Origin of the sequence: Pseudomonas sp. NPDC089407, from assembly GCF_044900445.1 — a bacterium.
Classification (GTDB): domain Bacteria; phylum Pseudomonadota; class Gammaproteobacteria; order Pseudomonadales; family Pseudomonadaceae; genus Aquipseudomonas.
This window is the reverse complement of sequence record NZ_JBJDNB010000006.1, coordinates 1-114,418: the sequence shown is the minus strand read 5'-3', so window position 1 is coordinate 114,418 and position 114,418 is coordinate 1. Positions and strand designations below refer to the sequence as shown.

The following is a 114,418-nucleotide window of genomic DNA, read 5'->3' as shown; positions in this document are numbered from 1 at the left end:
CTGGTTGTTCTGCTGGCGCAGGCGCTTGCACGCAGACAGGCCATCTTCGCCCGGCAGCATCAGGTCGAGCACCACCAGGTTGAACACCTCGCGTGACAGCAGGCGGTCCATCTGTTCGGTGTTGGGCACCGCGCGGGCACGGTAGCCCTTGCTGGTGAAGAAACGTTCCAGCAGGCTGCTCAGCCCTGGGTCGTCGTCGACGATGAGAATCTTGTCACCTTCAGCGGTGTTTGGCGTGCCGGTCATGAATAACTCCTCTGATATCGCCGCGCATTATGGCGTAGCCATTGCAACGCGTGCCGTGAGCATTGTTAGCAGATTTTTCCCCCGGCGCCAGTTCCGGCTGGCCGGGCGCCATCACCGCAAGCCGTTTGCGATGAGTATAATGCGCGGCTTTCATCCAGCGCCGCCGGGCGAAAAGCCCACAGGCGACCCCCGTATTCACAAATGTCAGGTGGTTTACATGGACAGCATCAACAGCCGTATCGCCGAGGAACTGGGCGTACGCCCCCAGCAGGTCGAGGCGGCCGTGGGCCTGTTGGACGAAGGCTCGACCGTGCCCTTCATCGCCCGTTACCGCAAGGAAGTGACCGGTAGCCTGGACGACACCCAGCTGCGCCATCTGGAAGAGCGCCTGCGCTACCTGCGCGAACTCGACGAGCGCCGGGCCAGCATCCTGTCCAGCATCGACGAACAGGGCAAGCTGACCCCGGAGCTGGCACGCGAGATCAAGCTGGCCGACACCAAGACCCGCCTCGAAGACCTGTACCTGCCGTACAAGCAGAAGCGCCGCACCAAGGGCCAGATCGCCCTGGAAGCCGGCCTCGGCGCGCTGGCCGACGGCCTGTTCAACGACCCGAACCTGGCACCGGAAAGCGAAGCTGCACGCTTCGTCGACGTCGAAAAGGGCGTGGCCGATGTCAAGGCCGCACTGGAAGGCGCCAAGTACATCCTCATGGAACGCTTTGCCGAAGACGCCGCGCTGCTCGACAAGCTGCGCAGCTTCCTCAAGCAGGAAGCCGTGCTCAGTGCCCGCGTGGTGGCCGGCAAGGAAGAGGAAGGCGCCAAGTTCCGCGATTACTTCGCCCATGACGAACTGCTGCGCAACGCCCCGTCGCACCGCGCCCTGGCGATTTTCCGCGGGCGCAACGAAGGCGTGCTGAGCGCTTCGCTGAAAGTCGGCGAAGAACTGCCTGGCACCCTGCACCCGTGCGAACTGATGATCGGCAACCACGTCGGCGTGGAAAACCGTAGCCGCCCGGCCGACAAATGGCTGGGCGAGGTGGTGCGCTGGACCTGGAAGGTCAAGCTCTACACCCACCTGGAAACCGACCTGTTCGGCGAGCTGCGTGACAATGCCGAAGGCGAGGCAATCAACGTGTTTGCCCACAATCTGCACGACCTGCTGCTGGCCGCGCCGGCCGGCCCGCGCGCCACCCTGGGCTTCGATCCGGGCCTGCGCACCGGCTGCAAGATCGCCGTGGTCGACGCCACCGGCAAACTGCTGGATTACACCACGGTCTACCCGCATGCGCCGAAGAACGACTGGGACCGTACCATCTCGATCATGGCCGCCCTGTGCGCCAAGCACTCGGTGGAGCTGATCGCCATCGGCAACGGCACCGCCAGCCGCGAAAGCGACAAGCTGGTGGCCGAGCTGGTCAAAAAGTATCCAGCGCTGAAGATTACCAAGATCATGGTTTCCGAAGCCGGCGCTTCGGTGTACTCGGCATCGGAGCTGGCCGCCCGCGAGTTCCCGGACCTCGACGTGTCGATCCGTGGCGCCGTGTCGATTGCCCGCCGCCTGCAAGACCCGCTGGCCGAGCTGGTGAAAATCGACCCGAAATCCATCGGGGTCGGCCAGTACCAGCACGACGTGTCGCAGCTGAAACTGGCGCGCGGCCTGGACGCCGTGGTCGAGGACTGCGTGAACGCCGTCGGCGTGGACGTGAACACCGCTTCGGTGGCGCTGCTGACGCGCATCTCCGGCCTTAACGCCACCCTGGCCCAGAACATCGTCGCCCACCGCGATGCCAACGGCCCGTTCGCCACCCGCGCGGCGCTGAAAAAAGTCAGCCGCCTGGGGGAAAAAACCTTCGAACAGGCCGCCGGCTTCCTGCGCGTGATGAACGGTGACAACCCGCTGGACGCCTCGGCCGTTCACCCCGAGGCCTACCCGCTGGTACAGCGCATTGCCGCCGGCACCGACCGCGACATCCGTTCGCTGATCGGTGACAGCAGCTTCCTCAAGCGCCTCGACCCGAAGAAATTCACCGACGAAACCTTCGGCCTGCCGACCGTGACCGACATCCTGCAGGAACTGGACAAGCCCGGCCGCGACCCACGCCCCGAGTTCAAGACTGCCACCTTCCAGGACGGTGTCGAAGACCTCAAGGACCTGGAGCCAGGCATGATCCTCGAAGGCGTGGTAACCAACGTCACCAACTTCGGTGCCTTCGTCGACATTGGCGTACACCAGGACGGCCTGGTGCACATCTCGGCATTGTCCGAGAAATTCATCAAGGACCCGCGTGAAGCGGTCAAGGCCGGCGACGTGGTCAAGGTCAAGGTCATGGAAGTGGACATCCCGCGCAAGCGTGTCGGCCTGTCCATGCGCATGAGCGACACCCCGGGTGAAAAGGTCGAAGGCAACCGCGGCGGTAACCGTGGCAATGGCGGCAACCGCCAGCAACAGGCACCGCGCCAGCGTGAAACGGCCACGGCCGCACCAGCCAACAACGCCATGGCCTCGCTGTTCGCCAATGCCAAGCAGTTGAAGAAGAAGTGATGGACGTACCACGCGAGTACGTCGAAAGCGCCTTCAGCCAACTGCTGGGCTGCCGCCTGCAACGCTTGGACACAGGTGTTGCCGAGGTAGCCCTGGCGCTTGAGCCCCAGCTGCGCAACCGTGGCCAGAAGCTGCACGGCGGGGCGATTTTCAGCCTGGTGGACATCGCCATGGGTTTGGCCTGCTCGGCTAGCCATGGCTTTGACCAGCAAAGCGTCACCATCGAATGCAAGATCAACTACATGCGCGCCGTCAGTGACGGCGAAGTACTGTGCACCGCCCGCGTGCTGCACGCCGGGCGGCGCACCCTGGTGGTCGACGCGGACGTAGTCCAGGGCGACAAACTGGTGGCCAAAGCGCAAGGAACCTTCGCGGTTCTCTAGCTCACCAAGCACTATCTGCGGTATTTTTGGCAAAAGCCGGGGGCCGCTGCGCAGCCCATCGCCGGCAAGCCGGGCTCCCACAGGTAATCCACACGCCTGAATAGTGTGGTGTTGCTGTGGGAGCCCGGCTTGCCGGCGATGGGGCGCGCAGCGGCCCCCGAAGTCGGCGCTGCGCAATGCCGGAACCGCGTAAACCAGGCGACAACGCCAGTTCCTTTTCCAACTACCCTTGTAGACCGTCTTTGCTACCCCCATATTGGGGCGACTGACGCGTGAAGGAATACATCTTGAGCGACCTCCTCAACCGCCGCCTGAGCCTGCTCGGCGCTAATCTCCCCTTGCTCAAGCAGTGCCTGCACGGTATTGAGCGCGAATGCCTGCGCGTGACCGACGAAGGTCGCCTGGCCCAGACCCCGCATCCGGAAGCACTGGGATCGGCGCTGACCAACGAGCAGATCACCACTGACTATTCCGAGTCGCTGCTGGAATTCATCACCCCAGCGCTGGCCGACCCGGCCAAGGTGCTCGAAAGCCTCGAACAGACTCACCGCTTCGTCTACAGCAAGCTGGGCGACGAATACCTGTGGAGCCCGTCGATGCCGTGCACGCTGCCGGCCGAGGAGGACATCCCGATTGCCGAGTACGGCAGCTCGAACATCGGCAAGCTCAAGCACGTCTACCGCAAGGGCCTTGCCCTGCGTTACGGCCGCACCATGCAGTGCATTGCCGGTATCCATTACAACTTCTCGCTGCCCGAAGCCCTGTGGCCTTTGCTGCGCGAAGCCGAAGGCAACACGCAAGACGACCGCGACTACCAGTCGTCGGCCTACATCGCGCTGATTCGTAACTTCCGCCGCTACAGCTGGCTGCTGATGTACCTGTTCGGTGCCTCGCCGACACTGGACAAAGGCTTCCTGCGTGGCCGCCCGCACCAGCTTGAAGAGCTGGATGCCGAAACCCTGTTCCTGCCCTACGCCACCAGCCTGCGCATGAGCGACCTGGGCTACCAGAGCAACGCCCAAGCCGGCCTGACGCCGTGCTACAACAACCTGGCCAGCTACACCGACAGCTTGCGCAAGGCCGTCGGCACGCCCTACGCGCCTTACGTTGAAGTCGGCACGCACGTCGACGGCGAGTGGGTACAGCTGAACACCAACATCCTGCAGATCGAAAACGAATACTACTCGAACATCCGCCCCAAGCGCGTCACCTACACCGGCGAACGGCCGATCCAGGCCCTGACCTCGCGTGGCGTGCAGTACGTGGAAGTGCGCTGCCTGGACATCAACCCGTTCCTGCCGGTGGGCATCGACCTCACCGAGGCACGCTTCCTCGACGCATTCCTGCTGTTCTGCGCCTTGGAAGACAGCCCGCAGCTGGACAACAGCGAGTGTGGCCAGTGCACCAGCAACTTCCTGACCGTGGTCAAGGAAGGCCGTCGCCCAGACCTTGAGCTGCACCGCAACGGCCAACCGATTGGCCTGAAGCAGTGGGCCAGCGAGCTGATCGCGCGTATCCGCCAGTTGGCTGACCTGCTCGACCAGGCCCAAGGCTTTGATGAGCACGCCAAGGCCCTGGATGCCCAGCAGGCCAAGGTCGACGACGCCGCGCTGACGCCTTCGGCCCAGGTACTGGCACGCATGACCGAGCATGACGAAAGCTTCGTGCAGTTCTCGCTGCGCCAGAGCCGCATCCACGCCGAGACCTTCCGCGAGCAGCCGTTGAGCCAGGAACAGCAACAGGCGTACGAAACGCTGGCCCGTGAGTCGCTGGCCAAACAGGCCGAGCTGGAGCAGGAAGAAGTCGGTGACTTCGACCTGTTCGTCGGTGCCTACCAGGCGAGCATCCTGGCGATCAGCAACTGATGAACCGCACCGCCACCCCGCGCAAGCCGCGCGCCAGCAGCCAGGCCCGGATCGAGGCGATTCTGGCGGCTGCCCGCGAGCTGCTGGCCGAGCTGGGGGTGGCGGGGTTGTCGGTCTACAGCGTGGCCGAGCGTGCGCAGATTCCACCGTCGTCGGTGTACCACTTCTTTGCCAGCGTTCCGGCGTTGCTCGAGGCATTGACCGCCGATGTCCACCGCGCCTTTCGTGAAGCGCTGAGCGCGCCGATCGACAGCCACGCGTTCACCACCTGGCATGAGCTGTCACGGCTGATCGAGCAGCGCATGCTGGATATCTACAACGAAGATGCGGCAGCGCGGCAGCTGATTCTGGCCCAGCATGGGCTGAGTGAAGTGGTGCAGGCCGACCGGCAGCACGACATGGAGCTGGGCGACTTGATGCACAAGTTGTTCGAGCAGCATTTTCATCTGCCGGTGATGCCGCTGGATGTGGATGTGTTTGCCCTGGCCATGGAGCTGAGCGATCGGGTGTATGCGCGGTCGGTGCAGTTGCATGAGGCGATCACCCCGCGCATGGCCGAGGAAGGCAAGCGGGTGTTCGAGGCGTATTTAGGACTGTATCTGCCGCCGTTTCTGGCCAAGCGTTAAATTCAATGGCCTCATCGCCGGCAAGCCAGCTCCCACAGGTAAAGCACAAGGCCTGAAACCTGTGCAGTACTTGTGGGAGCTGGCTTGCCGGCGATTGGGCTGCAACGCAGCCCCAAGGGCCACTTTCATCACAGCTTGGCGATAGACACTTCCGTCGACTTCACAAAGGCAATCACCTCACTGCCCACCTGCAGTTCCAGCTCACGCACGGAGCGGGTGGTGATCACCGAAGTGACGATGCCCGACGCCGTCTGCACGTCGATTTCCGACAGTACCGGCCCTTCGAGGATTTCTTTCACGGTGCCTTTGAACTGGTTGCGAACGTTGATGGCTTTGATAGTCATGATTTGCTTCCTTCTCTATGGCTTCAGTCTGGTAATTGAGTGAATCAGTGTGCCCAACGCAGCTGCGTGGGCAGAGGGGCTACAGGGTCCGGCTCGGGCGCAGTGCCCGGGGCCGACAGAACACGGTTGAGCACTTCGCTTTCCAGCGCAGCCAGGCGGTGCGAACCACGCGCCCGAGGCCGTGCGAGGTCGACAGTGAGGTCGAGCCCGACCTCGCCGTCTTCGATCAGGATCACCCGGTCAGCCACGGCAACCGCCTCGCTGACATCGTGGGTAACCAGCAGCACGGTGAAGCCGTGCTGACGCCACAGGCGTTCGATCAGTTGCTGCATCTCGATACGGGTCAGGGCATCCAGCGCGCCCAGCGGCTCGTCCAGCAACAGCAAGCGCGGTTGGTGGATCAGCGCCCGGGCCAGCGCCACACGCTGCTTCTGACCACCCGACAGCGCTGCCGGCCACTCATTGGCGCGGTCGGCCAGGCCAACCGCCTCCAGGGCATCCAGCGCTCGCGAGCGCCAGTCGCCAGACAGCCCCAGCCCCACGTTGTCGATCACCTTTTTCCACGGCAGCAGGCGTGCGTCCTGGAACATCAGGCGAGTTTCTTCGCGCGCTTCGTCCAGCGGCGCGGCACCGGCCAGCAACTGCCCGGCAGTGGGCTGGTCGAGCCCGGCCAGCAAACGCAGCAAGGTGCTCTTGCCGCAGCCGCTGCGGCCGACAATGGCCACGAACTGGCCGGCCGGAATGTGCAGGTCGATACCCTTCAATACTTCGCGCTGGCCAAAGGCCTTGCGCAAGCCGTTGGAGGCCAGCGGGATGCCACGCAGCAGGCGTGGCGGCTGTTCCTTGAGCACGGTCATGCGCCCTCCTTCTTCGCCACTTGATAGGCTGGGTGCCAGCGCAACCACACACGCTCCAGGCCGCGGGCAGCGAGGTCGGCCAGCTTGCCGAGTACGGCGTACAGGACGATGGCCAACACCACCACGTCGGTCTGCAGGAATTCGCGGGCGTTCATGGCCAGGTAACCGATACCGGCGTTGGCCGAGATGGTTTCGGCAACGATCAGCGTCAGCCACATGAAGCCCAGGGCAAAGCGCACGCCCACCAGGATCGACGGCAGCGCCCCCGGCAGGATCACCTGGCGGAACAGGCTGAAGCCGGACAAGCCATAGCTGCGGGCCATTTCCACCAGCGCCGGGTCGACGTTGCGAATGCCGTGGTAGGTGTTCAGGTAGATCGGGAACAACGTGCCCAGCGCGACCAGGAAGATCTTCGCCGACTCATCGATACCAAACCACAGGATCACCAGCGGGATCAGCGCCAGGTGCGGCACGTTGCGGATCATCTGCACCGAGCTGTCGAGCAGGCGTTCGCCCCAGTTCGACAGGCCAGTGATGAAGCCCAGCACCAGGCCGATGCTGCCACCGATGACGAAGCCCAGCCCGGCACGCCAGCCGCTGATGGCCAGGTGGGTCCAGATGTCGCCGCTGCGCACCAGCTCGACGCCGGCGCTGACCACGGCGCTTGGTGCCGGCAAGATGCGCGTCGACAGCCAGCCAGCGCTTACCGCCAGCTGCCAGGCGGCCAGCAGCAGCACCGGCAGCGCCCACGGCGCCAGGCGCTGGGCAAGGTTGTTGGAAGTTGCACGACTCATGGCCCGGCCCTCAGCTCTGCGACACAGACTTGGGCAGAATGTCGTTGGCCACCATCTCGCCGAACGGGCTCACATAGCCACCGGTTTTCGGTTGCTCCGGGCGCTGAACATCAAGGTGCGGGAACAGCAGCTCGGCAACGCGGTACGACTCTTCCAGGTGTGGATAACCCGAGAAGATGAAGGTATCGATCCCCAGGTCGGCATACTCCTTTACCCGCGCAGCGACAGTCGGGCCATCGCCCACCAGTGCGGTGCCGGCGCCGCCACGTACCAGGCCAACGCCTGCCCACAGGTTGGGGCTGACCTCCAGGTTTTCGCGGTTGCCGCCGTGCAGGGCAGCCATGCGCTGCTGGCCCACCGAGTCGAAACGCGCAAGCGAAGCCTGAGCACGGGCGATGGTGTCATCGTCCAGGTGCGAGATGAGGCGGTCGGCGGCGGCCCAGGCTTCTTCATTGGTTTCCCGCACGATCACATGCAGGCGGATGCCGAAGCGTACTTCACGGCCTTGAGCAGCCGCTTTTTCGCGCACCTGGGCAATCTTCTCGGCAACGGCTGACGGCGGCTCGCCCCAGGTCAGGTACAGCTCGACCTGTTCGGCGGCCAGGTCCTGAGCGGCCTCGGACGAACCGCCGAAATACAGCGGCGGACGTGGTTGCTGAATCGGCGGGTAGAGCAGCTTGGCGCCCTTCACCTGGATGTGCTTGCCGTCGTAATCGACGTTTTCGCCTTCCAGCACCTTGCGCCAGATACGGGTGAACTCGACCGACGCTTCGTAGCGCTCCTGGTGGTTCAGGTGCAGGCCGTCACCGGCCAGCTCGTCCGGATCACCACCGGTTACCAGGTTGAACAGCGCACGCCCATTGGACAGGCGGTCCAGGGTCGCCGCCTGGCGTGCGGCCACCGTCGGCGAAATGATGCCTGGGCGCAGTGCAACCAGGAATTTCAGGTGCTGAGTCACAGGGATCAGCGACGCGGCCACCAGCCAGGAGTCCTCGCAGGAACGGCCGGTAGGGATCAGTACCCCACCAAAGCCCAGACGGTCGGCGGCCTGCGCGATCTGCTGCAGGTAACCGTGATCGACCGCACGTGCGCCGTCGGAAGTGCCCAGGTACTTGCCGTCACCGTGGGTAGGGAGGAACCAGAAAATGTTAAGGCTCATTGGAGTTGTCTCCTCAAGGGTGGCTCAAGCCGGAGCGGCGCCCCGGCACAGGCAAATCAATCAAGGCGCGCTGGCGACCTTGGCCGGGGGTGTCCAGATCACGTCCTTGATGCCCAACGGCTTGGGTATCAGCTTCAGCGCCTGGAACGTGTCGGCGATCTTCTGCTGCGCGGCCACCACCTCCGGGGTCAGCGGCGCAGCGCCGTAGCCCTGGCGCTTGACCGAGGTCAGGGTGATGTCGGCAGGCAGGCCGAGCAGCGGTGCGACCTGGTCGGTCACCTCCTGCGGGTTGGCCTGGGACCACTCGCCTACGGCGCGCACTTCTTCGATCAGGGTATTGATGACCTTTGGGTGCTGCGTCGCGTAGTTACGGGTAGCCAGATAGAATTGATGGTTGTCGACCAGGCCCTTGCCGTCACGCAAAGTGCGCGCCTGCAACTGCTGCTCGGCGGCAGCCTGGTACGGGTCCCAGATCACCCAGGCGTCCACGCTGCCGCGCTCGAAGGCGGCACGGGCATCGGACGGCGGCAGGTAAACCGGCTGGATATCGCTGTATTTCAGACCGGCATCTTCCAGTGCACGCACCAGCAGGTAGTGAACGTTGGAGCCTTTGTTGAGGGCGACCTTCTTGCCCTTGAGTTCTTGCACCGACTGAATTGGCGAGCCCTTGGGCACCAGGATCGCCTCGCTGTGCGGGGCCGGCGGCTCGTAGGCCACGTACAGCAGGTCGGCGCCAGCGGCCTGGGCGAACACCGGTGGCGTCTCGCCGGTCACGCCAAAATCGATCGAGCCGACGTTCAACCCTTCAAGCAGCTGCGGGCCGCCGGGGAACTCGGTCCACTGCACCTGCACGCCCTGCTCGGCCAGGCGCTTTTCCAGCGTGCCCTTGGCCTTGAGCAGCACCAGGGTGCCGTATTTTTGATAACCGATACGCAGGCTCTCGGCCTGGGCTTGGGTAATGGCGCCGAAGGACACAGCCGCCGCAAACAGGGCGACCAGACCGCGACGCAAGAAGACTGTGCGCATGGCGCTCTCCTGCGAAAGGGTTCGGGTTGCACCTGCTTGCCTCGTTGACGGGCGAGTAAGGTGGTGAAGCGGGTTCGGCCGGTCAGATGCTCCAGCGAGCGCTGATCAGCCGTTCGTTCAGTACGCCGGGGGCCACGGGGCGAGGCCGACGGGCCAGGGCAGCGTGGAAGGTTTCCAGCGAGTCGTGCAGGCGTTCTTCCAGCGCTGCGATCAGCTGCGCGGGCTTGCTGCCTTCTGCGTAAGCCACCTGGCTGTCGTCGGCGAAGATCCCTTGCAGGGTCTCTTGCGCCTTGAGTGCCGACAGCACGGGCTTGAGTGCGTAATCCACCGCCAGCATGTGGGCGATGCTGCCGCCAGTGGCGATCGGCAACACGATCTTGTGTGCCAGGGCGCGCTCGGGCAGCAGGTCGAGCAGGGTTTTCAGAGCCCCGGCAAACGATGCCTTGTACACCGGCGTGGCGACGATCAGGCCATCGGCCTGGGCCACCAGTTGCTGGAAGTGCTGCACCTGCGGGCTGTCGAAACGGGCGTGCAGCAGGTCTTCGGCGGGGAAGTCACGCACCTGGAACGTCACCACTTCGACGCCGCGGTGCTGCAGCCACTGGCGCGAACGCTCCAGCAGCACGCCGGAGCGTGAACGTGGACTTGGGCTACCACCGATTGATACGACCAGCATTGCAGCGCTTCCTTGTGTTCTGTTGGGAGTGACATTAACAGCCGGCGCATATATCTAGAAATCATATTTTTTCATTTGTTTATTCTTTATTGTTATTTGAATGATTTGCGATCTTGGGGCCGCTTTGCGGCCCATCGCGACACAAGGCCGCTCCTACAGGGAATCGCGATCCCTTGTAGGAGCGGCCTTGTGTCGCGATGGGCTGCGCAGCAGCCCCAGGCCTCAAGCAGAAACTGCAGGCATAAAAAAGGGCCGTCGAAACGGCCCGAAAAACCCTGCTTGGCTAAGAGCAATGCAACGAGGAATCCTTTAACGATTTGGCTGCGGGGTCAGGCGCAGGTAGGGTTTGACCGCCCGATATCCTTTGGGGAAGCGCTGCTTGATTTCTTCCTCGTCCTTCAGCGAAGGCACGATCACCACGTCGTCGCCGTCCTGCCAGTTACCTGGCGTGGCGACTTTGTGGTTATCGGTCAGCTGCAGCGAGTCGATCACCCGCAGGATCTCGTTGAAGTTGCGCCCGGTACTGGCTGGATAGGTGATGGTCAGGCGCACCTTCTTGTTCGGGTCGATGACGAACAGCGAGCGCACGGTCAGGGTGTCGCTGGCATTCGGGTGGATCAGGTCGTACAGGTCGGACACCTTGCGGTCGGCGTCGGCGATGATCGGGAAGTTGACCACGGTGTTCTGGGTCTCGTTGATGTCATCGATCCACTTGTGGTGCGAGTCGACCGGGTCCACCGACAGGGCGATGGCCTTGACCCCGCGCTTGGCGAAATCGTCCTTCAGCTTGGCGGTCAGGCCCAGCTCGGTGGTGCACACCGGGGTGAAGTCCGCCGGGTGGGAGAACAACACCCCCCAGCTGTTGCCCAGCCACTCGTGGAAGCGGATCTTGCCTTCGCTGGAATCCTGTTCGAAATCGGGGGCGATATCGCCGAGTTTGAGGCTCATGGGCTGCGGCTCCTGTGCTGGGTTCTGTACACCGTGTGGGTTCAATGTGCCTGCATTCGATTAAAAACAAAAAGAATAAATATCGATTTATTTATAACCATAAGACATACCAAATAGCAGGCACAAAAAAGCCTCGCACTAGGCGAGGCTTCTTGAGTCAGCTACGGCTTACAGGAAGTTGTAAGTGTAGTTGAAGATCAGACGGGTCTGATCCTGGTCAGCCAGCGAGCTGGTGCCGGTGCCACGGTATACGCCGTGACGCAGGCTGGCGCCCAGCCCCTTGAAGGTGCCTTCCTGGATGACGTAGTCGACGCGAGCGTCGCGTTCCCATTCGCTGAAGGTGCCGTTACCGTTGGCGTTCTTGCCGTCTTCACCTTTCAGGTAGGAAACCGAGGCCTTCAGGCCTGGCACGCCCAGACGCGCGAAGTCATAGGCATACTGACCGAAGGTGGTGTTTTCACCGGCCTTGGCGAACTGGTTGATCATGCTGTCGGTGAACAGGTAGAAGCTGGAACCGCCGGCGCCTTCGTTGCGGCCGTTGCCATCAACAACGCTGCCTTGGTTCAGCCAGACGAAGCCACCGTCGTCATTGACGCGCTGATGGCCGAGCAGGAACGAGTGGCCACCCAGGGTGTAGGTGAAGATCGCGGACCAGGTCTTGTTGTCGACCTCTCCGAGGTTCTTGGCGTAGCCACCGTTGTTGTTGAAGTTGTAACCGCCGCCGTCACCGTTCTTGCCGTCGCTGCTGCTGTCGAAGTAGCGCAGGTCGGTCTTGAACGACTGGTCGTCAGCAATCTTGAACACGTGGGTCGCGCCCAGGAAGTGCTGCTTGTAGAAATCTTCCAGGTTCGAGTAGTAGTACTGCAGGGTCAGGTCTGGAGTGAGCTTGTAGTCCAGGCCACCGTAGCGGAACTTGTTGCTGTCCTGGCTGGCACCGGCAATCGACAGACCGGTACGGTTGCTCGATGCACGGCCCATGGCGTGGGTCAGCTGACCGGCGTTGATGGTCAGGTTGTCGATTTCCTTCGACTGGATGGTGCCACCCTCGAAGGTTTGTGGCAGCAGACGGCCGTCGTTGGAGACCAGGATCGGCAGGTTCGGCGCCAGGGCGCTACCGTAGTGAACTTCGGTCTTGGAGAAGCGGGCCTTGGCGTTGGCGCCAACACGAGCCCACTGGCTTACAGCCGAACCGTCAGTATCGCTCGGGAAAAAGCTGCTGTTGTCCGGGTGCTTGCCACGGCCACCATCCAGGTGGATACCCCACAAGGCCTGGGCATCGACACCAAAGCCAACGGTGCCTTCGGTGAAGCCGGAGATGTAGTCGAGCTTGAAGCCCTGACCCGACTCACGGTTGTCGGCACCGCCGTCACGGTTGTCGTTGTTGAAATACATGGTGCGCGAGCTGAGCGACAGTTTGCTGTCTTCAACGAAACCGGCAGCGCCTGCAGATTGGGCGATAACCCCCAGTGCCACGGCCAGAGCCAGGCTGGACTTGTACATGTTTTGCTCCTCTACGTTCTAATTCTTGTGTATCTCTGGCGGAAGGGTCTTATGCCCCGCTCACCGTGGATGGACGATTTAGTCCCAAAGCGTGACCCTTAAGTCAATCGTTTCTAAACGTTTCGCGACTTTGGTCTAAGACGTCACCTGCGCTACAGGATAATGACAATCCTATAAATCCAAAATGACCGTTTTATGAATTTCTAAGATTTTTACGGAATATGGTAGGAACCTTTACTGCCATTCGTTGTAGCAATCCCATCATTCATAACAATTGGTTATTTGCAAACGTTTGCTCATAACCTAATTCCGTATCGTTATATAGGGACGAAAAGCCTAGCAGGCGGTTCTGATTTCGCCATTGATCCAGGTTATGGCCTCATGAATGCAGGTTACGGCCCCGCGCGGTTCTTTGTAGGAGCTGCCTTGTGTCGCGATGGGGCGCGAAGCGCCCCCAGCAATTTCTGTGGGGTAGCTGAGATCCCGGGGCCGCTTCGCCCCCCATCGCGACACAAGGCCGCTCCTACAGGGGCCCGCATCATGGCGATATCAGGCCTAAGGCCTTTGCCTCCTAAGCTAATGCAAAAAAGTTATTTATTTTAAATTTCTTAGATCATTTAGCCTTCTCGCCATCCATTACCCAGTTTGCCTGACGAGAGGTTCACCATGATCCCGCACGCCCCGCTGCGCCTGTTCGCCGCTTTGACCCTCGCCAGTACCAGCTGGCTGGCCCAGGCGGCCGACGTGACCGTTGCCTACCAGACCACCGTCGACCCGGCCAAGGTGGCACAGGTGGATGGCGACTACGAAAAAGCCAGCAAGGCCAGCATCGACTGGCGCAAGTTCGACAACGGCGCCGATGTGATCACCGCAGTGGCCAGCGGCGACGTGCAGATCGGCTACCTGGGTTCCAGCCCGCTGGCCGCCGCCGCCACCCGCAAGTTGCCGGTCGAAACCTTTCTGATCGCCACGCAAATTGGCGCTGGTGAAGCGCTTGTCGCGCGCGACAGTATCAAGACGCCACAAGATCTGGTCGGCAAGAAAGTCGCCGTACCGTTCGTTTCCACCGGCCACTACAGCCTGCTGGCAGCCCTGAAAAGCTGGAACATCGACCCGTCCAAGGTGCAGATCCTCAACCTTGCACCGCCAGCCATCATTGCCGCCTGGAAACGCGGCGACATCGACGCCACCTACGTCTGGGACCCGGCCCTGGGCGTGGCCAAGGAAAACGGCAAGGTGCTGATTACCTCTGGCGAGCTGGCCGCTAAAGGCGCACCTACTTTCGATGCCTGGATTGTGCGCAAGGACTTCGCCGAGAAGCACCCCGACGTGGTCAAGGCTTTCGCCAAGGTCACCCTCGATGCCTACGCCGACTACCGCAAAGACCCGAAAGCCTGGCTTGCCGACAAGGGCAACGTTGAAAAACTGGTGAAGCTGTCCGGCGCCAAGGCCAGCGACATCCCGGTGCTGCTGGAGGGCAACGTCTACCCACTGGCCGCCGACCAGGCCGACGCCTTGGGCGCCCCGACCACCCAGGCCCTGACCGACACGGCAACCTTCCTCAAGCAGCAAGGCAAGGTTGACGCCGTACTGCCGGATTACTCGCCGTACGTCAGCGCCAAGTTCCTTCCAAACTAAACTGATCCGGAGCCCGCCATGGCCTTGCTCGAACTGGAGCGCATCAGCGCACAGTACCCCGGTGCCGCCACCCCGGTACTGGCCGACATCAACCTGAGCCTGGGGCCGCGCCAATTGTTGGTGGCCCTGGGGCCATCCGGCAGTGGCAAAACTTCGCTGCTCAACCTGATCGCCGGTTTCGTTACCCCCAGTGGCGGCCGCATCACCCTCGACGGTGTGCCGGTGCAAGGACCTGGCGCCGAGCGCGGCGTCGTGTTTCAGGACGACGCGCTACTGCCCTGGCAGAACGTGCTGGGCAACGTTGCCTTCGGCCTGGAGCTGGCCGGCGTACCGCGCGCCGAGCGTGAAGCCAAAGCCCGCGAGATGCTGGCCATGGTCGACCTCGCCGGTTTCGGCGAGCGGCGCATCTGGCAGCTGTCCGGTGGCCAGAAGCAACGCGTGGGCCTGGCCCGGGCGCTGGCAGCCGACCCACGGGTGCTGCTGATGGACGAACCGTTCGGCGCCCTCGATGCCTTCACCCGCGAGCAGATGCAGGAGTTGCTGCTGCAGGTATGGCAGCGCACCGCCAAGCCGGTATTCCTGATTACCCACGACATTGAAGAAGCGGTGTTCCTGGCCAGCGAGCTGGTACTGCTGGCGCCCAACCCGGGGCGCGTAGTGGAACGCCTGCAACTGGACTTCGGCCAGCGCTATGCCGCTGGCGAATCGGCCCGGGCGATCAAGTCCGACCCGGCTTTCATCGAAACCCGCGAGCACGTACTGGCGCGGGTGTTCTCCCAACGCCAAAGCCTGCAGGAGCGCGTATGAGCAGCCTGGACCTGCCGGTTACCGGCAAACACGACGCCCAACCCCGCCCAGCCACCAAGCTGCGCCGCCCACTGTCCACCCGCTGGATCAGCACCCTGACCCTTGCCAGCCTGTTGCTGGCCTGGTGGCTGGTGACTGCCGCCGGCTGGGTCGAACCGCTGTTCCTGCCCTCGCCCGGCGACATCCTGGCCAAGGGCTGGACCTTGCTGACCCAGGGTTACATGGATGCCAGCCTGTGGCAGCACCTGGGCGCCAGCCTGGGGCGCATCGGCGTGGCCCTGCTGGCCGCCACGCTGACCGCCATCCCGGTGGGCATTGCCATTGGCTACAACCGCGTGGCACGCGGCATCCTCGACCCGCTGATCGAGTTCTACCGGCCGATACCGCCGCTGGCCTACCTGCCGCTGATCGTTATCTGGTGCGGTATCGGCGAGCTGTCGAAGGTGCTGCTGATCTTTTTGGCGATCTTCGCCCCGATCGCCATTGCCACCGCCACCGGCGTGCGCACGGTCGACCCGGCCAAGCTGCGTGCGGCGCAGTCGCTGGGCGCCAGCAAGGCGCAACTGATCCGCCATGTGATCCTGCCCAGCGCGCTGCCTGACATCCTCACCGGCATCCGCATAGGCCTGGGTGTCGGCTGGTCGACCCTGGTCGCCGCCGAGCTGATCGCCGCCACCAGCGGCCTGGGCTTCATGGTGCAGTCGGCGGCGCAGTTCCTGGTTACCGATGTGGTGGTGCTGGGCATCCTGCTGATTGCCCTGATTGCCTTCGCCCTGGAAATGAGCCTGCGTGCCCTGCAACGCAAACTGGTGCCCTGGCACGGGCAGAGCCACTGAACCCTATTGTCCACGCCAGCACACTGGCGCCTGATTGAAGAGGCCGACATGAGCCTGACCATCACCCCCCTCAGCCCGGCGCTCGGCGCCCAGATCAGCGGTGTGGACATCAGCCGCGACATCACCGCAGAACAACGCGACGCCATCGAACAGGCGCTGCTGCAGCACCAGGTGCTGTTCTTCCGCGACCAGCCGATCAACCCGGAACAACAGGCGCGCTTTGCCGCCCGCTTCGGCGACCTGCACATTCACCCGATCTACCCCAACGTGCCGGACACCCCACAGGTGCTGGTGCTCGACACGGCAGTGACCGATGTACGGGACAACGCCGTATGGCACACCGACGTGACCTTCCTGCCAACACCGGCACTGGGTGCGGTGCTCAGTGCCAAGCAGTTGCCGGCCTACGGTGGCGACACCTTGTGGGCCAGCGGCATTGCTGCCTTCGAAGCATTGTCGGCGCCGCTGCAAAAAATGCTCGACGGGCTGACCGCTACCCATGATTTTACCAAGTCGTTCCCGCTGGAGCGCTTTGGTACCACGGCTGAGGACCTGGCGCGCTGGGAAGCCACCCGGCGCAACAACCCGCCGCTGTCGCACCCGGTGGTGCGTACGCATCCGGTGGGCGGGCGCAAGGCGTTGTTCGTCAATGAAGGGTTTACTGCGCGCATCAATGAGCTGAGCGAGCTGGAGAGCGAGGCGTTGCTGAAGCTGCTGTTCGCCCATGCCACGCGGCCGGAGTTCAGCATTCGCTGGCGCTGGCAGGAGAATGATGTGGCGTTCTGGGACAACCGCGTGACCCAGCATTTTGCCGTGGATGATTACCGGCCCAATCGGCGGGTGATGCATCGGGCGACCATTTTGGGGGATGCGCCCTTCTGACAGGGCTCAGGGGAGGCCTTCGGCCTCCTTTCGCGACACAAGGCCGCTCCTACAAGGGTACGCGATCTCCTGTAGGAGCGGCCTTGCCGGGGCGCCGGACCGGTCGGATGGGCCGCAAAGCGGCCCCGGCAATCTAGCGGACCAGGTGCAGGAACTGCATGTGCCGCTCGTACTGGTCGAGGATGTCGTTGATGATCTGCTCCTTGCTGTAGCCCACCAGGTCATAGTTCTGGCTACCTTCGCTCAGGTGCACCTCGGCCCGGTAGTAGCGCCGGTTCTTCAACTCCTGCGTGCCCAGCCCGCCCAGGGCAAACGATGGCGTGAAGTAGCCACGCATCTGCACCTGGTAGATGAACGGCTGCTCCTCGCCATGGCCGATCTTCAGGCTGACGTTGTCGTGGCTCGGGTCGTCCTGGGTAATCAGCACCAGGCCCTTCTGCTCGAACACTTCACGCACATCGGCAATCGCCGGGCGCACCACGTCGTCCATGAAGCGGTATACCTCATCACGCGACGGGAAGTGCACGGCCTGGCTCAGGCGCTGGCGCCAGCCGCCACGGCCACGGCGTGACTGGGCAAACGGGGCCAGCGAGTGCATCTGCGCGATCTGCCGTTGCGACTCCAGGTAGAACGCCTTGTGCAGCCCCCACATCATGCACAGCAGAATCAGCGAGAACGGCAACGAGGTCAGCACCACCGCCGATTTCAGCGAATCGATGCTGCCGGCAAACAACAGCGCACTGGTGATCAGCGCGATCATTGCGCCCCAGAAAATGCGCAGCCAGTTCGGCCCGTCTTCGTCGGCATCGCCACCCTTGGCCGACAAGGTCGACAGCACCACGGTGCCCGAGTCGGCCGAAGTGACAAAAAACACGAAGCTGATGAACACCGTGGTGGCAATTACCACCTTGCTCCAGGGGTAGGTCTCCAGCAGCAGGTACAGGCTCATCGACGGGTTATCCAGCGCCGATTGGCCCAGCGCAGTCATGCCGTGGTTGATCACCTGGTCGAGGGCGCTGTTGCCGAAGATCGACATCCACGCCAGGGTAAAGCCCAGCGGGATCAGCAGCACGCCAAAGACGAATTCGCGGATGGTACGGCCCCGGGAAATGCGGGCGATGAACAGGCCCACGAACGGCGCCCAGGCAATCCACCAGGCCCAATAGAACACCGTCCAGCCGCCCAGCCAGTCACGGTTTTCACCGTAGGCGTACACGTCGAAGCTCTTGCGCGGCAAGGCGCCCAGGTAGTCACCCAGGTTCTGGATCAGGGTGTTGAACAGGTGCTGGGTCGGCCCCGCAAACAGCACGAACAGCAGCAGCGCGCAGGCCAGGAACAGGTTGATGTCGCTCATCACCCGCACGCCCTTCTCCACCCCGGCGACGGCCACGGCCACCGCCGCGCCCATCATCAGGGTGATGAGGGTCACCTGCACCCACTGGCTGTGGCTGATGCCGAACAGGTAGTCGAGGCCGGCATTCAGGTGCAGCACACCAAAGCCCATGTCGGCGCCCAGGCCGAACACCGTGGCAATGATGCCGAAGCCGTCCACCGCGTAGCCGATCGGGCCGTTGATACGCTTGCCGATCAGCGGGTACAGCGCCGAGCGCAGGGCCAGCGGCAGGTTGTGCCGGTAGGCGAAGTAGGCCAACGCCATGCCGACGAAGGCGAATACGCCCCAGCCGTGCAGGCCCCAGTGCAGGAACAGGATCTGCATCGCCTGGCGCCCGGCCTCGGCCGTGCCCGCCTCGCCCTGGGGCGGTTGCAGCATGTGGGTCAGCGGTTCGGAGACACAGAAGAAGAACAAGGTGATGCTGATGCCGGCGGCGAACAGCATGCCGGCCCATGACAGGTAACTGAACTCGGGCTCGTCGTGGTCGGCACCGAGCTTGATCTTGCCATAGCCGGACAAGGCGGTGACCACCACGAAGACCAGGTACAGCGTCATCGCCAGCATGTAGTACCAGCCGACCGTGTTGGCCGCCCAGTTCTGCGCCGCCAGCAACCAGTCGCCTGCCGCTTGCGGGTTGGAGATGACCACCAGGCCAAAGATGAGGATGAAGCTTGCCGCAAAGTAGAACACCGGGGGGTTCATGCGGATCTTGCCATTGGCAAGGGAAGGGGTCGGTGCACTCATCGGGCGTGCACCTCGTCAAATGACGTGAGGTTCGGAATGAACGGGTTCAGCAAAGGAATCCTCCTGTTGAACACCGGCAGCGGACCAGCGTTTTTACATTGAACAAGCGTTCAAGTTAAACATGGATCGGATTTCAATGCGAATTGGGGTGCTGATTGGTGTACTCCTGCTCTGGCCTCTTCGCGGGTGAACCCGCTCCTACAACGAGGGCACCGACCCTGAGGGCAGCGCCGACCAATATAGGAGCGGGTTTACCCGCGAAGAGGCCAGAACAGGCTAAACAAATGCCAGATCAATGCTTGTCCTGACAATCCAGCTGCAGGTTAGCCTGGGTGATGTTGCTCTCGGCCGGCACACTGCGGGTCAACCACACATTGCCGCCAATGGTCGAACCTTTACCGATGGTAATGCGCCCCAGCACCGTGGCCCCGGCGTAGATCACCACATCGTCCTCGACAATCGGGTGGCGTGGCAGGCCTTTGTGCAGCGTGCCGGACTCGTCAGTGGGGAAGCGCTTGGCCCCCAGGGTCACTGCCTGATAGATACGCACGCGCTCGCCGATGATCGCGGTTTCGCCAATCACCACCCCGGTACCGTGGTCGATGAAGAAGCTAGGGCCAATCTGCGCCCCCGGGTGGATGTCGATGCCGGTGGCCGAATGCGCCAGCTCCGAACTGATCCGCGCCAGCAGCGGCAGGCCGGCCTGGTACAGGTGGTGGGCCAGGCGGTGGTGGATGATCGCCAGGATACCCGGGTAGCACAGCAGCACTTCATCAACACTGCGCGCCGCCGGGTCGCCGTGGTAGGCGGCCAGCACATCGGTGTCGAGCAGCACGCGCAGCTCTGGCAGTGCAGCCGCGAAACCCTGGACCAGGCTCAGCGCATGGGCATCGACGCCAGCCAGCTCGGCCTTGTTTTGCCGTGCGGCGTAACGCAGCTCCAGGCGGGCCTGGGTCAGCAACGCAGTCAGCGCAGCGTCGAGGGTATGGCCGACGTAGAAGTCTTCGCTTTCTTCACGCAGATCGACCGGCCCAAGGCGCATGGGGAACAGCGCGCCGCACAGGTGCTCGAGAATCTGCCGCATCGCCTCGCGCGACGGCAGCTCACGCCCGCCTTGTTCGCCGCTGCTGCGGCCATTGCGGGTGCGCCATTGCTCACGGGCGCCGCGCAGGCCGGTGACGATGCTCTGCAACTGCCAGTGCGTTGGTGAAGGTTGTTCGCTCACAGTTTTCTCCCGCCTGAAGAGGTCAACTATTTTTATTGGCAGGTCTGGCCCTTTCGCGGGTGAACCCGCTGCCACAGGTACACCACAAGGCTCAGGATCTGTGGGGTCTCTGTGGGAGCGGGTTTACCCGCGAAGAGGCCGGGCCTGCCTACTTGTAATCCACTCTACGGCAAATCCGGCCCTTGGAAAAAACAACGCTTTATTCCATCCTGCGCTAAGTCAGGCATAAGCAGCGATGACGGCACAGGCAACCTCGCCTACCCTCAAAGCAGCCAGCACCTGGCAAAATCAAAAAGGAAATAACAAAATAATTTTTTATTATTTCCTGGCCTAAGCGGCCAACCCTATAGTCGCCACCCACTACTTACACAACAAGCGCGGGGCTCTGACATGTCGAAATTCGCCAAACCGCTACTCAACGCCAGCCTGGCACTGCTGCTGGGCGCCGGCCTCCTTGGCCAGGCCTTTGCCGGCGAGCAGTTGAAGACCATCCAGGAAAAAGGCGTGATCAACGTCGGCCTGGAAGGCACCTACCCTCCATTCAGCTTCCAGGACGAGAACGGCAAGCTGGCCGGCTTCGAGGTGGAACTTTCAGAGTTGCTGGCCAAGGAGTTGGGGGTCAAGGCCAAGATCCAGCCGACCAAGTGGGATGGCATCCTTGCCGCGCTGGAATCCAAGCGCCTGGATGTGGTGGTCAATCAGGTGACCATCTCCGAAGAGCGCAAGAAGAAATACGATTTCTCCGAGCCCTACACCATATCGGGGATTCAGGCCTTGATCCTGAAGAAAAAAGCCGAACAGTTGAACATCAAGACGGCGCAAGACCTGGCCGGCAAGAAAGTCGGCGTGGGCCTGGGCACCAACTACGAACAGTGGGTCAAGCAAGACGTCCCGAAAGCCGAAGTGCGCACTTATGAAGACGACCCAAGCAAGTTCGCCGACCTGCGCAACGGCCGCATCGACGCCATCCTGATCGACCGCCTGGCCGCGCTGGAGTACGCGCAAAAAGCCAAGGACACTGAACTGGCCGGCGATGCCTTCTCGCGCCTGGAAAGCGGTGTGGCCCTGCGCAAGGGCGAACCTGAACTGCTGGCCGCCATCAACAAGGCCATCGACAAGCTCAAGGCTGACGGCACGCTGGCCAAGCTGTCGGAAAAATACTTCGGTGCCGACGTCACCAAATGATTGCCGAAAGCCTGCAACTCGTTGTCGACTCCGCGCCCTTCCTGCTGAAGGGTGCGGGTTATACGGTGCTGCTCAGCGTTGGCGGCATGTTCTTCGGCCTGGTGCTGGGCTTTGCTCTGGCGCTGATGCGGTTGTCGAAGATTCTGCCGCTGAACTGGCTGGCGCGGGTCTACGTGTCGTTCTTCCGCGGCACGCCGCTGCTGGTGCAGCTGTTCGTGATCTATTTCGGCATGCCGCAGATCGGCATCGAACTCGACCCAATCCCGGCTTCGCTGATCGGCTTGTCACTGAACATGGCGGCCTACATCTGCGAAATCCTGCGCGCAGCCATTTCCTCCATCGACCGTGGCCAGTGGGAAGCAGCAGCCAGTATCGGCATGACCCGCGTGCAAGCCATGCGCCGGGCGATCCTGCCACAGGCCTTGCGCACCGCCCTGCCACCCCTGGGCAACAGCTTCATCTCGCTGGTCAAGGACACCGCACTGGCAGCAACCATCCAGGTGCCCGAACTGTTCCGCCAGGCGCAGCTGATTACCGCACGCACCTTCGAAGTGTTCACCATGTACGTGGCGGTGGCGGTGGTCTACTGGGTGCTGTGCAGCATCCTCGCGCACTTCCAGAACCGCATGGAAGCGCGGGTCAACCAGCATGACCAGGAGCACTGAGCATGATTGAAGTCAAAGGCCTGACCAAGCGGTTCAAGGGCCAGACCGTGCTCAACGGTATCGACCTGACCGTGCAGCCCGGCGAAGTAGTGGCCATCATCGGCCCCAGCGGCTCGGGCAAGACCACCTTCCTGCGCTGCCTGAACCTGTTGGAAACCCCGGATGCCGGGCAGATCAAGGTCGGCGCCATCAGCATCGATGCCAACCGCCCACTGGGTGGCCAGCAAAGTGCAATCCGGCGCTTGCGCCAGCAGGCCGGGTTCGTGTTCCAGAACTTCAACCTGTTCCCGCACCGCACTGCCCTGGAGAACGTGATCGAGGGCCCGGTGATCGTCAAGAAGACACCCCGCGAGCAAGCCCTCGACCTGGGTAGGCGCCTGCTGGCCAAGGTCGGCCTGGCGGGCAAGGAAGACGCCTACCCCCGGCGCCTGTCGGGTGGCCAGCAGCAACGGGTGGCCATCGCCCGTGCATTGGCCATGGAGCCGGAGGTGATCCTGTTCGACGAACCCACCTCGGCGCTGGACCCTGAACTGGTCGGTGAAGTACTGGCGACCATCCGCGGTCTGGCCGAAGAGAAGCGCACCATGATCATCGTCACCCATGAGATGAGCTTTGCTCGTGATGTGGCGAACCGGGTGATCTTTTTCGACAAGGGCGTGATCGTGGAACAGGGCGAGGCCAAGGCGCTGTTTGCGGCGCCGAAGGAAGAGCGTACCCGACAGTTCTTGCGCAAGTTCCTGGGGACTGCTGCTTCGGAATAAATCAGCACAGACGCAAATCGTTGTAGGAGCGGCCTTGTGTCGCGAACGGGCTGCACAGCAGCCCCAGAAATTTCCGCATCATTGCCGAAATCCTGGGGCCGCTGTGCGGCCCTTTCGCGACACAAGGCCGCTCCTACACCGATCGCGTTGCCCTGAATAATCACATTACTCCTTCTATCTATAAATATTCCAAAAAGTTAGTTCATAAACTTTTTATAAACCATTAGGGTATATAAACCGGACCACCGGACCAGCACACATCTGCCGCAATCAGCTGTAGCGGCATCACCCATTTGTGAGGTCAGGAATGGTCAGGATCACAATCACCCCAGTGCGTAACGCCAGGGCATTGAGTGCAGCCAAGGAGCGGCACTGATGTCCAGCCAGGCAACTACCCAACTCCATAGCGATCTCGACAGCTCGCCCCTGCTGCTGCCGGCCAAGGTACTGCGCAACGACGCCGAAGCCCTGCAAGCGGCCCGCGAACTGGCCGAGGTCGCGCGCGAGCAGGCCGCCCGCCGCGACCAGCAACGCAAACTGCCATGGGCCGAGATCGAGCTGTTCACCCGCAGTGGCCTGGGCAGCATCAGCGTACCCAAGGCCCACGGCGGCCCCGACGTGTCGTTCGAAACCATCGCCGAAGTATTCCGCCTGATCAGTGCCGCCGACCCGGCCCTCGGGCAGATCCCGCAGAACCAGTTCGGCATGCTGCAACTGCTGCGCCTGACGGCCAGCGAAGCGCAGCAGGCGGTCATCTTCCGTAGCGTGCTCGACGGCTGGCGCATCGGCAATGCCGGACCAGAACGCGGCACCAAAGACACCCTCACCCTCAAGGCTCGCATTAGCCGCGTAGGCGACAACTATCGCATCAGCGGCGAAAAGTTCTACTCCACCGGCGCGCTGTTCGCCCACTGGGTGGCGGTAAAAGCCCTGGATGATGAAGGCCGCCAGCGCCTTGCTTTTGTGCGCCGGGGCAGCCCGGGGCTGCGCATCGTCGATGACTGGTCCGGGTTTGGCCAGCGCACCACCGCCAGCGGTACCGTGCTGCTGGACCAGGTGCCGGTGGATGCTGAGCTGGTGATCGACAACTGGCGCCAGCGCGATACCGCCAATATCCAGGGGGCGGCCTCGCAGCTGATCCAGGCGGCAATTGACGCAGGGATTGCCGAAGCGGCGATCGACGATGCCATCAGCTTCGTGCGTGAGAAGTCCCGGCCGTGGATCGAAGCCAACGTGGAGCGCGCCAGCGACGACCCTTATGTGATCGCCGACATCGGCCGGCTCAAGCTTGAGCTGCATGCGGCAGAAGCCTTGCTGCGCAAGGCTGCGCGGGTGCTCGACGAGGTCAATGCGGCGCCGATCGATGCCGAGTCCGCAGCGCGGGCTTCGATCGCGGTGGCTGAGGCCAAGGTACTGACCACCGAGATTGCCTTGCGGGCCAGCGAGAAGCTGTTCGAGCTGGCTGGCAGCCGCGCCACCCTTGCCGAATTCAACCTCGACCGCCATTGGCGCAATGCCCGGGTGCATACCCTGCATGACCCGGTGCGCTGGAAGTACCACGCGGTCGGCGCTTACCACCTGAACGGCACCTTGCCTGCGCGGCATTCCTGGATCTGATTTGCGGGCCCTGGGGCTGCTTTGCAGCCCATCGCGACACAAGGCCGCTCCTACAGGGATACGCGAGCCCATGCAGGTACGCGGTCTCCTGTAGGAGCGGCCTTGTGTCGCGATGGGCCGCAAAGCGGCCCCAATGGCCCCGGAGAAACACCATGACTACAAACATCATCACTGACGATACCCAAGCCCTGCAGGTCGCCGAAGACATCGCCCAACAACTGCGCCGCGACAGCGCCCTGCGCGACCGCGAGCGCCGCCTGCCGCACGCCGAACTTGAGCTGTTCACCTGTTCCGGCCTTTGGGCCATCAGCGTACCCAAGGCCTTTGGCGGCGCCGGCGTGTCCAATGTCACCCTTGCCAAAGTCATCGCCCGTATCGCCCAGGCCGACGGCTCGCTCGGGCAGATCCCGCAAAACCATTTCTACGGCCTGGAAGTGCTGCGGGTAAACGGTAGCCCCGAGCAGCAACAGCGCCTGTACGCCGAAGTACTGGCCGGCCGCCGCTTCGGCAATGCCCTGGCCGAACTGGGCACCAAAACCGCCAACGACCGCACCACCCGCCTGAGCCGTGAAGGCGACGGTTTCCGCATCAACGGCCGCAAGTTCTACTCCACCGGTGCCATCTACGCCCAGCGCATTCCCACCTCGGTGGTCGACGAACACGGCGTGCAGCACCTGGCCTTCGTCCCGGCCGACAGCCAGGGCCTGCAGGTGATCGACGACTGGAGCGGCTTCGGTCAGCGCACCACCGGCAGCGGCTCGGTCGTGTTCGACAATGTCTACGTCAGCGCCGCCGACGTGGTGCCGTTCCAGAGCGCCTTCGAGCGCCCTACCCCGGTCGGCCCGCTGGCGCAGATCCTCCATGCCGCCATCGACACCGGCATCGCCCGCGCCGCCTACGAAGACGCCCTGCACTTCGTGCGCACCCGCAGCCGCCCGTGGGTCGACTCTGGCCTGGACAAAGCCACCGACGACCCGCTGACGCTGAAAAGCTTCGGCCACCTGGCGATCCGCCTGCATGCCGCCGAAGCCCTGCTGGAGCGTGCAGGCGAATACCTCGACCGCGCCCGTGACGACAGCAGTGCCGACAACGTCGCTGCCGCGTCCATCGCCGTGGCCGAAGCACGCGCAATCAGCACCGAAATCTCCCTCGCCGCCGGCACTGCGTTGTTCGAACTGGGCGGCAGCCAGGCTACCCTGGCCGAGCACAACCTCGACCGCCACTGGCGCAACGCCCGGGTGCACACCCTGCACGACCCGGTGCGCTGGAAGTACCACGCCATCGGCAACTATTACCTCAACGATGCCAACCCGCCACGCCGGGGGACCATCTGATGGCCAGGCAGATCCTGCTCAATGCTTTCAACATGAACTGCATCGGGCACATCAACCACGGCCTGTGGACCCATCCACGGGACACCTCGACCCAGTACAAGACCCTGGACTACTGGACCAACCTGGCACGCCTGCTGGAGCGCGGCCTGTTCGACGGGCTGTTCATTGCCGATATCGTCGGCACCTACGACATCTACGGGCAATCGCTGGACGTCACCCTCAAGGAGTCGATCCAGTTGCCGGTCAACGACCCACTGCTGCTGGTCTCGGCCATGGCAGCGGTCACTCGCCACCTGGGTTTCGGCCTCACCGCCAACCTCACCTACGAGGCGCCGTACCTGTTCGCCCGACGCCTCTCCACCCTCGACCACCTGAGCAACGGGCGCGTAGGCTGGAACATCGTCACCGGCTACCTCGACAGCGCCGCCCGGGCCATGGGCCTGGCGCAGCAACCCGAGCATGACCGCCGCTACGACCAGGCCGACGAATACCTGCAGGTGCTGTACAAGTTGCTGGAAGGCAGCTGGGCCGACGACGCCGTGGTCGCCGACCGCGAGCAGCGCGTCTACGCCCGCCCCGACAAGGTGCGCAAGGTTGAGCACCAAGGCGAGTTCTACAAGGTAGCTGGCTACCACCTGTGCGAGCCCTCGCCGCAGCGCACCCCCGTGCTGTTCCAGGCCGGCAGCTCGCAGCGTGGCCTGGCCTTCGCCGGCAACCATGCCGAATGCGTGTTCATCAGCGGCCAGGACAAGGCCGCCACCCGTGCCCAGGTCGATAAGGTACGCGCCGCTGCCCGGGCCGCCGGGCGCGACCCGCAGGCGGTCAAGGTGTTCATGGGTGTTACGGTGATCGTCGCCCCGACCGAGCAACAAGCCCAGGCCAAGCACGCCGAGTACCTGCGCTACGCCAGCGCCGAGGCCGGGGTGGCGCACTTCGCTGCCTCCACCGGTATCGACTTCGCCGCCTTCGAGCTGGACGAGCCGATCGCCTTCAGCCAGGGCAACGCCATCCAGTCGGCCACACGGCAGCTACAGGACAACGCCTGGACCCGCCGGCGCCTGTTGCAACAGCACGCCTTGGGTGGCCGCTACGTAACCCTGGTCGGTGCACCTGAGCAGGTCGCCGAGCAGCTGATTGCGTGGATCGACGAGACCGGCCTGGACGGTTTCAACCTGACCCGCACCGTCACCCCGGAAAGCTTCGAGGACTTCATCGACCTGGTCATCCCGCAACTGCAACAGCGCGGCCGTTACAAGACCGCCTACGCCGAAGGCACCCTGCGCGAAAAGCTGTTCCAGGCCGAGCACCCGCACCTGCCCGCCGACCACCCCGGTTCGGCATACCGCTTCCCCCCAAACGCTACCCCTGCCCCGACTGGAGCCCTGCACCATGCTTGAGAAACTGTTCCGGCCCGTCGCGGCCATCGCCATCAGCCTCGGCCTGTCTGCCACTGCCCTGGCCGCCGACCCCTTGAAAATCGGCACCACATCGGCCTTTGCCATCCCGCTGGAAGCCGCCGTGGAAGAAGCGCACAAGCAAGGCCTGGACGTGAAGCTGATCGAATTCAGCGACTGGATCGCGCCCAATGTCAGCCTCAACAGCGGCGACATCGACGTGAACTACTTCCAGCACATCCCGTTCCTGGAAAACGCCAAGGCGGCTGCGGGCTTCAACCTGGTGCCGTACGCACCGGGCATCATCAACAACGTCGGCCTGTACTCGAAAACGTACAAAAGCTTCGCCGAGCTGCCTGAAGGCGCCAGCGTGGCCATCGCCAACGACCCGATCAACAGTGGCCGTGGCCTGCAACTGCTGGCGAAGGCCGGGTTGATCACGCTCAAGCCAGGGGTCGGCTACAAGGCCACGGAAGACGACATCGTCGCCAACCCGAAAAAGCTGAAGATCCTGCAGGTCGAGGCGGTGCAACTGGTACGCGCCTATGACGACGCCGACCTGGTGCAGGGTTACCCGGCCTACATCCGCCTGGCCAACACCTTCGATGCAGGCTCCGCGCTGCTGTTCGACGGCCTGGAAAACAAGGAGTACGTGATCCAGTTCGTCATTCGCCCGCAGAGCAAGGATGACCCGCGCCTGGCCAAATTCGTCGACATCTATCAGCACTCGCCAGCCGTGCGCGCAGCGCTCGATAAAGCCCACGGCAAGCTCTACCAGGCCGGCTGGGAAGGCTGACATGAGTCAGGCCAGCGCGCTCAGGGCGCCTACCACACAACCACTGCCGCCAACGGCCAGGGAGCAGGCCTTGCGCCCGGAGGTCAATGAAGCCCATGTACGCTTCATCGGCCTGGGCAAGACCTACCCGGGCCAGACGCAACCGGCCTTGCACGGCATCGACCTGAACATCCGCCATGGTGAGATTTTCGGCATCATCGGCCGCAGCGGCGCCGGTAAGTCGTCGCTGCTGCGCACCATCAACCGGCTGGAACAACCCAGCCAGGGCCGGGTGCTGATCGACCAGGTGGACATCGCGCCGTTCGACGAAGACCAGCTGGTGGCCCTGCGTCGGCGCATCGGCATGATCTTCCAGCACTTCAACCTGATGTCGGCCAAGACCGTGTGGCAGAACGTCGAGCTGCCATTGAAGGTGGCGGGCGTGGCCAAGGCCGAGCGCCAGCGCAAGGTGCGTGAGTTGCTGGAACTGGTCGGCCTGCAGGAAAAGCACCACGTCTACCCGGCGCAGTTGTCCGGCGGGCAGAAACAGCGCGTGGGCATTGCCCGGGCACTGGTGCATGACCCCGAGATCCTGCTGTGCGACGAGGCCACCTCGGCGCTGGACCCGGAAACCACCGCCTCGATCCTTGAACTGCTGCGCGACATCAACCGGCGCCTGGGCCTGACCATCGTGCTGATCACTCATGAGATGGCGGTTATCCGCGATATCTGCCACCGGGTAGTGGTACTCGAGCGCGGTGCAGTGGTCGAACAGGGCGAAGTCTGGCGGGTATTCGGCTCCCCGCGCCACGAGATCACCCGCACCCTGCTCGCGCCGCTGCAGGCCAAGTTGCCCGCCGCGCTGCAAGCCAGCCTGCGGGCCAGCCCGGTTAGCCGCGACAGTGCCGTGGTGCTGAAGCTGACCTTGCTTGGCGAGCCGGAACTGTCGGCCCTGTTCAGCGACCTGGGTGGCCGCGTGCGCCTCCTGCAGGGCGGCGTGGAAACCATTGGCGAGCATGCCCTGGGGCAACTGATCCTGTCGGTCCAGCACGCGCCGCACGACACCCATCAACTGCTGGAACGTGCCCGCCGCTGGGCCGAGGACGTGGAGGTACTGGGCCATGTGGTTTGATCGCCTGCTGGAAGGCCTGCTCGATACCCTGCTGATGGTCGGTGTGTCGTCGTTGGTCGCACTGCTGGTGGGGGTGCCGATGGCCGTGCTGCTGGTCACCAGCGACAAGGGTGGAATCTTCGAGGCACCGCTGCTGAACCGGGTGCTGGGCGCTTTCGTCAACCTGTTCCGCTCGATCCCGTTCCTGATCCTGATGGTCGCACTGATCCCCTTCACTCGCCTGGTGGTGGGCACCACCTATGGCGTGTGGGCGGCGGTAGTACCACTGACCATTGCTGCCACGCCGTTCTTTGCGCGGATTGCCGAAGTCAGTTTGCGTGAAGTCGACCATGGCCTGGTGGAGGCCGCGCAAGCCATGGGCTGCCGACGCTGGCACATCGTCTGGCATGTGCTGTTGCCGGAAGCGCTGCCCGGGATCGTGGGGGGGTTCACCATTACCTTGGTGACCCTGATCAACTCCTCGGCCATGGCCGGGGCGATTGGCGCCGGGGGCTTGGGCGACATTGCTTATCGGTATGGTTACCAGCGCTTTGACAGCCAGATCATGCTGACCGTGATTGCCATGCTGGTGGCGCTGGTGGCGTTGATCCAGCTGGGTGGGGACCGCTTGGCGAAGGGCTTGAACAAGCGTTAAATCCGGGGGCTGCTTTGCAGCCCGATCGCGACACAAGGCCGCTCCCACAGGCGACCGCATACCCTTGTAGGAGCGGCCTTGTGTCGCGATCGGGCCGCAAAGCGGCCCCGGCGATCTCAACCCCAGCGCAAATCCCCAGCCGGCACCGGCCGCCCGAACCAGTACCCCTGCCCCAGCTGACACTGCTCCTGTAGCAGGAAGCCGGCCTGTTCCTGTTGCTCGATACCCTCGGCATGCACCTGCATGCCCATGCTGCGGGCCAGGGCGATGATCACCCGCACGATCGCGATGTCATCTTCATCCAGCGGCAACCCGGCTACGAAACCTTGGTCGATCTTCAGCTTCTGCACGGGTAGGCGCTTGAGCCGCAGCAGCGATGAATAGCCGGTGCCAAAGTCATCGATGGCCAGGGTCACGCCAAGCTCACGCAAACGGTGCAGTTGCTCCAGCGCCACCTCCGGGTCTTCCATCACCGCGCTTTCGGTGACCTCCAGCTCCAGCAAGGCGGGGGCCAGGCCGGTCTCGTGCAGCACTTCGGCCACTTGCCGATACAACGCGTGCTGGCCAAACAGGCGGCTGGAAATGTTCACCGCCACAAAGGCCAGCTGGCGACCTTGCGCCTGCCATTGCACCATTTGCAGGCAGGCCTGGCGCAACACCCAGGCGTCGATTTCGGCAATCAACCCGGTGCGTTCGGCAATCGGGATGAACTCGCCCGGCGGCACCAGGCCACGTTGCGGATGCTGCCAGCGCACCAGTGCCTCGACGCCGACCTTGCAGCCAGTCGCCAGGTCGTGCACCGGCTGATAGAACACGCGCAGCTCGTCATGCTCCAGCGCCCGGCGCAGTTCGCCGGCGGTCTCGACCCGGTGCTGTGCATGGGCTGTAAGTTCTTCGGTGTACAGCGCATAGCACGCGCGCCCGTTGCTCTTGGCTTTGTACAACGCCGAGTCGGCATTGCGCAGCAACTGCTCGGCACTCAAGGCGTCGCTGGGGAACAAGCTGATGCCTGCACTGACACTGATGAACAGGCGATGTCCATCGAACAGGAACGGCTCGCGCATACGCTCGATGATGCACTGCGCCAGCTTGCCCGCCTGGCCGACCTGCTGGCAGTTTTCGGCCAGCACGCCGAACTCGTCACCGCCCAGGCGGGCCAAGGTCACGCCGCTGCCCAGTACCTCGCCCAGGCGCTCGCCCACCAGTTTCAGCAACTGGTCACCGATGGTGTGGCCCAGGCCATCGTTGATGCTCTGGAAATGGTCGAGGTCCAGCAGCAGCAAGGCGCAACCGCGCTTGTTGGCCTGCGCGGCCGCCAGCGCCTGCTCGACGCGGTCGGTGAACAGCAGGCGGTTGGGCAGGCCGGTCAACGGGTCGTGGTGGGCCAGGTAGGCCAGCTCCTGCTCCGAATGCTTGATCGCACTGATGTCACTGAACACCGCTACGTAGTGGCTCAGCTCACCCTGGTCGTCGCGAATGGCGCAAATGGTCTGCCACTGCGGGTAGATTTCGCCACTCTTGCGCCGGTTCCAGATTTCGCCGCTCCATTCGCCTTTTTCTGCCAGGGTGGCAAAGACCTGCTGGTAGAAGGCCAGGCCATGGCGGCCCGACTTGAACTTGCTCGGGCGCTGACCGATGACTTCATCCTGCTGGTAGCCGGTGATGCGCATGAACGCGCGGTTGACGTGCACGATCAAGCCTTGGCGGTCGGTCACCAGCACGCCTTCAAGGGTGCTGTCGAACACCGCGGCCGCCATGCGCAGCCGCTCCCGGTCTTCGCATCGCATGCGGGCGCCATGGCCAATGAAGTTCAGCAGGCGCACCCGCGACATATATATCAGCCATGCACTGAGCAGCACCCAGACCACCACGTTGATCTGCCGCCCCACGGTCAGTGCCAGAGGATCGTCAGTCATGCTGTGCAGCATCACCTCGGCCAGCGCCAGCCAGAGGATCGAGAGCACCACATACAGCGCAGAAAGGCGCAAGGCGTCGCGAACGGAAACAGACATGTCGGGTGGGATAGCCCATTGAAAAGAAAGGGGCATTATAAAGGCTGAAACATGTCGTGACCTCCTATCTAAACGGTTGACTGGTTTTATTTCCCCACCAAGGGATAATCGACCCTTCCCCCCGCATTTCGAGGGTATTTACACCTATGTGGTACAACGGCCTGCTCGACTTGTCGGCCTGGCAACTGGTCGGCATCACTTTGTTGATGACCCATGTGACCATTGTCGGCGTCACGGTCTACCTGCATCGCTACTCCGCGCACCGGGCCCTGGAGCTCAACGGCGCGCTCAAGCATTTCTTCCGTTTCTGGCTGTGGCTGACCACGGCGCAGAACACCCGCGAGTGGACCGCCGTCCACCGCAAGCACCACGCCAAGTGCGAAACCCCCGACGACCCGCACAGCCCTGTGCACAAAGGCCTGAGCACGGTGTTGCGCAAAGGTGCCGAGCTTTATCGTGAAGAGGCACGCAACCCTGAAACCCTGCGTATCTACGGCAAGAACTGCCCGGACGACTGGATCGAACGCAACCTCTACTCCCGTTACAAACTGGGCGGCATCGCGCTGATGGCGGTGATCGACTTGTTATTGTTCGGCACCATCGGCATCACCATCTGGGCGGTGCAGATGATGTGGATCCCGTTCTGGGCCGCCGGTGTGGTCAACGGCCTGGGCCATGCGCTCGGCTACCGCAATTTCGAATGCCGTGACGCCGCCACCAACCTGGTGCCGTGGGGCATCGTCATCGGTGGCGAAGAGCTGCACAACAACCACCATACCTACCCCAACTCGGCCAAGCTGTCGGTCAAGCGCTGGGAATTCGACATGGGCTGGGCGTGGATCCGCCTGTTCTGCCTGCTGCGCCTGGCCAAAGTGCAGCGCGTGGCGCCGATTGCCCACCGGGTCGAAGGCAAAGGCAGCCTGGACATGGACACCGCCATGGCCATCCTCAACAACCGCTTCCAGATCATGGCCCAGTACCGCAAGCTGGTGATCGGCCCGCTGGTGAAGCAGGAGCTGGCCCGGGTCGATGCCTCGGTAAGCCACCACTTCCGCCGCGCCAAACGCCTGCTCTCGCGTGAAACCAGCCTGCTGGAAGACCGCCACCATGTGCGCATCCAGTCGATGCTGGCGCACAGCCAGGCGCTGAAGACCATCTATGAAAAGCGCTTGGCCCTGCAGCAGATCTGGGCGCGCACCAGCGCCAACGGCCACGACATGCTGGCCGCCATGAAAGACTGGGTACACGAGGCCGAAACCAGCGGTATCCATGCCTTGCGTGACTTTGCGGCACAGCTCAAGACCTACTCCCTGCGCCCGACCGGCGCCTGACCACCGTTGATCAGCACGCCCCGCAATGGGGCGTGTCGCCTGGAACTTCCCCTCCCCGCTTCCACTCAAACCCGGCACATCGCCCGCGTGGCGGGCAGGATGCTGGCCGCACGCTTTCACGTTGAGACTCACTTCGTGCACATGGCCAAGAACATTCCAACAACATTGCCCGGTCGCTCACCTCCCGGTGCTGCGCAGACACTACTGGCGCTATTCCACGCCCAAGGCGAGGTTGCCCGCCTGAGCGAACGCGAGCAGCTGTTCAGTTCGTTGCTCGACAGCGTCAATGCGGTGCTCTGGGCATTCGATTGGGAAACGCGCCAGGTACTTTACGTAAGCCCCGCCTACGAGCGCATCTTCGGTCGCCCGGCCAGCCTGGTACTGGCCGACTTCAATGAGTGGCGCGACAGTATTTACCCCGACGACCTGGAGTACGCCGAACGCAGCCTTGCCCAAGTGCTGCTCAAGGGCGCAGTGGAAGACCGCGAATACCGCATCATCAATGCCGACGGGCAGCTGCGCTGGCTGAGCGACAAGTGCTACATCAACCAGCATCGCGACGGCGATCGGGTGATCATCGTCGGCATCGCCGAAGACATCACTGAAAAGAAGCAGCTCGAAGGCGAACTGCAACGCCTGGCCACCACCGACGTGCTGACCCAGAGCAGCAACCGCCGGCACTTCTTCGAATGCGCCCAACAGGCTTTCGACAACGCCCGCGAAGACGGTACCCCGCTGGCCTTCCTGTTGCTGGACATCGACGACTTCAAGCACATCAACGACAGCTATGGCCACCAGGAAGGCGACCAGGTGCTGCAACAAATCGCCGACAGTGGCAAGGCCGTACTACGCCGTGGCGACCTGTTCGGGCGTATTGGTGGCGAGGAATTTGCGGCGGTGTTCCCGGGTTGCAGTGCCGAGGTAGCCGAGCAGATTGCCGAGCGCCTGCAGCGGCAGATTCAGCGTTTGAGTTTCAGCCATGGCGGGCAGACTTACGGCGTGACTGTAAGCCAGGGGCTTACCGGGCTGACCGATGAAGATGTGGCTTTGGACAGCCTGTATGCCCGCGCCGATGCGGCGATGTACCAGGCCAAACGGCAGGGCAAGAACCAGATAGTCCGCGGCTGAATTACCCGAAGGCTTACACGATCCCTGTAGGAGCGGCCTTGTGTCGCGATCGGGCTGCGAAGCAGCCCCGGACTTCAGCGAACATGCACAAATCTGGGGCTGCTTCGCAGCCCTATCGCGACACAAGGCCGCTCCTACAAAGGTCAGCGTCCAGCCTAACTTAGGTAGCTGGCTCAGGTGGCGCCGGCTTAACTCCCGGGTTCTCCACCTTTCGCAGCCGGCTCAACTCCGGCAACCCGATCTTGAGCAACCGCGCAGTCTTGCCGCTGGCCACCTTCTCCAACCCCTGCTCGGCCGGCAAACGCGACAACTGCCCGGCCAGGTTCATGGCCAGGATCTCCCGCGAATACACCCCGCCGCCCAGCTGGTAGATCGCCGCAATCAGCTCACGCAGGGCCAGCGGCAAGCGCCAGCGGGTGCGCAGCGCCGAGCCGAACGCCGCACCGAATTCATTGAGTGAAAGCTGTACCTTGTCCTCGTCCAGCTCACCGCCGGCCAGGCGCCATTCCTGCAGGCAACGCAGTACCGCCAGGTCGCCCAGGCAATGCAGCAGCCCCGCGCAGTAACAACGCCCCTCGTCCAGCTCGAGCATGCGCGCCAGGGTGCGGCCATATTCGGCAGTGTGCAGCGACAGGTCCCAATAGCGGGCCGCATGCTCCGCCAGCAACGGGTCGCTGAGGCGTGCGCTACGTTTCAGGGTCATGCCCAGAATCAGGTTCATGCTCTGCGTACTGCCAAGCTTGTTCAAGGCTTGCAACAAGGTCTGCACCGGTGCCTCACGGTGCAGCGCCGCGCTGTTGGCCGCAGCGATCAGCACGGCAGTCACCTGCGGGTCTTTACGCACTTCCTCTTCCAGCACCTTGAGGTTCAGGCCCTGAGGGTTGAGCGCACGCTTGATCGCCACTTGCACATCGGCCAGCAGCGGCCCGCCATCGGCGGTCGCGCGGCGCTGTTCGAGATAGGCAGGCAGGCTGGCACCTGCCTGCAAGGGCGGCACCGGGCAGGCGATTTCTTCGCCAACCGCCAGCAGCAGCTCTTCCAGGCGCTTGCGCAGGTTGTCCAGGTTCAGTGGCTTGCTCAGGTAGGCCGTGGGGTGCAACGGCAGCGCCTCGCGCACACTGGCGCTGTCGCTGCGGTTGCTCATGAGGATGAACGGCAACCCCGAGCCTTTGGCGCGTACCTTGCGCAGCAAGTCGAGGCCGTCGATGCCGGCCAGCTCGCGTGCAGCAATGATCAGGTCGGGCTTGCCGGCCAAGGCACTCAGCGCCTGCGAGCCGTCGGCACATACCTGCAGCCGCGCATCACAGCGCACGCTCAGCAGCATTTCGCTGAGCATGTCACGTACCCATGGGTCGCCTTCGACAATCAGTACGCTTGGTGGTGTGGGGTCTGCAGCGTTCATCGCCAACTACTCCTGAAAATCCCTGACACACAGTCCGTCGCAGCTTCCTGAGCAAATCCTCCAACAACCATAGCGCCACATGGCTTTTCTGGGCACAAAAAAACCCGCCGAGGCGGGTTTTTTCAGAAGCGTGTCACATCAGGCGAGTTCAGCGAAGCACTCTTCGATGATGGCCAGGCCTTTGTCCAGCAGCGCGTCTTCGGCGGTCAGCGGAACCAGGATACGCAGGACGTTGCCGTAGGTGCCGCAAGACAGCAGGATCAGACCCTTGTCGCGCGCCTTGGCCACAACCTGGCCAACAGCAGCAGCGTTCGGGGTGTGAGTGCCCTTCTCGAAGACTTCGACGGCAATCATCGAACCCAGACCACGGACGTCGCCGATGATCGGGTGCTTCTTCTGGATTTCGCGCAGGCCAGTGGTCAGGCGCTCACCCACAGCCTTGCTGCGGTCCAGCAGTTTTTCTTCTTCGAACACTTCGATCACGGCCAGGGCCGCCGCGCAAGCGATCGGCGAGCCGGCGTAGGTGCCGCCCAGGCCGCCTGGAGCAATGGCGTCCATATACTCGGCCTTGCCGCACACACCGGCCAGCGGGAAGCCGCCAGCGATGGATTTGGCGAAGGTGGTCAGGTCAGGCGCAACGCCCATCTGTTCCATGGCGAAGAAGGTGCCGGTACGGCCAGCGCCAGTCTGTACTTCGTCGGCGATCAGCAGGATGCCGTGCTGGTCGCACAGGGCGCGCAGACGCTTCATCAGCTCTTTCGGCGCTGGCAGGAAGCCGCCTTCGCCTTGTACTGGCTCGAGGATGATCGCGGCGATGTCCTTCGGCTCGGCGTCGTTCTTGAAGATACGCTCGACCGAAGCGATGGCTTCGTCAACGCTCACACCGTGCAGTTCGTTCGGGAACAGCGCGCGGAACACGCCGCCTGGCATCAGGCCCATGCCAGCGGAGTAAGGCACGACCTTGCCGGTCAGGCCCAGGGTCATCATGGTACGGCCGTGGTAAGCGCCGGTGAAGGCAATCACGCCAGCACGGCCAGTAGCGGCACGGGCGATCTTGACGGCGTTCTCAACGGCTTCGGAGCCGGTGGTGACCAGCAGGGTCTTCTTGTCGAAGTCGCCTGGTACCAGCTTGTTGATCTTCTCGCACAGCTCTACGTAAGGCTCGTAGGCCAGCACCTGGAAGCAGGTGTGGCTGACCTTGGTCAGCTGCTCTTGCACGGCTGCAACCACTTTCGGGTGCAGGTGGCCGGTGTTCAGTACTGCGATGCCGCCGGCGAAGTCGATCAGTTCGCGGCCTTCAACGTCGATCACGGTCGAGTTCTTCGCGGTGTCGACGAAGATCGGGTGGATCTGGCCAACGCCACGTGGGACGGCAGCTACACGACGTTGCATCAAGGATTCGTTGGTCTTGCTCATAATGCCCTCATTGCGCCGACAGTAATGGCGCTTTTATTCGGGGGTGGCTGGGAGTGCTCGCGAACAGTATTCGTTGATCGACTGCCGCAAACGCCCTGGCCACCAGGTACTGCAATGTAAAAAAGGCCAGCGAGACGTCGCTCTCGCGCCCCGCTGGCAGAGGTAAAGCCTTTACCGTGCTATCAGACGCTGATGCACAGGTATTTGATTTCGAGGTAGTCCTCGATACCGTACTTGGAACCTTCGCGGCCCAGGCCCGAAGCCTTGATGCCACCGAACGGTGCCACTTCGTTGGAAATCAGGCCGGTGTTGATACCCACCATGCCGTATTCCAGCGCTTCGGCAACACGGAACACACGGCTCATGTCGCGGGCGTAGAAGTACGAGGCCAGGCCGAACTCGGTGTCGTTGGACATGGCGATGACTTCGGCTTCGTCTTTGAAGCGGAACAGCGGTGCCAGTGGGCCGAAAGTCTCTTCCTTGGCCACGGCAGCAGTCTTCGGTACGTCGACCAGAATGGTCGGCTCGAAGAAGTTGCCTTCGATCAGCTTGCCACCGGACAGCACTTTGGCGCCCTTGGAAACGGCGTCTTCAATGTGCTCCTGAACCTTGGCGACAGCCTTGCCGTCGATCAGCGGGCCAGTGGTGGTGCCATCTTCCAGGCCGTTACCGATCTTCAGCTTGGCAACTGCAGCAGCCAGCTTCTCGGCGAACGCATCGTAGACGCCGTCCTGCACGTAGATACGGTTGGCGCAGACGCAGGTCTGGCCGTTGTTGCGGTACTTGGAGATGATCGCGCCCTCGACCGCCTTGTCCAGGTCGGCGTCGTCGAACACGATGAACGGGGCGTTGCCACCCAGCTCCAGGGAGACCTTCTTGATGTCCTTGGCGCATTCTTCCATCAGCTGACGACCGATTTCGGTCGAGCCGGTGAAGGACAGCTTGCGTACCAGGGAGTTGCCAGTCAGTTCGCCGCCAACTTCGCCGGCGCTGCCGGTAACCACGCTCAGCACGCCAGCCGGGATACCGGCACGGTGGGCCAGCTCAACCAGGGCCAGGGCGGAGTACGGGGTCTGCGAAGCAGGCTTGAGCACCATGGTGCAGCCAGCGGCCAGGGCCGGGCCGGCTTTACGGGTGATCATGGCGGCCGGGAAGTTCCACGGGGTGATGGCCGCAGTAACGCCGATTGGCTGCTTGATGACGATCAGGCGCTTGTCTGGCTGGTGGCCAGGGATGGTGTCACCGTAGACGCGCTTGGCTTCTTCGGCGAACCACTCGATGAACGAGGCAGCGTAGGCGATTTCGCCCTTGGCTTCGGCCAGCGGCTTGCCTTGCTCGGTGGTCATCAGGCGAGCCAGGTCGTCCTGGTTCTCGATCATCAGTTCGAACCAGCGACGCAGCTTGGTCGAACGCTCCTTGGCGGTCAGGGCACGCCAGGCCGGCAGGGCCTTGTCGGCGGCTTCGATGGCGCGGCGGGTTTCCGCGGTGCCCATCTTCGGCACGGTACCGATGACTTCACCTGTGGCCGGGTTGGTCACCTTGATGGTCTGGCCATTGTCCGCATCCAGCCACTCACCATTGATATAGGCTTGCTGGCGGAACAACTGAGCGTCTTTGAGCTGCATGTCGGCTTCCCGAATTGTTGATTGTTGAAAAGCGCCCAAGGCAGGGCATCGAGCGTTTGAAATCTCAAACGAATGCTAAGCGGCTGCTGGGGTGTTGGACAATAGGCTGTTCGAAAAAAAGAACGAATGGTTGAACAGGCCGTCTGGAAATGTCGCTACAGGGTAGACGATCGAGCGGGGGGAAATGTGAAAGGTTGGCGCTTGCCATGGCAGCTTTTGCGCCTGTGAGATCGAGCGCCGCCCGCGCGGCGCTTCGCGGGGCAAGCCCGCTCCCACATCTGTTTCGGGCCAATCACTCCTGTGAGGTCACCTCTGGCCGCCCTGTTTACTCCCTTCGACATCGGCTTTGCCGCTGCTCTTCATCAATCTCCAGCCATGCACCCAGGGTGCGAGTGCGCAGGTGGCAGGAGTGACTGGCCCGAAACAGATGTGGGAGCGGGCTTGCCCCGCGAAGCGCCGCGCGGGCGGCGCTCGATCTCACAGGCGAAGAAAATTCTATGACAAGCACCCAGCAGCCGTGATGCTTTGTCATCTCAATCAAAAAGCCTTGGCCAGGTCGATCACCAGCGCCCGATAACCTACCGAACCCGGCTGCCGGCTATGCACCTTCAGCTCCACCAGCACCTCCTGGGTGCCGCGCCGCACCTCGTTGAGCACGGTGGTGGTCAGCTTCTGCGGGGTGAGGAAATTCACCGAAGCCGAATAGATGAACTGGGTGTCGGTCTCCGGCCGGTAGGCCACCACTGAAGTCACCGGGCTGTACCACTCGTCGCCACGCTCCTTGCCGTATTCCCACACCTGCTCGACGGTGCCCTTGGCCTCGTCGATGCGGTATTCCACGGCCCGGCTGTAGTTGCCGGTCAGCTTGGTGGGCGCAAAATCGCGGCCCCAGCCATTGTCGAACACGGTCAACGTGCCTTTGCCGGTCAGCCATGCGGTGTGTTGGGTCCATGACCAGTCGAAAGCTTCGCTTTCAACCGGTTTCAGTACCTTGTCACGCAGATGCTGCGGCCAACCCTGGGGCGAGGCGAGAATCCACTTGACCTGCTTGTCACGGCCAATCTTCACCACGCCCTGGTGCCGTGCTGAAACGATGATGCTGTCGTCATCGGCATCGTAATCAATGGCATTGACGTGCGCCCAGTTACGCCCGGTCCCTACCCCGGGGGTGTCACCGAAAGGCAAAGCCCCCTCGGCCAGTTCGTTGGCCAGCCGCTCGTCCTGTTTCTGCACGCCAGGCGGCAACTGGATGGCCGCCTTGCCCAACGTTTCCAGCAGGTCGCCGCGGTACGGGTCAAGGATCTGGTTGAGGTCCCAGAAGTCCAGCACATCCCCGGCTTCGCTGACCTCGATGATATGGTCGCGGATCGAGCGCACACGCTTGCCATCGGGGCGGCGGTAATCGCTGGTGCCAACCCGCAGCAAGTAGGTGCCATTGCTGGTTTCGCGGATCTCGTGGGAGAAGTCGGCAAACTTGTCCGGCAAGCTGCGCTGCCAGATGCGCCGGCCCAGCAGGTCGTACTTGGAATAGGTCTGCCCCTGACCCCAGATCAGCTTGCCGTCACGGGTCTGCTGGAAGCCCATGGTACCGCCCAGGCTGTCGCGGCGGCTGGAGTCGTGGATCTGCTCGATATCCAGGTACCAGCGCACATCGCCATTACTGTCGGCGATCCAGTTGTTGCCCACCTGGTCCCATTCCGCGGCGCCGCCCAGCGCATTCCACTTGAAGGCGCGCCCACCCGGAATGTCTCCCTGCAGGTGGTTGAACAGGTACAGACGCTTTTCAAAACCCGCCGCGACCTTGATCGGCTCGACCTCCGGCAGCGCAGCGGTCTGTTTCGCCACCACCGGCAGGCGCACGGCCGGGGCGTAGATCTGGTATTGCTCGCGAATGCGCTCGCCGTCCAGCTTGTAGGTCACTTCTACCTGGTTGACGTGATCCGGGTACAAACCGAATACCGGGATGCCGCCGTAAGTCCATAGTGAACGGTCGGAAACGTCGTAAACGATGTCCACGCCGCGTTCGCCGCGCCCCAGCACGCGCACGTGCGCGTCACTCAGGCTGCGCCCACCGTCGCGAATGATCGCGGTCAGCGGCGCCAGGCGGTATGGGTTGACCACCACGTCGCCGAGCAGCGCCTCATCGCGCTCAGGGACTTTGGCGGTCAGGCAGGCGCCTTCAGGCAGTGCAGGGGTTTGTGTCTTGGCATTCATGGCAAAGCTCCTTGTGCTCAGAAGTCGTAACGGGCGGTGGCGCCGAAGGTGCGCGGGGTGCCGAGCACGCCGGCATAACCACCGTTGGCGGAGTTCCACAGGCTGGTGAAGTAGGTCTTGTCGCCGGCGTTTTTCACCCACAGCGACAGGTCGACCACGCCGTCGCCCTGGTCCAGGCGTACACCGGCGGAAAGGTTGACCAGCGCGTAGCTGGGGATCTGGCCGAAATCGGAATCGTCAATAGTGCCCACTGCCTTGGAACGGAAGGCGTAGCTGGCAGTGACGTAGGGCTCGACATGCTCGCTGGCTTGCCACTTGTACTGGGTGTTGAGGTTGGCGATGTACTTGGAAGCACCCACCACCTGGTGGCCGGACAGGTCGCAGGTGGCGCTGGCATTGGCCAGGCTCACCTCGGGCGGGCACGGCGCGTCCTTGTATTCGGTGTAGCGCACGTCGTTCCACGAGCCGTTGAAGTTGACCGTAAGGCCGCGAATCGGCAGTGCGGTAGCCTCGAACTCCAGACCACGCGAACGCACCCTGCCGGCGTTGGCCAGGTACTGCACACGGTTGATCTGGTCGTAGACGTTGGCCTGGTAGCCATGCACTTCGGCCCAGAACAGGTTGGTATTCAGTTGCAGGCGGCCATCGAGCAACGTGCTTTTCAAACCCAGCTCGGCGTTGTTGACCCGCTCGGTGCCGACCAGCAGCGAATCGGTGCCCAGGCGTGGTGCGGCGCCGACGGTAAGGTTGATGCCGCCGGACTTCTCGCCATGGGTCAGGGTCGCGTAACCCAGCAACTGCTCGTTGAAGCGGTAGCTCAGGCCCAGCAGGCCGGAGGGGCTGAAGCTGTACTGGTTGAGGTCGCCGGAATCATAGGCGCCCACCCGGCCCTGGCGTGCAGCAGCGGCAGCACCGGTCACGTCCGTACCGCCGGTCGGCGCATCGCGCGTTACCCAGGCGCTTTTCTCTTCATAGGTACCGCGAATGCCGGCGGTGAAGTCCAGGCGGTCGGTGATGTGCCAGGTGCCCTGGGCGAACAGCGCATAGCTATCGGTGTCGATGTGCCCGTCGCCGATGGTGTTGACGTTGTTCAGCGCACCGGCCGGGGTGAGGTTCCAGATATCCGCTTGCGGTCCGTAATACGTGAAGGACTTGTTGTCCAGGTCCTGCTTGAAGTAGTACGCGCCTAGCACATAGTCGAAGGCGCCTCCGGTGGGCGACGCCAGGCGGATTTCCTGCGAATACTGCTTGTCGCGCACTGAGACACCGGCGCTGTAGAACACCGGCACGTTGAGGCCGTCGTCGTTACGTGGGGTGAAGTCCCACCAGCGGTAGGCGGTGATCGAGGTCAGGGTGAAGTCGTTGGGCAACGTCCAGTTGGCCTCCACCGAAGTGCCGCCCTGGAACACCGTCACCTGCTGATCGGCGTCGAAGTTGACCTTGCGGTCCTTGCCCGATACCAGCGTCGCGCCAGCCTGGGCGGCCAGGCTTTCGTAGCGGTTGACGCCATTGATGGTCGGCCCGGTGCTGTACAGGCTGAGGATGCCGTTGTTGGAGTCCTCCTCGTTGTACTCGCCGATCCAGCGCAGGTTGAAGGTTTCGCTGGGCTTGAACAGCAATTGGGTGCGAAAACCCTGGCGCTTGCCGCCGTTGAGGTCGTCACCGTTGTGGATGTTCTTCACATAGCCGTCGTCTTCGGTGCGGTAGGCACTGATGCGCCCGGCCAACGTGTCGCTGATCGGCCCCGAAAAGCTGCCTTGGGTCTGCAGGTAGCCATCTTCGCCCACCGACTGCTGGATGCTGCCCTCGCGGTGGAAGGTGGGCTTGCGCGTGGTGATGTTGAGTACGCCAGCGGTGGTGTTCTTGCCAAACAGGGTGCCCTGCGGGCCGCGCAGCACCTCCAGTTGCTCCACGTCCAGCAGGTCGAACACCGCCATGCCGGGGCGGCCGAGGTAAACGTTGTCCAGGTAGATGCCGACGCTGCCTTCCAGGCCATCGCTGGCGGGGTTGTTGCCCAGGCCGCGGATCGAGATGCTCGACTGCCGCGCATGCACATAGGCGACGTTGGTGCTGGGCACCAGCTGTTGCAGATCTTGCACACGGTAGATGCGCTGGGTTTCCAGGGTTTCGCTGTCGAGCACGCTGATCGGCGTGGGTACGCTCTGCGCGGTTTCTTCGCGGCGACGGGCGTTGACCGTGACGGTGCCGAGCTTGGCTTCCTGCTCCAGCGCCGGGGCAGTGGCGCTGACCGGCTCTTCGGCGTAGCTGCCAGAGGACGCCGCCAGCAGCACGCCAGCGGCCAAGGGTTGCAAGGTGAAACGCGACGCGCGCGCAGGCCAACGGGAAAGTCCGGACATGCAAATGCTCCTTGAGGCATGGGCCCTGGGCGAGCATTTCCGTTGGCGGAACCGAATCGCGGTCAGTCGGGCTTATATTCTTTTAAGAGATATAAATATTTATAAATCATATTTTGTGGAATAAGTGACTCCCTTTATAAGGGGACTCACCCTTGTCAGCAATTGCATTTGACCGAAGGTTTCAATGTAGAAAATGCATATCGATCTGCGTCAGCTGCGCCACTACATTGCCCTTGTCGAACACCGCAGTTTTGTTGCCGCGGCGGCGGCCGTGAACCTGTCGCAATCGGCCTTCAGCCGCAGCATCCAGACCTTGGAGCACAACGTCGGCTGCCGCCTGGTGGACCGCGCCAGCAAGGAGCTGGCGCCCACACGCCAGGGTTTATTGGTGCTGGAGCACTCGCGGCGTCTAGTGCATGGGGCCCACAAGCTGGTCAACGAGATTCACCAGTTCAACGGCGCCACCACCGGCGTGGTGCGCTTCGGCTCCGGCCCGGCGCCGGCTGGCGGATTGGTGCCACGGGCAGTGGCACGTTTCGTTGCCGAGTACCCGGCGGCGCGCACCTGCTTCCAGGTGGATAACTGGCAGGCGCTGAACCGCAAGCTGGTGGCCGAGGAGATCGAGTTCTTTGTCGCCGACACCCGCCAGTTCGAGTCCGACCCGGATTACCAGGTGCACAAGCTGACGCCACAGCGTTGGCATTTCTGCTGCCGTGCCGGGCACCCGCTGACCGAGCGGGCTGAAGTACGCGCGCGCGACGTGTTCGATTACCCGCTGGCGACCACTTTCCGGCCGCCGAACATCCGCAAGATCCTCAGCGACCTCAGCGGGCGCCAGGATTTTCTGCCGGCGGTGGAGTGCGAGCATGGTTATGCGTTGCTGAATGTGGTGATGCACTCGGACACCATCGGCATTGCCTGCAATGCCAATTTGCGGCCGTATCAGCGCGATGGGGGATTGGTAGCCTTACAGCTGGCAGACCTGACGGCGGAGCAGGAAGAGGCGTTCTATACCCGCTACGGGGTGGTGAGCCGGGTGGGGTATGGCTTGTCGCCGCTGGCTCAGGGGTTGGTCAGGCAGCTTATTGCCTGTGATACCGAGGTGTAACCGGCGGGGGCTTCGCCCCCGTTTCGCGACGCAAGGCCGCTCCTACAGGGGTACGCGATCTCCTGTAGGAGCGGCCTTGCGTCGCGAAAGGGCCGCAAAGCGGCCCCGGCAACATCAACCCTTGCGAGTAGTTCGGCTCAACTGCCCATCCACCCCGACCGGCACCTCTCCCGCCAAGGTCACCCGCCGCACCACGCGCGGCTGGGTGCCGTAATCGTCCACCGCATAATGCTGCGTGGCGCGGTTATCCCAGATCGCCACGTCCCCCGCCTGCCAGCGCCAGCGCACAGTGTTCTCCAGGCGCGTCACATGCCCTTGCAGCACCGCGAACAGATGCTGCGAATCGGCCAGCGAGTAGCCCTTGATGCGCTTCACGAAGTGCCCCAGCTGCAGCGCCCGCTCGCCACTGATCGGGTGAACGCGCACCACCGGGTGCTCGGTTTCGTACACCGTGGAGGTGAACACCTGGCGATAACGCTCCAGCTTGGCCGGGTCGACGTCGGGCTTGATGCTGGCGTAGTCGTACTCGTTGCTGTGCACCGCCCATAGCTTGTCGGCCAGTTCGCGCAGCGGCTCAGGCAGCTCCTGATACGCCGCCGCCGTGTTGGCCCACACGGTATCGCCACCGGAGGCAGGCGCTACCACACTGCGCAGGATCGAGGCCTTGGGGTAAGCATCGACGAAGGTCACGTCGGTGTGCCAGGAATTGGCCCGCTGGCCCTCGGCACCATCAAGTTGCAGCAGGTAGCTGGTGCCATCCACCACCGGTACGGTGGGGTGTGCTATCGGCTCACCGAGCAGCTTGGCGAAGGCTTCCTGGCTCTGGTCATCGAGGTGGGTCTGGCCACGGAAGAAGATCACCTTGTGCTTCACCAGCGCAGCCTGGATGGCGTCGAGGGTCGCCGCGTCCAGCTCGGCGGACAGTTGCACGCCACGGATTTCGGCGCCGATACGGCCGGCAACCGGGTGAATGTCGAGATCGAGGGCTTGTGGCGCGGTGGCCAGGGCGGCATTGCTCATGGTCGTGGTCCTTGCGGTAGTTGTCGGGTTGTTTGCGGGTTCAGCGGGCGGCCTGCACGGCCTGTTCGTGTTTCAGCGCGGCATCGAGGAAGCGCGGTTCGATCCAGTCGGCCACCTGGAAGCCACGGCGGATCAGGCGTTCCTTGGCGGCCAGGTCGACGCCCTGCTGCAACTGGCCGACGAAGTCGGCGTCCAGCCGGGGGTCGAAGTAGTGGGCAAGGTCTTCCTTGGCCAGGTCATCGCTGAGGATGCTGCGTGGCCAGTTGGCATTGCTGGCCACCAGGTCGACGTAGGCCTCGCGGTTGTGCTCGTCGCGCAGCCAGGTGCTGGCTTGCTCTTGGGCGTTGACCAGGCGCTGCACCAGTTCGGGGTATTTGCGAATGAAGTCGCCAGTGCCCAGCAGCACGGCCTGGGTGCTGCCAGCGCCCTTCAGGTCACGCGAATTGACCGGCAGCTCGACCAGCCCGCGCTCACGCAACGACAGCAGGTTGGACAAGCCCCAGGTGGCGTCGATCTGCTTGGCGGCCAGCGCGGCATTTGCCGCGTTGAAGTCGAGGTTGATCACTTTCAGCTCGCGCTCGCTCAAGCCCTGGCTGGCCAGGGCGCTGGCGAACGACAGCTGGTTGGCGGTACCACGGAATACCGCCACACGCTTGCCCTTGAGGTCGTGAAGGGTCTTGATGCCAGAGCCGGGTACCACACCCAGGTAGCTCTTCACCCCGCGTACGCCAGCCGACAGCACACGGGTATCGAGGCCATTGGCCTTGCCGACGATCGCCGCCAGGTCGCCGAGGTAGGCGAAGTCGGCCTGGCCGTTGGCCAACGCTTCGTTCACCACCGGCCCGGCCCCCTTGAAGAAATGCCAGTCGATGCGGATGCCGTCCTTGGCAAATTCTTTCTCCAGCAACTGCTGCTCACGCAGCACATCGACCACACCACCGGCACTGGGCTTGCTGCCAGCGCTAAGGTCCGGCACAGCGATGCGGATGCTTTCCGGCCTGGCGGTTCCTGCTGCATGGGCGCTGAGGGTAAAGGCCAGCCCAAGGGCAGTAATCAGGTGGCGCAACGGGGTTTTCATGGCAAGGCTCCTTGGCAAGCTGCCACCGGCGATGGCCGGCGCTTTGGTCAGAAGCTAGGCAGGTCTGGTTAGAACCTACAAAGATCAAAACTTCATTTTTTTGTAACTGGAAGGCATAAATCAGAGGACATGCGGGCCGGCGGCGAGGTTGCGGAAAACGCATGGAAAATATGAGGAAAACGCAACGGCCAAGGGCTTCCGTATGCAGAGTGCGCATGCTCTTATCTCTTGAAAGTCGCTTTTTGGATTTTTTAATTCCATAAGTGAATAAACCAACAACGTTTCGAGAGATGGCCCATGAATGGAGTGCTGAACAGAGGTCGGGGGTGGCTGCGGGGGCCGCTGGGCGGCCCATTCGCGGCGCAAGGCCGCTCCCACAGGGACCGTGCTGCCCTTGCGAAGCGGGTTCTGCCTTGGGTTTTGCCTGTGGCGATTGCGCTGCTTTGGGTGGTGGCCAGCCGGCAACACTGGATGAGCGAGCAGATTCTGCCGGCGCCAGCGTTGGTGTGGCAGAGCGCGGTGGAGTTTGGCTCCGGCGAGCTGTGGGGGCACCTGTGGATAAGCTTGCAGCGGTTGTTCTGGGGGCTGGCGGCGGGCATTTCCAGCGGCTTGCTGCTGGGGGTGTGGCTGGGCGCTTCGCGGCAGGCGCAGACGCTGGTGCTGCCAACCTTCGTGGCGCTGGCACAGATTCCAACCTTGGCCTGGATTCCGTTGTTCATGCTGTTCTTCGGCATCGGCGAGTTGCTGAAGCTGGTAGTACTGGTGAAAGCCGTAGTGGTCCCCGTCACCTTGCATACGCTGGTCGGGGTGCGTGATGCCCAGCCCAAATTGCGTGAAGCCGCTGCGGCACTGCGCTTACCGCGCCATCTGCTACTTTTGCGCCTGCTGCTTCCCGCTGCCCTGCCGGCTTTTCTGACTGGCGTGCGCCTGGCCTTGGCCACTGGCTGGACCTCGCTGCTGGCGGTCGAGCTGCTGGCTTCCAGCGAAGGCATCGGGTACCTGATGGTGTGGGGTCGGCAACTGTTCATGCTCGACCTGGTCCTGCTGTGCATCCTGGTGATCGGCCTGGTCGGCGCGGTGCTGGAACGCACCTTCTCTGCGGTTGAAAAACGCCTGCTGTACTGGCCGCAACCGGCCACCGGCGAACAGCAGCGTGGCCCGGTACCGCGGGGCTGGCAAAGCCTGCTGCTGCCGCTGGCGCTGTTGGCACTGTGGCAGGCCTGCAACAGCTTTGGCTGGGTCGACGGCAACATCCTGAGCTCGCCACTCGACGTGCTGCGCACCCTGCTGGTCGGCCTGGCCGATGGTTCGTTGCCGCAAGCCTTGCTACTGAGCCTGCAACGCACCCTGAGCGGCCTGCTCTTGGGCGGCGGCGCGGGCCTGCTGGCCGGTTTGCTGCTGGGGCTGTCCAGCAATGCCGAGCGCCTGTTCGGCCCAAGCCTGACAGCACTGCGCCAAGTAGCGCTGTTCGCCTGGGTGCCGCTGCTCACCGCCTGGTTCGGCCTGGGTGAAGGGGCCAAGCTGGTGTTCGTCGGCATGGCTGCGTTCTTCCCGCTGCTGATCGCCACCCAGCGCGGCATTGCCGGCCTGTCGCCACAACTGGGCGAAGCTGCCCGCACCCTGCGCCTGAACCTGTGGCAGCGCCTGCGCCTGCTCGTGCTGCCCGGCGCAGCCCCGGCGATTTTCGCCGGCCTGCGCCTGTCGCTGATCTACGCCTGGCTGGGCACCATCGGTGCCGAATACTTCATGCCCTCGGACGGCGGCATCGCCAGCCTGATGATCGGTGCGCAACAACTGTTCCGCATGGACCAGGTGATGGCCGCCATGCTGCTGATCGGCCTGGTCGGCGCCCTGCTCGGCACCCTTGGACAACGCCTCGAATCGCGCGCCACGCGCTGGAGAACCGCATGAACGCCTTCAACACTTCGCACCTGCACGCGGCCAACCAGCCCGACGCCACCCCGCCCCTGGTCAGTTTCGAGGGGGTTGGCAAAGTGTTCAGCGTCGATGGCCAACCGCTCGAGGCCATCCGCAACTTCAACCTGTCGATCAACCAAGGCGAGTTCATTGCCATCGTGGGTGCTTCCGGCTGTGGCAAGTCCACCTTGCTGCGCCTGCTGGTGGGGCTGGATACCGACTACAGCGGCAGCATCCGCGTCGACGGCCGTACGGTCAGCGGTATTGGTGGTGAGCGCGGCATCGTGTTCCAGGAGCACCGCCTGTTCCCCTGGCTGAACGTGGAGCAGAACATTGCCCTGGGCCTGGTCAATGAAGCGCTCACCCAAGGCGAGCGCGCCCGGCGGGTGCATGAGTTCGTGCAACTGGTGGGGCTGGTCGGCTTTGAATCGGCCTACCCGCACCAACTGTCCGGCGGCATGGCCCAGCGCGTGGCAATTGCCCGTGGCCTGGTCGCCAGCCCGCGCATCCTGTTGCTCGACGAGCCATTCGGCGCGCTGGATGCACTGACCCGCCAGCAATTGCAGGATGAACTGCTGGCCATACGCGAACGGGCCGGCATTACTACCTTGCTGGTGACCCACGACGCCGAAGAAGCCACCTACCTGGCCGACCGGGTGGTGGTGCTGGAGCCGCGCCCGGGGCGGATCAAGGCGGTGGTGGACATCGACCTGCCGCACCCGCGCTTGCGCACCGGCGTGGCCCTGCACGGCCTGCGCGAAAAGGTGCTGCATCAGATTACCGGCGATGGCGGCTACCTGCCACCCCCGGTGCGACGGGTCGAGGGGCTGCGGCCGGAGCTGATCGCATTGTGAACGTCGTAGTCTGTGGGAGCGGGCGTGCCCGCGAACGTTCCAGCGCGGTGGATGGCACCGGCTTTGCCGGTGTTCGCGGTTAAAGCCGCTCCCACAGTGATCGCGTCAGCTTTTAGATTTTGTACAAGGCAGCCGGCCCCAGAGGTTTACATGCTCCAGCAAGGGATCAGCTTAACTGGCTACCAAGGTCACGCAGGTAAGCCCAAGGGTAGATCCCGCGCTCATGCCCATCGCTGAACACCAGCTGCACGCCATACCCTTGCGACTCGATTTGCACCACGCGCACATCGTCGCGCACCAGGCTGATCCCACCTGACAGCCGCACCGCACGGCATTGTGAACAAGGGCAAGCACCGCGCAAACGGGTATGGCTGAGGCTGTGCTCACCGTCTTCCCATTGCAGCACCAATTGCCCTGGCGCGCGCAGGTTGCGGATGGCTTGCGGGGCGTTCATCAGGACACCCCGCGCAGTTGAGCCAGGGCAATCCGCACCGCCTTGCGTACCTCGGGGTCGCTGTCGGCCTCGGCAGCCTTCAGCACCGGCAAGGCACGCGCTTGGCCCAGCTCGCCCAGCGCCAGTGCCGCCTCTTTGCGCAGGTTGGCAATGCCATGGCCAAGCAGCGCGCCAAGCGTGTCCAGTGCAGCGGCATAGCGCAGCCGACCCAGTGAACGGGCTGCTCGCAGGCGTACCTGCCAAAATTCATCGGCAAGGGCATCCACCAGCGCCGGGCCTGCTGCTTCCTGACCGACTTTGCCTAAGGTGGTGGCGGCTTCTTCGCGCACTTGCCAGGCCTGGTCAGTCAATGCCGCCACCAACGCAGGCAACACCGCGCTGTCCCGGGCAAGGCCCAACGCGCCGATGGCCGCACGGCGCACCTCGGTGTCCGGCTCGGCCTGGGCGAGCGCTGCCAGCGCCTGCAACGCCGGCTGGTGCTTGAGCCAGCCAAGAATGCCCACAGCCTCACGCCGCACGGCGGCGTCATCATCGGCCAGCGCCAGCAGCGCAGGTTCGGCAGCATCGTCCAGGCGCAGCTCGCGCAAGGCCCGTAGGGCACTGGCGCGGACAAACGCATCGGCGTGTTTGACCCATGGCAGGATCAAATGGCCGGCTTCAAGGCTCTTGAGTTCGCTAAGGCTCTGCGCAGCTGCCAACCGTACCGGCTCGGCGGCATCGGCTAGCGCAGCGCACAGGGCTTGCACAACTTCGGGTTCTTCCCAGGCCTCAAGCAGGCGTGCGGCCTCGGCACGCACCTCATCGGCGGTATCTACCAGCAGGGCATCGGTGAGCCAAGGCAGACCATCCGGGTCTTCCAGGTCGGCCAGCTCGATCAGGGCGATGCGGCGCACGCCAGCGTCGCTGGCATCAAGGCGAGACAACAGGGCAAGGATGTCGGGGTTGTCGGTCGTTCGGTCAGTCATAGCGCGATCCGTAGCGGTGGGTGGTCAGTGTCCGGCAGGCCCAGCGGGGTGAGGCGCGGCAGTTCGCGGCCTTCCTCGTGGCGGAGCAACGCCAGGCAGTGACGCTTGAGGTGAGTGAATTCAGGGCTGGTCAGCAGGCTGGCGCGGCGGGGTCGCGCAAAGTCCAGGCGCAGGTCCTCGATAAAGCGACCGGGGCGCGGGCTCATCACCAGGATGCGGTCGGCGAGGAACAGAGCTTCGTCGATATCGTGGGTGACGAACACCACGGTGGTGCGGATGCTGGCCCAGATATCCAGCAACAGCTCCTGCATGCGTGCACGGGTTTGCGCATCCAGGGCGCCGAAAGGTTCGTCCATCAGCAATAGCCGTGGGCGGTTGATCAGCACCCGGGCAATTTCGGCACGTTGCTGCATACCGCCGGACAGCTGGTTGGGCCAGCGCCCGGCAAAGTCGGCCAACCCCACCAGTTGCAGCATTTCGCACGCTTGCCGGTGACGTTCGGCGCGGCCCAGGCCTTGCATTTTCAAGCCGAAGGCCACGTTGTCGAGCACGCTACGCCAGGGCAGCAAGGTGTGGTGCTGGAACACCATGCCACGCTGCGGTGACGGCCCGGCAACGGGCTGACCGTCCACGTTCAGCTGGCCGCTGCTGGGCACCAGGTGCCCGGCCAGGGCGCCGAGCAACGTCGACTTGCCACAACCGGAAGGGCCAAGGATGCAGACGAACTCGCCAGGCTCCACGGCAAAGTCCAGGCGCTGCACGGCCTCGAATGCTTCGCTGCCGTGCCCCAGGCGAATCGACAGGCCACGACCATCGATACGCCCCGGCGCCTGTTGATAACTGTTCATCAACTGGCCCTCCGCGTGCGGTACCACGGCGTGGCCAGCGCCCCCAAGCGCTTGACCAAGGCGCTGCTGCCCATGCCCAGCACGCCGATCAGCAACATGCCGACGATGATGTGCGGATAGTTTTGCAACGTGTAGGACTCCCAGGTGTAGTAGCCGATGCCGAACTGCCCGGAAATCATCTCGGCGGTGACCAGGCAGAACCATGACGTCCCCATGCCGATCGCCAGGCCGGTGACGATGCTCGGCAACGCCCCAGGCAACACCACTTCACGCAGAATCGCCCAGCGCCCGGCACCGAGGCTGCGCGCCGATGCCACCAGGCGCGGGTCGACAGCCTCGACGCCATGCACGGTGTTCAGCAGGATGGGGAACAACGCGCCGGTGAAGGTGATGAACACCATCGACAGTTCCGACGACGGGAACATCAGGATCGCCAGCGGGATCCACGCCACCGCCGGAATGGGCCGCAGCACTTCCAGCGGCGGTAGCAGGGTGTCTTCAGCCCATTTCGAGCGACCGATCAGCAACCCCAGGGCCACGCCGACCAGCGCCGCAGTTGCATAACCGGCAAACACCCGTGACAGGCTGCTGCCCAGGTGCGCCAGCAGGGTGCTGGAGGTCAGCAACTGCCAGGCAGCGTCCAGCACCGCCTTGGGTGTGGGGACATAGGTGAAGGTCAGCAGACCCAGGTCCAGTTTCACGTTTGCCGCCACCTGCCAGAACAGCAGGCAGGCCAGCAACGACGCCAGGCGCACCGGCCAGCGCTTGAGGTTGCGGGTCATGTCGATGCCTCCCGGTCAGCGCTGGGCGACCAGCTTCTGGTTGGCGCTGACGAAGTCCAGCGCCTCACCACCATGGGCCTTGGCATACTGCTCAGCCTGGTCCTTGAGCAGGAACGCCGCCAGTTCGCCGTTGGCGTTGCGCACGAACCAGGCCTGATTGGCCAGCAACTTGATCCCGCTGTCGGCGGCCTGGGCGTAGATGGCGCGGATGTCCTTGCCCTCCTGCTCCAACTGGGCCAGGGCACCAAGGGCCGCTTCCGGCGAAGCGTAGTGGCGGACCTTGTCTTCACCGCGCACCCAGATCTGCGCCAGGCGGCTGAGGTCGGTAATGGGCTTGCCGGTCAGCGCGTCATTGGCCTTGAGTGGCAGCGGGTCGTAGTCTTTCAGCGCCTTGTCGTAGTCCAGGCCAGCCTCTTTGAAGGCGGCACGGATGTACTGGTCGTCGATGAACTTGTCGGTGTCCAGGCCACGGTCGGTCTTTTTCAGCAACTTGAGCGTATCGATGGACGTAGCCACTGCCTGGCGGTATTCAGGCTTCCAGGTCAGGTCGCGGGTCTGCAGGCCGAGCGGGCCGTGGAACAGGTAATTGACCTCGGCTTCGATACCCGTGACCTTCTCGATCAACTCGCTGTACTTCTCAGGCTGCGCCGCGATCAGGCGGTCGGCTTCAAGGCTGGCGCGCAGGTAGGCGGTGACCACTTCCGGGTACTGCTTCGCGTAGTCGGCATCGACCAAGGCACCATGGAAGGTCGGTGCGTTGGCCTGGGCGCCATCGTAGATCTTGCGGGCGAAGCCGCGGTTGGGGAACAGCTCGGCGAACGGCACGAAGTCGGCGTGGGCTTCGATGCGGTTGCTGCGCAGGGCGGAACCGGCGATTTCCGGCGCCTGGGCAATGATACGCACATCCTTCTGCGGGTCCCAGCCCTGAGCGGCGACGGCGCGCAATAGCATGCCGTGGGCGGTGGAGGCGAACGGCACGGAAATGGTCTTGCCCTTGAGCTCAGCCAGCGACTGCACGCTGGATGCTGCAGGCACGACGATGCCGTTGCCGCTGCCATGCACGCTGCCCGACAGCACACTGATGAACAGGCTGCGCTTGCCGGCATCCAGGTGGGCAACGCCGTTGAAAGACCCAGGGAAGTCGGCCATGGCACCGAAGTCGAGTTTGCCGGCGACCATTTCGTTGGTCAGCGGCGCACCGCTGGTGAAGTTCTTCCACTCGACCTGGTAGGTGGCGTCCTTGTATTTGCCGTCGTGCGGTAGGTACTTGTCCAGCAGGCCCAACTCACGGATCAGCAGGCCGCCAGTGGCGCAGTTGATGGTGGTGTCCTGAGTGCCGATGGCGATGCGGATGGTTTCGGCACTGGCATTCAGGCCAGTGAGCGCCAGCGCGAGGCCGGCCACGGTTGCAACAAGGCGCATGGGTGTTTCCCCTCGAATCGTTATAAGAGTTGGCGTCGTCTCCGCCGCCCGGCTTGGGTGGTGGGAAACGAGGGGCACAGCAGGAGGGCGTCCGGTGGTTCGCCGGATGGCAGGATGGGTCAGCGCAGCAGGTACGGGATGTCGACCTTCACCGCACCGGTGGGGCAGTCCTTCTCGCAGGGCATGCAGTACCAGCATTCGTCGAAGGCCATGTAGGCTTTTTGCGTGGCCGGGTTGATCGCCAGCAGGTCCATGGGGCAGACCTCCACGCACACGGTGCAGCCTTTTTCGGCGATGCATTTGTCTTCGTCGATGGTGACCGGGGCGCTGCTGCGGAAGAAGATTTCTTGCGGCTGATAGGCCATTTCACGGAGTCCTTGGGGCCTGTGGCCCTCGTTATGTTTTTTGCTGAAGCTGATGGCCCAATCGCCGGCAAGCCAGCTGCCACAGGAAGGTGCAAACTTCACAGTCGATGCAGTACCTGTGGGAGCTGGCTTGCCGGCGATTGGGCTGCGAAGCAGCCCCACTCATGCCGCATCGGCCTTCACCCGCAACCGGTCATAAGCGGTCTGCTCTTCTGCATCCAGGGCGATCAGGTAGGGTTCGACGGCCTTTTTAAAGCTGGTCATTTCACCGTTCTCGCCCTTTTTCAGGTGGCAATGGCAGAACCACTCGCTATCGTTGCGCTCAGGAAAGTCCACCCGGTGGTGGTACAGCCCCCAGCGGCTTTCCTCGCGGAACAGCGAGGCCCGCGCCGCCATCTCGGCGCAATCGCGAATCACCGACACTTCCATCGCACGCATCAGTTCATGAGGGTTGCTGGCCTTCATCTGCTCCAGATCACGCTCGATCTCGGCAAAGCGCGCCAGGCCGATTTCCATCTTCTTGGTCACCTTCGGTGGCTGCAGGTAGTCGTTGACCATGCGCCGGAGCTTGTACTCGACCTGGGCTGGCGGCAGGCCATGCTCACGCTGCAGCGGGGCAAACACCCGCGCGCGCTCGCGTTCGACCTGCTCGGCATCGACCTCGGCGAGCTCGCGCCCGGCCACGTAATACGCGGCGTTCACACCGGCAAACCAGCCATACGTAAAGGCGCCGAGCATGTAGTTGTGCGGCACCGCAGCCATATCGCCTGCGGCGTACAGCCCTTTGACGCTGGTCTCGGCCTTTTCATTGACCCACACCCCCGATGCCGAATGCCCGGAGCAGAAACCGATCTCGGAGATATGCATTTCGACCATGTGCTGGCGGTAGTCGGTGCCACGCCCGGCGTGGAACTGTCCACGGCTGGGGCGCTCGTTGCTGTGCAGGATCTCTTCGATGTTCTGGATGGTTTCCTCGGCCAGGTGGTCCAGTTTGAGAAACACTGGGCCATTGCCGCCTTCGAGCTCCTGGTGGAACTCCCACATCATCTGGCCGCTCCAGTAGTCGCACTCGATGAAGCGCTCGCCCTTGCTGTTGGCGGTGTACCCACCCAGCGGGCCGGTGACGTAGGCACAGGCCGGGCCGTTGTAGTCCTTGATCAGCGGGTTGATCTGGAAGCACTCAAGGTTGGCCAGCTCGGCGCCTGCATGGTAGGCCATGGCATAGCCGTCACCGGCATTGGTCGGGTTCTCGTAGGTGCCCATCAAGTAACCCGACGACGGCAGGCCCAGGCGCCCGGCGGCGCCGCAGGCAAGGATCACCGCCTTGGCCCGCACCACACGAAACGCGCCGCTGCGGCAGTCAAAGCCCAGCACACCCGCGGCGGCGCCTTCGCCATCGAGCAGCACGCGGGTGCAGACCATACGGTTGCTGATCTCGACCCGGGCACGCTTGAGCTGCCGGTACAACACCTTCTTGATGTCGTGGCCTTCGGGCATGGGCAGCACGTAGGCGCCCATGTGGTGAACCTTCTTCACCGCGTAGTCGCCAGTCTCGTCCTTCTCGAACTTCACCCCCCAGCGGTCGAGTTGCTCGATGGTTTCAAAGCTGTGGGTTGCATAGGCATGCACGGTGGCCTGGTTGACGATGCCGTCATTGGCCACGGTGATTTCCTTGGTGTACTGCTCAGGGGTGGCGTGGCCGGGGATGATGGCGTTGTTCAAGCCGTCCATACCCATACTGATGGCACCACTGCGCTTGACATTGGCCTTGTCCAGCAGCAGCACGCGCAGGCTTTTGTCTTGCTCCTTGGCCTTGATCGCCGCCATCGGCCCGGCCGTGCCGCCACCGATGATGATGATGTCGTAGTCCTGGGTCTGGATGCTCATGCCTTGCCCCCTTTCTGGCGATCAATGCGCAGGCGGTACTGGAAGGCATCGCCGCGGTAGTAAAGGTGTTCGAAGTCCAGCGGCGTGCCGTCGGCAGCATGGGTCAGGCGCTCGATGCGCATGATCGGCGAGCCTTCTTCAACATCCAGGGCCTGGGTCAGGTCGCTATCGGCCAGCACCGCATCAATGGCCAGGTCGGCGTGGCCAAGGGCAATGCCGCAGTCGTTTTCCAGCAGCAGGAAGATGTCGCGGGTGACCAGGTCGGCCTTCTCCAGTTTTTCGCCGACGGCCTTGGGCAACCAGGTCAGCTCCAGTGACACCGGCTCGCGGTTGATCAGCCGCACCCGGCGGATTTCGGTGACCAGGCTGCCCTCCTCGACCTGAAGCCGGGCGGCAACCAATGCGTTGGCCGGCACATGGCGGAAGCTGCGCAGGCGGTTGATCACTTCGTAGCCCATCTGCGTCATCGACTCGCCCAGGCCCTGCAAGGTGCTGACGTTCTGGAACGCCTTGGGCTTGGCGACGAACGTGCCTTTGCCGTGGATCTTGAAGATCAGCCCTTCCTTCTGCAGGTCGCCCAGCGCCTGGCGTACGGTGATACGGCTGACGTCGAAGGCCTTGCCCAGTTCGCTCTCCGAGGGCATGCGGCTGTGCGGTGGATAAGTGCCGTCGAGGATGCGCTCGCGCAGCAGTTCCTTGAGCTGGGTGTAGAGCGGTACCGGGGACAGGGGGAGCAGTTCGGCCATGGGGTCTCTTCGCTGATCGATGACTTGTTATAACAAGTTGTGACCAGAGGATAGAGGGCATAAGAAGGGGGTGGGAAATATTGATATTGCATATGGATAGATGGATTTGCGCAGGGCAGTCGCCCGCAGAAGAGGAAAAAGGCCACAGATCAAGGCGATGGACGTCAACGACACAGATGGGTATCATGCGTGCGCGTTGCACTCGTAGCTCAGCTGGATAGAGTACTGCCCTCCGAAGGCAGGGGTCGTGGGTTCGAATCCCGCCGAGTGCGCCATATCAAAAAAAGCCCTGGGAAATCTCCCGGGGCTTTTTCGTTTATTCTGCCTGAACGTCTATCACTGGGCCGGCCCGCCGGTCGCCGTGCAATGCCATGTACCTGGCCAGTTCGCCCAGACGCTTGTCCAGTGCCTGCAGCAGCCTGTCGCGAGTGCCGTTCACTTCGTTGGCGTTGAAAATGCCGGGCTCTTTCAGGTACAGCTGAAACTGCTGGTTGATCTGCCTGGGCGACAGGGTCACGTAGTTCTCCCTGGCGTTGTGGTTGTACAGCGCCACCATCTGCCCCATGTCCTGGTTGGCGTTGCGCACAAACGCCATGCTCACATACTGCCCAGGGCGCACGCGCACACCGTTGTTGTTCAGCTGGAAACACGCCTCTTTGCCATTCTCCAGGCGCACCCAGAACTCGTGCTCCTGCACATTATGCGCAGTGACCTGCATGGACGATGAGCTGCTACCGGTATGGCCGGTGCCCTTCCACATGTGGCCACCGGTGGTGTGGTGCGAATGGTAGGCGTCCAGGTGCGTCTGGTTGCGTTTTTCGCTTTCCAGCACTTCGCCATTGCGCACGAAAAACATCAGCTGCCGCTCAAAATGGTTGAACGGTTCCTCGACGAAATTGATGTTTTCCGGTGTGAGGGTGATGTCATACATGGTGCGGATCATCTCCGCCCGCGCAGATTTGTCGCGCTTGGCCTGCTCTTGCAACTGGGCACGACGCTGCTTGGCATCGTCAATCGCCTTCAGCGCCTGGGCCTTGAGTATCGGCGTTTTCTCTTGCGCGTAGCCTGCGGCCTTGTCGCTGGCTTCCTTGATGATGGGCGCGGCTTTCTGCCCTGCCTCCACGGCCAGGTCGCGGGCCTTTTCCAGCGCCTGCGCGGCCTTGGCGGCCAACTCCGGGTTGGCATCATAGGCCTTCTTCTTCAGGTCATCCCAAAGGCTCATGCTCTTCGTGCTCCATTCGTCGATGATGAGTTTGCCGATGCCGTTGATCGGATCAGCGGAGTGTAACCGGATAAATCCTGCTTTGACGTCAAAAACCCACCCTTGTGAATTGACGAAAAAAGCACTTTGCCATTAGTGTTGCTCGGTTTTTCGGTATTGAATAATGGATACCGAACGGATTCGGCTAATAGACTAGGTAGGTCTACAAGGATGCGCGGAGTATTACTACGCAGCGGCAGAAGTGAACACTTCACCGCATTGGGCGAGACCGGTCAGCCCGTCTATCGCGCTGCTTTGCAGATTCGCGAAGCGATTCGCCGCAAGTATCCGGAGCACCCGGAACTGATCGAGCACCTGGCTATCCCGCAGAGCGATGAGCTGGGCAGCACCATCGACTGGTACAGCGACCGCCCGGGCGATGTGATCCCCTGGAGCAGCGCCACCGAGGAAGAGCGTGCGCCCGCGCGGGTTCAGCTTGAAGTGCTGCAGAGCAAGATCAACGCCCTGAGCAACACCTTGCTCGGCCTGGACGCCAATGGCCAACCTTCGGCCACTGCCCGCAAGGCTGCCGAGGGCGACAACGCCGTGTTCGGCAAACTGCTGACCTGTGTGGTGCCCTTTCCCGACGAAAACTTTGTCTACCTGGTCGATGGCCGCCCGGTACTGACCTTCTGGGGTTTCATTCATGCCGGTGCCGAGCGCAGCCGCCAGCCCCTGCATTGCCTGTACCCGCGCACCGCGCCTGTCGCCGAGCCGCAGGCCGCACCGCTGGCACCACCGCCTGCCGCCCCCATTGCGCCGGCAGCAGCGGTAGCGCCCGCCGCGGCCGTCGCACGCCTGCCGTGGTGGCGCAACTGGCGCTGGCTGCTGCCCTTGCTGTTGCTGTTGGCGCTGCTGCTCCTGCTGCTGCTGTTCGGGCTGCGCGGCTGCATCCCTGGGGTCAACCTCTCCGGCCCGGGCATCCCGGACCTTGGCCGCGATACCTCGGTGCCAGGCAATAACCAGGCCCGAGTGCCAACAGGATCGTTGAACATGGACGGCGCTGCGAACGGCGCACCCGGTGGCGTTACCCCAGACATGACGTCGGGTACCGAAAGCCCGGTTAACCTGCCGGGCGGCCCAGCCGATGCCGACGGCGGCGCGCCGCAAGGTGATAGCCCGGCGCCGACAGACAACGCCGAACCCTCTGCGCAAGGCGAGCCAGAAACACCGCCAGCGCCGCAGCAGCAGCCTGAGCAAGCATCTGACACTCCGCCGCCCGGTAGCCCAGAGGCCGCAACACCAGAGAACACGCCGCCTGCACCACCACAGCTGGCCGAAGACCAAGCGCAAGCCAGCAGCCAGCCGCCACAACCGAGTGACTTGAGCATTCCGCCAGATGCGGCCGATGGCAACGCTGACTTCCTCAACGGCAAATGGGCGGGTGCAGGCATTCAGGAAGCCGGCACTGGCAAGCCGGTGCGCCTGAAGTACGACTTCCAGAATGGCAAGGGCCAGGCCACGGTCACCCGCCCGGACAATGTCAGTTGCCAGGCGCCGGTTGCCGCCGCCATGCAAGGCGGCAAGTTGTCGATCAACAGTTCCGGCCAGGCCACTTGTGCCGACGGCAGCAGCTATGACCTGCCGCAAGTAGGTTGCGCGCCCAACGCCAGCGGCGTAGCCAATTGCGATGCCAACTACGGCGCCAAAGGCTTCAACATCCAAATGAAAAAAGCCGGCTAATCACACGAGAAACGCAGAAGATGTTGCCCGAAATCACCCAGTTCGAAGAAACGGTCACGCTGGTCAGCGATACCGGAATTCAATTCATGGATTTCGCCCTGCGTCTCGGCCCGGACGGCGAGCAGACCGGCAAATTCGTCCAGCTCAACAACGGCATGGTGCCTACGCGCCTGCTGTGGTCCAAGGAATACAAGGACTTCTACGAGCCCGAGCCAGACAAAGTGGTGCAGGTGGAGTTCGACACCAGCGAAGAGAGCCACTTCCGCCTGCCGATGGAAGACAGCCTGAAGCTGCTTGACGGGGTCTGGTTGCCCATCCCGTTCCTGCGTTTCACGCCGCCCTATCGCTTTGACGAAGGCCCGAACAACTGGGCGCGCATGCGTTTGGTCAAGCTCGCCGAGCCCGACCTCGACGGCAACACCCACCGCCTTACCCTCGGCTTCGACAGCCGCACCATGCCGCTGGTAACCGGCGCACCGTACCTGGCCCCCAACGAAGACGACGTGCGCTCCGGCGTGGCGTTCAAGCTGGCCTGCAGTGCCCGCGAGTACGGCTGGTTCCTGACCCACACCTGGATCCGTGACTGGCTGACCGAGGTGTACACCGAGGCCCGCGCCGAATGGACGCGCGAACGCCTGGACCGTGACCTGCAGGGCAACCGCCACCTTGGCCACTACCTGAACCTGCTGAGCCTGTTGCGCCGCCCGGTGCCGGCCGAGCAAAGCGCCGAAAAGCCCAAGGTAGAGATCCCGGAAATCAAGGTGATCGCCAACGAGGCCAATGGCATCGTCAAGCCGATCCCGGTGGACCTGGTGCTCGACGTAGGCAACTCGCGCACCTGCGGCATCCTCATCGAGGACCATGGCCAGGCCGGCTCAGGCATGCGCCACAACTACGTGCTGGCGCTGCGCGACCTGAGCGAGCCGGAAAAGGTCTACAACCAGGCCTTCGAAAGCCGTGTCGAGTTTACCCATGCGGCCTTCGGCAAAGACCACCTGTCGATCAAGAGTGGCCGGCACAATGCCTTCCAGTGGCCGACCATCGCCCGTGTCGGAGGTGAAGCCGGCCGCTTGGCCAGCCGCAACCGCGGCACCGAAGGCTCGACCGGCCTGTCCAGCCCAAAACGCTACCTGTGGGATGAAAAGGCCTACGGCCATGGCTGGCGCTTCAACACCGCCTACGTCAAGACCGACAAGGAGCCCATGGCCGTTGCCGCGCCCTTTGCCAACCTGATCAACGACCGTGGCCAGCCGCTGTACCTCAAGCCTTACGACATGCCGGTGTTCAACCCGCGTTATTCGCGCAGCAGCCTGATGACCTTCATGCTGGCCGAAGTCGTGACCCAAGCGCTGAGCCAGATCAACAGCCCGGCCCAGCGCTCGCGCCAAGGCCATGCGCGGGTGCCGCGCCAGCTCAACAGCATTACCCTGACCGTGCCGCCAGGCATGCCCCAGGCCGAACGCAGCTTGCTCAGCAACCGCCTGTACGAAGCCATCGGCCTGGTCTGGAAGAGCCTGGGCTGGCACCAGGACGAGAGCAACCCATTCAAGGGCAAAGACGTCAAGGCCCGTACACCGTTCCCCAGCGTACGCGTGGAGTGGGACGAAGCCAGCTGCGGCCAGCTGGTTTACCTGTACAACGAGGTCAACGAGAACTTTGCCGGCCACCCGGAAGAGTTCTTCGTCGCCCTGGCGCGCCCGGACAAACAGGAACACGAACAGATCACCCTGGCGACCATCGACATCGGCGGCGGCACCACCGACCTGGTGATCACCGATTACCGCCTGGACCGCGGCGCGAGTGGCGGTGCCGGCGCCAACGTGCATATCGTGCCGACCCAACGCTTCCGTGACGGTTTCAAGATTGCCGGTGATGACATCCTGCTGGACGTGATCCAGGAGTTCATCCTGCCGTCCTTCGCCCATGCACTGCGCTCGGCCGGCGTGCCGGCACCCGATGCGCTGATGTCGCGCCTGTGCGGCAATGGCGATGCCACCGCCCAGGAACGCCTGCTACGCCAGCAATTGAACCTGCAAGTATTCGTACCGCTGGGCCTGGCCCTGCTCAAAGCCTATGAGCAGTTCGACCCGGCACAACCGCAGGCCGCCGTGGAGCAGACCTGGCAGCAAGTATTGGGCGACGCGCAGATCAACGACAGCGTACTGGCGTTCGTCAATGCTGCCGTGCGCCGCGAAGTCGGCCGCGATGGTGCCTTGGACTTGCTGCAGACCCCCATCGTGTTCGACCTCGAGCGGGTCCACGCTGCCTTCATGGGTGGCCAGATCAACATCACCAAAGTGCTCGGTGAATTGTGCGAGGTGGTGTTCAACTACCCCTGCGACATGCTCCTGCTGACCGGCCGCCCTTCGCGCCTGCCCGGCATCCAGGCGTTCATCCGCCAGCGCCTGCCGCTGCCGCCAGGGCGCATCCTGCCAATGCAGAACTACCGCACCGGCGGTTGGTACCCGTTCCACCGCAATGGCCTGATCGACGACCCGAAAAGCACCGCCTCGGTGGGTGCGATGATCTGCCTGCTGTGCTCAAAGCACAGCGTGCCAAACTTCTACTTCCGCACTGCCGCGCTCAAGCCGTACTCAGTCATAAAGCACTTCGGGCAGATCGACAATGCCGGCACCATCAAGCGCGCCGACGTGCTCTACCACGACCTCAAGTCCGACAAGGGGCTGATCGAGCTGCCGATTGTCGGCGAAGGTGAGGAGCGCGGCACGCCATGGCTGGAAATGCGCGGCGACATGCACCTGGGCTACCGCCAACTGGCCGCTGAACGCTGGTCGGCATCACCGCTTTACACCCTGCGTTTCACCCCCTCGGGCAGCGCAGCGTTTTCCCGCGCGGTGGGCAAGAACGGCGAAGCGCCGGTGCTGCGCATTCGCCTGGAAATCGAGCAGTTCGACCAGGAAGAACGCGACCAGGGGCTGATCAGCGACAAGCTGGTCATCCAGAAGCTGGAATCGAACATCCAGGATGCCGACTTCGACTTCGACCGGGATCTTGAACTCTCACTCAACACCATGCCGACCATGAGCTTGAGTGACAGCGACTATTGGCTCGACAGCGGGAACGTCAAAGGAAAATGAGCGACCTTACGCCAAAGCAACAGCAGTTGATGGGTGCCTGGGGCGCCATTCACAAAGGTGCCGGTGAGGCCCTGGACTGGATCGAGCAGGTGCGTGGCAATGCCGCCAGTGTCGAAGCCGAGGCCGATGGCCTTGGCCTGCGCCTGAGGCGCGCGCGCAACCGGGCGAAAAACCTCCAGCGCAGCGCCGGCAGCCCCATGGCGGTAGGCTTCTTCGGCCTCTCGCAAGCGGGCAAGTCATACCTGATTTCCGCGCTGGCATCAGATGGCAATGGTAAGCTGGAGAGCGACTTTGGTGGACAAGTTCTGGATTTCATCCAGCATGTAAACCCGCCCGGCGGTGGCGGCGAAGCTACCGGCCTGGTCACGCGCTTCAGCCACACATCCAAGCCAAGCCAAGATACCCACTACCCCGTCGAGCTGAAGCTGTTCAGCGAAATCGAAATCGCGAAAATCCTGTGCAATGCGTGGTTCGAAGATTTCGACCATGAACGGATGGACTACAGCTTCACCGAGCAACGCATTCAGGCTGTGCTCAATGACCTCGAAGGCCAGGAAGGCAAGGTGCAAGCTGGGGTCAGCAGCGATGATGTGGTCGCGCTGTGGGATTACCTGAGAAGCAACTATGAGAAGTCCACTCGCCTTCTTGACGAACACTACTGGCCACGCGCAATAAAACTGGCGCCACGCCTTGCACCCCGTGAGCGTGCGAAACTGTTCTCTGTGCTGTGGGCTGGGCAGACACCCATCACCGACCTGTACATCGTGCTGACCGGTGCGTTGCACAGATTGGGCTATGCCGAAACGGTTTATGCGCCGGTAAGCGTGTTCAAGCAGGATACCGACGGCGTTACGGCATCGCCCTACAACATCATGAGCGTGGATGTTCTCAGCCGCCTGGACACCGGGCGCGATCAGCAACTCCAGGTACGGCCCAGCATCGATGGCAAGCTACAGGCCAGTGTCGGCGTCAGCATCGCCCAATTGGCCACGCTGGCAGTAGAGGTGAACTTCAGCCTGTTGAACAGGCCGACTGCCTCGGTGGCACAGGACGTCGACATTCTCGACTTCCCCGGCTATCGCACTCGTAACAAATACCTGTCCGTTGACGAAGCGGCCGTGAAAGAGTCCAGCGACGAGGTCTATCCGTACTGGAACCTGATCTTGCGCGGCAAGGTTGCCTATCTCTTCGAGCGCTACAGCGAAGCTCAGGAGATGAACGCCCTGGTGGTGTGCACGAGCACCATGAAGCAGAGTGACGTCATCAGCGTCGCACCGGTGTTGACCCGCTGGATCCACAATACCCAAGGCGCCACGCCAAAAGAGCGGGGCCAACGCGCGCCGGGCCTGATATGGGCCCTTACCATGTGCGATGGGTGGATCAACGGCACGCTCGGCAAGGAAGACACGCACCTGATCCAGGCCGCCGAGCGGCTGATGAAAATCACCATCATCGAGCGGTTTGGCAGCCAGGAATGGATGAAGGAGTGGTCGGTCGGCAAGCCATTCGACAATACCTACATGGTGCGCAAGCCTCGCCTGAAAGAAACGGCGTTCATCGAGCGTGACGCGCAGGGTCAGGAGCACCGTGTAATCGAGAGCTACGCCGCCGATATTCAGCGGCTCAGGCAATACGTGGTCGACTTCCCGACCGCCAACCGTCATGTGGCGCAAACCGGTGCCGCGTTCGACGCCATGATGACGCTGAACGATGGCGGCATCAGCCGTTTCAGCACCAGCTTCGCCTCGATCAATGACCTGGACTTCAAACTGGCGCGTATCGAAGAACAGCTGGAACAGTGCCGCACCGACCTGCTGGAACACGGCCTGAACACCTGGCGCGAAGAAGACTTCGAACAGCTGCTGAACAAGAAGCGGGAAAAGACCCAGTACCTGCTGGACAACCTGGGTGCCGACCCGGATGCGATCAGTGAGTTGATCCATGCCTTGCAGGTACCGGTCGAGCAGCTGCGCGACCTTTACCTGGGCGGCGTGTACGACATCGACGGCATTGACGGCGATGCTGCCGAAGAACCCGAACAAGCCGCCAAAGCCCCGGCCAACAAGGCCCCGGCCATCAGCTTCGGCAACCTGTTCGCCAATAACCCTGCCGCAGCACCCGCCCCGGCTGCCAAGCCGCTGGCCAAACGCCTTACTTCCGAGCAGCGTTTTGTCCGCGCGGCGTTGAAGGCGTGGATCAAGCATATGCGCGACCTGGGCACGCAACCCGCGCGCCTGAGCAGCCTGCGCATCAGCCGTGAAGTGGTCGAAGCCCTGGTCGAAGAACTGGTCAGTGCAGTGCGCCGCCCGCTGTTCATCGAGCAACTGGACACCGCGGTCATGCGCCGGGTGCTCAACGGCATGCGCCGCGACCAGATGGTCCAGCGCCAGGTGCTGACGGTGCAACTGGCCATGCGCGACTTCCTGTCCTGGTTCGGCTTGCTGGAGAAGCCCGCCGCTGAACGCCCGAACAGCCTGCTGGGTTCGCGCGAGCCGGTGTTCGGCTTCTACCAGAGCGTGCCCCAGGGCGAGCTGCCGGTGCTGCCGGAGCAACCCCCGCACCAAGAACAACGCTTCCTGGTCGACTGGCTGTCGGGCCTCGCCTGGCTGACCCAGGAAAACGCCAAGAGCGGCGCCGACCCGGAAATCACCACCGAGCAGCGACGCCAGTTGGCGGTGCTGCTGAACACCTTTCAAGCGAGTTGATTGCAATGGGTATCAGAGTTGATGTGCTGCCACTGGAAGTGAACACGCCGGGCCAGGGCCTGCTGCGGATCACCGGCTGGGAGGGCCCCAGCGAAGGGCTGCAATGCTCCCTGCAAAGCAGCCAGTCCCATGAGTTCCTGCATGAAGGCGGGCACTGGGGCAACGTCGCCCACTGGTTCCGCCTGGATAACCTGGTTGCCGTTGCCGGCGCCCCGGCCATCGAAACGCGGATCGGCCCCAACCTGATCAACCCTTTGCTGCAGGCCAGCGGCACCGCCACGTTCCGCATCGAGGTCAGCAACCCGCAAACCGGGCGCAGCGACCTGGGCATGGTGCGCATCAACAGCGCCATCATCGCCTCTGTCGAGTCCGGACCGGCGCTGGAGCAGTCTCCGCCACCGGCCCCGTTGGCCAGCGCATCGGTGGTTATCGAGCCGCCAGTGGCAATCACGCCTGAGCCTGCCCCGGCAGCGGTTGCAGAGCCCGCGCCAGCCCCTCAGCCGGCGCCAGCTGCTGCGGCGCCGACCGTGGCAAACAAGCCAGGCAACAAGTGGCTGCTGCCGCTGTTGATCCTGATTTTATTGGCAGTCGCGGCCGGCGCCGGTTGGTGGTGGTTCAACCGCGGCGCAGCCGAAGCGCCGGTACCCGTGCCGCCTGAAGACAAGTCTGTAACCCCGACCGAAGCGGCCAAACCCTGCTCGCTGGAAAGCATGAAAAGCCAGACCTCCCTGGCGTTCCTGCAGTCCTGCATCCAGAGCAAGCCGGACAGCGCCGCACTGCTTGACGTGATCAGCCTGGCCAAGGCCAACGACCAGTGCGACGTAGCCCAGCGCCTGTATGCCAACCGCGCCAATGCCGGTGACATCCAGATCGCCACGGCCTACGCCCACGAGTACGACCCCAAGTACCACCAGCCAAGCAACTGCTTCAAGGCACCGGAAGCCGCCACGGCAGCCTCCTGGTACGAGACCATCCTGGGCTTCGATGAAAACAACGCCGAAGCCAAGCAGCGTTATGAGGAGCTCAAGCCATGAAGATGCGTAGCTTTGGTGCCGCGCTGCTGGCCTTGTCCCTCAGCCCTGCCCTGCAGGCTGCCGACAAGCCGCTGCTGCAGGATGGCAAGAAAACCCTGTTCCAGCGTGTTCTGACCACCCCGGGTTGCAAGCTCAGCGACAGCGCAGGTGCCGCCCCGGGTGCCGCGCAACCCACGTTCAGCCGCTTTTATGTGTATGAGCGCGCCCAGGCCGACGCCCGCGAGTGGCTGCGGGTCGGCCCCGATACCCAGGGAAAGAGCATCGGCTGGCTGCCAGCGGACTGCACCGTCGAATGGAAAATGCAGCTGACCCTGGCCTTCACCAACCCCGCCAACCGCGACCGGCTGATGTTCTTCAAGGAGCGCAACCAGCTCGAAGGCATCCTCAATGCCCCCGACCCGGTCAGCCACGTGGCGCCGCTACGCGCCAAGCTCAAGCATGGCACCGAGGCGCCAGGGGTACTGGCCGAAGAGCCGGAGTACTTCGTCGACCTGCAAAAGAACTTCTACCTGCTGCCAGTGCTCAGCGGCGAAGAAGTGATGACCGAAGAAGGCTTCCGCACCCGCATCCTCAACGTGGCTTCGGTCAGCAAGGCCGACAGCGCCGCAGCGGCAGCAGCAGCGCCTGCGCCCGGCCAGGCCGCTGCCAACCAGCAGTTGAAGGCGTTCAGTGCAGCGGTGGTGTTCGTCATCGACTCGACCATCTCGATGGACCCGTACATCGACCGCACCCGTGAAGCAATCAAGCGCGTGTATGCGCAGATCGAAAAGGAAAACCTCGGCAAACAGGTCAAGTTCGGCCTGGTCGCCTACCGTTCCAGCACCAAAGCCGTGCCGGGCCTGGAATACGTTAGCAAGATGTACGCCGACCCCAATACGGTGAAGGACGGTGCCGACTTCATGGCCAAGGTTGCCGACCTCAAGCAGGCCAAGGTTTCTAGCAGCGAGTTCAACGAAGATGCCTACGCCGGCGTGATGTCGGCCGTCGACCAGATCGACTGGAGCCAGTTCGGCGCACGTTATGTGGTGCTGATCACCGATGCCGGTGCCATCGACGGTGGCGACAAACTGTCCAGCACCGGCCTTGGCGCGGAGCAGGTCAAGATCGAAGCCAGCAACCCGGGCGTCGCCCTGTATACCCTGCACCTGAAAACCCCGAGCGGCGCAAAGAACCACAGCAGTGCCGAGGCGCAGTACCGCACGCTGTCGAACTACCCGGGTACCAACACCTCGCTGTACTACCCGGTAAATGCCGGCGACGTGGAGGCCTTTGGCCGCAAGGTCGACGGCCTGGCTGCGGCCATCACCCAACAAGTGCAGGCGGCCTACATGGGCGAAGCCGCCATTGGCAGCGCCACTAACGCCAAGGCCGCCCCCGCCGAGCAGAAAATGCTCGAAGATGCCGCGCTGATTGGCCACGCCATGCAGCTGGCCTACCTGGGCAAAGCCAATGGCACCCAGGCGCCGCCCGTATTCCAGGCCTGGATCAGCGACCGCGACCTGATCAAGCAGAACGTGCCGACCACCGATGTGCGCGTGCTGTTGACCAAGGCCCAGCTCAGCGACCTGAGCGATGTGCTCAAGCAAATCCTCGATGCGGCCAACGAAGGCATGATTTCGCCAGACGAAATGTTCACCCGCCTGCGTTCGGTTGCAGCGACCATGGGCGCCGACCCGAACCAACTGAAGCAGGGCTCGACCACGCGCGTGGCCGACCTCGGCGTATTGGGCGAATACCTGCAAGACCTGCCCTACCAGAGCGAAGTGTTGAACCTGGACGAAGAAACCTGGAAAGGCTGGGACGGCCTGGCCCAGGAGAAATTCATCCGCAGCCTGAGCACCAAACTTCGCCATTACCAGCGCTACAACGCTGACGTCGACCGCTGGGTCGCCCTGGCCCCGGGCAGTGACAGCCGTGACAACGTCTACCCGGTGCCACTGGAAATGATGCCCTAAACCCACATGCTCGATATCAAGGGACTACGGGTTGTTCGAGGCGAAGGATCGCAGGCTCACCGGATACGGCTGGACGCGCTGCGCCTGCAGGCCGGCGAGATTCGCGCCATTACCGGCGAAAGCGGCTGCGGCAAGAGCACACTGCTGGAAGCCATCGGCCTGCTGCTCAAGCCTGAGCAACTGACGCACTACCGGCTTGGCCCGCAAGGCCTGGACGTGGCCAGCCTGCTGGCCACCGACCAGCAACCGGCACTGGCGGCATTGCGCTCGCGCGAGCTGGGCTTCGTGTTGCAGAACGGCGGCTTGCTGCCGTTCCTCAGTGTGCGCGACAACATCCTGCTGCCGCGCCGCCTGCTCGGCCTTGCACCTGCCAGCGCGGCGGTGGACAAGGCCGTCGACGCATTGCGCCTGGCACCGTTGCTGGGCAAGTTGCCCCAGGCCCTGTCCATTGGCGAGCGCCAGCGGGTGGCTTGCGTGCGCGCCATCGCCCACGAGCCAAAGGTGTTGCTGGCCGACGAGCCAACCGCCGCACTGGACCCACACAACGCCGAGCGGCTGTTCGAGCTGCTGCTGAACCTGGTGGCCGAGCTGGGGCTCAGCGCCTTGGTGGTGTCACACGACTGGGCGCTGGTCGAGCGCTTCGGCCTGCCGCGGCTGGCCGCCATCAACGGTGAAGGGGAAACACGCTTTGAACCCGTGGCATAAACGCCTGGCGCTGCTGGTCAGGTTGTCCCTGGCCGACCTCTGGCACGACCGTAACGTGTCCCTGTGCATGGCGGCCTCGCTGGTCGCCGTCATCGCCCCGCTGCTGTTGCTGTTCGGCCTCAAGCACGGGGTGGTCAGCCAGTTGCAGCAGGAACTGCTCAGCGACCCGCGCAATCTCGAAGTCAAGATGCTCAGCAGCGGCCACTTTGACCAAGCCTGGTTGCAGCGCCTGCAGGCACGCCCGGAAGTGGGCTTCGCCATTGGCCAGACCCGCTCGCTGAATACCCAGGCCGACCTGCTCGGGGCCCATGGCCGCTTTGCCGACAATGTCGAAGTCATTCCTACCCGGGCCGGCGACCCGTTGCTGGCGACCGACCTGAGTGAGCTGGCGCACGACCAGCTGATCCTCAGCGAACGGGCCGCCGAGCGCCTTGATGCCAAGGTCGGTGACCGCCTGCGCCTGCGCGTTGCCAGGCGCCTGAACGAAGTCAACGAGCGCGGCGAGCGCACCCTGCAGGTACGCGCCATCGTCAGTGCTGTGCGCTTCGCCCGGCCGGCAGCCTTCGTCAGCCCCGAGCTGCTGATGGAGCTTGAGCATTACCGCGATGGCTACCGGGTCGCCAGCCTGGGGGCTAGCAGCGGCCAGGCCATGGACACCCTGAAAATCGGTTATGCCCGGGCGCGGGTCTATGCGCGGGACATCGACAGCGTGGCGCCGCTGGAACACTGGCTTAATGCGCAACGTATCGAGACCACCAGCCGCTTGGCGGAGATCGACAACGTCAAAGCGATCAACCACGTGCTGGGGCTTATTTTCGGCGTTATTGCCGGTGCCGCCCTGATCGGCTGTATCGCCTCGTTGGTAGGCGCTTTCCTGGCCAACATCGACCGCAAGCGCCGCCACCTGGCAGTGCTGCGCCTGCTTGGCTTCAGCAGTGCCGCAGTGTCCGCCTACGTGGTGCTGCAAGCGCTCGTGCTGAGCCTGGCAGGCTATCTGGGCGGGCTTGCCAGCTATTACCTGGGCAGCCTGCTGTTCGACCGGCTGCTGGTCAGCAGCCAGGCAACCGGCGCCTTCATCTGTCACATCACCGTCTGGCATGGCCTGGTCGCCCTGCTGCTGGCCTTTTTGGTCGCCGGCCTGGTCGCCCTGATCGGCGCCTTGCGTGCCATACGGATACAACCTGCGGAGAGCCTGCGTGAACTCTAAAGCCTATAGCCGCCTGCTGCTGGCACCACTCGCTCTCGGCTTCGCGCTGCAAGCAGCAGCGGCAAGCTGGGACGAGAAATACTTCAACCCGATGCCCGAGGCCGACGACGTGGTGCTGCCCATGCCCTGCGAGGGGGCCATGGTGTTTCGCAAGGTGATGATCCCGGTGGCCGGGCCTCTGGACGACTACCCGATCAATATTGGCCAGGACAGCGCCGAATGGGGCTATGTCGAGCAGACCCGGCCCGCCTTCATCGCCGGCAGCTTCACCAGCGCCAAGGGCGAGAAATCGCGCTACTACCTGCTGGCCAAATACGAGATGAGCCAGTTGCAGTACAAGGCGCTGATGGACGAAACCTGCCCGACCGCCTCCAACAAGCAACGCCTGCCGGTGGTGTCGGTTTCCTGGCTGGATGCCCTGCAGGCCGCCGATAAGTACAACCGCTGGTTGCGCGCCAATGCGCCCGACAAGCTGCCCCGCGAAGATGGCGCGCAAGGCTTTCTGCGCTTGCCGACCGAGGTGGAATGGGAGTTCGCCGCGCGCGGCGGTCTGCAGGTCAGCACGGCCGAATTCCGCGATGGCCGCTACCCCATGGCCGAAGGCCTGAATGCCTACGAGTGGTTCGCCGGCGCCCAGTCTGCCAACGGCCAGTTGCAGCTGACCGGCCTGCTCAAGCCAAACCCGTTAGGCCTGCACGACATGCTCGGCAATGCCAGCGAAATGATGTTCGAACCGTTCCGCCTGAACAAGCTCGACCGCCAGCACGGCCAGGCCGGCGGCTATGTGGTGCGCGGTGGCAACTACCTGACCAGCGAGGGTGAACTGCGCACCTCGCTGCGCCAGGAGGAACCGTATTACAACGCCGAAGGCGCCGTGGCCAAAAAGACCAACGGGCTGCGCCTGGCCATGGTTTCCCCGACCCTGACCTCACGTGACCGGGTCAAGAGCATCGAGAAAAGCTGGAATAACCTGGGCAGCGATCAGCCGGCCGCTGACAGCAAACAGAAAGGCACGGTGAAAGCGCTGGAAGAGCTGGCCTCCAACGTCGAAGACCAAGCCCTCAAGACCCAGCTGAAAACGGTCGAAGGCCAGCTGCGCGCCAGCAACCAGCAGCAGCAAGAAGCTCGCGACCAAGCCATCCGCGCCAGCCTCAACCTGGGTGCCTTCCTGTGCACCAAGATGCTCGACGACGGCCAGTACCTGGACTTCCTGCAGAAAAACTACGCCAGCAACTGCAAAGCCGGTGAAGAAGACCCGACCTGTGGCGTGCGCAAGGTCAAGCTCGAAGAGCAGGAACAACGCCTGCACAAGCTCAGCCGCTATTACGCCAGCTCCTTGGTGGAGTCCGGCTCGCTGTACGGCAAAGACTTGATCGAAGCCCAGGTCCCGGTGCTGGACGGCTCGCTCAAGGCCAACAAGAACCTCAAGGAACTGTCGCCATACCTGCAAACCCACTGGGCCAACCAGGTGTCGTTCCTCAAGACCCAGAAAATTGACGCCACCACTTGGCTGAACACCTGCAAGACCGTCACACACTGACCCAAGGACACCCAGGAGCCGCAGCATGAACACCACTACATCCAGCCGTATCAACCCTTGGCTCAGTTTGCTGATGGCCGCGTGCCTGGCCTTTACCGGGTGCGCCAACACCGGCAGCTCCATGACCGGTAGCGGCGGCACGCCCGACCCGCGCCTGACCAGCGGCAACGATGCCAAGTTCTTCACCACGTCGGGCTTCCAGGCCTGTGCCATCGCCGCTGGCGGCGGCATCCTCGCCTGCATGTTGTCCAATTCCGGCAACAAGGCGGCATGCTCGATCATTGCCGGTGTCGCCGCGTGCGGTGTGGCCATGGGTGCCAACTACTACCTGGACCAGCGCCGGGCCAAGTATGCCGATACCACCGAGCGCCTGAATGCGATGACCACCGAAGTACAAGGTGAAACCGCCAAGGTCGCGGAGCGTACCAATACCCTGCAACGCGTCATCAATGACGACAAGCAACAGATCGCCAGCATCCAGAAGAGCATCAAGGCCAAGACCGTCGACAAGGCCAAGGCACAGAAGGACATTGCCAGCATTGACCAGAACATCGGCCTGATGCGCAAAGACCTGAACAACATGAAAACCCGGGTCAACGAATACCAGCAAGTGGCCAAGCTCGAGCGTGACGGCGGTGCCAGCCAGGCCGAAGTGCAGAAGGTGGAAGCCGAGATCGCCAAGATGAACACCAAGGTCGCATCGCTGCAGCAAGAGGTCGACGGCCTCTACAACCAGCGTTCGGCCATCACCTTGGGCTAAGGGAGAGCACGCCATGTTCCTGCGTAATTGCCTGTGCCTGGCCCTGCTGGCCAGCCTTGCCGGGTGTGCGACCACTGCTTCGCAGTGCAATGCCTCCGACAGCAACGCCAGCCTGATTGGAAAACTCAACTGTGACTATGGCGGGGGCTATGCCGAAGGCGTACGCAACAGCGAGCAGAACCTGCAGAGTGCCCAGGAGCAGAATCGCCAGTTCAACGCGGTTTACGCGCAGTTGAGCGCGCTGCAGACCTCGACCCGCCAGGACCTGCAAAGCCAGCAGCGCCAGCAGGCCAGCCTGGAGAAGTCGTTGAGCGGCCTGTTGAGTACCCTCAAGGCCCGCCATGGCAACAAGAACGATGTGCAAAAACAGATCGCCGGCCTGGAGCAGCAGCTCAAGGCCAACCAGGCGGCACCTTCGGCCAATGCCAGCAGCGCCCAGATCGAAGCCCGCAAGCAGAAACTCAAGGACCTGCAACAACAGGTCAGCCGCCTACAGCTGAGCCTGGGTTACGAGTAAAACCTCTTCGGCAGCTTCGGCTGCCGAATCTTTTCAGGATATCCACATGCAGCGGGTTACCCGCGACACCAGCCCCGCCAAGGACGACCTGCGGGCACTCGAAGCCGCCATGGCGATCATCGTCAGGCACTTCCCCCCCAGTATTGCTCATCTGTTTGCCACCCCGCGCACTGGCAAGGACGGCCTGCGCGAATGGTGGTCGGACCTGCAAGGCCAACCGCACCGGTACCACGACCTGGGCGCCGAGCAGCAGGCAGCCTTGCTGCGCCTGTACGACGAGCGCCAGGACGCTGTGCGCCAACTGGTCGGCAAGCTGGAAAGCTTGGGCCAGGCCAACGAGGCGGCGCTGTTGCGCAAGCTGATCGGGCCTGCCGACCTGAACAACCTGTACAGCGTCAACGGGCAACCGCTGGTGGTGCGCTGGGCCGAGCCTGCAGCGGCCAAGCCCGCGCCAGCACCCATGCCGCCACCTGTGCCGCCGCGTGCGCCAGTGCTACGCCGACGCTGGATATGGCTGCCGTGGTTTCTGCTGCCACTGTTTGGCCTGCTGTTGCTGGCCCTGGCCTTGTGGTTCGGCTGGCCTTACCTGCAGCACTGGTTTGCCAGCCGCGAGACCACGCCGTTCGCCTGTGTGAAGGACACGCGGATACAGCCGCCGGAATTTTCCGTGGTGCTCGACACCTCAGGCTCAATGCAACTCAACGTCGCGGCCACCCAGGAAGACGAGCAATGGTACTTCCAGCACATCAATGATGACCCCAACATCGATCAGCAGCGTGTTGCGCAGCTTACCCAAGCCCCCGTGCGCATGGACGTGGCCAAAAATAGCCTGACCCACCTGATCAACGACCTGCACCCGGCGGTGGACATGCGCGTGGTGACGTTCGATGGCTGCCGCGCGCCGATCGATAATGGCGTGTTCACGCTCGCCCAGCGCCCCGATCTGATCAAAGGTATCCAGGCACTGGTTCCCGACGACGGCACCCCCCTGGCAGCCAGCCTGGACGTAGCCGCCAGAACCATGAACGGCCGCGACCGCGACGGTGTGATCCTGATGTTCATCGACGGCGCGGACGGCTGCGAGCAGGACGTTTGTGCCGTGGCACAACGGATTGCCCGCGAACAGCCCCGCCTGCGCGTCAACCTGATCAACATCAGCAACAGCAACCTGGCCAGCTGCGTCGCCGAGCACACCGGTGGCCGCATCTATTCCGCCAACGATGCCGAGCAGGTAGCCGCGGCCATCAAGGATGCCAGCCAGGAAGTCTCCAGCACGGCCGATTGCGACTAGGACAAACCATGCAAAGGGTAAACCGCGACACGTATGCCAGCCAGGATGCTGCCAGTGCCCTCGAGCAGAGGGTGGCGCTGATTCGCCAGCACTTTCCACCGGGCATCGCCCATCTGTATGCAATCCCCAGGCAGGGCCGCGATGGCGTGCTGGAATGGTGGTCGGAGCTTGAGGGGCAACCGAATCTGTATGCCACGCTCGGGCGCGAACAGCAGGCTGCGCTACTGAAGCGCTACGAGGAGCGGCAGGCAGCCGTCGGCCAGCTGGCGGACGAGTTGCAAAGGCGCGGCCAGGGGCCTGCAGCCGCGGCCTTACGCACGCTGGTAGGGCCACCAGACCTGGCCAACCTGTACAGTGTCAACGGCGAACCGCTGGTCATTCGCTGGGGGCAACCGACACCCGTCGCGCCACCGCCACCGCCACCGCCACCGCCAAAAGTAGCGCCGGTCAAACCAAAGCCCGCACCAGCACCGGTCAAAACCCGAACCATGGTGACCGTCGAACGCCGCCGCCTGCGCCTGTGGCCCTGGCTGTTGTTTGGCCTGTTATTGCTGCTGCTCTACTGGCTGTACAGCAGCTGGCCCGTTCTGTACCAGCGCTGGCAAGGCTACACGCAGGCCGCAATCTGTACGCCGGGAGATGCCTTCCAGGCCTCGGAGTTTGCAGTGGTGCTGGACACCTCCGGTTCCATGGACCAGCGCATCAGGATAAAAAAGCAGGATGACCCGTGGTATATCAGCCTGCTGGCACGCATCCCCTTCGTCGATGAACTGCTGGCCAACAACCAGCCGCAACGGCTCACCCGCATGGACGTGGCAAAAAGCTCGCTGACCTCGGTAATCGGCGACCTGGACAAGGATGTAGACATGCGCCTGGTCACCTTCAATGGCTGCCGCAGCCCGGTCGATCACGGCGTCTTCGGCCAAGGCCAGCGCGCCGACCTGATCAAGCGTGTCGCCGGCCTGGATGCGCGGGGCGGGACGGGCCTGGGCATCAGCCTGCAAGCGGCAGCCAGCAAGATGAACGGGCGTGATCGGGATGGGGTGATCGTGATGTTCGTGGATGGCCGGGACAGTTGCGGCACCAGTGTCTGCACCGTGTCGGAACAGATAGCCAAGAGCCAGCCACGGTTGCGGATCAATGTGGTCAATATCAGCGCCAGCACCGGCTCCAACTGTGCCGCCAGCAATACTGGCGGGCGGGTGTATACCGCCAATGATGCTGCAGCCGTTGCCGCAGCACTCAAGGAAGCGAGCCAGGAGGTGGCCGCGAGCGGTTGCTTGTAGACACACCCAACCTCCTGTGGGAGCGGGCGTGCCCGCGAAGAATCCAGTGCGGTGTCTGGCACCGGCTACGCCGGTGTTCGCGGGCACGCCCTAATGCCTGTCAGTTAAGTAATTTGGGGCCGCGTTGCGGCCCATCGCCGGCAAGCCAGGCTCCCACAGATATGGCGCATGGTTTGAATTCAATGCAGTCGGTGTGGGAGCTGGCTTGCCGGCGATGGGCTGCGCAGCAGCACCGGCAGTCTTGACTGACTGGCATTAGGGCACGCCCGCTCCACAAGGACCACACAAGCTTTCAGATTCGCGCAAGACAGTTACCCAGCAGGCCGATGACGTTTTTCAATCGACTCCATGCCGTTTCCTGCATTGCCGTGCAGAGCGCCGTGCCGGATGCTTTAGTTACTCCGAGACAGCGCTTTTTTCACCCGCAGAGGCCCGTATGAAGACCGTCGAACAAATCCTCAAGACCAAGTCCCAGCACCAGACCGTGTACACCATCGGCCCGGATGACTCGGTGCTCGACGCCCTGAAACTGCTGGCGGAAAAAAACGTCGGTGCGCTGCCGGTGGTCGAGGGCAACCAAGTGGTGGGTATCGTCAGTGAACGCGACTATGCGCGCAAACTGGTGCTCAAAGGCCGCTCTTCCGCCGCGACCCCGGTGCGCGAGATCATGAGTGCGCCGGTGGTTACCGTCGAACCCAAGCAGAACCTCGAGTACTGCATGAACCTGATGACCAACCGCCACCTGCGCCACCTGCCGGTAGTCAGCAATGGCGAACTGCTCGGGTTGCTGTCGATTGGTGACCTGGTCAAGGAAACCATCGCCGAACAGGCCAGCCTTATCCTCCAACTGGAGCAGTACATCCGCGGCGAATGAAGCCACTCAATGGTAGGCGCGCTCCAGTTCGTCCAGTTGATGGTCGAAGCTGCGCAGACGTGCCGACCAGGTGTACACCAGCACTTCCAGGTCGCGGTTGAGCACTGCGGTATTGCCGTGGCCGCTGTGGGTGGGTTCGCCCAGGTCCAGCTGGTAGCGCTCACGGGCCATGGCCTGGGCCACGCTGGACAGGTCGCGGGCGTTGGCCAGCCAGTGGTGATGGTGGTCATGGATTTCGCGGTCGAGCAGCCGGCACTGGCGCTTCAGTGCATCTAGGCTCTGCTCCAGCGGGGTACCCCTGAGTTCGCCCATGACCTCTTCGAAAGTGCGCCCGGAATGCCAGTAGCTGCCCCAGAAATAGCGGTCGAACACAGTTTCGACACGGCGTAGCGCGACTTTGGTGTTCCAGATGGTCAGCAGCGTTCGCCCCTGGATCACTTCGCGCTTGTTCAGGTGCAGTTGCTGCCAGGCAATCCAGGTCAGTGCCACCAGTACAACCGCCACAGTGACTGCGGCAGCGGCATACAGGAAGTGCACCGCCTGGTTCATCGGTTGCGCCTGCCTGATGCCGTGGAAGTAACTGGCCGTCAGGATGCCCAGGATCGTCACGGAACACCAGAAGCCTGGTGCGTAGGGATCTTTCATCGCGCTATCCCCTTATTGTTTCCCTGAGCATAGCAACGGCCACTCACTCGTCAGGTGCCGCTCGGCGCTTTATTTTTTCTGCGGATGAAGCGCCTCGTTGAGTTGGTCGATCATCGGAATCCAGTCGTCATCGGCAATGTACTTCTCTTTCAGGAAGGCGCGCTGCGAGTCATTCCAGAAAGGGGCGTCAACCAGCTTCACATCGTCGTCGAGCGGCGAATGGGTAGTGATGAACCGGTCGATTTCGACAGGCTCGTCAGATAGCCCCAGCTGTTTGAATATTTCCGACAAAGGATGAATCGGCTTGTCCATGGTTCCTCCTCGGTGCCGGGCCGAACATTGACGATGTCAGCCCGACTTGGGTTGAGAGCACCTATTGCAGATCTTGCTCCATGCTCATGAGAAACAGATGATCGTGATCACCCGTCTCACGGTAGACAGCGCCCCGAGCAACACGACTCGAATCAAACGCTTTTTATCTGCCAATAGCCTGAATGCGGTCTATCAGATTGGTGCGCGGCGCAAGGTGGCCAGGAAAGTGGCCGCACCAATGAACAACCCGGCAAAAGTCCGGTTCAAGCGCTTCTGCTGCTTGGGCGTGCGCAGCAGGCGCAGCACCCGCGCGGCCAGCCCGGTGTACCCGGCCATCACTAGCAGGTCGACACTGACCATGGTCAGGGTAATCGCCACATATTGCGGCAGCAGCGGTGCATGGGGGTCGATGAACTGTGGCAGCACCGCCAGCATGAACACCAGCGCCTTGGGGTTGCTGACGTTGACCAGAAAACCGCGGAACACCAGGCTCAGCGGTTTGCCGATCGGGCGCACGCCCGATTCATCGGTCATGTCCATCGGCAGGGCGCGCCACTGCTTGTAGGCCAGGTAGACGAGGTAGGCGACGCCGAACCATTTAATGAACTGGAAGGCCGTGGCCGAGGCGGCCAATACGGCGCCGACGCCGGCGGCGATGATGGCGATTTGCAGGATCAGGCCCAGCTGCAGGCCCAGGGCGTTCCAGTAACCACGCCAGAAGCCGTATTGCAGGCCGCTGGACATCGAGGCAATTGCCCCGGCACCGGGTGACAGGCTGATCACCCAACAGGCGGCAAAGAAGCCCAACCATACTTCCATCGACATCACACACCTCGCTCGAACATATGTTGCAAAACGTTAAGCTAAGGGGTTGGTGAAAAAATAACCAGTGATTTTTGGGGTATTTGGGGCTTTGAGTGGGTTGTGTTGGGGGATGAACGCCTTGGCATTTTCAGCGCCTATGAGATCGAGCGCCGCCCGCGCGGCGCTTCGCGGGGCAAGCCCGCTCCCACAGTCTGTTTCGGGCCAATCACTCCTGTGATTTCACCACTGGCCGCCTTGTTTGGGCGACGCGATATCGAGTCAGGCGCCAAAGCGGTCGCGCGCAGATTCAACAGAAATAACTGGCCCGAAACAGATGTGGGAGCGGGCTTGCCCCGCGAAGCGCCGCGCGGGCGGCGCTCGATCTCCCAGACGCTGAAGGCCTCAAGGCGAACACCTTTCAGCCTTCACCCGATCAAGACAGCGCCTCAAGCTCGGCCTGCATGCTTTCGAGGCTTTCCAGCGCTTCCATCCAGGCCTCTTCCAGCTCACCTTCGCGTTGCTTGAGCTTGGTCTGGCGGGCCAGCAAGTCACGCAGTTCGTCCTTGCGCGCCGCGTCGTACAGGCCCGCATCGCCCAACGCGGTCTCGATCTCGGCCAGTTGCGCGTGCACCAGGTTGAGTTCGCTTTCCAGCTTGTCTGCGGCCTTCTTGTGCGGGGCCAACTGCTGGCGCAAGGCGGCAGCGGCCTGGCGCTGGGCTTTCTTGTCGGTCTTGTCCGGGTTGACTGGAGCACTACTGGCCGGCGCGCTGCGCTGGCGGAACTCGACCAGCCAGCGGCTGTAGTCGTCGAGGTCGCCGTCGAAGGTTTCGACCTTGCCATCGGCTACCAGCAGGAAGTCGTCGGTGGTGCTCTTGAGCAGGTGACGGTCGTGGGAGACCACCACCACGGCACCGGCGAACTCCTGCAAGGCCATGGTCAACGCCAGGCGCATTTCCAGGTCGAGGTGGTTGGTCGGTTCGTCGAGCAGCAGCAGGTTCGGCCGTTCCCAGGCAATCAGCGCCAGCGCCAGGCGGGCCTTTTCACCACCGGAGAAGTTCACCACCGGCTCTTCGCAGCGAGCGCCATGGAAGTCGAAGCCGCCAAGGAAGTCGCGCAGGGTCTGCTCACGCTCGGTGGGGGCGATGCGCTGCAGGTGCAGCAGCGGGCTGGCCTTGTCGTCCAGCGAGTCCAGCTGGTGCTGGGCAAAGTAGCCAACGGCCAGGTTTTCACCACGGACCAGGCGGCCCGACAGCGGCTCAAGCTCACCGGCGAGGTTTTTGATCAGGGTCGACTTGCCGGCACCGTTAGGGCCGAGAAGGCCAATGCGCGCACCCGGGGTGAGCTGCAGCTTGACCTTGTCGAGGATGGCTTTGTCGCCATAACCCAAGCGGCCTTCGGACATGCTCAGCAACGGGCTGGAGATTTTCTGCGATTCGCGGAAGACGAAGTCGAACGGCGAATCGACATGCGCCGCCGACAGTTCTTCCATGCGCTCCAGGGCCTTGATCCGGCTTTGTGCCTGGCGGGCCTTGGTGGCCTGGGCCTTGAAGCGGGCGATGTACTTTTCCATGTGCGCGCGCTGCGCCTGTTGCTTCTCGTAGGCCTGTTGCTGCTGCGCCAGGCGCTCGGCACGGGTGCGCTCGAAGGCGGTATAGCCGCCCTTGTACAGGTTCAGCTTGCGCTGTTCGACATGCAGCACGTGGTCGACCACGGCATCGAGGAAGTCACGGTCGTGGGAAATCAGCAACAGTGTGCCCGGGTAGCCCTTGAGCCAGTCTTCCAGCCACAGGATGGCGTCGAGGTCCAGGTGGTTGGTGGGCTCGTCGAGCAGCAGCAGGTCTGACGGGCACATCAGTGCCTGGGCCAGGTTCAGGCGCATCCGCCAGCCGCCGGAGAAGTCGCCGACACGGCGGTCCATCTGCTCGTTGGTAAAGCCCAGGCCGGCCAGCAACTTGCGCGCACGGGCGTCGGCGGTATAGCCGTCGGCGCTTTCCAGCTCACTGTGCAGGCGCGCCAGGGCGGTGCCGTCGTGGGCGTGCTCGGCGGCAGCCAGTTCGGCCTGGACCTTGCGCAGGCGCACGTCACCGTCGAGCACATAGTCCACGGCCAGGCGGTCGAGGGTGTCGACCTCTTGGCGCATGTGGGCGATACGCCAGTCACCGGGCAGCTGGCAATCGCCGGCATCGGGCGACAGCTCACCGCGCAGCAAGGCGAACAGGCTGGATTTTCCGGCGCCGTTGGCGCCGATCAGGCCGGCCTTGTGACCGGCGTGCAGGGTCATTTCGGCGCCTTCTAGCAAGCGCTGCGGACCACGCTGTAAAGTGAGGTTGGATAGTCTGATCATGATGGTCGCGGAGTCTACCAGCTTCCTCGGCCCATAGCGCGAGTGGAACCATGCACACCGACCTGTGGAATCACGCCCTGGCCCTGTACGCCAGGCCCGGCGTGGAGGCCGCCTGCCTCGACCTGCAGGCGCTGGGTGGCGATGTCTGCCTGCTACTGTGCGCAACCTGGCTGCAGGCACGTGGCATTGCCATGCTGGACGAGCGTGCGCAAGCACTGAAAGAAGTCGCCGAGCCTTGGCAACGTGACGTGGTCGCCCCGCTACGCAGCCTGCGACAGCAATGGCGAACGGCAGCGCAGGATGATGCGCAGCTGGCGCTGTTGCGTGAACAGGTGAAGGGGTTGGAGTTGCAGGCAGAAAAGACCTTGCTGGCACGCTTGCAGGCGCAGGCGCTACAGTGGCCCGCGGACTCCCGTGAGCCCACGGACGACTGGCTGGCCCGGCTGGCGCCGGACCAGGCTCGGCATCACGACGCGCTGGTGACGTTGCGCGTCGCGGCGGCTGCGCCTCAGGACGCCGAGGACGGCCCCTGAGCCGGGGTGCTGGCGGCTGCCGACGGAGCTACCGCAGTGGCCTGTGAAGCCGAGTTGGTTGCGGCAGCCGGAGTGCTGGCGGCAGGCGTAGCCGGCTTGGTTTCGGCTGGCTTGCTGGCGACGGGCTTGGCGGCGGCTGGTTTGGCGGCAGGCTTGGCTGCTGTGCGTGCTGGGGCCTTGGCGGCAGCTGGTTTGGCTGCAGCAGTGGCTTTGGCTGCTGGCTTCGCCGCAGGCTTGGCCGCAGCAGTCGCTTTGGCTGCTGGCTTCACCGCTGGCTTGGCTGCAGCAGTCGCTTTGGCTGCTGGCTTCGCCGCAGGTTTGGCTGCAGCGGTAGCTTTGGCTGCTGGCTTCGCCACTGGCTTGGCTGCAGCAGCGGTTCTGGCAGCCGGTTTCGCCGCTGGCTTGGCTGCAGCAGCGGTTCTGGCAGCCGGTTTCGCCGCTGGCTTGGCTGCAGCGGTGGCTCTGGCAGCCGGTTTCGCCGCTGGCTTGGCAGCAGCAGTGGCTTTAGCAGCTGGCTTGGCCGCAGGTTTGGCGGTAGCGGCTTTGGCGGCTGGTTTCGCCGCAGGCTTGGCTGCGGCAGAGGTCCTGGCAGCTGGCTTGGCTGCAGGTTTCGCAGCAGAGGGCTTGGCCGTTTTGGCTGCACGCAGGTCAAGCGCCTTGGCGGCAGCTTCGCGAACTTTGCCTACACCCTGGGCCAACTTGAGGCTGTCCTGGGCATCCCGCTTGAGTTGCTGAATGTAAGCGCGCGTCTGGGTTTGACGTTCCTTGAGGGAGTCGAGCAGTTCTTCAAGCTCGCCAATGGCTTTTTGCGCCTTGGTTTGCGCCTTGGCTTTACCGGCTTTGGCAGCGTCTTGCAGTTTCAGGCGGCCGTTGTGCAGTTTTTCCTGCGCCTTGCCGCGCTGCTTTTCCAACTTGGCCAACAGTTTTTCCGCATCAGCCAGCGCTTGCGAGCAGGCTTCTTCCAAGTGTTCGAGCAGGCTGCCCGAAAGTTGCTGGAGCAGGTGTAACGGCGTACTTACTGGCTTCTTTTTGGCCGACATGGTTTACCTCCTGGCTGACGAGATTGCGGCTCATACTATGCTTCTGCTGCTACCGCCGCTAGGGCATGTTGACAGTAATATTTACGCCGCGTTGCATGCCTGGGCAAAGTTGTAATCTTGCAGCTCGGTGCAAGTGTAGTTGCTGAATAAATCATTGCTGATTTTTGGCAATTGTCTGACTTGCAGCACATCCCCTGTAGGAGCGGCCTTGTGTCGCGATGGGCTGCAAAGCAGCCCCGTCAATATTTGCGGTGACGCTGAAATTCAGGGGCTGCTTCGCACCCCATCGCGACACAAGGCCGCTCCTACAGGGACCGCGAACGCCCAATAGAAAACCAAACGCTGGCATACTTCCCCGCTCATTGGCGCAGGAACTGACCATGCCTCGATTTCTTGTTTTAGGTTTATGCCTGCTGGCCCCCATCGCCCTGGCCGACAGCGACGAACACGACCTCGCCTACAGCCTCGGCGCCAGCCTGGGTGAGCGGCTGCGTCAGGACATGCCGGGCTTGCAACTGGATGCTCTGGTCGAAGGCTTGCGCCAGTCCTACCAGGGGCAGCCACTGAAGCTCGACAAAGCGCGCATGCAGGCCGTGCTCCAGCAGCATGAGGCGCAAGAGGGCGATGCCGAGGCGCAGAAACAGCAGGCGGCCGAAAAACGCTTCATGGCCAATGAGCGCGGGCGATATGGCGTGCGTGAATTACCGGAAGGTGTGCTCTACAGCGAACTGCAGGCAGGCACTGGCGCGCAGCCGAAAGCCGGCGGCAAGGTGCAGGTGCGCTATGTGGGCAAGTTGCCGGATGGCTCGGTATTCGACCAGAACCAGACACCTCAGTGGTTCAGCCTGGACTCGGTGATTGAAGGTTGGCAGGTGGCCTTGCCGCAGATGCACGCTGGCGCCAAATGGCGCCTGGTGATTCCGTCGGCACAAGCCTATGGCGCCGAGGGCGCGGGTGACCTGATTGCACCCTATACACCCTTGGTGTTCGAGATCGAACTGCTGGCGGTTGGCGACTGACGCCAACACTCAGGCCTGGACCGCGCCCTCTTCCTTGTGCGCGTTGTGCAACACTTCGATCAGGCAATCTTCCAGTTCGAAGCGCTCGTGCAACAGAGCACCCAGCTTAGTCAGCTTTTCGGCAAAACGAGCCGGGTCCGAGCACTCACCCTTCGCACAATGGTCGTTGAAGGCCAGAGCAATCTGGGTACTGTCATCAATACGAGGATTGATCTGAGTGGCCAGCTCCAGACCGCGCGTGTCACCAAATGCCTTGGCTTCACTGACCAGTTGTTCGCTGACCTCGAAGTGCCACGCGGAAACGTAGTCGACAAGAAGAGCACAGAAATCTCCGTGCGTATCCTTGTCGGTGAAGGCCGGCTTCACATCGCGCAACGCACGGAAAGCCTGCACCAGCTCGTGGCGCTCCTTCAGCCAACGATCGATCAGATCGTGAACCCCACCCCAGCGTTCCTGGGCGTTTTGACAACTATCGAGCATGGCGATCTCTTCCCTTCTGGGTAGATGCCGCTGCACCTCGCACCACGACCGCGCAGCACAAAGGTGACATCAGCAGGACGGCATCGAGCAGTTGTGTTTTCGGTATACGTGCTGCGAGATTATTCCCGCGCGTGCTGCCCTTCAAGGTACGCAGCGTACAAAATTCATACAAGTGTTTAATACCCTGTTACACCGCCATTGGTCGCGCTGATGGTGCAACCTTGCGCCAGGTCATGTTCTTGCCAGGCTGCGGAAACGATACGCCAGCAGGCAACTCAAGGGCAGCGTCGCCAGCAGCAGGAACGCCAGCAGGCTCCACTCGGGCAAGGTCAGGTCGAGAAAGCTCCAGGTCAGCGAGCTGCAATCCGGGCCACCGAGCAGCAGTTGCCGGGCTGCCTCGCCCCAGGCCTGTTCGAACACCCGCCCGATCGGCACCGGGCATTCCTGAACAGCCCTGCCAGCGCCTTGCAGCCAGACATGCCGTGCCGCCAGCAACGCCCCGCCCAGTGCGCAAGCCAACGTGGCCCATGCATAACGCCGAATGCCCCGTGCACCTGGCGCCTGCAGCACGGCGGCCAGGCTCAGCAGCGCGTACAAGGCCAGCAGCAAACGCTGGCTGAAACACAAGGGGCATGGCACCAGCCTGAGCATGTTTTCAAGATGGAAGGACGCAGCCAGTACTGCCAGTGCGGCCAGGCAAGCAGGAAGGAATAAGGTGCGTAAACGGGCCGGCAGCATGGGCGGTGGAGGTCCCGGGGAAGAGGTAGTGGCTTGAAACGGTAGAGGAAAGACGCGCTTTGTTTCAAGGCACGACAGCGACGACAAGTCGCTGAAACGCGTAGGAAATTTCCACTGCCTCGGTAGGAGGCGACTGAAGAACTGGCATGCAGATCTAACGTGCAACGCTAGATAAATTACCAACCCCCACAGCCCGCACCTTGGCGCGGGCTGTGGGGTCGGTCAGGCGCGCTCGCCTTCTGGCAGGGGCAGGGCCAGCAGGCGTTCGTCCAGCAGGCCAAGGCCCTCCTGGAACAGTTGGTTACTGCGCTCGGTCTCGCCCAGGCCGGCGAGCAGGCGGGCCAGTTCGGCACAGGCCTCCGGGTTGCGCTCCATGCGCAGGCTGCTTTCCAGGTAGTCACGCGCCTTGCCCCACAGACGGTTCTGCAGGCTCAGGCGGCCTAGGGTCAACAGCAGGCTGGCGTCTTGCGGGTGAGCCTTGAGCCAGCCTTCGGCGGTTTGCAGCTGGCGTGCCGGGTCATCGCCGCGCACCAGGCCGTACAGGCGGGCCAGATGGCTTTCGTAGTCACGTTTAAGGGCCGTGCGCAGGACCTGCTCGGCCTCGCTCTGAGCGCCCACCTGCCGCAACTGCTCGGCGTAGGCCAGCACCAGTTGCGGCTCTTGCCGCTGGGCAGCAGTCAGCTGTTGCCAGGCGCGTTCCAGTGCCTGCCGGGCACTTTGCGCATCTTCGCCACGGGTGGTGGCCAGGCTCAGGTTCTGGCCCCAGGCACGCTGCTCGAGGGCAGCCAGTTCGGTGGCCGGTAGCACCTTGCCCTTGCGCAGGTCAGGCAGCAGGCGGATCAGGGCTGACCAATCACCGCGCTCCAGATAAAGGCGCTGCAGCAGGCGCAGCACCTGGCTGTTGTGCGGGTGGCGCTCCTGCATGGCCAGCAGGGTTTCAAGAGCACCGTCGCTTTCGCCACGGTCCATCTGCAGCTGGGCATGGGTCAGTGCAATAGCCAGTTCTGCCTGCGGCTGGCGCTCCAGGGCGCGCTCCAGCAAATTGTCACTGTCTTCGGTACGGCCCTGCTCGTTGGCAGCTCGTGCAGCACCGAGGTAGTACAGCAGCGGCTGGCGCTCGGCCTCGGCGGCGCGGTGCAGGTGGCGCTGGGCACTGGCCCAGCGGCCCTCGGCGAGATCAAGCTGGCCTTGTTCGATGGCCAGGCGGATGCGCCGGCTGCGGTTGCGCCGCGACCACGGGTTGACCACGCCACTGGAGGTCAGCACCAGGCCAACCAGATAACGCAGCAACCACAGCAGCAGGACGACCATCAGCAGCCCGGCAAGGGCTGCCCACAGCCCTGATTGATAGCGGAAGCCACCATAGGAGATCAGCACGTAGCCGCTGTGCTTGGCGACTGCGATACCCAGCGCCGCGGCAACCACAATGGCCAGCACGGCCAGCAGGTAGACACGCTTCATGGCTTGCCCCCTTCAGCCTCGGCCGGCAGGTGACGGCGCTGGATGTAGGCCTGCACGGTCGCCAGGCTTTCGCTGAGGTCGGGGGTTACCACCGACACCGGCTGCTCGGCCAGCGCATTGAGGCTGTCGAGCATGGCCTTGCTTTGCGGGTTGTCGGCGTTGAAGTTGGCCAGCAGCACGCTGCGGGCATCGTCCAGCGCCTGGGTGTAGACCTTGGCATCACCATTGAGCGCCGCCCACTGAGCCTGCTCGATAGTCAGGCTCAGCGCCAGGCGCAGCTGGTTCAGTTGCTGCCCTGCCAGCAGCGGCCGCACGTTGTCATCGGCATTGAAGTCGATCTGGAAGTACTTGGAAATCTCTGCCCACCACTGCGACAGGCGGCTGGCGCCATCACCGTCGGCCGTCAGCGCGCCGAGGGCATCGGCATTGCTGTCGAACTCAGGCGATTGGGCACTCAGCTGTTGTACCAGCTCGCGCTGCGCAGCCAGTTTCAGGAACAGGCCGGTACGGTCGGGTTGCTGGGTGCTGTTGAGCGTGGCCAGGCTGCGCGCCAGCTGTTCGCGGGCGGCGAAGGCACCCGGGTCGCTCTGTTCACGCAGGATCTCGTCGGCGCCTTCGACCAGCGCCTTGGCACTGGTGATGTCCTGCAGGGCCGACAGCCGCAGGGTGGCCAGGCGTAGCAGGTGCTCGGCTTCGGCCAGGCGCCACTCCTTGCGGCTTTCACCCAGTACCGTTTCCAGCCGCTGGCTAAGACGCTGCTGGTCGCCCTGCAATTGCGCCACCAGCCGGCGGCGGTCTTCCAGCTCGCTGGCCGCCGGCAGGCTGGCCAGTTGCGCGCTGATCTGCTGTTCACGCTGCTGCAGGGCCTCGGCACGCTGGTTAAGCGCCTCGAGGTGCTGGCCCTGGTTGAACTCGCTGCCTTGCAGTTGACGCACCTGCCAGACACCCCAGCCCCCTACCGCCACCCCGGCTGCACCGAGCAGCAAGGCCAGCGCTGCCAGGCCACTGCCGGAGCGCTTGGCAGGTGGGGTGGTAACGGGGTCCGCCGGCGCCTGTGCCGACGGCTGATCGTTATTGGACAAGACAGTCTCGCTCACGTATCCATCCTTTGCATGGGGGCGCATCGCGTTCAGCTTAGCGCCTTAAGAGGCAGGTGCAGCGCTACGCTGCACAGCTGCCAGCAAGGCCGTGGCACTGGCGCCACGGCAATCCACAACCTGTTGGGCCCCGGCGGCCCTGGCCTGGCCGGCGACCCGCGGGCTGGGTACGAACAGCGGCAGCCGGGCCAACTGCGGCCAATCGGCGCCGGCCAGCTGCTGCAAATGTTCCAGACCCTGCCCACTGCTGACCACCAGGCCATTGAGGCGTTCCGCTTCGATGCAGCGCATCAGCGTGCCCGCCGGGTAAACCGGCAGGCAGCGGCGATACAGTTCCAGATATTCGACACTAGCACCTTGCTCTGCAAGACGCTCTGCCAGCAGTTCGCGACCTCCAACGCCGCGCACGATCAATACACGCGGTGCCGACACGGCAACGGCCTGTGCCAGGGCCGGAAGCGCCAGCAAGGCTTCGCTGTCATCGCCACGCGGCGGGCTGCCCACTTCGAGGCCCGCATCCTGCAGCACGGCAGCAGTGGCCTCACCTACGGTGAACCAGCCTTGCCGAGGCGGCTGCAGGCGGGCTTGGGCCAGTTGTTCCAGCAACAAGCGGGCGGCCGGTTTGCTGACCACGATGATCGCCTGAAAGCTGTTGAGCCGTTGCAGCAACGCTTGCTGCTGCGCTTCGAGACCAATGGGTGCAATTTCCAGCAGCGGCAAGCAGCTACTGGCCACCCCCGCTGCCGCCAGGCTTTGCGCCAGCGCCGCGCAGTCCTCGGCAGGCCGGGTCAGCAACAGGCGCCATTGGCTCACGGCTGGCCGGCCTCGCCGTAGACTTCCTTGAGGATGGCTTCTGCGCCTTGGCCCAGCAAGTCTTCTGCCACCTGCACGCCCAGCGCCTCTGCAGCCGCGCGGGGTGCGCGGGCATCGGCCACCAGCAAGGTGCCGCCGCTCGGTTGGCCGACCAGACCGCGCAACCACAGCTGCTCGCCTTCGAGCACCGCGTAGCAAGCGATCGGCACCTGGCAGCCGCCATTCAGGCGTTTGTTCAGGGCGCGTTCGGCCACCACCCGGTCGGCGGTGTCGATGTGGTGCAGCGGCGCCAGCAGGGCATGGATCTGGTGATCGGCGCTGCGACACTCGATACCCACCGCGCCCTGCCCACCCGCCGGCAGGCTGTCATCGACGCTGATGGAGGCGCTGATGCGGTCTTCGAAGCCCAGCCGAATCAGGCCAGCAGCGGCGAGGATGATGGCGTCGTATTCGCCAGCATCGAGCTTGGCCAGGCGGGTGTTGACGTTGCCGCGCAGAAAGCGGATTTGCAGGTCTGGGCGGCGCGCCAGCAGCTGGGCCTGGCGGCGCAGGCTGGAGGTGCCGACAATGCTGCCGGCAGGCAGCGCTTCGAGGCTGGCGAAGGTATTGGAGACGAACGCATCGCGCGGGTCTTCGCGCTCGCAGATGCAGTACAGGCCCAGGCCTTCAGGGAAGTCCATGGGCACGTCCTTCATCGAATGCACGGCGATGTCGGCTTCGTTGTCCAGCAAGGCGGTTTCCAGTTCCTTGACGAACAGGCCCTTGCCGCCGATTTTTGCCAGCGGCGCGTCGAGTAGCTTGTCGCCGCGGCTGACCATGGGCACCAGGGTCACCAACAGACCGGGGTGGGCCTGCTCGAGGCGGGCTTTGACGTATTCGGCCTGCCATAGGGCCAAGGCACTTTTACGGGTGGCAATGCGGATTTCGCGAGTGGACATGAAACGCCCCGATCCAGAGAAATGCCGCCGATGATAACAGCATCGTCGGGATCGCTTGCAGATGTGGATCAACAGGTCCTGCGTAGCCCAAGGTAGGAGCGGCCTTGTGTCGCGATGGGCTGCGCAGCAGCCCCGGCAGTTCTTGCGGCGAAGTTGAGATTCTGGGGGCGCTTCGCACCCCTTTCGCGACGCAAGGCCGCTCCTACACAGGGACCGCGCAGCCCCGGGAGCCTTAGAGCGTCTGCATCATCTTGCGCACGCCGGCCACATGGCGCCGGCTGACAGTCAGGGCATCGCCGTCCAGGCCTTTCAGGTACAGCTGAAAGTGCCCCAGCGGGGTGCGCTGCAGGCGTTCGATACGTTCACGGGCGACTAGCGCATTGCGGTGGATACGCACAAAGCGTTCGCCAAATTCGTCTTCCAGGGCCTTGAGCGGCTCATCGAGCAGCACTTCGCCTGTTTCGTGGCGCAAGGTCACATATTTGTGGTCGGCAATGAAATAGATCACCTGGGGCAAAGGGATCAACTCGATGCCTTTGCGCGTACGGGCGCTGATGTGGCTGCGTGGGCCGCCACCTTCATTGGCCGGCCGGGTCAGCGCCGCCAACTGGGCGCGGTTGGGTTTCTCGGCCTTGCGCAAGGCATCGCGCAGCGCCTGGGCCTGGAACGGTTTGGTCACATGGCTGAGGGTACTGTCCTTGAATGCCTCGGCACCGTATTCATCATCCCCGGTGCAAAACACCACCGCCGGCGGCGCCTCACGCTCGCACAGGCGAGCAGCAACCTGCAGGCCATCCAGGCCTGGCATGCCGATGTCCAGCAGGACCACATCGGGCTTGAGGCTTTCGATCAGCGTCAGGGCCTCTTCGCCGTTGGTGGCGCTGGGCTCCAGTACGGTGTAACCCTCCAGTTCGCCGAGCAGCCGGCTGAGGCGTTCGCGGCCTTGGGGTTCGTCATCAACGATCAGGACATTCATAATTGCGCTGGATTCCTGAATGAGTCTCGCACAGGTATAGCGTAGACAGGTGTGGTTCGAGCGACACTGCGGTCACGCTCTAGACCGGTGCGATGGCCAAAGATTCACTCGGCTGGCAGATTCACCGCCAGTCCTCTGTCCAACTGTAGACGGTCCGTGGAACACTGCCGTTCATTCCTTAAAATCCTTCTCTGCCATTTTCCGGGCATTTCTCTCGACCGGCGCCCTGCGGCAGCCAGCCCAACCCTGCTATTATCGGCGCCACTTTTTCGTTCACGCCTGCAATGAGTGAATCCATGAGCACCGACAAGACCAATCAGTCCTGGGGCGGCCGCTTCAGTGAGCCCGTCGACGCCTTCGTCGCCCGTTTCACCGCCTCGGTCGACTTCGACAAGCGCCTGTACCGCCACGACATCATGGGTTCGATCGCCCATGCCACCATGCTGGCGCAGGTCGGCGTGCTCAGCGATGCCGAGCGCGACACCATCGTCGATGGCCTGAACACCATCCAGGGTGAAATCGAGGCTGGCAACTTCGACTGGCGCGTCGACCTCGAAGACGTGCACATGAACATCGAAGCACGCCTGACCGACCGCATCGGCATCACCGGCAAAAAGCTGCACACCGGCCGTAGCCGCAACGACCAGGTGGCCACCGATATCCGCCTGTGGCTGCGCGACGAGATCGACCTGATCCTGGCCGAAATCACCCGCCTGCAGCAGGGCCTGCTGGAGCAGGCCGAGCGTGAAGCCGAAACCATCATGCCCGGCTTCACCCACCTGCAGACCGCGCAGCCGGTCACCTTCGGTCACCACCTGCTGGCCTGGTTCGAAATGCTCAGCCGCGACTACGAGCGCCTGGTCGATTGCCGCAAGCGCACCAACCGCATGCCGCTGGGCAGCGCCGCGCTGGCCGGCACCACCTACCCGATCGACCGCGAACTCACCTGCAAGCTGCTGGGCTTCGAAGCCGTGGGCGGCAACTCGCTGGACGGCGTCTCGGACCGCGACTTCGCCATCGAATTCTGCGCGGCGGCCAGCGTGGCGATGATGCACCTGTCGCGCTTCTCCGAAGAGCTGGTGCTGTGGACCAGCGCGCAGTTCCAGTTCATCGACCTGCCCGACCGCTTCTGCACGGGCAGCTCGATCATGCCGCAGAAAAAGAACCCGGACGTGCCAGAACTGGTACGTGGCAAGACCGGCCGCGTGTTCGGCGCCCTGACCGGCCTGCTGACCTTGATGAAAGGCCAGCCGCTGGCCTACAACAAGGACAACCAGGAAGACAAGGAGCCACTGTTCGACGCCGCCGACACCCTGCGCGATTCGCTGCGTGCCTTTGCCGACATGATTCCGGCAATCAAGCCCAAGCACGCCATCATGCGTGAAGCGGCCCTGCGTGGGTTCTCCACCGCTACCGACCTGGCCGACTACCTGGTACGCCGTGGCCTGCCGTTCCGTGACTGCCACGAGATCGTTGGCCATGCGGTGAAGTACGGCGTGGACACCGGCAAAGACCTGGCCGAGATGAGCCTGGACGAACTGCGCCAGTTCAGCGACCAGATCGAGCAGGACGTGTTTGCCGTGCTGACCCTGGAAGGTTCGGTGAATGCGCGTGACCATATTGGCGGTACGGCGCCGGCGCAGGTGCGGGCTGCCGTCGTTCGCGGCAAAGGCCTGCTGGCTTCGCGTTAAGGCCCATTGCGAGGGCTTTGCCCTCGATCGCCGGCAAGCCAGCTCCCACAGATATCGCGTAACCCTCAAGGAAAACGCCGTAACTGTGGGAGCTGGCTTGCCGGCGATGGGCTGCGAAGCAGCCCCTGCTTTTAGCGCTTGCCGCTACGAATCATCTCCATGAAGGCCGGCATCGACGCCTCCTTGTCTGCCGCGATCCGCGCCATGTGCGGGTTCTCGCCCATCAGCTGCAGCAGCGCCTTGGCTTGCGGGAAGTCCGCCAGGAAGTCGATGTTCAGCACCTTCTTGCCCACCGCATAAGCCAGGTCGACCGAGAAGCAGAACATCAGGTCTGCCAGCGTCAACTGCTCACCCGCTACATACGGCTCAAACCGCCCATTGCGCTTGAGGGTGGCAAAACCGGCCAGCAGGTCGGCACGGGCCTTCTCCTTGACCAGCGGCTCCACCGACATGCCAAAGAACGACTCGGCGTAGCAGGTACGGGCCGGCAGCTCGATGTACAGCTCGATTTCCTTGAGCAGCTCGCGCACCTTGGCCTGCTCGAACGGGTCGGCCGGCAGCAATGCCTTGCCGCTTTGGGTCTGTTCGATGTAGTCGAGGATCACGCTGGTTTCACTGAGGAAACCGTGCTCGGTCTGCAGCACCGGCACCTTGCCCCGCGGGCTCACGTCCAGCGCCTGTGGCGCCTGGCCGCCATAGAAGGTGACTTCCTCGAAGGGCAGGCCTTTTTCCAGCAGGGCCAGCTTGACCATGTTGTAGTAGTTGCTGACCGAGAATCCATGAAGCTTGAGCATGAGGTAACAGCCTCCAGGCCGTAAGGGGTTGGCTCGGCTTTTATAGACCGAACGCCGGCCCCTGACCAGCGTCATGCACCCCGTCAATGCCCGGGCATTGCCGCCACGGGCGTGGCACACTGTGCATCCCACCACAGGAGTAGCGCCATGAGCGAGCCCACCGACATCGACAACGACGACGAAGCCTTCGCCGAGGCCACGCTGACCCAGGCCATCGAAAACCAGATCGAAAGCGGCGACCCGGCGGCGGCGAAAGCCACGTTCAACAAACTGACCCTGGTCGGTTATGAGCGCGATGACATTCTCAACCTGATGGCCCATGTATTGGCCTTCGAAATTGACAACATGCTGGTGGAAGACCGCGAGTTCGACCGCGAGTGGTACGAGAACGCCCTGAGGGGTCTGCCAGAGCTGCCACCTGAGATGGATCAAGGCGAGGATGAATAACCCGGCTACACTCGAAGATCAGGCACCGTAGAGAGTGCCGTCATCCTTGTCTGGAAGTCAGGAGTCGCCATGCCTTTTACCCCCGATCTGATCGACGAAATGGAAGTACTCGCGCTGTTCAAACACGACAGCAGCCAGGAAGGCATCAAGATAACCAGCACCGCCTCCCCGGCCCTGATTGCGGCTGCGCAACGTCTGCATGAAAAAGGGCTGACCGATCAGCCTGATGGCGGCTACCTGACCAGCCTGGGTCATGACGCTGTCGACAGCGTTCAGTTGCTGCAGCGCATTCTCAAGGCGCCACAGCCGGCCTGATCCGATATTGCAAGGGGCTGCGCTGCAGCCCATCGCCGGCAAGCCAGCTCCCACAGGTACTGCACTTGGCTTGAAAACGATGCGGTCGGTGTGGGAGCTGGCTTGCCGGCGATGGGCCGCAGCGCGGCCCCCGGTCAGTGAGCTGTCGCCCTGCGCTTTTCTGCCAGGCGCGAACGCCCGTACAGGAACACGATCGCCAGCAAGGCCACCGCCTGCGCCAACAGCGAGTAGGCGTCGGCATGAATCCCCAGCCAATCGAACTCGAAGAACGCCACCGGCCGCGTGCCCAGCACCCCGGCTTCTTGCAATGCCTTCACGCCATGCCCGGCGAAGACCACCGACAGTGCACACAGCAGCGCGGCGTTGATGCTGAAGAACAGCGTCAGCGGCAACTTGGCCGAACCGCGCAGAATCACCCACGCCAACCCCACCAGCAGCATCAGCGCCGTAGCGCCACCGGCCAGCACCGCCTGGTGCCCGGCAGGGCCTGCTTGTAGCCACAGGGTTTCGTAGAACAGAATCACTTCGAACAGTTCGCGGTAAACCGAGAAGAACGCCAGCACGGCAAAGCCGAAGCGCCCGCCGCCGCTGACCAGGCTGCTCTTGATGTAGTCCTTCCATGCCGCGGCGTGGCGACGGTCGTGCATCCACACGCCCAGCCACAGCACCATCACCGCGGCGAACAGCGCCGTGCAGCCTTCCAGCAGTTCACGCTGGGCCCCGCCTACGTCTATCACATAGGCTGCCAGCGCCCAGGTGGCAAAGCCGGCGACCAGTGCCAGCGCCCAGCCGATGTTAACGCTGCGCACCGCTGACTGCTGCCCGGTGTTACGCAGGAAGGCCAGGATTGCCGCCAAAACCAGAATCGCCTCCAGGCCTTCGCGTAACAGGATCAGCAACCCGGAGACAAAGCTCAGCGACCAGCTCAGGCCATCGCTGCCCAGCAGCTTGGAAGCCATTTCCAGCTTGGCCTTGGCTTCGCTCAGGCGTTGTTTGGCCTGGGCCACGGGCAATCCGTCCTGCAGCGACTGACGGTAGGCCATCAGCGATTTCTCGGTATCCTTGCGCGCCTGGGTGTCGATGTTGTCCAGCGAGCTTTCCACCAGCTCGAAGCCTTCCAGGTAAGCCGCCACTGACAGGTCATAGGCCTGGTCGTGATCACCTGCGCGGTAGGCAGCCAGGCTCTTGTCCAGGGTGCTGGCGGTGTATTCGAGCAATTGCGCCGGGCCACGTTTAACCTGCGGCGGCTGCGCACGCTGGGCGCGGAACGCTTCTACGACCGCATTGCCTTCGTTGGCGGCAACTTCGGCCGGGGTCTGGCGGGCCAGGTCGGCGATGTTCCAGGTCTTGTCACCTTTGCCGGCTTCCGGCTTGGCGGTGAAGCTGGCGATGTAGGCCGCTACGTCCCAGCGCTGGCGGTCGTCCAGCTGGTCGGCAAAGGATGGCATCTCGGTGCCGTCGATGCCCAGGGCCAGGGTGTTGTAGAGGTCGAACAGGCTCAACTGGTCCAGGCGCGCAACATCGCGCAGGTTAGCCGGGGCAGGCTCCAGGCCGACGCCTGCCGGACCATCGCCGGCGCCGGTTTCGCCGTGGCAGATTGAGCAGTTTTGCGCATACAGCGAAGCGCCACGGGCCGGGTCCGGGGTAATTACCGGGGCCTGGCTGACCTCGTAGGCCACTGCCAGGCGCGCGCCCAGCTGGCGGGCCTGCTTCGCAACCGCCGCGCCTTCATGGCGCTGCTCGATGGCCTGGCGCAGCGCCTGGACGCCCTGTTCCAGTGCAGCTTGCTCGGTATTGGCGGGCAGGCCTTTGACCAGTTCGGCCAGTACCGTGCTGAATTCCTGCTGCTCGCGGTATTCGCTATCGTCGATCACCTTGCCGTCCTGCACGGTGGGCGGGTAGTCGGCGCCAATGTAGTCCAGCAGGTGCAGGGCTTTGGTAGCCTCGGCGGGGGCTTCTGCCAGCGCCAAAGTGCTACACAGCGCCAGCACCGGGCCGAACAGTAGAGCCGGCAACCAGGCAAGCAGACGGGAACGGGTTTTCATGGCCAGTCTCAAAGGGAATGCGAAAGCGAACATTGTTCACTCCGACTTGGCTTCCCTCAAGGGTGCTGGGCAGATTTCATGAAAAATCTTGGTACAAATCTGATGAAGCGGGATTTCCTGGGCGAGGGCCGGACGCGATCCTGGGGGAACTATCTTGTGCTGCCTGTCAGGGCCTCATCGCCGGCAAGCCAGCTCCCACAAGTACCGCGCTGCCCTCAGACTCAGTGCTGGACTTATGGGAGCTGGCTTGCCGGCGATGAAGGCTGCACCGATATCGCTGGAAACACTGGGTACCAATTGATTCATCACCAGCAGATCCCTAGCCACTAGCCTGATCAACAAATCATCAGGAGGCAGGGAACATGGATCGTCCCCATTCAGAGCAGTTGCGGCTTGGCCGGTTTTCGGAAACCAGTCGATTGTATTTGCTTACCAGCACCACCCTTAACAGGGTCCCAATATTCAGAGACTTTCACTCGGCACGCTTGCTGGTGGCCGAATTCCGCCAGGCTGAGGAGGAAGGTGCCGCCCGATCTTTGGCATGGGTGGTGATGCCTGATCACTTTCACTGGCTGGTCGAGCTTGGGCCCGCCAGCCTGAAGCGCCTGATGCGCCGGGTGAAGTCCCGCAGCACCATGATGATCAACAGGCATCAAGGGCGAAGCGGTCAGCTCTGGCAGAAGGGGTTTCATGACCGGGCCTTGCGCCGGGAGGAGGATGTGCAAGATGTGGCGCGGTATATCGTCATGAACCCGAAGCGGGCGGGCTTGGTTACGAGGGCTGGGGATTATCCGCATTGGGATGCGATCTGGCTCTGATCGGGTTCTGCCTGGCAGGGCCCTATCGCCGGCAAGCCAGCTCCCACAGAGTTACTCATCAGCCTTGCAGCTGCTGCTGACCTGACAGGGCCTCCTCGCCGGCAAGCCAGCTCCCACAGAGTTGCTCATCAGCCTTGCAGCTGCTGCTGACCTGACAGGGCCTCATCGCCGGCAAGCCAGCTCCCACAGAGTTGCTCATCAGCCTTGCAGCTGCTGCTGACCTGTCAGGGCTTCATCGCTGGCAAGCCAGCTCCTACAGAGTGGACTCATCAGCCTTGCAGCAGGGGCTGATCTGTCAGGGCTTCATCGCTGGCAAGCCAGCTTCCACAGTTACTCATCAGTTTTGCAGCAGGGGCTGACCTGTCAGGTCCTGATCGCCGGCAAGCAAGCTTCCACAGTTACTCATCAGCTTTGCAACAAGGGTCGACCTGTCAGGGCCTGATCACTGGCAAGAAAGCACACAGGTAAATCAAAGAGCCCCAAGGCAGTGGAGTATCTGTGGGAGCTGGCTTGCCGGCGATGGGCCGCACATCGGCCCCAGGTTCTTGAAGGCTATTGAAGAACCTTGCTCATTCCTCGCTCCATATCATCGATCAGCGCCTTGGCCATCTCACTGAGTATCCGCGCAGCGCTGCCGGCAATGCGGTCATTTTCCATTTCCGCTTCGGTGGTCAGGTGGCGAATACAGCCGAGCAATACCGATAACTGACAAAAGGCATGGCTGAACGGCACATTGGGCTGCAGCCGGAACAGGTCGAAGGTTTCCACCCCTGCGGTTGCAGAATCTCTCGGATCATTGCTCATCGGGCCACTCCTTGATCGCGGTGGGTTGCATGGGTGTGATCACACACGGCATTGATCAGGCGGCAGAGCAAACGAATATTCATGCCCATGGCATTGCGCATGTCGCCAGGAGGGTTGTCGAGCAGGACTGTGGTGGTGTGGTCGATGGTCAGGGTGAGGGCGCTGATCAGCTCTTCGCAGCCTTTGGGGCTGAGTGGGTCGGCTACCGATATGGCGGGTGGGTCTAGCAGAAGTAATTCGGTAACAGATGAATCGTGGATGAGTTTTTTCATGATCGCATTCCTGGTGAATGATCTATGAACTGCAATCCTCTTCGTCTCACGGAAATTGGGTGGCAGTCGTGCTAGGGATGAGACCCGGGCTCACAGGAAAACCCGACCAGGCGAAAGCCTGCCCGCGCACGACCACCATTAAGCGGTGCGTTCTGTGAGTACCGGGGGTCTCAATCCCGGTCGCCTTGCGAGGCGACCCCACGACAGTAGTCCGGGAACACTTCCCAGCCAAGACAGCACCATCCGACAGGTGCTGTAGGATAATTCGACAGAGCATCCGAACTGAAGCATTTGGTTTCAGGTTCGGAAATGTCTTACGGCCGCAAGGCAATCGCGTAGGGGCTGCGAAGTGCCTGCCTTAAGTCCTTCAGCGCTTATGAGATCGAGCGCCGCCCGCGCGGCGCATCGCGGGGCAAGCCCGCTCCCACAGTCTGTTTCGGGCCAATCACTCCTGTGAGTTCACCGCTGGCCGCCTTGTTTGTTCCATTCGATATCGGCTGCGTCAGCGCTCTTCATCAATTTCAAGCCATGCACCCAGGGTGCGCGCGCCAAAGGCACAGGAATAATTGGCCCTAAACAGATGTGGGAGCGGCCTTGTGCCGCGAAGCGCCGCGCGGGCGGCGCTCGATCTCATAAGCGCTGAAGAACTTAAGACAGGCACATGGCCGCCCTACCTCAATGCCTACCCGTATCCTTCCAACCCCCACCCAACGCCAGAAACACCCCAATCTGCCCCATCGCCACCTGGCTATTGGCCGCCGCCAGCTGCGCGCGCATATCGGTATACGTCCGCGTCGCCTGCAAGTCCGCCAGGTACGACTCACGCCCGGCCTGGTAATAGCGGTGCGTCTGGTCCGCCGCTTCCTTGGCCGACTTCTCCGCCTCGGCCAGCGCATCACGCCGGTCCAGCAGGGCGCTGTACTGCGCCAGGCGTGTCTGGGTTTCGCGGATAGCGTTCAACACCACACCGTCAAAATTGGCCAGGGCCGCCTGAGTTGAGGCTTCGGCCATGCGAATGCGGGCGCGGGTGCCGTTGGTGGGGATGCTCCAGCTGACCTGCGGGCCAAAGCCCCAGCGGTTGGTCGACGGCTCACCGAGGTTTTCCAGGATACCGATGGTGCCCACCTGAGCGCCGATGCTGATGTCCGGGTACAGCGCGCCGGTCGCCACGCCGATGTAGGCTGTGGCGGCGGCCAGCTGGCGTTCGGCCTGGCGCACATCCGGGCGGCGCTTGAGCAGCGCGGCGCCATCACCGACCGGCACCAGCTGGTTCAGGTGCGGCAGCTCGGCACAATCGGCGGTGCCAGCAGGCAGCTGGTCAACTGGCTTGGCCAGCAATGCGGCCAGGGTGTACATGCCGGTCTCGCGCTCGGCCTTGAAGCGTGGCAGCTCGGCACGCAAGGATTTGAACTGGGTTTGCGAGCGGGTGACCTGGGTTTCGTCGCCACGGCCTGCATCACGCAGGCGCTGGTTGAGCTTCACGCTCTGCTCCTGCAAGTCGAGCGACTCGCGGGCGATGTGGTATTCCTCGTTGGCCGAGCATACCTGGGTGTAGGCCTTGACCACGTCGGCCACCAGGGTGATGCGGGCGGTGTCGGCTGCGGCCTGCACCGCGTCGGCATTGGCCTTGGCGGCCTCGGTGCCACGCTTGAAGGTGCCCCACAGGTCGAACTGGTACGAGGCGCTGATGATCGCCTCGCCAATGTTGGCGACCGGCACCTTCTCGGGCAGCAGGAAGGCTTCACCCGACTCCTGCAGGCGCTGGGCACCCAGCTTGACGCCACCGTTGAAGCCACCCTGTGATTCAGCCACTTCAACCTGGGCGCGAGCCTTGGCGATGTTGGCGGCGGCCACGCGTAGCTCGGTGTTGGCACGCAGGGCCTGGCGCACCAGCTCGTTCAGCCGTTGATCCTGATACAGCTGCCACCAGTCCTCGGGCACAGGCGCCGAGACCACACTGTCGGCATCCTGGCGCAGCGGGCCGTTGAGGTCACTGCGTTGTACCGCCGCCTCCTTCGGCACGTCATAGTCGGGGCCGACCATCATGCAGGCGCCCAGCGACAGGCACAGACCGGCCAGGATCAGCTGTTTCATGGGCGCTGGCCCTCGATGATCGACACCGTGGCAGTACGCCCGGCAATCATGCGGAAGTCCTCAGGTACTTCGTCAAAGGCGATGCGCACCGGAATACGCTGGGCCAGACGCACCCAGCTGAACGCCGGGTTGACGTTGGGCAACAGGTTGGCGCCGCTGCTGCGGTCGCGGTCTTCTATGCCGGCAGCGAAGCTTTGCACATGGCCGCGCAGGCGGGTGTTGTCGCCCATCACGCGGATGTCCACGGCATCACCGATGTGGATACCGCCCAGCTTGGTTTCCTCGAAGTAGCCGTCAACGTGGTACGAGGCGCTGTCGACCACCGACAGCACCGGGCGGCCGGCCGTGACGAATTCGTGGTTACGCGGCGCGCGGTCATTGAGGTAGCCATCCACCGGGCTGCGCACCACCGAGCGGTCGAGGTTGAGCTGGGCAGTATCGACCGCCACCTGCGCCTCGCTGACGGCCGAGCGGGCGCGGGCCTCGCGGGACTGGCTTTCCTCCGACTGCTCGGCAGCCACCAGGTTGCCCAGCTTGCGGTTGCGCTGCGCTTCGCGGGAGGCCTGGGCCAGGGTTTCCTGGCGTTCTCCGAGGGTGGCCTTGGCCTGGCGAAGGGCCAGGGTGAAGCGGTCCTGGTCGATGGTGAACAGCACGTCGCCGCGCTTGACGGTCTGGTTGTCGCGCACCTCGACCTTCTGGATCAACCCGGACACATCGGGGGCGATCTGGATGACGTCGGCGCGAATGTGGCCGTCGCGGGTCCAGGGGGCAAACATGTAGTAGACCACCATCTGCCACACCAGCACGGCGGCGAAGGTCACTACCAGCAAGGTCAGGACCACACGGCCCAGGGTCAGCAAAGGTTTTTTCATGGCAGCATCAGGTTTCGGCAAAAGTGGTCCACCGCGCCAAGCAGCACGGCATACAGGGCAACGTTGAACAAGGCCCGGTGCCAGACCAGGCGGTAGAAATGCAGGCGCACCAGCACCGCGTGCACCCCCAGGAACAACAGGTAGGTGCCAAACATCATCACCAGCAGCGTGGGCAGGAACACCCCGCTGATATCCAGTTCACCAATCACAGGGGCGCTCCGTCGAGGCCGGGGGGCAGTTGGGGTTGTTCGGCGGGTTCGAGCATCACCTCCACCCCTGGCAACAGCGCCAGGCGCAGGCCGCTCAGGGCATGCAGCAGGTGGGTGCGGGCGTCGCCGCGCTCGTACAGCTCGTCCAGGTTCAGCGCCAGCCGCGCCCGCTCCATGTTGCGCAACAGCGCGGCCGGGGCATGCAGGCGTTCACCGGCACGCAGACAGGCGGCGTAGTGGGCGCCGACTTCCTCGATGACCGTGGTCAGCCGTTCACGGGCCTGCTGGCCAGCGCGCGGCAGATACGCCAGCAGGTCGAGCAGGTTCAACCCGACGCGCAGGTCGCGCAGGGCCACGCCGCTGTCCTGGCCGGTTTGCGACAGGCGTGGCAGGTGCTGCATCAGGCGGTCGAGCATCTGCACGCCGACCTGGCGGTGCTCGGCCAGGGTCGCTGGCTCGGTCATCTCGACGATGTCGCGCCAGGCAAAGCGGGTCATGCGCTTGGCCGCCAGCTCCACGCCGAACGGGCGCATGACCAAGGTCCAGATGAAGGCGAACAGCAGGCCAACCGGGCCGGCCAGGTTGGAGTTGAGGAAGGTGAAGAAGTCGGCGTCGTAAGCGCCCTGGATGCTGATGAAGGTCGAGGTGTTGACGATGGTCAGCAAGGTGCCCAGGTAAAAGCGCGGCTGCACGGTCAGGGTGCCGATGCAGATGAACGGTACGGCAAAGGCCAGCACCAGCATCGGGAAGTCGTGCAAGTTAGGCAGTACCAGGAACAGGTACAGGCTGGAGAAGATGACCGACATCAGCGTCCAGAAGAAGAACCGGTAGATCTGCGGTGCCGGGTCGTCCATGGCAGCAAAGAAGCTGCACGACACGGCGGCGAGGATCACCGCGCTGGCGCCGTCGTTCCAGCCCAGGCCGATCCACAGGCCGCAGGCGACCACGATAGCCAGTACCGTGGAGGCCACCGAATACAGCATCAGGCCACGGTCGAAGAACGCCGTCAGCCGGCCCAGGCGCCAGTGGCGATAGACCGCGCGCCAAGGCTTGGCATCATCGGTCCGCAGCGCGTGTTGCAGGGAGCAGCAGTCCTGCCACAGATCGGCCCATTCGGTCAGGCGGTACAGGGCGTTGGACAGCAGCAGTTCGGCGCGCTGATCGAGCATGGCAGCGCCGGGCTGCAGGCGGTCGATGTGCTCGTGCAGTGCGGCCCAGCGTGCTACGGACGCGCTGTCGGCAGTGCCCTTGAGCCATTCGCGGGCAGCGGCGAGCACGGGCTGAAGCTGGGCGAACTGGGCTGGAGCGCGACCTTCCAGGGCCACCAGTGCATCATCGAGCGCGTCGATTACCGGCAGCAGGTGGATCATCCGCCCACGCAGTTCGCGGGCATTCTTCAGGGTATGCGGGCCGGCGCCTTCGTGGCCGAGCTGGCCAATCATCAGCTCCAGCGAGTTGAAAGTGGCGACCATCGCCCCACGCATGCCGCCGACCTTGTCGGCGCTGACATCGCGGGCAAGGTAAGTGTCGCTGTAGCGAATCGCCTCGGTGAACCAGTTGCCGGTGGCGCCGACTACTACGGGCGCCAGGCGGCGCGGCCAGAAGATGGCCCCGACAACGGCCGCGCAGACGATGCCCAGGCAGATTTCCTGGGCGCGGGAGGACGCTACGTCGAACACCGCCAGCGGGTTATCCACAACCGCCAGGGCGATCATCGGCAGGGTGTAGCCCGCCAGCATCAGCACGTAGTTGTTGGCCGTGCGCAGGTTCAGCGACAGGAACAGCAAGGTGCCGGTCCACAGGGCGATGGCGATGCTCAGCAGCAACGGCGACTGCACCAGCGGCGGCACCAGGAAAATCGCCCCACCAGCACCGAGCAGCGTGCCCACGGCGCGGTACACGGCTTTGGAGCTGGTGGGGCCGACGAACGGGCTGGAGACGATGTACACCGTGGCCATGGCCCAGTAGGGGCGCGGCAACTGCATGAGCAGGGCGATGTACAGGGCAATCATGGACGCGGCAAAGGTGCGCACGCCGTAAAACCAGTCGCGCGCCGGGGGAACCGAGCTGAAGAAGCCGTTCATGCCACCCCGCCTGCGCTGCCCAGGCCGGCAGCTTCAAAGGCGCGCAGCACGCGCAAGGCGGCTTCGAGGTCGGCCTGGTCGATGTCGTGCAGCACATCGCGGCGCAGGCGCACCAGCTCGGTTTCAATGGCCTCGGCCAGGGCACGACCTTCGGCGGTCAGGCTCAGGGCCTTGGCGCGGCGGTCGAGTGGGTCCTCGCTGCGGCAGACCAGGCCGGCCTTGCACAGCTGGTCGAGCAGGCGCACCAGCGACGGGCTTTCCAGGCCGGCGGCCTGGGCCACAGCCACCTGGTGCACGCCGTCGCCCAGGCGCACGATCATCAGCAACGGCGCAGCGCAGGCCTCGGAGATGCCGTAACTGGTCAGGGCAGTGTGGCAGATGCGCCGCCAATGGCGAGCGGCAACCACCATGCCACTGCTGACTTGCAGGCGCAGGAGATCAAGGGACATGGAAGGAACCAAGGATATTCATAGTTTGCTAACTATCAATATACGCCTGCCCCTCCCCCTGTCGTCAACAGGGGGTGACGGGGGGTATGGATGAATTGTTGTTCATGCTGGGGATTTTGCACTGCCCTATCGGTACCAGATTGGGTAACGCATAGCCGTGTAGGAGCGGCCTTGTGTCGCGAAAGGGGTGCGAAGCGCCCCCAGGATTTGTGTATCAATCTGATATTTCTGGGGCCGCTCTGCGGCCCTTTCGCGACACAAGGCCGCTCCTACAGGGCTCGCGCTGGCCGTAGAAATGATGCCAATAATCAGGGCTGAATCTGGTCTTCCAGCTTCATGGTCAGGGCCAATGTACTGCCCATCTGCACCGCCCGGTCTCGCCATTCCTGGTAGCGCAGCGCGTCCCGACTACTGAAATGCACCGCCAGCTCCTCGGCCGCCTGCACCACCCCGGCCGCAGCCGCCAGTTCCAGCCAATACAGCGCGGCCTTGACGTCGGCCTCTACATACAGCCCGTGCATCAGCCGGTACCCCACCTCAAAGCGGCAACGCGCCTCGCCCCGCTCAGCCCCACGCATGAACCACTGGTAGGCCTGCACCAGGTCGACCTGCCATTCCAGATCGCCATCGCACACTTCTTCTTCATACAGGTCGCCCAAAGCCGCCGCCGCGTGCAGCATGCCGCGTTCGAAGGCCTGCCGATAGCAATCCGCCGCCTGTACATAGGAGGGGTCGATACCCTTGCCAAAGTAGTGTTGCTGCCCCAGGTTGAACCAGGCGGCTGCATTACCCTGCAGGGCCGCCATGCGCAGCAGGTGCCCGGCCAGCACGGTATCGGCACGCCAGTACTTGCCGTTGAGCCAGATCCAGCCGAGGTCGTTGAGTGCCGCCACGCTGCCTTGCAGGGCCTGCAGACGCAGATCTGCATACACCGCCTGCAGGTCGCTGGCTTCGTCCAGGCGGTTGACCAGCAGCGAGCGCTGGCTGGGCAAGCCGACACCGGCAAACAATCGATGCCGCCTCCCGGCGGGTGCAGGTGGGGCGATGACCCGCTCGGGTAAAAGGCGGGCGAGCAGCGAATGGATATTGCTGGCAGCAGACATGTTCATCCTCATTGAACGACGCACAACCCCAACCTTCGGCTGTGATGAGGCGTGATTCTGCGTGACGTCACGTCAAAACCTGTCGCGAACGATTCGGCACAAGGCAACCAAATGCGACTTCCTTGATCTGAGCAGGCTGTGGCCAATTGCCATGCCCCTCGCGTGCCGCCATCCTATTGCGGCAAGCCTAGACAAGGACGTTACCTTTTGCCGTTCGCCACCACTCGCGCCACCCTCAGCCGTCAGTGGGCGCTGCTGCGCCAGCTGCCCAGCCGCTCTCCAGGCATTACCAGCGCCGAGCTGGTGTGGCGCCTGCGTGATGTGGGCTTCACGGTCAGCAAACGCACTGTCGAACGCGACCTCAATGAGCTGTCGCTGATCTTCCCGCTGGAACGCAATGACAAGAGCATCCCGTTCGGCTGGCACTGGTCGGCGAGTGCGGTGGGCGAGTTGCGCGGCAATTTCGACTTGTTGACGCACCTGCGTGGGGATGCGCTGCAGCCGGCCCAGGGTGAGGGCGTGGAGCTGGTGGCGCGGATCAGCGATGCGCTGGCGCGGCAGTTGCGCGAAGCGCCGCTGAGCAGCGACATGCAGCTGACGGCGCTGGAACATGGGCACCGGTTGCGGGCGACGGTGAGCGATGGCTGGCCGTTGCGCTGGTGGCTGTTGAGCCATGGCGATGGGGTGGTGGTGGAGCAGCCAGCGGGGTTGCGCGAGGAGATTGGCAGGATTCTGAGCAATGCGGCGGCGCAGTACCTGAGTTGATTGCCTGTGCCGACCCTATCGCCGGCAAGCCAGCTCCCACAGGTACTCCACAAACCTTGAAACTTGTGGGTTTCCTGTGGGAGCTGGCTTGCCGGCGATAGGGCCGGTACAGGTCAGCGCTGCATCCCCCAACGCCGCACGGTCAGCCGCTCCAGCGTATTGAACACCAGCCCTTCCACCAGTAAACCAATCAGAATCACCACCGCCAACCCGGCAAACACTTTGTCGGTATACAGCTCGTTACGGTTCTGGAAGATGTACCAGCCCAGCCCGCCCTTGCCACTGCTGGCGCCGAACACCAGTTCGGCGGCGATCAGCGTGCGCCAGGCAAACGCCCAGCCGATCTTCAGCCCCGACAGAATCGACGGCAAGGCCGCCGGCACCAGGATGTGCAGCACCAACCGCAGGCCCTTCAGCCCATAATTGCGGCCAGCCATGCGCAGGGTCTCGGATACGCCGAGAAAGCCAGCGTAGGTATTCAAGGCCAGTGCCCACAGCACCGAATGCACCAACACGAAAATCAGGCTGTTGTCACCCAGCCCGAACCACAGCAAGGCCAGCGGCAACAGGGCAATCGCTGGCAAGGGGTTGAACATCGAAGTCAACGTGCCCAGCAAGTCACGCCCCAGTTGGGTCGACACCGCAAGGCTGGTCAGGCCGAAGGCCAGGACGATACCCAGCACATAACCCTTGAGCAGGATCACCAGCGAAACCCCGACCTTGGCCGGTAGTTCACCACTGATCAGCCCGTCCCAAAGGGCTGCAGCTGTTTGCAGGAAGCTGGGCAGCAGCAGGTCGTTGCCCTGGTAGCGGGCGGCGGCCTCCCACAGCAAGGCGATCACCAGCAGGATCACCGCCTTGCGCAGCCAGCCCTGCTGCCACAAGCGCTGGGCCAGGGGCAATTGACGTTCCACAGGCACACTGAGCAGGGGCTGCAGCTGCACCTCGTATTCCTGGCGTACAGGTGTAGTGGTCATGGCAAGCTCCTGTCAGTAGGCGATGCGAATGTCGTTGAAGCCCAGGTCGTCGGGCTGCTCCGGAACGTCTGCCTCATCGAACAGCAAACGGTGGATACGCCGGGCACTGGCCTGGAAATCACTGCCGCCCAGGCTGCCAAGATCGTACTGGTGGCTGTGTACTTCAGCCCGCACCCGCCCCGGGTGTGGCGACAACAGCAGGATGCGGTTGCCGACCACCAGCGCTTCTTCGATGGAGTGGGTGACGAACAGCAAGGTAAAACGCACCTCCTCCCACAGCAGCAGCAATTCTTCCTGCATCTTGCGCCGGGTCAGCGCGTCCAGTGCAGCAAACGGTTCGTCCATCAGCAGGATCTTCGGCTGCGTGGCCAAAGCGCGGGCAATCGCGACACGGGCCTTCATGCCGCCCGACAAGGTATGCGGATAAGCATCGGCGAACGCCGCCAGCCCGACCTTGTCCAGGTAATGCAGCGCACGTTCTTCAGCTTCGGCGCGCTTGAGCTGGCCGGACACCAGCAGCGGGAACATGACGTTCTGCTTCACCGTTTTCCACGGTGGCAGTTGGTCGAACTCCTGGAACACCACGATGCGATCGGGGCCTGGGCCGCGGACTGCCTGGCCTTGCAACAGAATCTGCCCCTCCTGCGGCGGGATAAACCCGGCCACGGCCTTGAGCAAGGTGGACTTGCCGCAACCGGAGGGGCCAAGCAGTACAAAACGGTCGGCACGATCGACTTCGAAGCTGACCTGGTGAGTGGCGCGCACCACGCGTTGCGCGGTGCGGTATTCGAGGCTGAGTTTATCCACCTTGAGCAAAGGCGGCGTGGCGACACGGCTCAGGTTGCTGGCCGTGTGGCCTGGCAAAGGGGCGGTCATGATCGGTCAGCTCCCCTGCAGCGGGCGTTCGTCCTGGAAGAAGTAGTCCTTCCACGATTCCGGCTTGTGCTTGATGGCGCCTACCCGGTAGAGGAAGTCGGCCAGCTTGTAGGTGTTCTTGGGCGTGACGGTAAATTCGTATTGCGGGTTGTCGATCAGCTTGATCAACGCATCGCGGTCAATCTTGGCCTTGGTAACGCGGATGTAGGTGTCGGCAGCAGCGGCCTTGTCCTTCTGGGCGAAGTCAGCGGCTTCAGCCAGCGCGTCAACGAACGCCTTGTAGGTTTTCGGGTTGTCCGTGCGGAATTTCTCGGTGGCGAACAGCAAGGTCGGCGAATTGGGGCCAAGCAGGTCGTAGCTGTTGAGCACCACGTGCACGTCCTTGTTGGCCAGCACCTGGTCCTGGAACGGCGGGTTGGAGAAGTGCCCGTTCAGCTCGGTGCCACCGGCCAGCAGTGCAGCGGTGGCATCCGGGTGCGGGACGGCCAGGGTGTACTTGTCGAGGCGATTGTATTCCTTGTCGCCCCATTGCTGGGCAGCGGCGTACTGCAGGAAGCGCGATTGCACCGAAACGCCTACCGCCGGCACGGCGATGCGGTCCTTGTTGGAGATGTCGGCGATGGTCTTCACATTGGGGTTGCTGCTGACCAGGTAATACGGGAAGTTGCCCAGCGAGGCCACGGCTTTGACGTTCTGCCGGCCCTTGGTACGGTCCCATACAGTCAATAGCGGGCCGACGCCGGCACCGGCGATATCAACCGAGCCGGACAGCAGGGCGTCGTTGATGGCCGAGCCACCCGACAGCTGGGCCCAGTCGACGTCGATGTCGATGCCCTGCTCCTTGCCGTGCTTCTCGATCAGGTGCTGGTCTCGCACCACGTTCAGCAACAGGTAGACGATGCCGAACTGCTCGGCGATGCGGAGCTTGCCTTCGGCTTGCGCCGCGGCGGGGGCGGCCAGGCTGCCAATGACCAGGCTTGCGCCCAGGCCGATGCTTGCCGCCAGGCGGCTGATGGATTTGCGCATGATGGTTTCCTCAGACGTCAGAACGGGGCATCGCCCTGGATGGTGGTGCGGTACAGCTTGCGCCTCAGATGGGCCGGGCAGCCGGCGGCCAGGTGGATCAGCGAGCGGTTGTCCCAGAACACCAGGTCGTGGGGCTGCCACTGGTGGCGGTAGATGTTCTGCTCCAGCACGCTCAGGGCATACAGCTGTTGCAGCACGTCGCGGCTTTCGTCATCTGGCAGGCCTACGATGCGGGTGGTGAAGCCTTCGCTGACAAACAGCGCCTTGCGGCCGTTTTCCGGGTGGGTGCGCACGACCGGGTGAATGACTTCTTTCACCTGCGCCAATTGCTCGGCCGTCAGGGTCGGGCGCCAGTTACCTTCGAACTTGGTCTCGGCGTAACGGGCGGTGTAGGAGTGGGCAGCATCGCGGCCTTCGACCACTTTGCGCAGGGCGTCAGGCACCGCGTCCCAGGCTTTGTGCATGTCGGCGAACAGGGTGTCGCCGCCTTCGCTGGGCAGTTCCTGGGCATGCAGCATGGAGCCGAGGCTTGGCAGCTCCTTGTACGACAGGTCGGAGTGCCAGAACTTGCCGGCATCACCCAGGCCGATGTTCTGGCCGTTTTCGATGATGTTGGAAACGATCAGGATTTCGGGGTGGCCGGCCAGCAGGAACTGCTTGAGTACGTGGATCTGCAACTCGCCGAAACGGCGGCTGAAGGCAATCTGTTGGTCCGGGCTGATGCGTTGGTCGCGGAACACCAGCACATGGTGGTCGAGGTGGGCGCGATGGATTTTTTTGAAATCCTCGGCGTTGACCGGTTTGGCCAGGTCCAGGCCGATGATCTCGGCGCCGACGGCACCGGCGAACGGGCGGATTTCAAAGGATTGCGGCTGGGCGCTGTCGATGGTCGACAAGGCGTTCGAGGCGGCTGACATTGTTCACTCCCACGCAGTGCGCGACTTCTATGGCGCGCAACGATCAGAAACGCACGGGGATTTCCCGTGTGGGTTCAAGTCGTGCGGCGCATCGATTGGTCGACGGGTACGCAGTGGAAGTGACTATAAAGTCATAAGAGAAATAATTTAAATACCTTTACGGAATAACCATAGCACCGGTATTGGCTCGCCAATGATCAGATCAACCCGCCCTGCTCTTCTTCTTCGATGAGGTTGGTCAGGCTGCTGAGCGCCTTGCGCGCCTTGGAGCGGTTGAGCAGCTTGGCCTGCGCGCCAGCGGGCAGGTCGGTGATGTTGAACACTCCCTTGGCGGTCAGCACATCGATCAGGTCCTCAAGCACGCGGATCATGTCAAGGTCGCTTTGCTTGAGCTGGTTGAGGCTGTTTTCCACTTCGTCATCGGCAAACCATGCCTGGATATCGGCATGGTCGGCGGGAAGCATTTCGGTGAACTCGTCAAAAGCGGCTGCTTCTACCCGCAGCAGCTGGCCAGCGGCGTGGCGTTGCACGTAGAACATGGCGGTGTCCCTCGTCACGTTGGTTCCTTGTTGGTAGACAGCAGCATAGGCAAAGATCGCCGGGTACGCAGGCCCGGCGCCAGAGTATGCGCTGTCGGAAGATGGCAGGAAAGGGCCGGTGTAGCCACTGCCAGGCTAACGCGACCCCTTGTAGGAGCGGCCTTGTGTCGCGAAAGGGCCGCAAAGCGGCCCCATGGTTTCAGCATCAACGCCGAAATCGCCGGGGCTGCTTTGCAGCCCTTTCGCGACACAAGGCCGCTCCTACAGGGGACCGCGCCAGTCGGGAAAGGCCGCGCCTGTCAGGCACGGCCTATTAGCACATCAGTTGTCTTTGTTATGGATGATGATGGTCGGGTCAGCACCGCTGATCAACGAGTTGACCGTAGTGTTGGACCAATTCACCCCTTCCAGCTTGATGGTCACATCGGCGTTGGCGACACCACCTTCGGCGTTGAGCTTACCTTCACTGCTGACTTGCAGCGTGGTCGTGCCTTCTACCGTGGTGAGCTTCAGGTAGTTGTCGATGGTGCTGCCCTTCTCGCCCTGGAGCAGGTCCTTCAGGTCGATGCGGTCACCCTCGGCCACCTTGAAATCCTTGATCACGTCGTTACCGATGTCACCTGCCTTCCATACGAAGGTGTCGGCACCGCTGCCACCGATCAGGATATCGTTGCCCTGACCACCGATCAGGGTGTCATTACCGGTGCCGCCGAGCAGGATGTCGTTACCTTTACCGCCATCGAGTATGTCGTTACCGCCCTGGCCGAAGAGGATGTCGTTGCCATTGCCCCCCGACAAGATGTCGTTACCGTCCTTGGCACCGGAGATATCGAACTCGGTGTAGTGCTCGGTAACATACTGGTGGACGTTATTGGTGGTGATGGCGCTGGCCTCGACACCGCTCTTCTGCGCAACGTAGGTCTGCAGGGCCTGGTAGCCCTCGCTGACTACTCCGTTGAGGGTGATCAGGTCGCCGAAGATGATGTCGTTGCCGTTACCGCCATCGATGGTGTCGGCACCCGGTACCGTGGCCTCGGAGTGGCCGAGGATAGCATTGGCCAGGTCGGACGGATCGATGTTGGTCTGTGGCTTACCCGCGCTGTCGTAGGGCTTCAGGTCGCTCAGGGTGACGTCACTGTTCAGGCCGATGGCCTGCACCTTGCTCAAGCCACTGGTACCCCCCAGCACCGCGAAACTCGCATTGGAACCTGCTGCCGAATCCACATAGTTCCAGTAGTCGGCGTAGCCCGTACCGTCGAGGCTGGAGAACTCATAAGTGCCATCGCCTTGAGCATGCAGCGTGCCGACCGTCTTCGTGGAGTCAAGCACCAGCGTACCCCAACGGTTCTCGGAATAAGTCAGCACCTTGACCGAACCACTGCTGCTGATCTCAACCTTGTGAGTGGCATCTGCCCAAGCGCTGAAGGTGTCGCCCATCTTGTAGTTGTTGACGTTCACGACATCGTCCAGGTACTTGCCGCCCGTCCACAGACGAGGGTTGGTGTTTTCCCCGCTCTGGTAGTAGGTCGGCTTACCGTCGGTGATGAAGTAAGTCAGATTGTCTGCACCCGTGTTGCTGGTGGCCATGGTGCTCTTGAAGAAGTTGGACGTGGTCTTGAACGCGTCTTCATAGTTGGTACCGCCACCGTAGTAGCCACCCACCATCGAGTTCAATACCGTCTGCAGCTTGCTCAGGGCATCCGGGTCGGCAAGGTTCACCGCCACGTTCTTGTTCACCTGGGTATCGAAGTCGACCAGGAAGATGTTCACCGTACCCGAGGTATCGGAGCCCAGGCTGGCCTTGAGCGAGTTGAACACCGACGCCAATTGCGTTTTCGCGTCGGCAATCGACTTGTCGCTCATGCTGCCCGAGCTGTCGACCATGAAGGCGATGTTGTAGTTCTTGCCCTGGACCACGTTCAGGCCCGCCACGTCGGCGACGATGATGTCGTTGCCTTCGCTGCCGGTCATGGTGTCGTTGCCCGAAGTACCCACGCTGGCCTTGTAGGTCGCGGCGTACACGGTCACCGGGATGTTGCCGGTGGTGATGGCCGAGCCGCCCAGGCTTTCGGTGGAAGTCGAGGTGACCGTGATGTCGAACGAACCTTTGTAGTAGGCCGGCGGGGTCAGCGTCAGGCCGCTGAGTTTCCAGCCAGTCACATCCACCGGCGTGCTGCCGACAGTCACGGTATGGCCGGCGCCATCGCTCAGCACGGTCCCTTTCGGAATACCGCTGAGGGTCACCGCGAGCGTCTCGGAGCCGTCGGTGTCGGTCAGGGCAGTATTGATACCGACCAGTTTCACCGAGCCACCTTCCGGCCCTTCGTTGAGCTTGTAACCGTCGTAGTAGCTCTGGCCATTCACGGTGTGCAGGTCGGACACGCCCAGGCCGGCGTTGGCCATCTCGGTCACGTTCTGATACATCTTGACGTTCGAGCTGCTCAGGTCGGTGACGGCACCCGAACCTACCTGGATGTTCAGGTCATAGCTGCCTGGACCGGACTGGTTGGCGTGGTACACCTCAATCGGGTAGTAGCCGCTGGTGTTCGGGGTAAAGCTGCCCGAAACCGCGCCACCCGCGCCCCAGGTAGCCGTGACCACGGTCTTGCCGCCAATGGTTACCACAAAGCTGTCGTCGGCAGTGCCGCTGAAGGTGTAGGTTTTGCCGGCTTCCAGGTAGATCAGGCCCGAGGTTTTCGAGCCGCTGCCACCTGCAACGCTCGCATCGGACTGCACGTTGGTGGTGGTGCTGCTGGAGTTGGCGTTGCCAGAGTTGGCAAACACTGTCTTCAGCTCTTCGCCGGTAATACCGTTACCGCCGGTACCCAGGTTTTTCAGGGTGGTCCAGACTTCCTTGGTCAGGCCTTTGGACTCGATCTCGCTGCTGCCGAAGCTCAAGGTCGGTTTGTCGGCAACCGGGCGGATGTCGACCTTCATGGTCGCTTCGCTGCCCTGGCTGATACCGTCGGTAGGCTTGTACTTGATCTGGGCGTAGTCAGCCTGCTTGTTACCGACGCCCGTTCCGCCGTAGCCGTCGATACCCGACTCGTTGAGTTTCGGCACGAACCGCAGGTTGCCGGCGTTGATGTCGGCCTGGCTGACAGTCTGATTCTGGCTCACATTGACCCAAGCAGTACCGTTGTAGAGCTGCAGCGAGCCCGCTGGCAACTGGGTAAAGGTCACACCCAGGCTCGAAAGGGCGCTGTCGACGTCGGAAACGTTGAAGTCGCTCCAGGTCAGTACCAGCGGCGTGTCTTCGACACCGGTAACAGCGCCTCCGGTAGCAACCGGTGCATCGTTGACCGCGATGACGTTCACCGTGGTTGTGGCGGTGTTCGAGGTGTTCACACCGTCCGTCACTGTCACAGTGATGACTCGCGGCGTAGTACTCGGGTCCTCGCTGCTGTTGATGAAGGTGATGTTCTTGATCGCCTGGATATAGTCAGCCAGCGATGCAGTGCCGCTCAGGGTCAGGACTACCTTGCCTTCGGTGCTGTTGGCGTTGATAACGATGCCATTGACACTGTTACCAAGGTTCAGCGCGTCGCCCGGCTGGCGATTGGTCAGGGTGACCGTCGCCCCCGTCAGCTGCGAGCTGTCGAAGTCGGTGATGGTGACGTCCACGTCGCCGATCGACACGCCGCTACCCGGCTGGTTCTCGGTGAAGGTGGTCTGGTAGTCGGCACCCGTCTTGCCGCTGGAGTCATTGCCATCCAGGTCCAGAACCGGAGCCGGTTCAAATATCTGGGTAGTCACGCTTCCGGCGCTGGTGCTGATGGCGAGCTTCTCAAAGTTGCCGCCAGTGGCCGAATCGATCTTGACGGTGAAATTCTCGGTGCCTTCGGTGACGTTATCCTTGAAGGTCGGAATGGTGAATGCTGCCTGTGTACTGTTGGCCTTGATTACCACGGTGGCCACGCCCGTGTAATCCGTGCCATCGGTCGCAGTGCCGGTGTAAGTCAGTTTGACGGTGACATCGGTCCCGGCCTTGTTGGTCAGGTTCAAGACATACGTGGCATTGCCACCTTCGGCGACTGCGGTGGTACCGCTGATGCTCAGGGTGGTGGTCTGGATGGTATCCGAGACCGCAGTAACCGCTGGGGTGACGTTGACATCCAGCTTCTCGAAGTTACCACCACTGGTTTCGGTGATCTTCGCCGAAACACTGCCGGCATCGATGTAGACGTCATCCGCTGGCGCCGGAACGGTAACGGTACCCGACAACTTGCCCGCGTCAATGCTGATGACAGCACCGTTGCTGAGTTTGATCGTCATGTCGGTGCCGGCCTTGTTGGTCAAGGTGGCGGTGTAAGTGATCTGGCCACCTTCTTCGACTGCCGGTGTGGCGCTGAGGCTCAGACCGGTGTGGTCGATGGTGTCGGTCACCTGGGTTACCGCATAGGCGCCGCTTGTGGACAATTGTTCGAAGTCACCGCCAGTGCTGCCATCGATCTTGGCCTGGACTGTACCCGCATCAATGTACGGATCGTCCGCAGGTGCCTTGATGGTGACGCTGCCCTGGGTGGCACCCTCGGCGATAGTGATCGTCTCGCCGTTGCTCAACCTGACGGTCATCTCGGTGCCAGCTTTGTTGGTCAAGGTGGCGGTGTAGGTAATGTAGCCGCCTTCGGCCACGGACGGGGTCGCGGTCAGGCTCAGGTTGGTAGTGTCCTTGGTACCAGGTACGTCGGTCACCACAGTGACCGGGCTACCGGTAGCCACTACCTTCTCGTAGTTACCACCCGAGATATCGGTGATCTTGTTGGTCAGGTTCAGGTTGGTGTTGTAAACGTTGTTCGGGGCAGTGAACGGCACCGAAGCCGACGATTCACCCACTGGGATGGTGATGGTCTGGCCATTGGCCAGTTTCACGACCAGGTCCGAGCCGGTGACTTTGTGGTTGACCGAAGCGGTGTAAGTAACCACGCCGCCCTCGACCACGCTTTGCGTGGCAGTCAAGGTCACGGTGGTGGTGTCGATGGTGTCAGTCACCTTGGTCACAGCAGCAGTGCTGCTGACTTCCAGCTTCTCGAAGTCACCACCGGTGGTGCTGTCCACCTTCACGCTCAGGTTTTCAGCATCGATGTATACATCGTCGCTCGGGGCGTCGACAGTGATCGAGGCTTCTTTCGAACCCGCTGCGATGGTGATGGTCTCGCCATTGCTCAGCTTGATCACCAAGTCGGTACCGGCCTTGTTGGTCAAGGTCGCGGTGTAGGTGATCTTGCCGCCTTCGGCCACAGTGTCCGTGGCGGTCAGGGTGAGCGTGGTGATATCCGGGGTCGC

At 63.0% G+C, this 114,418-nt stretch carries 98 protein-coding genes and 1 tRNA gene (1 of these 99 cut by a window edge); 43 read left to right on the top strand and 56 right to left on the bottom strand.

Going from position 1 to position 114,418, the window contains the following annotated elements:
• A protein-coding gene (gene ompR, locus ACI2KG_RS06995) for a two-component system response regulator OmpR (protein ID WP_404661349.1) crosses the window boundary here: on the bottom strand, nucleotides 1-246 show its 5' end (the start). Its footprint begins 495 nt before the window's first position; 246 of the gene's 741 nt are visible here — the first part of the coding sequence; it begins with the start codon at nucleotides 244-246; the stop codon falls past the left edge of the window.
• A 217-nt stretch (nucleotides 247-463) separates the two neighbouring features.
• On the opposite strand from ompR, the gene ACI2KG_RS06990 reads away from it, so the two are divergent.
• From ACI2KG_RS06990 to ACI2KG_RS06975, 4 genes are all read left to right on the top strand, one after another.
• Entirely contained in the window at nucleotides 464-2,788 is a 2,325-nt protein-coding gene (locus ACI2KG_RS06990) for a Tex family protein (RefSeq protein ID WP_404661348.1), read from the top strand.
• Entirely contained in the window at nucleotides 2,788-3,171 is a 384-nt protein-coding gene (locus tag ACI2KG_RS06985) for a PaaI family thioesterase (protein WP_050580765.1), read from the top strand. The genes ACI2KG_RS06990 and ACI2KG_RS06985 overlap by 1 nt, the downstream gene beginning before the upstream one ends.
• Before the next feature lie 272 nt (nucleotides 3,172-3,443).
• Nucleotides 3,444-5,036, top strand: a complete 1,593-nt coding sequence (gene gshA / locus ACI2KG_RS06980; RefSeq protein ID WP_404661347.1) for a glutamate--cysteine ligase — start codon at nucleotides 3,444-3,446, stop codon at nucleotides 5,034-5,036.
• Nucleotides 5,036-5,662, top strand: a complete 627-nt coding sequence (locus ACI2KG_RS06975) for a TetR/AcrR family transcriptional regulator (protein ID WP_404661346.1) — start codon at nucleotides 5,036-5,038, stop codon at nucleotides 5,660-5,662. The genes gshA and ACI2KG_RS06975 overlap by 1 nt, the downstream gene beginning before the upstream one ends.
• 128 nt (nucleotides 5,663-5,790) lie before the next feature.
• On the opposite strand, the gene ACI2KG_RS06970 is transcribed toward ACI2KG_RS06975, so the two are convergent.
• The 8 genes from ACI2KG_RS06970 to ACI2KG_RS06935 all read right to left on the bottom strand — a co-directional run bounded on the left by ACI2KG_RS06970 (nucleotide 5,791) and on the right by ACI2KG_RS06935 (nucleotide 12,966).
• Nucleotides 5,791-6,006: a molybdopterin-binding protein gene (locus ACI2KG_RS06970; RefSeq protein ID WP_003255829.1), complete on the bottom strand. Its 216-nt coding sequence runs from the start codon at nucleotides 6,004-6,006 to the stop codon at nucleotides 5,791-5,793.
• 44 nt (nucleotides 6,007-6,050) lie between these two features.
• On the bottom strand, nucleotides 6,051-6,863 hold the full coding sequence (gene ssuB, locus ACI2KG_RS06965; RefSeq protein WP_400616677.1) for an aliphatic sulfonates ABC transporter ATP-binding protein: 813 nt from the start codon (nucleotides 6,861-6,863) through the stop codon (nucleotides 6,051-6,053).
• Entirely contained in the window at nucleotides 6,860-7,657 is a 798-nt protein-coding gene (ssuC, locus tag ACI2KG_RS06960; protein ID WP_054913222.1) for an aliphatic sulfonate ABC transporter permease SsuC, read from the bottom strand. The genes ssuB and ssuC overlap by 4 nt, the downstream gene beginning before the upstream one ends.
• 10 nt (nucleotides 7,658-7,667) lie before the next feature.
• Nucleotides 7,668-8,816 (bottom strand): FMNH2-dependent alkanesulfonate monooxygenase, encoded by a 1,149-nt coding sequence (gene ssuD, locus ACI2KG_RS06955; RefSeq protein WP_400616671.1) that lies wholly within the window; start codon nucleotides 8,814-8,816, stop codon nucleotides 7,668-7,670.
• 60 nt (nucleotides 8,817-8,876) lie between these two features.
• On the bottom strand, nucleotides 8,877-9,842 hold the full coding sequence (locus tag ACI2KG_RS06950; RefSeq protein WP_404661345.1) for a sulfonate ABC transporter substrate-binding protein: 966 nt from the start codon (nucleotides 9,840-9,842) through the stop codon (nucleotides 8,877-8,879).
• An 82-nt stretch (nucleotides 9,843-9,924) separates the two neighbouring features.
• Nucleotides 9,925-10,518, bottom strand: a complete 594-nt coding sequence (ssuE, locus tag ACI2KG_RS06945; protein WP_404661344.1) for an NADPH-dependent FMN reductase — start codon at nucleotides 10,516-10,518, stop codon at nucleotides 9,925-9,927.
• A gap of 309 nt (nucleotides 10,519-10,827) precedes the next feature.
• Nucleotides 10,828-11,466, bottom strand: coding sequence for a peroxiredoxin (locus ACI2KG_RS06940; protein ID WP_400616663.1), 639 nt, complete (start codon nucleotides 11,464-11,466; stop codon nucleotides 10,828-10,830).
• Between the two features lie 168 nt (nucleotides 11,467-11,634).
• Complete coding sequence (locus tag ACI2KG_RS06935; protein WP_404661343.1) at nucleotides 11,635-12,966, bottom strand: OprD family porin; 1,332 nt, start codon at nucleotides 12,964-12,966, stop codon at nucleotides 11,635-11,637.
• Between the two features lie 666 nt (nucleotides 12,967-13,632).
• On the opposite strand from ACI2KG_RS06935, the gene tauA reads away from it, so the two are divergent.
• Genes tauA through tauD form a run of 4 tightly spaced genes read left to right on the top strand, consistent with a single transcriptional unit; the run spans nucleotide 13,633 to nucleotide 17,129 of the window.
• Entirely contained in the window at nucleotides 13,633-14,604 is a 972-nt protein-coding gene (gene tauA / locus ACI2KG_RS06930; RefSeq protein WP_404661342.1) for a taurine ABC transporter substrate-binding protein, read from the top strand.
• A gap of 18 nt (nucleotides 14,605-14,622) precedes the next feature.
• The gene (gene tauB, locus ACI2KG_RS06925; protein WP_404661341.1) at nucleotides 14,623-15,411 is read left to right on the top strand and encodes a taurine ABC transporter ATP-binding subunit; all 789 of its coding nucleotides are present in this window, start codon (nucleotides 14,623-14,625) and stop codon (nucleotides 15,409-15,411) included.
• Complete coding sequence (tauC, locus tag ACI2KG_RS06920; protein ID WP_404661340.1) at nucleotides 15,408-16,247, top strand: taurine ABC transporter permease TauC; 840 nt, start codon at nucleotides 15,408-15,410, stop codon at nucleotides 16,245-16,247. Before tauB ends, tauC begins: the two co-directional genes overlap by 4 nt.
• A gap of 48 nt (nucleotides 16,248-16,295) precedes the next feature.
• Entirely contained in the window at nucleotides 16,296-17,129 is an 834-nt protein-coding gene (gene tauD / locus ACI2KG_RS06915) for a taurine dioxygenase (protein WP_404661339.1), read from the top strand.
• Nucleotides 17,130-17,262: 133 nt separating this feature from the next.
• Here the strand turns inward: tauD and betT are convergent, their stop codons facing one another.
• Nucleotides 17,263-19,224: a choline transporter BetT gene (betT, locus tag ACI2KG_RS06910; RefSeq protein ID WP_404661402.1), complete on the bottom strand. Its 1,962-nt coding sequence runs from the start codon at nucleotides 19,222-19,224 to the stop codon at nucleotides 17,263-17,265.
• Between the two features lie 334 nt (nucleotides 19,225-19,558).
• Nucleotides 19,559-20,491, bottom strand: a complete 933-nt coding sequence (epsC, locus tag ACI2KG_RS06905) for a serine O-acetyltransferase EpsC (protein WP_404661338.1) — start codon at nucleotides 20,489-20,491, stop codon at nucleotides 19,559-19,561.
• 390 nt (nucleotides 20,492-20,881) lie between these two features.
• On the opposite strand from epsC, the gene tcyJ reads away from it, so the two are divergent.
• The 9 genes from tcyJ to ACI2KG_RS06860 all read left to right on the top strand — a co-directional run bounded on the left by tcyJ (nucleotide 20,882) and on the right by ACI2KG_RS06860 (nucleotide 29,988).
• Nucleotides 20,882-21,676 (top strand): cystine ABC transporter substrate-binding protein, encoded by a 795-nt coding sequence (tcyJ, locus tag ACI2KG_RS06900; RefSeq protein ID WP_404661337.1) that lies wholly within the window; start codon nucleotides 20,882-20,884, stop codon nucleotides 21,674-21,676.
• Nucleotides 21,673-22,341, top strand: a complete 669-nt coding sequence (tcyL, locus tag ACI2KG_RS06895) for a cystine ABC transporter permease (protein ID WP_201203395.1) — start codon at nucleotides 21,673-21,675, stop codon at nucleotides 22,339-22,341. Before tcyJ ends, tcyL begins: the two co-directional genes overlap by 4 nt.
• A gap of 2 nt (nucleotides 22,342-22,343) precedes the next feature.
• Nucleotides 22,344-23,102 (top strand): L-cystine ABC transporter ATP-binding protein TcyN, encoded by a 759-nt coding sequence (tcyN, locus tag ACI2KG_RS06890; protein ID WP_400616637.1) that lies wholly within the window; start codon nucleotides 22,344-22,346, stop codon nucleotides 23,100-23,102.
• A 375-nt stretch (nucleotides 23,103-23,477) separates the two neighbouring features.
• A complete protein-coding gene (locus tag ACI2KG_RS06885) occupies nucleotides 23,478-24,719 on the top strand; it encodes an SfnB family sulfur acquisition oxidoreductase (RefSeq protein WP_404661336.1) in 1,242 nt (413 codons plus the stop codon).
• Nucleotides 24,720-24,871: 152 nt separating this feature from the next.
• Nucleotides 24,872-26,053, top strand: coding sequence for an SfnB family sulfur acquisition oxidoreductase (locus tag ACI2KG_RS06880; protein WP_404661335.1), 1,182 nt, complete (start codon nucleotides 24,872-24,874; stop codon nucleotides 26,051-26,053).
• A complete protein-coding gene (locus ACI2KG_RS06875; protein ID WP_404661334.1) occupies nucleotides 26,053-27,450 on the top strand; it encodes an LLM class flavin-dependent oxidoreductase in 1,398 nt (465 codons plus the stop codon). Before ACI2KG_RS06880 ends, ACI2KG_RS06875 begins: the two co-directional genes overlap by 1 nt.
• Nucleotides 27,443-28,243, top strand: a complete 801-nt coding sequence (locus ACI2KG_RS06870; protein ID WP_404661333.1) for a MetQ/NlpA family ABC transporter substrate-binding protein — start codon at nucleotides 27,443-27,445, stop codon at nucleotides 28,241-28,243. The genes ACI2KG_RS06875 and ACI2KG_RS06870 overlap by 8 nt, the downstream gene beginning before the upstream one ends.
• A 1-nt stretch (nucleotide 28,244) precedes the next feature.
• A complete protein-coding gene (locus ACI2KG_RS06865) occupies nucleotides 28,245-29,354 on the top strand; it encodes a methionine ABC transporter ATP-binding protein (RefSeq protein WP_404661332.1) in 1,110 nt (369 codons plus the stop codon).
• The gene (locus tag ACI2KG_RS06860; protein WP_079230410.1) at nucleotides 29,344-29,988 is read left to right on the top strand and encodes a methionine ABC transporter permease; all 645 of its coding nucleotides are present in this window, start codon (nucleotides 29,344-29,346) and stop codon (nucleotides 29,986-29,988) included. Before ACI2KG_RS06865 ends, ACI2KG_RS06860 begins: the two co-directional genes overlap by 11 nt.
• 116 nt (nucleotides 29,989-30,104) lie before the next feature.
• Here ACI2KG_RS06860 and dibA read toward each other — a convergent pair whose 3' ends face one another.
• Nucleotides 30,105-32,000: a phosphodiesterase DibA gene (dibA, locus tag ACI2KG_RS06855; RefSeq protein WP_404661331.1), complete on the bottom strand. Its 1,896-nt coding sequence runs from the start codon at nucleotides 31,998-32,000 to the stop codon at nucleotides 30,105-30,107.
• A gap of 146 nt (nucleotides 32,001-32,146) precedes the next feature.
• Between dibA and desA the strand changes: the two genes are divergently transcribed.
• Together desA and ACI2KG_RS06845 are read left to right on the top strand one after the other, a co-directional pair.
• On the top strand, nucleotides 32,147-33,331 hold the full coding sequence (gene desA / locus ACI2KG_RS06850; RefSeq protein ID WP_404661330.1) for a delta-9 fatty acid desaturase DesA: 1,185 nt from the start codon (nucleotides 32,147-32,149) through the stop codon (nucleotides 33,329-33,331).
• Nucleotides 33,332-33,430: 99 nt separating this feature from the next.
• A complete protein-coding gene (locus ACI2KG_RS06845; protein WP_404661329.1) occupies nucleotides 33,431-34,459 on the top strand; it encodes a GGDEF domain-containing protein in 1,029 nt (342 codons plus the stop codon).
• Nucleotides 34,460-34,619: 160 nt separating this feature from the next.
• Here ACI2KG_RS06845 and ACI2KG_RS06840 read toward each other — a convergent pair whose 3' ends face one another.
• From ACI2KG_RS06840 to ACI2KG_RS06820, 5 genes are all read right to left on the bottom strand, one after another.
• Complete coding sequence (locus ACI2KG_RS06840; protein WP_404661328.1) at nucleotides 34,620-35,861, bottom strand: HDOD domain-containing protein; 1,242 nt, start codon at nucleotides 35,859-35,861, stop codon at nucleotides 34,620-34,622.
• Nucleotides 35,862-35,999: 138 nt separating this feature from the next.
• Nucleotides 36,000-37,277: a 4-aminobutyrate--2-oxoglutarate transaminase gene (gene gabT / locus ACI2KG_RS06835; protein ID WP_019473946.1), complete on the bottom strand. Its 1,278-nt coding sequence runs from the start codon at nucleotides 37,275-37,277 to the stop codon at nucleotides 36,000-36,002.
• 182 nt (nucleotides 37,278-37,459) lie between these two features.
• The gene (gabD, locus tag ACI2KG_RS06830) at nucleotides 37,460-38,902 is read right to left on the bottom strand and encodes an NADP-dependent succinate-semialdehyde dehydrogenase (protein WP_280341375.1); all 1,443 of its coding nucleotides are present in this window, start codon (nucleotides 38,900-38,902) and stop codon (nucleotides 37,460-37,462) included.
• 537 nt (nucleotides 38,903-39,439) lie between these two features.
• Complete coding sequence (locus ACI2KG_RS06825; protein WP_404661326.1) at nucleotides 39,440-41,116, bottom strand: aryl-sulfate sulfotransferase; 1,677 nt, start codon at nucleotides 41,114-41,116, stop codon at nucleotides 39,440-39,442.
• Between the two features lie 17 nt (nucleotides 41,117-41,133).
• Nucleotides 41,134-43,473, bottom strand: coding sequence for a TonB-dependent receptor (locus ACI2KG_RS06820; RefSeq protein ID WP_400616597.1), 2,340 nt, complete (start codon nucleotides 43,471-43,473; stop codon nucleotides 41,134-41,136).
• A gap of 193 nt (nucleotides 43,474-43,666) precedes the next feature.
• On the opposite strand from ACI2KG_RS06820, the gene ACI2KG_RS06815 reads away from it, so the two are divergent.
• A complete protein-coding gene (locus ACI2KG_RS06815) occupies nucleotides 43,667-44,581 on the top strand; it encodes a LysR family transcriptional regulator (protein WP_400616595.1) in 915 nt (304 codons plus the stop codon).
• Nucleotides 44,582-44,695: 114 nt separating this feature from the next.
• On the opposite strand, the gene ACI2KG_RS06810 is transcribed toward ACI2KG_RS06815, so the two are convergent.
• Nucleotides 44,696-45,601 (bottom strand): TauD/TfdA dioxygenase family protein, encoded by a 906-nt coding sequence (locus ACI2KG_RS06810; protein WP_404661325.1) that lies wholly within the window; start codon nucleotides 45,599-45,601, stop codon nucleotides 44,696-44,698.
• Nucleotides 45,602-45,641: 40 nt separating this feature from the next.
• On the bottom strand, nucleotides 45,642-46,679 hold the full coding sequence (locus ACI2KG_RS06805) for an ABC transporter substrate-binding protein (RefSeq protein ID WP_404661324.1): 1,038 nt from the start codon (nucleotides 46,677-46,679) through the stop codon (nucleotides 45,642-45,644).
• A 297-nt stretch (nucleotides 46,680-46,976) separates the two neighbouring features.
• Here ACI2KG_RS06805 and ACI2KG_RS06800 point away from each other — a divergent pair, with 297 nt between their 5' ends.
• Nucleotides 46,977-48,590: an ABC transporter permease gene (locus ACI2KG_RS06800; protein WP_404661323.1), complete on the top strand. Its 1,614-nt coding sequence runs from the start codon at nucleotides 46,977-46,979 to the stop codon at nucleotides 48,588-48,590.
• Nucleotides 48,587-49,450: an ABC transporter ATP-binding protein gene (locus ACI2KG_RS06795; RefSeq protein WP_404661322.1), complete on the top strand. Its 864-nt coding sequence runs from the start codon at nucleotides 48,587-48,589 to the stop codon at nucleotides 49,448-49,450. The genes ACI2KG_RS06800 and ACI2KG_RS06795 overlap by 4 nt, the downstream gene beginning before the upstream one ends.
• A 166-nt stretch (nucleotides 49,451-49,616) precedes the next feature.
• On the opposite strand, the gene ACI2KG_RS06790 is transcribed toward ACI2KG_RS06795, so the two are convergent.
• From ACI2KG_RS06790 to ACI2KG_RS06755, 8 genes are all read right to left on the bottom strand, one after another.
• Nucleotides 49,617-49,904, bottom strand: a complete 288-nt coding sequence (locus tag ACI2KG_RS06790; RefSeq protein ID WP_404661321.1) for a DUF971 domain-containing protein — start codon at nucleotides 49,902-49,904, stop codon at nucleotides 49,617-49,619.
• Nucleotides 49,904-50,869, bottom strand: coding sequence for a HEAT repeat domain-containing protein (locus ACI2KG_RS06785; RefSeq protein WP_404661320.1), 966 nt, complete (start codon nucleotides 50,867-50,869; stop codon nucleotides 49,904-49,906). The genes ACI2KG_RS06790 and ACI2KG_RS06785 overlap by 1 nt, the downstream gene beginning before the upstream one ends.
• Nucleotides 50,866-51,717, bottom strand: coding sequence for an ABC transporter ATP-binding protein (locus ACI2KG_RS06780; protein WP_400616580.1), 852 nt, complete (start codon nucleotides 51,715-51,717; stop codon nucleotides 50,866-50,868). Before ACI2KG_RS06780 ends, ACI2KG_RS06785 begins: the two co-directional genes overlap by 4 nt.
• On the bottom strand, nucleotides 51,717-52,499 hold the full coding sequence (locus ACI2KG_RS06775; protein WP_400616578.1) for an ABC transporter permease: 783 nt from the start codon (nucleotides 52,497-52,499) through the stop codon (nucleotides 51,717-51,719). The genes ACI2KG_RS06780 and ACI2KG_RS06775 overlap by 1 nt, the downstream gene beginning before the upstream one ends.
• A gap of 15 nt (nucleotides 52,500-52,514) precedes the next feature.
• Nucleotides 52,515-53,921 carry an ABC transporter substrate-binding protein gene (locus ACI2KG_RS06770; protein ID WP_404661319.1) on the bottom strand — a complete coding sequence of 469 codons (1,407 nt, stop codon included), beginning with the start codon at nucleotides 53,919-53,921 and terminating at the stop codon, nucleotides 52,515-52,517.
• 119 nt (nucleotides 53,922-54,040) lie between these two features.
• The gene (locus ACI2KG_RS06765; protein WP_008096634.1) at nucleotides 54,041-54,286 is read right to left on the bottom strand and encodes a ferredoxin family protein; all 246 of its coding nucleotides are present in this window, start codon (nucleotides 54,284-54,286) and stop codon (nucleotides 54,041-54,043) included.
• A 162-nt stretch (nucleotides 54,287-54,448) separates the two neighbouring features.
• Complete coding sequence (locus tag ACI2KG_RS06760) at nucleotides 54,449-56,173, bottom strand: fumarate reductase/succinate dehydrogenase flavoprotein subunit (protein WP_404661318.1); 1,725 nt, start codon at nucleotides 56,171-56,173, stop codon at nucleotides 54,449-54,451.
• Nucleotides 56,170-56,919: a GntR family transcriptional regulator gene (locus ACI2KG_RS06755; protein WP_086975976.1), complete on the bottom strand. Its 750-nt coding sequence runs from the start codon at nucleotides 56,917-56,919 to the stop codon at nucleotides 56,170-56,172. Before ACI2KG_RS06755 ends, ACI2KG_RS06760 begins: the two co-directional genes overlap by 4 nt.
• Nucleotides 56,920-57,117: 198 nt before the next feature.
• Here ACI2KG_RS06755 and ACI2KG_RS06750 point away from each other — a divergent pair.
• Nucleotides 57,118-57,194 (top strand) — tRNA-Arg (locus ACI2KG_RS06750).
• Nucleotides 57,195-57,235: 41 nt separating this feature from the next.
• On the opposite strand, the gene ACI2KG_RS06745 is transcribed toward ACI2KG_RS06750, so the two are convergent.
• On the bottom strand, nucleotides 57,236-58,141 hold the full coding sequence (locus ACI2KG_RS06745; RefSeq protein ID WP_404661317.1) for a hypothetical protein: 906 nt from the start codon (nucleotides 58,139-58,141) through the stop codon (nucleotides 57,236-57,238).
• Between the two features lie 210 nt (nucleotides 58,142-58,351).
• Between ACI2KG_RS06745 and ACI2KG_RS06740 the strand changes: the two genes are divergently transcribed.
• The 13 genes from ACI2KG_RS06740 to ACI2KG_RS06680 all read left to right on the top strand — a co-directional run bounded on the left by ACI2KG_RS06740 (nucleotide 58,352) and on the right by ACI2KG_RS06680 (nucleotide 76,835).
• A complete protein-coding gene (locus ACI2KG_RS06740) occupies nucleotides 58,352-59,863 on the top strand; it encodes an SrfA family protein (RefSeq protein ID WP_404661316.1) in 1,512 nt (503 codons plus the stop codon).
• A gap of 20 nt (nucleotides 59,864-59,883) precedes the next feature.
• A complete protein-coding gene (locus ACI2KG_RS06735) occupies nucleotides 59,884-62,961 on the top strand; it encodes a virulence factor SrfB (protein WP_404661315.1) in 3,078 nt (1,025 codons plus the stop codon).
• Complete coding sequence (locus ACI2KG_RS06730) at nucleotides 62,958-65,666, top strand: virulence factor SrfC family protein (protein ID WP_404661314.1); 2,709 nt, start codon at nucleotides 62,958-62,960, stop codon at nucleotides 65,664-65,666. The genes ACI2KG_RS06735 and ACI2KG_RS06730 overlap by 4 nt, the downstream gene beginning before the upstream one ends.
• Before the next feature lie 5 nt (nucleotides 65,667-65,671).
• Complete coding sequence (locus tag ACI2KG_RS06725; protein WP_404661313.1) at nucleotides 65,672-66,700, top strand: hypothetical protein; 1,029 nt, start codon at nucleotides 65,672-65,674, stop codon at nucleotides 66,698-66,700.
• Complete coding sequence (locus ACI2KG_RS06720; RefSeq protein WP_404661312.1) at nucleotides 66,697-68,655, top strand: vWA domain-containing protein; 1,959 nt, start codon at nucleotides 66,697-66,699, stop codon at nucleotides 68,653-68,655. The genes ACI2KG_RS06725 and ACI2KG_RS06720 overlap by 4 nt, the downstream gene beginning before the upstream one ends.
• Nucleotides 68,656-68,661: 6 nt before the next feature.
• Nucleotides 68,662-69,360, top strand: coding sequence for an ABC transporter ATP-binding protein (locus tag ACI2KG_RS06715; protein ID WP_404661311.1), 699 nt, complete (start codon nucleotides 68,662-68,664; stop codon nucleotides 69,358-69,360).
• Nucleotides 69,344-70,567, top strand: a complete 1,224-nt coding sequence (locus ACI2KG_RS06710; RefSeq protein WP_404661310.1) for an ABC transporter permease — start codon at nucleotides 69,344-69,346, stop codon at nucleotides 70,565-70,567. Before ACI2KG_RS06715 ends, ACI2KG_RS06710 begins: the two co-directional genes overlap by 17 nt.
• Nucleotides 70,557-72,107: a formylglycine-generating enzyme family protein gene (locus ACI2KG_RS06705; RefSeq protein ID WP_404661309.1), complete on the top strand. Its 1,551-nt coding sequence runs from the start codon at nucleotides 70,557-70,559 to the stop codon at nucleotides 72,105-72,107. The genes ACI2KG_RS06710 and ACI2KG_RS06705 overlap by 11 nt, the downstream gene beginning before the upstream one ends.
• Before the next feature lie 25 nt (nucleotides 72,108-72,132).
• A complete protein-coding gene (locus ACI2KG_RS06700; RefSeq protein ID WP_400616552.1) occupies nucleotides 72,133-72,867 on the top strand; it encodes a hypothetical protein in 735 nt (244 codons plus the stop codon).
• A 13-nt stretch (nucleotides 72,868-72,880) separates the two neighbouring features.
• Nucleotides 72,881-73,384 carry a hypothetical protein gene (locus ACI2KG_RS06695; RefSeq protein WP_404661308.1) on the top strand — a complete coding sequence of 168 codons (504 nt, stop codon included), beginning with the start codon at nucleotides 72,881-72,883 and terminating at the stop codon, nucleotides 73,382-73,384.
• 46 nt (nucleotides 73,385-73,430) lie between these two features.
• On the top strand, nucleotides 73,431-74,675 hold the full coding sequence (locus ACI2KG_RS06690; RefSeq protein WP_404661307.1) for a hypothetical protein: 1,245 nt from the start codon (nucleotides 73,431-73,433) through the stop codon (nucleotides 74,673-74,675).
• Between the two features lie 8 nt (nucleotides 74,676-74,683).
• Nucleotides 74,684-75,961 carry a hypothetical protein gene (locus ACI2KG_RS06685; RefSeq protein WP_404661306.1) on the top strand — a complete coding sequence of 426 codons (1,278 nt, stop codon included), beginning with the start codon at nucleotides 74,684-74,686 and terminating at the stop codon, nucleotides 75,959-75,961.
• A gap of 436 nt (nucleotides 75,962-76,397) precedes the next feature.
• A complete protein-coding gene (locus ACI2KG_RS06680) occupies nucleotides 76,398-76,835 on the top strand; it encodes a CBS domain-containing protein (RefSeq protein WP_063914407.1) in 438 nt (145 codons plus the stop codon).
• Between the two features lie 6 nt (nucleotides 76,836-76,841).
• Here ACI2KG_RS06680 and ACI2KG_RS06675 read toward each other — a convergent pair whose 3' ends face one another.
• The 4 genes from ACI2KG_RS06675 to ACI2KG_RS06660 form a co-directional block, all read right to left on the bottom strand.
• On the bottom strand, nucleotides 76,842-77,480 hold the full coding sequence (locus ACI2KG_RS06675) for an NADH:ubiquinone oxidoreductase subunit N (RefSeq protein ID WP_400616541.1): 639 nt from the start codon (nucleotides 77,478-77,480) through the stop codon (nucleotides 76,842-76,844).
• A 69-nt stretch (nucleotides 77,481-77,549) separates the two neighbouring features.
• Nucleotides 77,550-77,792, bottom strand: a complete 243-nt coding sequence (locus ACI2KG_RS06670) for a DUF2789 domain-containing protein (protein ID WP_400616538.1) — start codon at nucleotides 77,790-77,792, stop codon at nucleotides 77,550-77,552.
• Nucleotides 77,793-77,984: 192 nt separating this feature from the next.
• Nucleotides 77,985-78,617, bottom strand: a complete 633-nt coding sequence (locus ACI2KG_RS06665) for a LysE family transporter (protein WP_400616533.1) — start codon at nucleotides 78,615-78,617, stop codon at nucleotides 77,985-77,987.
• A 412-nt stretch (nucleotides 78,618-79,029) separates the two neighbouring features.
• Nucleotides 79,030-80,940 carry an ATP-binding cassette domain-containing protein gene (locus ACI2KG_RS06660; protein ID WP_404661305.1) on the bottom strand — a complete coding sequence of 637 codons (1,911 nt, stop codon included), beginning with the start codon at nucleotides 80,938-80,940 and terminating at the stop codon, nucleotides 79,030-79,032.
• A 50-nt stretch (nucleotides 80,941-80,990) separates the two neighbouring features.
• On the opposite strand from ACI2KG_RS06660, the gene ACI2KG_RS06655 reads away from it, so the two are divergent.
• Nucleotides 80,991-81,473 (top strand): TIGR02444 family protein, encoded by a 483-nt coding sequence (locus ACI2KG_RS06655; protein WP_404661304.1) that lies wholly within the window; start codon nucleotides 80,991-80,993, stop codon nucleotides 81,471-81,473.
• On the opposite strand, the gene ACI2KG_RS06650 is transcribed toward ACI2KG_RS06655, so the two are convergent.
• A complete protein-coding gene (locus tag ACI2KG_RS06650; RefSeq protein WP_404661303.1) occupies nucleotides 81,449-82,513 on the bottom strand; it encodes an AlgP family protein in 1,065 nt (354 codons plus the stop codon). The two genes, ACI2KG_RS06655 and ACI2KG_RS06650, sit on opposite strands and share 25 nt — an antisense overlap.
• Before the next feature lie 380 nt (nucleotides 82,514-82,893).
• On the opposite strand from ACI2KG_RS06650, the gene ACI2KG_RS06645 reads away from it, so the two are divergent.
• The gene (locus ACI2KG_RS06645) at nucleotides 82,894-83,532 is read left to right on the top strand and encodes an FKBP-type peptidyl-prolyl cis-trans isomerase (RefSeq protein ID WP_404661302.1); all 639 of its coding nucleotides are present in this window, start codon (nucleotides 82,894-82,896) and stop codon (nucleotides 83,530-83,532) included.
• A gap of 9 nt (nucleotides 83,533-83,541) precedes the next feature.
• On the opposite strand, the gene rsd is transcribed toward ACI2KG_RS06645, so the two are convergent.
• From rsd to ACI2KG_RS06610, 7 genes are all read right to left on the bottom strand, one after another.
• Nucleotides 83,542-84,012, bottom strand: a complete 471-nt coding sequence (gene rsd, locus ACI2KG_RS06640) for a sigma D regulator (RefSeq protein ID WP_404661301.1) — start codon at nucleotides 84,010-84,012, stop codon at nucleotides 83,542-83,544.
• Nucleotides 84,013-84,243: 231 nt separating this feature from the next.
• Nucleotides 84,244-84,750, bottom strand: coding sequence for a disulfide bond formation protein B (locus ACI2KG_RS06635; RefSeq protein WP_404661300.1), 507 nt, complete (start codon nucleotides 84,748-84,750; stop codon nucleotides 84,244-84,246).
• Between the two features lie 222 nt (nucleotides 84,751-84,972).
• Entirely contained in the window at nucleotides 84,973-86,211 is a 1,239-nt protein-coding gene (locus ACI2KG_RS06630; protein ID WP_404661299.1) for a heme biosynthesis protein HemY, read from the bottom strand.
• A complete protein-coding gene (locus ACI2KG_RS06625; RefSeq protein ID WP_404661298.1) occupies nucleotides 86,208-87,308 on the bottom strand; it encodes a uroporphyrinogen-III C-methyltransferase in 1,101 nt (366 codons plus the stop codon). The genes ACI2KG_RS06630 and ACI2KG_RS06625 overlap by 4 nt, the downstream gene beginning before the upstream one ends.
• A gap of 45 nt (nucleotides 87,309-87,353) precedes the next feature.
• On the bottom strand, nucleotides 87,354-88,121 hold the full coding sequence (locus ACI2KG_RS06620) for a uroporphyrinogen-III synthase (protein ID WP_404661297.1): 768 nt from the start codon (nucleotides 88,119-88,121) through the stop codon (nucleotides 87,354-87,356).
• Nucleotides 88,118-89,059: a hydroxymethylbilane synthase gene (gene hemC / locus ACI2KG_RS06615; protein WP_404661296.1), complete on the bottom strand. Its 942-nt coding sequence runs from the start codon at nucleotides 89,057-89,059 to the stop codon at nucleotides 88,118-88,120. Before hemC ends, ACI2KG_RS06620 begins: the two co-directional genes overlap by 4 nt.
• A gap of 232 nt (nucleotides 89,060-89,291) precedes the next feature.
• A complete protein-coding gene (locus ACI2KG_RS06610) occupies nucleotides 89,292-90,035 on the bottom strand; it encodes a LytR/AlgR family response regulator transcription factor (RefSeq protein ID WP_400616509.1) in 744 nt (247 codons plus the stop codon).
• Nucleotides 90,036-90,331: 296 nt separating this feature from the next.
• Between ACI2KG_RS06610 and argH the strand changes: the two genes are divergently transcribed.
• The gene (gene argH / locus ACI2KG_RS06605; protein ID WP_404661295.1) at nucleotides 90,332-91,726 is read left to right on the top strand and encodes an argininosuccinate lyase; all 1,395 of its coding nucleotides are present in this window, start codon (nucleotides 90,332-90,334) and stop codon (nucleotides 91,724-91,726) included.
• A 131-nt stretch (nucleotides 91,727-91,857) separates the two neighbouring features.
• On the opposite strand, the gene ACI2KG_RS06600 is transcribed toward argH, so the two are convergent.
• Complete coding sequence (locus tag ACI2KG_RS06600; RefSeq protein ID WP_404661294.1) at nucleotides 91,858-92,520, bottom strand: glutathione S-transferase; 663 nt, start codon at nucleotides 92,518-92,520, stop codon at nucleotides 91,858-91,860.
• A 147-nt stretch (nucleotides 92,521-92,667) separates the two neighbouring features.
• Between ACI2KG_RS06600 and ACI2KG_RS06595 the strand changes: the two genes are divergently transcribed.
• Together ACI2KG_RS06595 and ACI2KG_RS06590 are read left to right on the top strand one after the other, a co-directional pair.
• The gene (locus ACI2KG_RS06595; RefSeq protein WP_404661293.1) at nucleotides 92,668-92,967 is read left to right on the top strand and encodes a hypothetical protein; all 300 of its coding nucleotides are present in this window, start codon (nucleotides 92,668-92,670) and stop codon (nucleotides 92,965-92,967) included.
• Nucleotides 92,968-93,036: 69 nt separating this feature from the next.
• Entirely contained in the window at nucleotides 93,037-93,282 is a 246-nt protein-coding gene (locus ACI2KG_RS06590; protein WP_404661292.1) for a TIGR02647 family protein, read from the top strand.
• A 134-nt stretch (nucleotides 93,283-93,416) separates the two neighbouring features.
• Here ACI2KG_RS06590 and ACI2KG_RS06585 read toward each other — a convergent pair whose 3' ends face one another.
• Complete coding sequence (locus ACI2KG_RS06585; RefSeq protein ID WP_404661291.1) at nucleotides 93,417-95,360, bottom strand: FTR1 family protein; 1,944 nt, start codon at nucleotides 95,358-95,360, stop codon at nucleotides 93,417-93,419.
• A gap of 329 nt (nucleotides 95,361-95,689) precedes the next feature.
• On the opposite strand from ACI2KG_RS06585, the gene ACI2KG_RS06580 reads away from it, so the two are divergent.
• Nucleotides 95,690-96,145, top strand: a complete 456-nt coding sequence (locus ACI2KG_RS06580) for an REP-associated tyrosine transposase (protein ID WP_404661290.1) — start codon at nucleotides 95,690-95,692, stop codon at nucleotides 96,143-96,145.
• Between the two features lie 552 nt (nucleotides 96,146-96,697).
• Here ACI2KG_RS06580 and ACI2KG_RS06575 read toward each other — a convergent pair.
• From ACI2KG_RS06575 to ACI2KG_RS06540, 8 genes are all read right to left on the bottom strand, one after another.
• Nucleotides 96,698-96,949, bottom strand: coding sequence for a DUF3077 domain-containing protein (locus ACI2KG_RS06575; protein WP_404661289.1), 252 nt, complete (start codon nucleotides 96,947-96,949; stop codon nucleotides 96,698-96,700).
• A complete protein-coding gene (locus tag ACI2KG_RS06570; protein ID WP_404661288.1) occupies nucleotides 96,946-97,221 on the bottom strand; it encodes a hypothetical protein in 276 nt (91 codons plus the stop codon). The genes ACI2KG_RS06575 and ACI2KG_RS06570 overlap by 4 nt, the downstream gene beginning before the upstream one ends.
• Nucleotides 97,222-97,896: 675 nt before the next feature.
• Complete coding sequence (locus tag ACI2KG_RS06565; protein WP_404661287.1) at nucleotides 97,897-99,315, bottom strand: efflux transporter outer membrane subunit; 1,419 nt, start codon at nucleotides 99,313-99,315, stop codon at nucleotides 97,897-97,899.
• Nucleotides 99,312-100,187 carry an efflux RND transporter periplasmic adaptor subunit gene (locus ACI2KG_RS06560; protein ID WP_404661286.1) on the bottom strand — a complete coding sequence of 292 codons (876 nt, stop codon included), beginning with the start codon at nucleotides 100,185-100,187 and terminating at the stop codon, nucleotides 99,312-99,314. Before ACI2KG_RS06560 ends, ACI2KG_RS06565 begins: the two co-directional genes overlap by 4 nt.
• Nucleotides 100,184-100,396, bottom strand: a complete 213-nt coding sequence (locus ACI2KG_RS06555; protein WP_003255905.1) for a DUF1656 domain-containing protein — start codon at nucleotides 100,394-100,396, stop codon at nucleotides 100,184-100,186. The genes ACI2KG_RS06560 and ACI2KG_RS06555 overlap by 4 nt, the downstream gene beginning before the upstream one ends.
• On the bottom strand, nucleotides 100,393-102,480 hold the full coding sequence (locus tag ACI2KG_RS06550; RefSeq protein WP_400616482.1) for an FUSC family protein: 2,088 nt from the start codon (nucleotides 102,478-102,480) through the stop codon (nucleotides 100,393-100,395). Before ACI2KG_RS06550 ends, ACI2KG_RS06555 begins: the two co-directional genes overlap by 4 nt.
• The gene (locus tag ACI2KG_RS06545) at nucleotides 102,477-102,929 is read right to left on the bottom strand and encodes a MarR family winged helix-turn-helix transcriptional regulator (RefSeq protein ID WP_400616479.1); all 453 of its coding nucleotides are present in this window, start codon (nucleotides 102,927-102,929) and stop codon (nucleotides 102,477-102,479) included. Before ACI2KG_RS06545 ends, ACI2KG_RS06550 begins: the two co-directional genes overlap by 4 nt.
• A gap of 308 nt (nucleotides 102,930-103,237) precedes the next feature.
• Nucleotides 103,238-104,032 carry a tetratricopeptide repeat protein gene (locus ACI2KG_RS06540; protein ID WP_404661285.1) on the bottom strand — a complete coding sequence of 265 codons (795 nt, stop codon included), beginning with the start codon at nucleotides 104,030-104,032 and terminating at the stop codon, nucleotides 103,238-103,240.
• A 207-nt stretch (nucleotides 104,033-104,239) separates the two neighbouring features.
• Between ACI2KG_RS06540 and ACI2KG_RS06535 the strand changes: the two genes are divergently transcribed.
• A complete protein-coding gene (locus ACI2KG_RS06535) occupies nucleotides 104,240-104,797 on the top strand; it encodes a WYL domain-containing protein (RefSeq protein WP_201201615.1) in 558 nt (185 codons plus the stop codon).
• 113 nt (nucleotides 104,798-104,910) lie between these two features.
• On the opposite strand, the gene ACI2KG_RS06530 is transcribed toward ACI2KG_RS06535, so the two are convergent.
• From ACI2KG_RS06530 to ACI2KG_RS06505, 6 genes are all read right to left on the bottom strand, one after another.
• Nucleotides 104,911-105,774, bottom strand: a complete 864-nt coding sequence (locus ACI2KG_RS06530; protein ID WP_400616472.1) for an ABC transporter permease — start codon at nucleotides 105,772-105,774, stop codon at nucleotides 104,911-104,913.
• A 12-nt stretch (nucleotides 105,775-105,786) separates the two neighbouring features.
• Nucleotides 105,787-106,650, bottom strand: a complete 864-nt coding sequence (locus ACI2KG_RS06525) for an ABC transporter ATP-binding protein (RefSeq protein ID WP_404661284.1) — start codon at nucleotides 106,648-106,650, stop codon at nucleotides 105,787-105,789.
• A gap of 6 nt (nucleotides 106,651-106,656) precedes the next feature.
• Entirely contained in the window at nucleotides 106,657-107,676 is a 1,020-nt protein-coding gene (locus ACI2KG_RS06520; protein ID WP_404661283.1) for an ABC transporter substrate-binding protein, read from the bottom strand.
• A gap of 17 nt (nucleotides 107,677-107,693) precedes the next feature.
• Entirely contained in the window at nucleotides 107,694-108,593 is a 900-nt protein-coding gene (locus ACI2KG_RS06515; RefSeq protein ID WP_404661282.1) for a TauD/TfdA dioxygenase family protein, read from the bottom strand.
• A gap of 197 nt (nucleotides 108,594-108,790) precedes the next feature.
• Nucleotides 108,791-109,132, bottom strand: coding sequence for a tryptophan synthase subunit beta (locus ACI2KG_RS06510; RefSeq protein ID WP_404661401.1), 342 nt, complete (start codon nucleotides 109,130-109,132; stop codon nucleotides 108,791-108,793).
• A 321-nt stretch (nucleotides 109,133-109,453) separates the two neighbouring features.
• On the bottom strand, nucleotides 109,454-114,418 hold a 4,965-nt coding region (locus tag ACI2KG_RS06505), incomplete at its 5' end, for an immunoglobulin-like domain-containing protein (RefSeq protein ID WP_404661281.1).

Coding starts and splice junctions, on each gene's coding strand:
- ACI2KG_RS06990 (WP_404661348.1), top strand. CDS start 464: ATGGACAGCATCAACAGCCGTATCGCCGAGGAACTGGGCGTACGCCCC.
- ACI2KG_RS06985 (WP_050580765.1), top strand. CDS start 2,788: ATGGACGTACCACGCGAGTACGTCGAAAGCGCCTTCAGCCAACTGCTG.
- ACI2KG_RS06975 (WP_404661346.1), top strand. CDS start 5,036: ATGAACCGCACCGCCACCCCGCGCAAGCCGCGCGCCAGCAGCCAGGCC.
- ACI2KG_RS06970 (WP_003255829.1), bottom strand. CDS start 6,006: ATGACTATCAAAGCCATCAACGTTCGCAACCAGTTCAAAGGCACCGTG.
- ssuB (WP_400616677.1), bottom strand. CDS start 6,863: ATGACCGTGCTCAAGGAACAGCCGCCACGCCTGCTGCGTGGCATCCCG.
- ssuC (WP_054913222.1), bottom strand. CDS start 7,657: ATGAGTCGTGCAACTTCCAACAACCTTGCCCAGCGCCTGGCGCCGTGG.
- ssuD (WP_400616671.1), bottom strand. CDS start 8,816: ATGAGCCTTAACATTTTCTGGTTCCTCCCTACCCACGGTGACGGCAAG.
- ACI2KG_RS06950 (WP_404661345.1), bottom strand. CDS start 9,842: ATGCGCACAGTCTTCTTGCGTCGCGGTCTGGTCGCCCTGTTTGCGGCG.
- ssuE (WP_404661344.1), bottom strand. CDS start 10,518: ATGCTGGTCGTATCAATCGGTGGTAGCCCAAGTCCACGTTCACGCTCC.
- ACI2KG_RS06940 (WP_400616663.1), bottom strand. CDS start 11,466: ATGAGCCTCAAACTCGGCGATATCGCCCCCGATTTCGAACAGGATTCC.
- ACI2KG_RS06935 (WP_404661343.1), bottom strand. CDS start 12,966: ATGTACAAGTCCAGCCTGGCTCTGGCCGTGGCACTGGGGGTTATCGCC.
- tauA (WP_404661342.1), top strand. CDS start 13,633: ATGATCCCGCACGCCCCGCTGCGCCTGTTCGCCGCTTTGACCCTCGCC.
- tauB (WP_404661341.1), top strand. CDS start 14,623: ATGGCCTTGCTCGAACTGGAGCGCATCAGCGCACAGTACCCCGGTGCC.
- tauC (WP_404661340.1), top strand. CDS start 15,408: ATGAGCAGCCTGGACCTGCCGGTTACCGGCAAACACGACGCCCAACCC.
- tauD (WP_404661339.1), top strand. CDS start 16,296: ATGAGCCTGACCATCACCCCCCTCAGCCCGGCGCTCGGCGCCCAGATC.
- betT (WP_404661402.1), bottom strand. CDS start 19,224: ATGAACCCCCCGGTGTTCTACTTTGCGGCAAGCTTCATCCTCATCTTT.
- tcyJ (WP_404661337.1), top strand. CDS start 20,882: ATGTCGAAATTCGCCAAACCGCTACTCAACGCCAGCCTGGCACTGCTG.
- tcyL (WP_201203395.1), top strand. CDS start 21,673: ATGATTGCCGAAAGCCTGCAACTCGTTGTCGACTCCGCGCCCTTCCTG.
- tcyN (WP_400616637.1), top strand. CDS start 22,344: ATGATTGAAGTCAAAGGCCTGACCAAGCGGTTCAAGGGCCAGACCGTG.
- ACI2KG_RS06885 (WP_404661336.1), top strand. CDS start 23,478: ATGTCCAGCCAGGCAACTACCCAACTCCATAGCGATCTCGACAGCTCG.
- ACI2KG_RS06880 (WP_404661335.1), top strand. CDS start 24,872: ATGACTACAAACATCATCACTGACGATACCCAAGCCCTGCAGGTCGCC.
- ACI2KG_RS06875 (WP_404661334.1), top strand. CDS start 26,053: ATGGCCAGGCAGATCCTGCTCAATGCTTTCAACATGAACTGCATCGGG.
- ACI2KG_RS06870 (WP_404661333.1), top strand. CDS start 27,443: ATGCTTGAGAAACTGTTCCGGCCCGTCGCGGCCATCGCCATCAGCCTC.
- ACI2KG_RS06865 (WP_404661332.1), top strand. CDS start 28,245: ATGAGTCAGGCCAGCGCGCTCAGGGCGCCTACCACACAACCACTGCCG.
- ACI2KG_RS06860 (WP_079230410.1), top strand. CDS start 29,344: ATGTGGTTTGATCGCCTGCTGGAAGGCCTGCTCGATACCCTGCTGATG.
- dibA (WP_404661331.1), bottom strand. CDS start 32,000: ATGTCTGTTTCCGTTCGCGACGCCTTGCGCCTTTCTGCGCTGTATGTG.
- desA (WP_404661330.1), top strand. CDS start 32,147: ATGTGGTACAACGGCCTGCTCGACTTGTCGGCCTGGCAACTGGTCGGC.
- ACI2KG_RS06845 (WP_404661329.1), top strand. CDS start 33,431: ATGCTGGCCGCACGCTTTCACGTTGAGACTCACTTCGTGCACATGGCC.
- ACI2KG_RS06840 (WP_404661328.1), bottom strand. CDS start 35,861: ATGAACGCTGCAGACCCCACACCACCAAGCGTACTGATTGTCGAAGGC.
- gabT (WP_019473946.1), bottom strand. CDS start 37,277: ATGAGCAAGACCAACGAATCCTTGATGCAACGTCGTGTAGCTGCCGTC.
- gabD (WP_280341375.1), bottom strand. CDS start 38,902: ATGCAGCTCAAAGACGCTCAGTTGTTCCGCCAGCAAGCCTATATCAAT.
- ACI2KG_RS06825 (WP_404661326.1), bottom strand. CDS start 41,116: ATGAATGCCAAGACACAAACCCCTGCACTGCCTGAAGGCGCCTGCCTG.
- ACI2KG_RS06820 (WP_400616597.1), bottom strand. CDS start 43,473: ATGTCCGGACTTTCCCGTTGGCCTGCGCGCGCGTCGCGTTTCACCTTG.
- ACI2KG_RS06815 (WP_400616595.1), top strand. CDS start 43,667: ATGCATATCGATCTGCGTCAGCTGCGCCACTACATTGCCCTTGTCGAA.
- ACI2KG_RS06810 (WP_404661325.1), bottom strand. CDS start 45,601: ATGAGCAATGCCGCCCTGGCCACCGCGCCACAAGCCCTCGATCTCGAC.
- ACI2KG_RS06805 (WP_404661324.1), bottom strand. CDS start 46,679: ATGAAAACCCCGTTGCGCCACCTGATTACTGCCCTTGGGCTGGCCTTT.
- ACI2KG_RS06800 (WP_404661323.1), top strand. CDS start 46,977: ATGAATGGAGTGCTGAACAGAGGTCGGGGGTGGCTGCGGGGGCCGCTG.
- ACI2KG_RS06795 (WP_404661322.1), top strand. CDS start 48,587: ATGAACGCCTTCAACACTTCGCACCTGCACGCGGCCAACCAGCCCGAC.
- ACI2KG_RS06790 (WP_404661321.1), bottom strand. CDS start 49,904: ATGAACGCCCCGCAAGCCATCCGCAACCTGCGCGCGCCAGGGCAATTG.
- ACI2KG_RS06785 (WP_404661320.1), bottom strand. CDS start 50,869: ATGACTGACCGAACGACCGACAACCCCGACATCCTTGCCCTGTTGTCT.
- ACI2KG_RS06780 (WP_400616580.1), bottom strand. CDS start 51,717: ATGAACAGTTATCAACAGGCGCCGGGGCGTATCGATGGTCGTGGCCTG.
- ACI2KG_RS06775 (WP_400616578.1), bottom strand. CDS start 52,499: ATGACCCGCAACCTCAAGCGCTGGCCGGTGCGCCTGGCGTCGTTGCTG.
- ACI2KG_RS06770 (WP_404661319.1), bottom strand. CDS start 53,921: ATGCGCCTTGTTGCAACCGTGGCCGGCCTCGCGCTGGCGCTCACTGGC.
- ACI2KG_RS06765 (WP_008096634.1), bottom strand. CDS start 54,286: ATGGCCTATCAGCCGCAAGAAATCTTCTTCCGCAGCAGCGCCCCGGTC.
- ACI2KG_RS06760 (WP_404661318.1), bottom strand. CDS start 56,173: ATGAGCATCCAGACCCAGGACTACGACATCATCATCATCGGTGGCGGC.
- ACI2KG_RS06755 (WP_086975976.1), bottom strand. CDS start 56,919: ATGGCCGAACTGCTCCCCCTGTCCCCGGTACCGCTCTACACCCAGCTC.
- ACI2KG_RS06745 (WP_404661317.1), bottom strand. CDS start 58,141: ATGAGCCTTTGGGATGACCTGAAGAAGAAGGCCTATGATGCCAACCCG.
- ACI2KG_RS06740 (WP_404661316.1), top strand. CDS start 58,352: ATGCGCGGAGTATTACTACGCAGCGGCAGAAGTGAACACTTCACCGCA.
- ACI2KG_RS06735 (WP_404661315.1), top strand. CDS start 59,884: ATGTTGCCCGAAATCACCCAGTTCGAAGAAACGGTCACGCTGGTCAGC.
- ACI2KG_RS06730 (WP_404661314.1), top strand. CDS start 62,958: ATGAGCGACCTTACGCCAAAGCAACAGCAGTTGATGGGTGCCTGGGGC.
- ACI2KG_RS06725 (WP_404661313.1), top strand. CDS start 65,672: ATGGGTATCAGAGTTGATGTGCTGCCACTGGAAGTGAACACGCCGGGC.
- ACI2KG_RS06720 (WP_404661312.1), top strand. CDS start 66,697: ATGAAGATGCGTAGCTTTGGTGCCGCGCTGCTGGCCTTGTCCCTCAGC.
- ACI2KG_RS06715 (WP_404661311.1), top strand. CDS start 68,662: ATGCTCGATATCAAGGGACTACGGGTTGTTCGAGGCGAAGGATCGCAG.
- ACI2KG_RS06700 (WP_400616552.1), top strand. CDS start 72,133: ATGAACACCACTACATCCAGCCGTATCAACCCTTGGCTCAGTTTGCTG.
- ACI2KG_RS06695 (WP_404661308.1), top strand. CDS start 72,881: ATGTTCCTGCGTAATTGCCTGTGCCTGGCCCTGCTGGCCAGCCTTGCC.
- ACI2KG_RS06690 (WP_404661307.1), top strand. CDS start 73,431: ATGCAGCGGGTTACCCGCGACACCAGCCCCGCCAAGGACGACCTGCGG.
- ACI2KG_RS06685 (WP_404661306.1), top strand. CDS start 74,684: ATGCAAAGGGTAAACCGCGACACGTATGCCAGCCAGGATGCTGCCAGT.
- ACI2KG_RS06680 (WP_063914407.1), top strand. CDS start 76,398: ATGAAGACCGTCGAACAAATCCTCAAGACCAAGTCCCAGCACCAGACC.
- ACI2KG_RS06675 (WP_400616541.1), bottom strand. CDS start 77,480: ATGAAAGATCCCTACGCACCAGGCTTCTGGTGTTCCGTGACGATCCTG.
- ACI2KG_RS06670 (WP_400616538.1), bottom strand. CDS start 77,792: ATGGACAAGCCGATTCATCCTTTGTCGGAAATATTCAAACAGCTGGGG.
- ACI2KG_RS06665 (WP_400616533.1), bottom strand. CDS start 78,617: ATGTCGATGGAAGTATGGTTGGGCTTCTTTGCCGCCTGTTGGGTGATC.
- ACI2KG_RS06660 (WP_404661305.1), bottom strand. CDS start 80,940: ATGATCAGACTATCCAACCTCACTTTACAGCGTGGTCCGCAGCGCTTG.
- ACI2KG_RS06655 (WP_404661304.1), top strand. CDS start 80,991: ATGCACACCGACCTGTGGAATCACGCCCTGGCCCTGTACGCCAGGCCC.
- ACI2KG_RS06650 (WP_404661303.1), bottom strand. CDS start 82,513: ATGTCGGCCAAAAAGAAGCCAGTAAGTACGCCGTTACACCTGCTCCAG.
- ACI2KG_RS06645 (WP_404661302.1), top strand. CDS start 82,894: ATGCCTCGATTTCTTGTTTTAGGTTTATGCCTGCTGGCCCCCATCGCC.
- rsd (WP_404661301.1), bottom strand. CDS start 84,012: ATGCTCGATAGTTGTCAAAACGCCCAGGAACGCTGGGGTGGGGTTCAC.
- ACI2KG_RS06635 (WP_404661300.1), bottom strand. CDS start 84,750: ATGCTGCCGGCCCGTTTACGCACCTTATTCCTTCCTGCTTGCCTGGCC.
- ACI2KG_RS06630 (WP_404661299.1), bottom strand. CDS start 86,211: ATGAAGCGTGTCTACCTGCTGGCCGTGCTGGCCATTGTGGTTGCCGCG.
- hemC (WP_404661296.1), bottom strand. CDS start 89,059: ATGTCCACTCGCGAAATCCGCATTGCCACCCGTAAAAGTGCCTTGGCC.
- ACI2KG_RS06610 (WP_400616509.1), bottom strand. CDS start 90,035: ATGAATGTCCTGATCGTTGATGACGAACCCCAAGGCCGCGAACGCCTC.
- argH (WP_404661295.1), top strand. CDS start 90,332: ATGAGCACCGACAAGACCAATCAGTCCTGGGGCGGCCGCTTCAGTGAG.
- ACI2KG_RS06600 (WP_404661294.1), bottom strand. CDS start 92,520: ATGCTCAAGCTTCATGGATTCTCGGTCAGCAACTACTACAACATGGTC.
- ACI2KG_RS06595 (WP_404661293.1), top strand. CDS start 92,668: ATGAGCGAGCCCACCGACATCGACAACGACGACGAAGCCTTCGCCGAG.
- ACI2KG_RS06590 (WP_404661292.1), top strand. CDS start 93,037: ATGCCTTTTACCCCCGATCTGATCGACGAAATGGAAGTACTCGCGCTG.
- ACI2KG_RS06585 (WP_404661291.1), bottom strand. CDS start 95,360: ATGTTCGCTTTCGCATTCCCTTTGAGACTGGCCATGAAAACCCGTTCC.
- ACI2KG_RS06580 (WP_404661290.1), top strand. CDS start 95,690: ATGGATCGTCCCCATTCAGAGCAGTTGCGGCTTGGCCGGTTTTCGGAA.
- ACI2KG_RS06575 (WP_404661289.1), bottom strand. CDS start 96,949: ATGAGCAATGATCCGAGAGATTCTGCAACCGCAGGGGTGGAAACCTTC.
- ACI2KG_RS06570 (WP_404661288.1), bottom strand. CDS start 97,221: ATGAAAAAACTCATCCACGATTCATCTGTTACCGAATTACTTCTGCTA.
- ACI2KG_RS06565 (WP_404661287.1), bottom strand. CDS start 99,315: ATGAAACAGCTGATCCTGGCCGGTCTGTGCCTGTCGCTGGGCGCCTGC.
- ACI2KG_RS06560 (WP_404661286.1), bottom strand. CDS start 100,187: ATGAAAAAACCTTTGCTGACCCTGGGCCGTGTGGTCCTGACCTTGCTG.
- ACI2KG_RS06550 (WP_400616482.1), bottom strand. CDS start 102,480: ATGAACGGCTTCTTCAGCTCGGTTCCCCCGGCGCGCGACTGGTTTTAC.
- ACI2KG_RS06545 (WP_400616479.1), bottom strand. CDS start 102,929: ATGTCCCTTGATCTCCTGCGCCTGCAAGTCAGCAGTGGCATGGTGGTT.
- ACI2KG_RS06540 (WP_404661285.1), bottom strand. CDS start 104,032: ATGTCTGCTGCCAGCAATATCCATTCGCTGCTCGCCCGCCTTTTACCC.
- ACI2KG_RS06530 (WP_400616472.1), bottom strand. CDS start 105,774: ATGACCACTACACCTGTACGCCAGGAATACGAGGTGCAGCTGCAGCCC.
- ACI2KG_RS06525 (WP_404661284.1), bottom strand. CDS start 106,650: ATGACCGCCCCTTTGCCAGGCCACACGGCCAGCAACCTGAGCCGTGTC.
- ACI2KG_RS06520 (WP_404661283.1), bottom strand. CDS start 107,676: ATGCGCAAATCCATCAGCCGCCTGGCGGCAAGCATCGGCCTGGGCGCA.
- ACI2KG_RS06515 (WP_404661282.1), bottom strand. CDS start 108,593: ATGTCAGCCGCCTCGAACGCCTTGTCGACCATCGACAGCGCCCAGCCG.
- ACI2KG_RS06510 (WP_404661401.1), bottom strand. CDS start 109,132: ATGTTCTACGTGCAACGCCACGCCGCTGGCCAGCTGCTGCGGGTAGAA.